The 115,343-nt window shown below is 49.5% G+C and carries 81 protein-coding genes and 1 tRNA gene (1 of these 82 running past the window's edge); 48 read left to right on the top strand and 34 right to left on the bottom strand.

The annotated features are described in order from the left end of the window. Together AC4QZR_RS00410 and AC4QZR_RS00405 are read left to right on the top strand one after the other, a co-directional pair. On the top strand, positions 1-328 hold the 3' portion of the coding sequence (locus AC4QZR_RS00410) for a pentapeptide repeat-containing protein (RefSeq protein WP_494479162.1). It extends 245 nt beyond the left edge of the window; 328 of the gene's 573 nt are visible here — the last part of the coding sequence; its start codon lies off the left edge, out of view; the stop codon is at positions 326-328. A 162-nt stretch (positions 329-490) separates the two neighbouring features. Continuing rightward, positions 491-3,118, top strand: a complete 2,628-nt coding sequence (locus tag AC4QZR_RS00405) for a valine--tRNA ligase (RefSeq protein ID WP_494479161.1) — start codon at positions 491-493, stop codon at positions 3,116-3,118. Positions 3,119-3,556: 438 nt separating this feature from the next. On the opposite strand, the gene AC4QZR_RS00400 is transcribed toward AC4QZR_RS00405, so the two are convergent. The 5 genes from AC4QZR_RS00400 to AC4QZR_RS00380 all read right to left on the bottom strand — a co-directional run bounded on the left by AC4QZR_RS00400 (position 3,557) and on the right by AC4QZR_RS00380 (position 8,285). Then, positions 3,557-4,168 carry a hypothetical protein gene (locus tag AC4QZR_RS00400; RefSeq protein WP_494479160.1) on the bottom strand — a complete coding sequence of 204 codons (612 nt, stop codon included), beginning with the start codon at positions 4,166-4,168 and terminating at the stop codon, positions 3,557-3,559. Between the two features lie 50 nt (positions 4,169-4,218). Beyond that, on the bottom strand, positions 4,219-4,734 hold the full coding sequence (locus tag AC4QZR_RS00395; protein WP_494479159.1) for a hypothetical protein: 516 nt from the start codon (positions 4,732-4,734) through the stop codon (positions 4,219-4,221). 67 nt (positions 4,735-4,801) lie between these two features. Then, complete coding sequence (locus tag AC4QZR_RS00390) at positions 4,802-5,362, bottom strand: cupin domain-containing protein (protein WP_494479158.1); 561 nt, start codon at positions 5,360-5,362, stop codon at positions 4,802-4,804. A gap of 171 nt (positions 5,363-5,533) precedes the next feature. Next, entirely contained in the window at positions 5,534-6,910 is a 1,377-nt protein-coding gene (locus AC4QZR_RS00385; protein WP_494479157.1) for a dihydrolipoamide acetyltransferase family protein, read from the bottom strand. A 115-nt stretch (positions 6,911-7,025) separates the two neighbouring features. Beyond that, on the bottom strand, positions 7,026-8,285 hold the full coding sequence (locus AC4QZR_RS00380; protein ID WP_494479156.1) for a competence/damage-inducible protein A: 1,260 nt from the start codon (positions 8,283-8,285) through the stop codon (positions 7,026-7,028). Between the two features lie 156 nt (positions 8,286-8,441). Here AC4QZR_RS00380 and AC4QZR_RS00375 point away from each other — a divergent pair, with 156 nt between their 5' ends. After that, a complete protein-coding gene (locus AC4QZR_RS00375) occupies positions 8,442-9,176 on the top strand; it encodes a DUF4197 domain-containing protein (protein ID WP_253400525.1) in 735 nt (244 codons plus the stop codon). A 148-nt stretch (positions 9,177-9,324) separates the two neighbouring features. Continuing rightward, complete coding sequence (locus AC4QZR_RS00370; RefSeq protein WP_494479155.1) at positions 9,325-10,605, top strand: erythromycin esterase family protein; 1,281 nt, start codon at positions 9,325-9,327, stop codon at positions 10,603-10,605. Between the two features lie 67 nt (positions 10,606-10,672). On the opposite strand, the gene AC4QZR_RS00365 is transcribed toward AC4QZR_RS00370, so the two are convergent. The 6 genes from AC4QZR_RS00365 to AC4QZR_RS00340 form a co-directional block, all read right to left on the bottom strand. Next, positions 10,673-11,380: a YebC/PmpR family DNA-binding transcriptional regulator gene (locus tag AC4QZR_RS00365; protein ID WP_494479154.1), complete on the bottom strand. Its 708-nt coding sequence runs from the start codon at positions 11,378-11,380 to the stop codon at positions 10,673-10,675. A gap of 117 nt (positions 11,381-11,497) precedes the next feature. After that, positions 11,498-12,148, bottom strand: a complete 651-nt coding sequence (locus AC4QZR_RS00360) for an ABC transporter ATP-binding protein (protein ID WP_494479153.1) — start codon at positions 12,146-12,148, stop codon at positions 11,498-11,500. Further along, the gene (gene lpxA, locus AC4QZR_RS00355) at positions 12,138-12,929 is read right to left on the bottom strand and encodes an acyl-ACP--UDP-N-acetylglucosamine O-acyltransferase (RefSeq protein WP_188502909.1); all 792 of its coding nucleotides are present in this window, start codon (positions 12,927-12,929) and stop codon (positions 12,138-12,140) included. Before lpxA ends, AC4QZR_RS00360 begins: the two co-directional genes overlap by 11 nt. After that, a complete protein-coding gene (locus tag AC4QZR_RS00350; RefSeq protein WP_253400521.1) occupies positions 12,926-14,320 on the bottom strand; it encodes a bifunctional UDP-3-O-[3-hydroxymyristoyl] N-acetylglucosamine deacetylase/3-hydroxyacyl-ACP dehydratase in 1,395 nt (464 codons plus the stop codon). The genes lpxA and AC4QZR_RS00350 overlap by 4 nt, the downstream gene beginning before the upstream one ends. 160 nt (positions 14,321-14,480) lie before the next feature. Beyond that, complete coding sequence (gene lpxD / locus AC4QZR_RS00345; RefSeq protein ID WP_253400520.1) at positions 14,481-15,503, bottom strand: UDP-3-O-(3-hydroxymyristoyl)glucosamine N-acyltransferase; 1,023 nt, start codon at positions 15,501-15,503, stop codon at positions 14,481-14,483. Positions 15,504-15,642: 139 nt separating this feature from the next. Next, positions 15,643-16,875 (bottom strand): HD domain-containing protein, encoded by a 1,233-nt coding sequence (locus AC4QZR_RS00340; protein WP_494479152.1) that lies wholly within the window; start codon positions 16,873-16,875, stop codon positions 15,643-15,645. Positions 16,876-17,103: 228 nt separating this feature from the next. Here AC4QZR_RS00340 and porX point away from each other — a divergent pair, with 228 nt between their 5' ends. Genes porX through AC4QZR_RS00325 form a run of 3 tightly spaced genes read left to right on the top strand, consistent with a single transcriptional unit; the run spans position 17,104 to position 20,334 of the window. After that, positions 17,104-18,666: a T9SS response regulator signal transducer PorX gene (porX, locus tag AC4QZR_RS00335; protein ID WP_253400518.1), complete on the top strand. Its 1,563-nt coding sequence runs from the start codon at positions 17,104-17,106 to the stop codon at positions 18,664-18,666. After that, positions 18,659-19,105 carry a tRNA (adenosine(37)-N6)-threonylcarbamoyltransferase complex ATPase subunit type 1 TsaE gene (gene tsaE, locus AC4QZR_RS00330; protein WP_494479151.1) on the top strand — a complete coding sequence of 149 codons (447 nt, stop codon included), beginning with the start codon at positions 18,659-18,661 and terminating at the stop codon, positions 19,103-19,105. Before porX ends, tsaE begins: the two co-directional genes overlap by 8 nt. Positions 19,106-19,107: 2 nt before the next feature. After that, positions 19,108-20,334, top strand: a complete 1,227-nt coding sequence (locus AC4QZR_RS00325) for an alanine dehydrogenase (protein WP_494479150.1) — start codon at positions 19,108-19,110, stop codon at positions 20,332-20,334. Positions 20,335-20,829: 495 nt separating this feature from the next. Here the strand turns inward: AC4QZR_RS00325 and AC4QZR_RS00320 are convergent, their stop codons facing one another. Beyond that, positions 20,830-22,146: a M20/M25/M40 family metallo-hydrolase gene (locus AC4QZR_RS00320; protein ID WP_494479149.1), complete on the bottom strand. Its 1,317-nt coding sequence runs from the start codon at positions 22,144-22,146 to the stop codon at positions 20,830-20,832. 112 nt (positions 22,147-22,258) lie between these two features. Between AC4QZR_RS00320 and AC4QZR_RS00315 the strand changes: the two genes are divergently transcribed. Beyond that, complete coding sequence (locus AC4QZR_RS00315; RefSeq protein ID WP_494479148.1) at positions 22,259-23,362, top strand: AI-2E family transporter; 1,104 nt, start codon at positions 22,259-22,261, stop codon at positions 23,360-23,362. On the opposite strand, the gene AC4QZR_RS00310 is transcribed toward AC4QZR_RS00315, so the two are convergent. Continuing rightward, positions 23,328-23,924 carry a GNAT family N-acetyltransferase gene (locus tag AC4QZR_RS00310; RefSeq protein WP_494479147.1) on the bottom strand — a complete coding sequence of 199 codons (597 nt, stop codon included), beginning with the start codon at positions 23,922-23,924 and terminating at the stop codon, positions 23,328-23,330. The genes AC4QZR_RS00315 and AC4QZR_RS00310 overlap by 35 nt on opposite strands. Before the next feature lie 129 nt (positions 23,925-24,053). On the opposite strand from AC4QZR_RS00310, the gene AC4QZR_RS00305 reads away from it, so the two are divergent. After that, on the top strand, positions 24,054-24,653 hold the full coding sequence (locus tag AC4QZR_RS00305) for a porin family protein (RefSeq protein ID WP_494479146.1): 600 nt from the start codon (positions 24,054-24,056) through the stop codon (positions 24,651-24,653). 95 nt (positions 24,654-24,748) lie between these two features. Here the strand turns inward: AC4QZR_RS00305 and AC4QZR_RS00300 are convergent, their stop codons facing one another. Continuing rightward, complete coding sequence (locus AC4QZR_RS00300) at positions 24,749-25,573, bottom strand: NYN domain-containing protein (protein ID WP_494479145.1); 825 nt, start codon at positions 25,571-25,573, stop codon at positions 24,749-24,751. A 253-nt stretch (positions 25,574-25,826) separates the two neighbouring features. Between AC4QZR_RS00300 and AC4QZR_RS00295 the strand changes: the two genes are divergently transcribed. The 3 genes from AC4QZR_RS00295 to AC4QZR_RS00285 all read left to right on the top strand — a co-directional run bounded on the left by AC4QZR_RS00295 (position 25,827) and on the right by AC4QZR_RS00285 (position 29,445). After that, entirely contained in the window at positions 25,827-26,864 is a 1,038-nt protein-coding gene (locus tag AC4QZR_RS00295; RefSeq protein ID WP_494479144.1) for a hypothetical protein, read from the top strand. Positions 26,865-26,916: 52 nt separating this feature from the next. Then, positions 26,917-27,912 carry a DUF1028 domain-containing protein gene (locus AC4QZR_RS00290; protein ID WP_494479143.1) on the top strand — a complete coding sequence of 332 codons (996 nt, stop codon included), beginning with the start codon at positions 26,917-26,919 and terminating at the stop codon, positions 27,910-27,912. Between the two features lie 105 nt (positions 27,913-28,017). Beyond that, complete coding sequence (locus AC4QZR_RS00285) at positions 28,018-29,445, top strand: M20/M25/M40 family metallo-hydrolase (RefSeq protein ID WP_494479782.1); 1,428 nt, start codon at positions 28,018-28,020, stop codon at positions 29,443-29,445. Positions 29,446-29,723: 278 nt separating this feature from the next. On the opposite strand, the gene AC4QZR_RS00280 is transcribed toward AC4QZR_RS00285, so the two are convergent. The 3 genes from AC4QZR_RS00280 to AC4QZR_RS00270 form a co-directional block, all read right to left on the bottom strand. Then, entirely contained in the window at positions 29,724-30,938 is a 1,215-nt protein-coding gene (locus tag AC4QZR_RS00280; RefSeq protein ID WP_494479142.1) for an S-adenosylmethionine:tRNA ribosyltransferase-isomerase, read from the bottom strand. 228 nt (positions 30,939-31,166) lie between these two features. Then, the gene (locus tag AC4QZR_RS00275; RefSeq protein WP_494479141.1) at positions 31,167-31,565 is read right to left on the bottom strand and encodes a DUF2721 domain-containing protein; all 399 of its coding nucleotides are present in this window, start codon (positions 31,563-31,565) and stop codon (positions 31,167-31,169) included. A 20-nt stretch (positions 31,566-31,585) separates the two neighbouring features. Next, positions 31,586-32,125 (bottom strand): hypothetical protein, encoded by a 540-nt coding sequence (locus AC4QZR_RS00270; RefSeq protein ID WP_494479140.1) that lies wholly within the window; start codon positions 32,123-32,125, stop codon positions 31,586-31,588. A gap of 1,283 nt (positions 32,126-33,408) precedes the next feature. Here AC4QZR_RS00270 and AC4QZR_RS00265 point away from each other — a divergent pair. Together AC4QZR_RS00265 and AC4QZR_RS00260 are read left to right on the top strand one after the other, a co-directional pair. Further along, positions 33,409-44,388 (top strand): T9SS type B sorting domain-containing protein, encoded by a 10,980-nt coding sequence (locus tag AC4QZR_RS00265; protein ID WP_494479139.1) that lies wholly within the window; start codon positions 33,409-33,411, stop codon positions 44,386-44,388. Between the two features lie 27 nt (positions 44,389-44,415). Further along, on the top strand, positions 44,416-45,369 hold the full coding sequence (locus tag AC4QZR_RS00260; RefSeq protein ID WP_494479138.1) for a PorP/SprF family type IX secretion system membrane protein: 954 nt from the start codon (positions 44,416-44,418) through the stop codon (positions 45,367-45,369). Positions 45,370-46,067: 698 nt separating this feature from the next. On the opposite strand, the gene AC4QZR_RS00255 is transcribed toward AC4QZR_RS00260, so the two are convergent. Continuing rightward, positions 46,068-48,650, bottom strand: a complete 2,583-nt coding sequence (locus AC4QZR_RS00255) for a M14 family metallopeptidase (RefSeq protein ID WP_494479137.1) — start codon at positions 48,648-48,650, stop codon at positions 46,068-46,070. A gap of 137 nt (positions 48,651-48,787) precedes the next feature. Further along, positions 48,788-49,597 (bottom strand): PepSY domain-containing protein, encoded by an 810-nt coding sequence (locus AC4QZR_RS00250; protein ID WP_494479136.1) that lies wholly within the window; start codon positions 49,595-49,597, stop codon positions 48,788-48,790. A 710-nt stretch (positions 49,598-50,307) separates the two neighbouring features. Between AC4QZR_RS00250 and AC4QZR_RS00245 the strand changes: the two genes are divergently transcribed. Further along, a complete protein-coding gene (locus AC4QZR_RS00245) occupies positions 50,308-59,025 on the top strand; it encodes a DUF8696 domain-containing protein (protein ID WP_494479135.1) in 8,718 nt (2,905 codons plus the stop codon). 64 nt (positions 59,026-59,089) lie between these two features. On the opposite strand, the gene AC4QZR_RS00240 is transcribed toward AC4QZR_RS00245, so the two are convergent. Further along, a complete protein-coding gene (locus tag AC4QZR_RS00240; RefSeq protein WP_494479134.1) occupies positions 59,090-59,782 on the bottom strand; it encodes a TIGR02117 family protein in 693 nt (230 codons plus the stop codon). Between the two features lie 210 nt (positions 59,783-59,992). Here AC4QZR_RS00240 and AC4QZR_RS00235 point away from each other — a divergent pair, with 210 nt between their 5' ends. From AC4QZR_RS00235 to AC4QZR_RS00215, 5 genes are all read left to right on the top strand, one after another. Next, the gene (locus tag AC4QZR_RS00235) at positions 59,993-62,551 is read left to right on the top strand and encodes a M14 family metallopeptidase (protein ID WP_494479133.1); all 2,559 of its coding nucleotides are present in this window, start codon (positions 59,993-59,995) and stop codon (positions 62,549-62,551) included. 40 nt (positions 62,552-62,591) lie between these two features. Beyond that, entirely contained in the window at positions 62,592-62,714 is a 123-nt protein-coding gene (locus AC4QZR_RS00230; RefSeq protein WP_494479132.1) for a hypothetical protein, read from the top strand. Between the two features lie 4 nt (positions 62,715-62,718). Continuing rightward, entirely contained in the window at positions 62,719-63,243 is a 525-nt protein-coding gene (locus AC4QZR_RS00225) for a DinB family protein (protein ID WP_494479131.1), read from the top strand. 101 nt (positions 63,244-63,344) lie between these two features. Beyond that, positions 63,345-64,784 (top strand): SLC13 family permease, encoded by a 1,440-nt coding sequence (locus tag AC4QZR_RS00220; protein WP_494479130.1) that lies wholly within the window; start codon positions 63,345-63,347, stop codon positions 64,782-64,784. 36 nt (positions 64,785-64,820) lie between these two features. Beyond that, positions 64,821-65,003, top strand: a complete 183-nt coding sequence (locus AC4QZR_RS00215) for a hypothetical protein (RefSeq protein ID WP_494479129.1) — start codon at positions 64,821-64,823, stop codon at positions 65,001-65,003. 786 nt (positions 65,004-65,789) lie between these two features. On the opposite strand, the gene priA is transcribed toward AC4QZR_RS00215, so the two are convergent. From priA to rpsF, 7 genes are all read right to left on the bottom strand, one after another. Beyond that, entirely contained in the window at positions 65,790-68,321 is a 2,532-nt protein-coding gene (gene priA / locus AC4QZR_RS00210) for a replication restart helicase PriA (RefSeq protein ID WP_494479128.1), read from the bottom strand. A gap of 140 nt (positions 68,322-68,461) precedes the next feature. Continuing rightward, positions 68,462-70,528 (bottom strand): thioredoxin domain-containing protein, encoded by a 2,067-nt coding sequence (locus AC4QZR_RS00205; RefSeq protein WP_494479127.1) that lies wholly within the window; start codon positions 70,526-70,528, stop codon positions 68,462-68,464. Positions 70,529-70,651: 123 nt separating this feature from the next. Further along, positions 70,652-71,632 carry a GSCFA domain-containing protein gene (locus AC4QZR_RS00200; RefSeq protein ID WP_494479126.1) on the bottom strand — a complete coding sequence of 327 codons (981 nt, stop codon included), beginning with the start codon at positions 71,630-71,632 and terminating at the stop codon, positions 70,652-70,654. Next, positions 71,619-71,750: a hypothetical protein gene (locus AC4QZR_RS00195; protein ID WP_494479125.1), complete on the bottom strand. Its 132-nt coding sequence runs from the start codon at positions 71,748-71,750 to the stop codon at positions 71,619-71,621. Before AC4QZR_RS00195 ends, AC4QZR_RS00200 begins: the two co-directional genes overlap by 14 nt. 62 nt (positions 71,751-71,812) lie before the next feature. Then, positions 71,813-72,256 (bottom strand): 50S ribosomal protein L9, encoded by a 444-nt coding sequence (rplI, locus tag AC4QZR_RS00190; protein ID WP_220625684.1) that lies wholly within the window; start codon positions 72,254-72,256, stop codon positions 71,813-71,815. A gap of 13 nt (positions 72,257-72,269) precedes the next feature. Next, positions 72,270-72,521, bottom strand: coding sequence for a 30S ribosomal protein S18 (rpsR, locus tag AC4QZR_RS00185; protein ID WP_068838643.1), 252 nt, complete (start codon positions 72,519-72,521; stop codon positions 72,270-72,272). After that, a complete protein-coding gene (gene rpsF / locus AC4QZR_RS00180; protein ID WP_253400491.1) occupies positions 72,521-72,889 on the bottom strand; it encodes a 30S ribosomal protein S6 in 369 nt (122 codons plus the stop codon). Before rpsF ends, rpsR begins: the two co-directional genes overlap by 1 nt. Before the next feature lie 610 nt (positions 72,890-73,499). Here rpsF and AC4QZR_RS00175 point away from each other — a divergent pair. The 18 genes from AC4QZR_RS00175 to AC4QZR_RS00090 all read left to right on the top strand — a co-directional run bounded on the left by AC4QZR_RS00175 (position 73,500) and on the right by AC4QZR_RS00090 (position 97,344). Continuing rightward, a complete protein-coding gene (locus AC4QZR_RS00175) occupies positions 73,500-74,732 on the top strand; it encodes a c-type cytochrome (RefSeq protein ID WP_253400490.1) in 1,233 nt (410 codons plus the stop codon). Between the two features lie 38 nt (positions 74,733-74,770). Further along, positions 74,771-77,773 carry a TAT-variant-translocated molybdopterin oxidoreductase gene (locus AC4QZR_RS00170; RefSeq protein WP_494479124.1) on the top strand — a complete coding sequence of 1,001 codons (3,003 nt, stop codon included), beginning with the start codon at positions 74,771-74,773 and terminating at the stop codon, positions 77,771-77,773. Between the two features lie 20 nt (positions 77,774-77,793). Continuing rightward, entirely contained in the window at positions 77,794-79,212 is a 1,419-nt protein-coding gene (nrfD, locus tag AC4QZR_RS00165; protein WP_253400488.1) for an NrfD/PsrC family molybdoenzyme membrane anchor subunit, read from the top strand. Between the two features lie 2 nt (positions 79,213-79,214). Beyond that, a complete protein-coding gene (locus AC4QZR_RS00160; RefSeq protein WP_253400487.1) occupies positions 79,215-79,739 on the top strand; it encodes a DUF3341 domain-containing protein in 525 nt (174 codons plus the stop codon). Continuing rightward, positions 79,739-80,362, top strand: a complete 624-nt coding sequence (locus tag AC4QZR_RS00155) for a c-type cytochrome (RefSeq protein WP_494479123.1) — start codon at positions 79,739-79,741, stop codon at positions 80,360-80,362. Before AC4QZR_RS00160 ends, AC4QZR_RS00155 begins: the two co-directional genes overlap by 1 nt. 26 nt (positions 80,363-80,388) lie before the next feature. Further along, positions 80,389-81,675 carry a quinol:cytochrome C oxidoreductase gene (locus tag AC4QZR_RS00150; RefSeq protein ID WP_253400485.1) on the top strand — a complete coding sequence of 429 codons (1,287 nt, stop codon included), beginning with the start codon at positions 80,389-80,391 and terminating at the stop codon, positions 81,673-81,675. 21 nt (positions 81,676-81,696) lie between these two features. Continuing rightward, on the top strand, positions 81,697-82,755 hold the full coding sequence (locus AC4QZR_RS00145; RefSeq protein WP_494479122.1) for a cytochrome c oxidase subunit II: 1,059 nt from the start codon (positions 81,697-81,699) through the stop codon (positions 82,753-82,755). 18 nt (positions 82,756-82,773) lie between these two features. After that, positions 82,774-84,600, top strand: a complete 1,827-nt coding sequence (locus AC4QZR_RS00140; protein WP_253400483.1) for a cytochrome c oxidase subunit I — start codon at positions 82,774-82,776, stop codon at positions 84,598-84,600. A 5-nt stretch (positions 84,601-84,605) separates the two neighbouring features. Next, on the top strand, positions 84,606-85,682 hold the full coding sequence (locus AC4QZR_RS00135) for a COX15/CtaA family protein (RefSeq protein WP_494479121.1): 1,077 nt from the start codon (positions 84,606-84,608) through the stop codon (positions 85,680-85,682). After that, on the top strand, positions 85,682-86,578 hold the full coding sequence (cyoE, locus tag AC4QZR_RS00130; protein ID WP_253400481.1) for a heme o synthase: 897 nt from the start codon (positions 85,682-85,684) through the stop codon (positions 86,576-86,578). The genes AC4QZR_RS00135 and cyoE overlap by 1 nt, the downstream gene beginning before the upstream one ends. 3 nt (positions 86,579-86,581) lie before the next feature. Then, positions 86,582-87,172: a cytochrome c oxidase subunit 3 gene (locus tag AC4QZR_RS00125; RefSeq protein WP_494479120.1), complete on the top strand. Its 591-nt coding sequence runs from the start codon at positions 86,582-86,584 to the stop codon at positions 87,170-87,172. Between the two features lie 24 nt (positions 87,173-87,196). Next, a complete protein-coding gene (locus AC4QZR_RS00120) occupies positions 87,197-87,943 on the top strand; it encodes a cytochrome c oxidase subunit 3 (RefSeq protein ID WP_494479119.1) in 747 nt (248 codons plus the stop codon). A 75-nt stretch (positions 87,944-88,018) separates the two neighbouring features. After that, positions 88,019-88,366, top strand: a complete 348-nt coding sequence (locus AC4QZR_RS00115; RefSeq protein ID WP_253400478.1) for a cytochrome C oxidase subunit IV family protein — start codon at positions 88,019-88,021, stop codon at positions 88,364-88,366. An 11-nt stretch (positions 88,367-88,377) separates the two neighbouring features. Further along, on the top strand, positions 88,378-89,046 hold the full coding sequence (locus AC4QZR_RS00110) for an SCO family protein (protein WP_494479118.1): 669 nt from the start codon (positions 88,378-88,380) through the stop codon (positions 89,044-89,046). Then, the gene (locus AC4QZR_RS00105; protein WP_494479117.1) at positions 89,024-89,578 is read left to right on the top strand and encodes a DUF420 domain-containing protein; all 555 of its coding nucleotides are present in this window, start codon (positions 89,024-89,026) and stop codon (positions 89,576-89,578) included. Before AC4QZR_RS00110 ends, AC4QZR_RS00105 begins: the two co-directional genes overlap by 23 nt. Positions 89,579-89,610: 32 nt before the next feature. Further along, a complete protein-coding gene (locus AC4QZR_RS00100) occupies positions 89,611-89,880 on the top strand; it encodes a hypothetical protein (protein ID WP_494479116.1) in 270 nt (89 codons plus the stop codon). 460 nt (positions 89,881-90,340) lie between these two features. Next, entirely contained in the window at positions 90,341-93,865 is a 3,525-nt protein-coding gene (locus AC4QZR_RS00095) for a sensor histidine kinase (RefSeq protein WP_494479115.1), read from the top strand. Further along, the gene (locus AC4QZR_RS00090; protein WP_494479114.1) at positions 93,862-97,344 is read left to right on the top strand and encodes a DUF8818 domain-containing protein; all 3,483 of its coding nucleotides are present in this window, start codon (positions 93,862-93,864) and stop codon (positions 97,342-97,344) included. The genes AC4QZR_RS00095 and AC4QZR_RS00090 overlap by 4 nt, the downstream gene beginning before the upstream one ends. On the opposite strand, the gene AC4QZR_RS00085 is transcribed toward AC4QZR_RS00090, so the two are convergent. Continuing rightward, positions 97,341-98,078: a LytR/AlgR family response regulator transcription factor gene (locus tag AC4QZR_RS00085; protein ID WP_494479113.1), complete on the bottom strand. Its 738-nt coding sequence runs from the start codon at positions 98,076-98,078 to the stop codon at positions 97,341-97,343. The two genes, AC4QZR_RS00090 and AC4QZR_RS00085, sit on opposite strands and share 4 nt — an antisense overlap. Beyond that, positions 98,075-98,866, bottom strand: a complete 792-nt coding sequence (locus AC4QZR_RS00080) for a sensor histidine kinase (RefSeq protein ID WP_494479112.1) — start codon at positions 98,864-98,866, stop codon at positions 98,075-98,077. The genes AC4QZR_RS00085 and AC4QZR_RS00080 overlap by 4 nt, the downstream gene beginning before the upstream one ends. Before the next feature lie 492 nt (positions 98,867-99,358). Here AC4QZR_RS00080 and AC4QZR_RS00075 point away from each other — a divergent pair, with 492 nt between their 5' ends. Next, on the top strand, positions 99,359-100,474 hold the full coding sequence (locus AC4QZR_RS00075; protein WP_494479111.1) for a hypothetical protein: 1,116 nt from the start codon (positions 99,359-99,361) through the stop codon (positions 100,472-100,474). Positions 100,475-100,708: 234 nt separating this feature from the next. Continuing rightward, complete coding sequence (locus tag AC4QZR_RS00070) at positions 100,709-101,146, top strand: hypothetical protein (RefSeq protein ID WP_494479110.1); 438 nt, start codon at positions 100,709-100,711, stop codon at positions 101,144-101,146. A 91-nt stretch (positions 101,147-101,237) separates the two neighbouring features. Here AC4QZR_RS00070 and rfaD read toward each other — a convergent pair whose 3' ends face one another. Beyond that, complete coding sequence (gene rfaD / locus AC4QZR_RS00065) at positions 101,238-102,203, bottom strand: ADP-glyceromanno-heptose 6-epimerase (RefSeq protein WP_494479109.1); 966 nt, start codon at positions 102,201-102,203, stop codon at positions 101,238-101,240. Between the two features lie 109 nt (positions 102,204-102,312). Between rfaD and AC4QZR_RS00060 the strand changes: the two genes are divergently transcribed. From AC4QZR_RS00060 to lpxB, 4 genes are all read left to right on the top strand, one after another. Beyond that, complete coding sequence (locus tag AC4QZR_RS00060; RefSeq protein ID WP_494479108.1) at positions 102,313-103,209, top strand: ABC transporter substrate-binding protein; 897 nt, start codon at positions 102,313-102,315, stop codon at positions 103,207-103,209. Then, positions 103,206-104,213 carry a FecCD family ABC transporter permease gene (locus AC4QZR_RS00055; protein ID WP_494479107.1) on the top strand — a complete coding sequence of 336 codons (1,008 nt, stop codon included), beginning with the start codon at positions 103,206-103,208 and terminating at the stop codon, positions 104,211-104,213. The genes AC4QZR_RS00060 and AC4QZR_RS00055 overlap by 4 nt, the downstream gene beginning before the upstream one ends. Next, complete coding sequence (locus tag AC4QZR_RS00050; protein WP_253400469.1) at positions 104,214-104,630, top strand: 6-pyruvoyl trahydropterin synthase family protein; 417 nt, start codon at positions 104,214-104,216, stop codon at positions 104,628-104,630. It abuts the gene before it with no gap. An 85-nt stretch (positions 104,631-104,715) separates the two neighbouring features. After that, positions 104,716-105,834 (top strand): lipid-A-disaccharide synthase, encoded by a 1,119-nt coding sequence (lpxB, locus tag AC4QZR_RS00045; RefSeq protein WP_494479106.1) that lies wholly within the window; start codon positions 104,716-104,718, stop codon positions 105,832-105,834. Between the two features lie 96 nt (positions 105,835-105,930). On the opposite strand, the gene clpX is transcribed toward lpxB, so the two are convergent. The 4 genes from clpX to AC4QZR_RS00025 all read right to left on the bottom strand — a co-directional run bounded on the left by clpX (position 105,931) and on the right by AC4QZR_RS00025 (position 109,782). Further along, entirely contained in the window at positions 105,931-107,154 is a 1,224-nt protein-coding gene (gene clpX, locus AC4QZR_RS00040) for an ATP-dependent Clp protease ATP-binding subunit ClpX (protein ID WP_116542706.1), read from the bottom strand. Between the two features lie 362 nt (positions 107,155-107,516). After that, entirely contained in the window at positions 107,517-108,215 is a 699-nt protein-coding gene (locus AC4QZR_RS00035) for a ClpP family protease (RefSeq protein ID WP_255594129.1), read from the bottom strand. Between the two features lie 88 nt (positions 108,216-108,303). Further along, the gene (gene tig, locus AC4QZR_RS00030) at positions 108,304-109,623 is read right to left on the bottom strand and encodes a trigger factor (protein ID WP_494479105.1); all 1,320 of its coding nucleotides are present in this window, start codon (positions 109,621-109,623) and stop codon (positions 108,304-108,306) included. A gap of 77 nt (positions 109,624-109,700) precedes the next feature. Next, a tRNA-Leu gene (locus AC4QZR_RS00025) sits at positions 109,701-109,782 on the bottom strand. Between the two features lie 297 nt (positions 109,783-110,079). Here AC4QZR_RS00025 and AC4QZR_RS00020 point away from each other — a divergent pair. The 4 genes from AC4QZR_RS00020 to AC4QZR_RS00005 are packed head-to-tail and all read left to right on the top strand — an operon-like array spanning position 110,080 to position 114,424. Further along, entirely contained in the window at positions 110,080-112,275 is a 2,196-nt protein-coding gene (locus AC4QZR_RS00020) for a RelA/SpoT family protein (RefSeq protein WP_494479104.1), read from the top strand. Positions 112,276-112,310: 35 nt separating this feature from the next. Continuing rightward, positions 112,311-112,811, top strand: coding sequence for a Fur family transcriptional regulator (locus tag AC4QZR_RS00015; RefSeq protein WP_220625712.1), 501 nt, complete (start codon positions 112,311-112,313; stop codon positions 112,809-112,811). After that, positions 112,783-113,133 (top strand): STAS domain-containing protein, encoded by a 351-nt coding sequence (locus AC4QZR_RS00010; protein ID WP_188502971.1) that lies wholly within the window; start codon positions 112,783-112,785, stop codon positions 113,131-113,133. The genes AC4QZR_RS00015 and AC4QZR_RS00010 overlap by 29 nt, the downstream gene beginning before the upstream one ends. A 7-nt stretch (positions 113,134-113,140) precedes the next feature. Continuing rightward, positions 113,141-114,424 (top strand): adenylosuccinate synthase, encoded by a 1,284-nt coding sequence (locus tag AC4QZR_RS00005; protein ID WP_494479103.1) that lies wholly within the window; start codon positions 113,141-113,143, stop codon positions 114,422-114,424. Positions 114,425-115,343: the final 919 nt, after the last annotated feature.

Here is a 115,343-nt window from a genome sequence, read left to right as displayed (position 1 = left end):
CGAGTGCGAGGAGTTCTTGTTTACAGTGGGTTTTGAGAGTTGCGTGATGGATTATACCTCTTTCCTGAAACGCAAAATGCCGAAGGCGCTTTTCATCGATTGTTCGTTAAAAAATGCCGTATTTGAACATTCCACGCTAACAAAGGGCAAGTTCAAAAACACAGACCTGGCCGGAGCAGTTTTTGAGCGAACCAACCTCAGCGAAGCCGATTTGAGCACAGCCTACAACTATATCATTGATCCGGAACTTAATAACGTCAAGAAAGCGAAGTTCTCAGAGAACGGGCTGGCAGGTTTGCTGAGCAGGTATGACATCCGGGTCGTGTGACAGGTATAGCCATACCTTATACCTGGTGGCCGCTGTAGCTATACCTACTTGCGGGATATTTATTATACCTGCAGGTTGAACAATCCGCAAACTGCAACCAACAATTACCACAAAATCCTTAATTTTGCCTTTTGGCGCAAAAAGCAGAAAAACTAGTTTACGATGTCGATTTCAACAAAATATAACCCCAGAGAAGTAGAAGAGAAGTGGTACAGCAGCTGGATGCAGCGCGGCTTCTTCCGTTCTACCCCTAACCCGAAAAAGGAGCCTTACACTATCGTGATTCCGCCGCCAAACGTGACGGGCGTGCTGCACATGGGCCACATGCTCAACAACACGATTCAGGATGTGCTGATTCGTCGTGCGCGCATGAAGGGCAAGGAGGCTTGCTGGGTACCGGGCACCGACCACGCTTCCATCGCCACGGAGGCGAAGGTAGTGGCTATGCTCAAGGAAAGAGGCATTGAGAAGAAAGATATTTCCCGCGAGGAGTTCCTAACCTATGCCTGGGAGTGGAAAGAAAAGTACGGCGGCATCATTCTGGAGCAGCTCAAGAAGCTGGGCGCTTCCTGCGACTGGGACCGTACCCGCTTCACGATGGAAGATGACCTGAGTGCAGCCGTGATCGAGGTGTTTGTGGACCTGTACCGCAAAGGCCTGATCTACCGCGGTGTGCGCATGGTAAACTGGGACCCGCTGGGCCGTACCGCCCTTTCGGATGAAGAAGTAGTACCCAAAGATACCATGGCCAAAATGTACCACCTGAACTACGAAGTAGTAGGTACTTCAGAGCCGACTTATATCACCATAGCGACCTCTCGTCCGGAGACGGTCATGGCCGACGTAGCTGTGGCTGTAAATCCGAACGACGAACGCTATGCTCACCTGCACGGCAAGTCCGTTCGTATACCTTTGCTCGGCAAAGAAATTCCGGTGATTCTGGACGAGTACGTATCAATTGAGTTCGGTACGGGTGCCCTGAAAGTAACGCCAGCGCATGATCTGAACGACTACGAACTGGGCCAGAAGCACCAACTGCCGACCATCGACATCCTGAACGATGACGGCACCCTAAATGAAAAGGCACAGCTATACGTTGGTCAGGATCGTTTTGCTGCCCGTCGCAACATTGTAAAAGATTTGCAGGAAGCTGGTTTGCTGGTGAAAATCGACGAGTATGCGAGCGTGCTGCAGACCTCTGAGCGAACCGGTGCTGTAATTGAGCCGCGCTTGTCCATGCAGTGGTGGTGCAAAATGGAGGAGATGGCCAAGCCAGCACTCGACGCCGTGATGAATGACGAGATTCGTCTGCACCCGCCGAAGTTCAAGAACATGTACCGCTCCTGGATGGAGGGAATCCGCGACTGGTGTATCTCGCGCCAGCTATGGTGGGGACAGCGTATACCTGCCTACTACCTGCCAGACGGCTCGTTTGTAGTAGCAACCACGCCTGAAGACGCACTGGAACTGGCCCGCAAGCAAAGCGGCAACGCGAACCTGCAGGCAAGTGATCTGCGCCAAGATGATGACGTACTCGACACCTGGTTCTCGTCATGGCTGTGGCCGATCTCGGTGTTCGACGGCTTTAAAGACCCGGATAACAAAGACATCCTATACTATTACCCAACTAATGACCTGGTGACGGCTCCGGAGATCCTATTCTTCTGGGTAGCCCGAATGATCATGGCTGGTTACGAATTCCGCAAGGAGGCGCCTTTCCGCAACGTATACCTGACCGGTATCGTGCGCGACGCACAGGGCCGCAAGATGTCCAAATCGCTGGGCAACTCGCCGGACCCGCTCGATCTGATCGACCAATATGGTGCCGACGGCGTGCGTGCCGGTATGCTCTTCAGTTCGCCAGCTGGTAACGACCTTTTGTTCGACGAAAAACTGGTAGAACAGGGCCGTAACTTCAGCAACAAGATCTGGAACGCCTACCGCCTGATAAAAGGATGGGAAGTAGACGAGAACCTGCCGTGCCCGAACGAAACGGCCATGGCTTGGTTCGACTCCCGTTTCAACGAGGCCTTTGTGCAGTTGGAAGACCACTTCAGAAAATTCCGTATTTCGGACGCTTTGCTGACTGTGTACAAACTGGTATGGGACGACTTCTGTTCAAGCTACCTCGAAATGATCAAGCCGACCTACCAGCAGCCGATCGACAAGCAGACGCTCGATACGACCATAGTATACCTGGAGAAAATCCTGAAAGTGCTGCACCCGTTCATGCCATTCATTACTGAAGAGATTTGGCAGGACCTGAAAGAGCGCAAAGACAAGGAGTACCTGATTGTGGCTCCATGGCCAAAGCAGGACAAGTTCGACAAGGAACTGACGGAGAAAATGGAGAGTGTGCTGAAAATCGTAGCCGCTATCCGCAACATTCGTAACTCGAAGAACATATCACCGAACAAATCGCTTGATTTGGCGATCAAGGTGATGAACCAGGATGGGTATGACAACTTCATCAGCATCATCCGCAAGCTGGCCAACATCAACGAAATAACCCTTGTGCAGGAGAACGTAGAAGGCGCTATCAGCTTCGTAGAGGCCGGCGACGAGTTCTTCATCCCGATGGAAGGCAATATTGATGTGGAAGCTGAGCGGGAGCGTTTGGAGAAGGAGCTGGAGTACACCAGAGGCTTCCTGAACTCCGTTATAAAGAAGCTTAGCAATGAGCGTTTTGTAAGCGGTGCCCCGGAAACGGTAATTGCCAACGAGCGCAAGAAACAAGCCGATGCCGAAGCGAAGATTCACGCGATAGAGCAGAGTCTGGCTTCTTTGTAAGGTATAATTTTTTTAAAGTGGCAGCGGCCGTTCTCGTGAGGGAACGGCCGCTGTTTTTTTTGCTAGTGTAGCGGCGGTCGTTGCAGGTATAGCAACTTGCATTGCTTTGTAGCTTGCCCTGGCCGGGCGGGCCTTACTTTTTGTCTTGACACAAAAAGTAGGCAAAAAAGTCAAGACTCCCCAAACTCGCTGAACGCTCGAACAGTGGAGCGCCGAAAAATGCACCTGGCACAGCTACTTGCTTCGTTGCTTCCGGGGCAAGTTAGTCTCGCTATACCTGCCAGTGGTCTGAACTACAAAGCTATACTTACAAACTGGTAGTAGCTGCAACTCCCCCTTTGAAGGGGGCAGGGGGATGTTAATCGTGCACGAAGATTGCCTTTCCTGGACAAGCAGGAGCAGTTTGCCTCAGCATCTGTACAATCCTGTATATCTTTCCTAATCCTGAGAATCCTGATTCTTACTCAGCTCCACCACCAACCGATCCAGCTCATCTTTCACTTTCGGCATCAGATCGCTCAGGCCCTGCTTATTTTTCGGGTACACAAGTTCCACGTGGCGGTCGTCTATTTTGTATTCGAGCAAGCCTTGTTCGTCTTCGGTGAGGTAATAGAGTTTGATCAGTGCATTTGTGGTTGAAACAGCGTAAGTGCGAAACTTGAAATCGTTTTGGATGCGCTGTTGCGTGGGGGCTCTGTTCTCGAGGTAGCGCTGGGTTACGACTGTGTCAAGTGCCAGGGTGGTTTCGATCTGGTGAATGGCCTTGATATTGCCTTCGTCGAAACGCCACGTTTGTACATGGTGTTTGCCTTGCTGTCTGGCGCTGTATTTACTTTGCGAAAGATTGATGCTGGACATCACATAAAATAGCTCCAGATCGCTCTCTACAGTCCGCATGGAAGGGCTCAGCGTGGCGTTGTCACTGATAAAGACGGAGGTGTTGGCTAGGATCTTTACGTCTTTGTTGAGATCCTGGCTCAGCTGAAGATTGCTATCCTGGCTGAAAATAAACGAAACAAGTATAGGAAGCAGAAGCGATAGTGGTGTCATGTTTTTGTGGTTTATACCTGTTTCCCTATACTCAAATACCGTGCAGAAAGCTACAGAGCAGAGCTATCCACTACGCGCCAGGTAATATTACCATTGTTCACTTCGTATTTCAGAATCATGTAGCCACCGATGTGCCCATCCTCATAATAGGCCATGGCAAAGCGGTCGTTCAGGATGCGGCTGTCGCGTATGGCCATGGTGCCGCCCGCTACGCCCTCTCTAGGTATAAGCTGCCCTTGCTTGCGGCTCAGGTCGTTCATCAGATCCACCTCCGGGTTGCGCAGGCCTTTTTTTCGCAGCTTCTGGATGTCGCTTTCACTCAGACTGCCCATTTCATCCACAAACTCTACCCCGCCCGGAGGCACCACTGCCATCGTATCAGGAGGCAGCACCATCTCTTCCAGAGAGTCGGTTTCGGCTGCCTCTTGTTCCAGTTGCTGGCCGGTTTCAGCCAGTTTATTATCAGCTATACGCAGTCGGCTCTCGGCGTCATTTTTTTGCCAGTAGAAGTAAACGGCTGCGAACAGAAAGATGGCGGCTATTATCCAGGCGATAGCGGTTCTCATGGTAGGATGTGCTGATTTTTGTATAATGAAGTGCTAATATACATCTAAACGCGACATAAAGATTCAATTAATCTATCTCCAAGGTCGGCCCCACAACTTCCATCTCATTGTCTGCGAATATCTTTGCAATCCGCTCCCTGGAAGGCTCTTCTTTCAGCGCAGCCATGGTCACAAAGAAATCCTCCAGTTTGCCGGCAGGCTGCACTGTCACGGTCATCTTCGCCAGCTGGCTCACTTGTGTCCAGGCGTGTGGGACTTTCCGGGGCAGAAAGATAGTGTCTCCCGCCTTGAGCCGGTATTTGTCTGTGCCAACCTGAAAATAGTATTCGCCTTCCACCACATAGAAAACCTCATCCTGGAAATGGTGGATGTGCAGCGGCGTTCCCCTCTTTGGTGACAAACCTGTCTGCTCGAATATAGCGAAGCCGCCATTAGTATCCTTGCCGGACACTTTCAGGTCAAGGATGTTGGAATTGACGCCCTTCAACTCAATGTGCCCATGCAGTCTGCCTTCTCCGGCTTTTACTCTGAATCCCTTGGCATCTCTGAAATCGACTAAGTCCGCCTTCACATAGGAAGAGAGGGGAATGGAGGCTAATAGCATCACGATGAATTTGCTTCTCTGCATGGCTGGCGATTTTAGAAATGACCTATAGGTATAGCCTATACCTGATGTTTACGTGTGAATGATAAAACAGCAGCGGCTTGACACCAAAAAAGCCTGCCCCATTTTCTAAGGCAGGCTTTCTGTTTATACCTAGAGTCTTTTGTCCTTTGTCAAAGAACTCCTTTGTCAAAACTAGATTGACTGGTTCACATCGAAGTTCTCGAGGTAGTCAGCTACACGGCGCACAAACATGCCACCCAGCGAGCCGTCCACTACGCGGTGGTCGTACGAGTGCGACAGGAACATGAAGTGACGAACACCAATCAGGTCGCCCTCCGGCGTCTCGATTACTGCAGGCTTCTTCTTGATAGCACCCACGGCCATAATAGCTACTTGCGGCTGCATGATAATCGGTGTGCCCATCACGTTGCCAAATGATCCCACGTTCGATACGGTATAAGTACCGCCCGACAGGTCGTCTGGTGTCAGTTTGTTGATGCGGCCACGGTTAGCCAAGTCGTTCACCTTCTTGGTCAGACCGTTCAGGTTTAGCTGGTCGGCGTTCTTGATGTTTGGCACGATCAGGTTACCGCTTGGCAGGGCCACTGCCATACCTATGTTGATATCTTTGTGACGGATGATGTTGCCACCGTCCACGGACACATTGATCATCGGGAAGTCTTTGATCGCCTTGGCAATCGCATCGATGAAGATTGGCGTAAACGTCAGGTTCTCACCTTCGCGTCTCTTATAATCGTTTTTCCACTTGTTGCGCCAGTTCACAATATTGGTCACATCGGCCTCCACGAAAGAAGTTACGTGCGGCGAAATACGCTTGCTGTCTACCATGCGGTCGGCAATCATTTTGCGCATGCGGTCCATCTCGATGATCTCGACGTTTCCGCTGTAAGAAGCAGCTGGTTTGGAAGCGGCAGGAGCAGCCTGAGGCTGTGGCTGAGCAGCAGGTGCCGGAGCGGCCTGCGGTTGCGGTGCAGCGGCAGGAGCTTGTGCTTGTGGCTGAGCCTGTGGAGCAGCAGCTTGCTGCGGTGCGTTTTTGCGGCTCTCTACGTAGGTCAGGATGTCTTTCTTAGACACACGACCTTCTTTGCCGGTGCCTGGTACATACTCCAGTTCCTGCATTGAGATACCTTCTTCGCGGGCAATGTTGAGCACAAGCGGCGAGTAGAAACGGCCGGAAGCTGGCTGGTCGAGTTTAGCTACGGCGCCGTCACCAGAAGCGGCTGCAGGTTGAGCGGCTGCTTGAGGCGCAGGTGCGGCGGCAGGTGCTTCTGTAGCAGCCGGAGCAGCAGGAGCGGCGGTGTCTTCGCCATTGGTAGAGATGATCGCGATCGGGGCGCCTACGGCTACCACGTCACCTTCCTGTACCAGTATCTCCTTCAGTACACCACCCTGAATGGCAGGTACTTCCGTGTCCACTTTGTCTGTAGCTACTTCCAGCACCGATTCGTCCTGCTCAATCGTGTCACCCACGCTTTTGAGCCATTTCAGAACGGTACCTTCCATGATACTCTCACCCATTTTGGGCATAATCATTTCTACAAGTGCCATATTTTATTTATTCGTTGTTCTTTTAAGGGACAGTTTTTGGGCCGCAGAAAACAGAAAGGCAAAGCCACGCTATACCTGGCGACCCGAATTTGCAAACAAAGTTAAGGATTTTAGCCTATTCATCAACGGCTATATTCAAACTTTGGCGTACGAGGTTGAGCACAGCCAAGGCAGTATACTCAATATTGAGCTGTCGGTTTTTGTTGTATTGCAAAAGTTTGGCCTTGGCGCCGTGCTGGTCGGCATAAGCGATCCAAATGGTGCCGACTGGCTTTTCGGGTGTGCCGCCAGCAGGACCCGCAATGCCGCTGGTAGCTACACCAATATCCGTTCCCAGCTTCTGGCGCACGTTTTGGGCCATTTCCAGTACCGTAGCTTCGCTCACGGCACCATGCTCTTGCAGCGTTTCGGGTTTCACGCCCAGCACATTCGTTTTCACACTATTATCGTAAGCCACCACACTACCGATAAAGTAAGCGGAACTGCCCGCTACGCTCGTCAGGCGGTGCGCCAGATAGCCACCTGTGCAGCTTTCGGCAGTGGAAATAGTCAGGCCGCGTTCTTTTAACAGTTTTCCCAAGGCTTCCTCGAGCGGCACTTCGCCATGCGCAAAAATATATTTAGGTATAAGGGCGTCCAGTTTGGCGACTTCCGTTTCCAGTTCTTTCTCCAGCTGTTCGGCATGTTCGGCTATACCTGTCAGGCGCAGGCGCACACCGCCCAGATGAGGCAGGTAGGCCAGTTTAATGTGGGGCGGCAATTTTGTCTCCCACTCGTCCAGCCTTTCAGCCAGCATCGACTCTGCTATACCTACCGTCTGGATAACTTTGTGGATGATATGCGGGGTTTTGAAAAAGGCTTTGAGCTGCGGCAGCACAATATCGGTCATCATGCGCTTCATCTCAAACGGCACCCCTGGCATCGATACGTATACCTTGCCCGCCTCCTCAAACCACATACCCGGCGCCGTACCCAGCACATTGCGCACAGGTTTGCACGAAGCCGGCAAAAAAGCCTGCTGCCGGTTCAACTCCGTCAGGGCAAACCCACGACTTGCAAACAACTCCGTCACATCGGCCAGCGATTGCGCATCGAGTTTGAGTTCGGTATGGAAGTAATCCGTGAGTACGTTTTTGGTGAGGTCGTCTTTGGTGGGGCCGAGGCCACCAGTCATCAGAATGATGTCGGCGCGGGTTTTGGCATTGTCAAGCGCCTCCACAATGTGGCCGGCCTCATCCGATACCGACGTGATTTGTTTCACCCGTATACCTATCCTGGCAAGTTCCGTCCCCATCCACGCCGAGTTGGTGTCCACTATCTGCCCGTAAAGTATTTCGTCGCCTATGGTGATGATTTCTGCGTGTACCGTTTTCATGTTAAATTTTTTTGGTCTGATTTGTGTGTTGCAAAGGAAAACCCATTCAAGTTAAAGATGTTCGCCTGAATTAGCGCATCGCTGCGGTTATTTTCTGTATTTTCGACCCGGCTGTCAGGTATAGGCCTGCATCTTTGTGAATTTAACTTTAAACCCATGAAAAAATTACTCTACACCTCCCTTGTCGCCCTTTCCCTTGGCGCTTCAGCCTGTACGGTGGCCGATATTCAGCGAACAGTTGACGGCGTGATGGCCGGAACCGGTACGGGAGCCGTTGTTACCCGCGATGAAGTAGCTACAGGCCTGAGGCAGGCACTGGAGGTAGGCATCACCAAAGGCTCTAACCAGGCATCCCAGACTGATGGATTTTATAAGAACTCGCTGATCCGTATACCTTTTCCGCCGGATGTGCAGAAGGTGGAAAACACGCTTCGTCAGGTAGGTTTAGGCAAAGAGGTGGACCGCTTCGTGATGACGCTGAACCGTGGAGCTGAAGACGCTGCCAAGAGTGCCGTGCCTATTTTCGTGAATGCCATCAAGCAAATGACGATACAGGATGCCTGGGGCATTCTGAAAGGCGACAAGGACGCAGCCACCCAATACCTCAAACGGACGACTTCCACGCAATTGCAGGCAGCCTTTATGCCGGTGATACGACAGTCGTTGGAGAAGACCAACGCTACCCGCTACTACACCGACCTGGTGACCAGGTATAACCAGATTCCGTTGGTGCAGAAGGTGAACCCGAACCTGGACGAATACGCCACCCAAAAAGCCATGGACGGCCTTTTTACGCTGGTAGCCCAAGAAGAGGCGAACATACGCGAGAACCCGATTGCCCGCACCACGGAACTGCTGCGCAGGGTGTTTGCCAAAGAAAACCAGTCCTAAGCTATACCTGTTATACCGCTTCAGAAAGCCCGCTGTATCGTTTGGTACGGCGGGCTTTCTTTTTTGCAAAACATTAGAACCGGATTGAAAGTACAATACACAAAATTTTAAGAGTGAGTTAGATACACTTTTTCGCCCCCTGTCACCTATGGAAAACAAACGCTTCAAATACAGTCCGATTACGAAAGAGAAAGACCTGGATATCCTGATCGAGCAAATCGGAGATGCCCGGGTCGTGATGTTGGGGGAGGCCTCGCATGGTACGTCGGAGTACTATACCTGGCGCACGGCCATCTCGAAGCGTTTAATCGAGGACAAGGGCTTTGGCTTTATAGCCGTGGAAGGCGACTGGCCGGAGTGCTACACGGTGAACCGCTTCGTGAAAGGCTACCAGAATTCGGGGCGCAGGATTGCAGAGGTGCTGGAGGTATACCGCCGCTGGCCTACCTGGATGTGGGCCAATTGGGAGGTCGCCGCCCTTGTGGAGTGGATCCGGGACTTCAACCACCTGCGGCAGGTACAGGACAAAATAGGCTTTTACGGTTTAGATGTGTACAGTCTGTGGGAGTCGCTCGAGCAGGTGCTCAAATACATGGAGCAGCGCGACGGTAAAGCTGCCGAGGCCGCCCGTGCCGTCGTTCGCTGCTTCGAACCCTTCCACCGAGACCCGCAAACCTACGCGCAAGCCACTGCCTTTGTGCCCACCGACTGCCAGGATGAAGTAGTGCAGATGCTTGAGCAGGTTTCGCGACGCCCCGTTTACCCCGACGATCCCGAGCACGAGTTCAGTACGACCCAAAATGCGCTGGTGGCAGTCAATGCCGAAAAATACTACCGTGCCATGATCAGGGGAGGAGGGGGATCCTGGAACGTGCGTGACTCGCACATGATGGAAACCCTGGACCGTCTGCTCGAATTCCACGGACCGAATGCCAAAGCGATTGTATGGGAGCACAATACCCACATTGGTGACGCCAGGTATACTGACATGGCGGACGACGGTATGTTTAACATTGGGCAGCTGGCCCGCGAGCGTTTCGGCCGTGACCAGGTGAAGTTAGTTGGTTTCGGCAGCTACCAGGGTAATGTGATCGCGAGCCGCTCTTGGGGAGCGCCCATGCAGAAAATGGACATGCCGCCTGCCCGCGAGGGTAGTTGGGAACACATGCTGCACGAGATGAGCACCGACGACAAGATCATCCTCTCCAAAGACCTGAAAGCTATACCTGAATTGCAGCAAACTATCCCGCACCGAGCCATCGGCGTGGTATACGACCCCAAAATGGAACACTTCGGCAACTACGTCCCCACCGTTATACCTGAGCGCTACGACGCCTTCCTCTACTTCGACGAAACAGAGGGCGTGCACCCACTGCACATGAAGGTGCGCGGCGGCAAAGAGCCGGAGCTATACCCCTGGAATTATTGAGTGCAAAAAAAAGCTGCCTGCATTTAAACAGACAGCCTTTTGCTATACCTAAAAGATTTTTGAGAGGCTATGCCATATTATGGTAAACCGCCTGCACGTCATCGTCTTCTTCGATCTTCTCTACCAGGTTTTCGATCTCCTCGGCCTGCTCGTCCGTCAGCTCCATACGGGTGTTTGGTACACGCTGTAGCTCGGCACTGATCACATTAAGCTCTTTCTCTTCCAGCGCTTTTTGCATGGCTCCGAAGTCAGTAAAGGCAGTCTCCACAATGATCTCGCCTTCGTGTTCGTAGATGTCTTCTGCACCGGCGTCGATCAGTTCCAACTCCAGTTCTTCAATATCGAGACCCTCAGCAGCAATCTTAAAAATGCCTTTGCGAGTGAAGATAAAGTCCAGAGAGCCGGTCTTGCCTACAGCGCCGCCTGCACGCGAAAAGTATACGCGCATGTTGGCGATGGTACGGTTTAGGTTGTCTGTCGCTGTCTCTACCAGAATGGCGATGCCGTGCGGACCGTAGCCCTCGTATACTACTTCTTCGTAATCTTTTTCTTCCTTGGACGAGGCACGCTTAATGGCCGCTTCCACGCGGTCTTTCGGCATGTTCACGCCTTTCGCGTTGTTGATGGCCGTACGAAGTCGGGAGTTGGTTTCCGGGTTAGGACCAGCTTCCTTCACTGCCATCACGATCTCTTTGCCGAGGCGCGTAAAGGCCTTCGACATCTTGTCCCAACGCTTAAACTTACGGGCTTTTCTAAATTCAAATGCTCTTCCCATGGTATCTGGTTAAGTATTATGTCTTACAAATTTAGGCAGCTTAACTGTAAATTGGTATAGCTGCCTGAAAAACCTTGCACGATTTGCCATCAGAGCCATACCTAGTCTACCAGCTAGCTACTTCCTTGCCGAATTTGGCTGCCTGGCCTGTATGTGGTAGTCTGTGATGTAGAGGTGCTGGTCGCAGAAACTGTACTCGTGCACAATGTTGGACCCTACAACGATCAGCCTTCCCTCTTTGTTGGCCGCCACATGTTCCTGATACCAGCTCACGCCTTCCTGATCGAGGTTGGTGGTTGGCTCGTCGAGTACCAGCAGTTTGGTATCAGAATAGATGGCCAGCCCCAACTTCAGGCGCTGTTTCATACCTGACGAGAAATCCTTTACATACTTGTGACGTGACTTCTGCAGGCCCATCCGCTCTATCAGGTCTTCGTGCGACAGGTTTTGGCGCAAAGGCTTAAAACGGGTATGAAAAGCAATCATCTCCAGTAGCGTCAACTCCTCTACCAACTCGAGGTAGGGCGCCGTAAGCGAGAGCTGGCGATAAGCTTTGTCCGGCTCGACCGCTTTGCCATCGATCAGGTAAGTGATTTCACCTTCGGAGTGCAGGTTATGGCCGGTTATAACAGTAAGAAGAGTGGATTTACCGGACCCGTTATGCCCCAATATGGCATACGAGGTGCCTGACTCCAGGGTATAGGTCAGGTTCCGGAAAATCCACTCGTAATTGTAGCGTTTACCTAAGTTGCTTAGGTTAATTTGCATCTTTTGAGAAGTAGCTCTTAATGATACCACGACCCGAGTCACGCACAAAATTGATGATCTCGTCACGCTCTCGGCTAGGGGCCATCTCCAGTTCAATCTTGTCCAGGGCCTCGGTGGTGTTAATGCCGCTCATAAACAGGATGCGGTAGATCTGCTGTACCTCGTTGATTTGCTCGCTGTTGAACCCTCTGCGGCGTAGGCCGATGGAGTTGATGCCGGCATAGGTAAGCGGCTCGCGTGCTGCCTTCACAAAAGGAGGCACGTCTTTGCGAACCAGCGAACCACCCGAGATCATGGCGTGGGCACCGATCTTAACGAATTGGTGAACAGCACTCGAACCTCCGATAATGGCATAGTCGCCCATCTCCACGTGGCCGGCCATCTGCACGGCGTTCACCACGATGCAGTTGTTGCCCACGATGCAGTCGTGCGCAATGTGCGCATAGGACATGATCAGGCAGTTGCTGCCCACTACGGTCTTCATCTTGTCGATGGTGCCGCGGCTGATGGTCACGCACTCTCTGATCACGGTGTTGTCACCGATGATGGCGGTCGTCTCCTCGCCGGCGAACTTCAGGTCCTGTGGCACAGAAGAGATAACGGCTCCCGGGTATATTTTGCAGTTCTTGCCAATGCGGGCGCCTTCCATGATGGTCACGTTGGGACCAATCCAGGTGCCTTCTCCGATCTCTACATTCTTGTAGATGGTGGAAAAAGGCTCTACGACCACATTCTGGGCGATTCTGGCCTCTGGGTGGATGTATGCTAACGGCTGATTCATGCGTCTTTCTTTACTATACTTGCCGACATCTCTGCCTCCATTACCAGTTGGCCGCCCACGAAGGCCTGACCAGACATTTTGGCAATACCCCGCTTAACAGGGGCAAGCAATTCACATTTAAAAATGATGGTATCGCCAGGAATTACCTTGCGCTTAAAGCGGCAGCGGTCTATACCTAGGAAATAAGTCCAATAGTCTTCCGGGTTCTCCACCGTGTTCAGGACCAGGATTCCGCCCGTCTGGGCCATCGCCTCGATCTGAATCACACCTGGTAGCACCGGGTTGCCCGGGAAGTGGCCCTGGAAAAAAGGTTCGTTCATGGTCACGTTCTTAACGCCCGTTACCGTGGTTTCGTCTAAGTGGATGATCTTATCTATCAGCAGGAAAGGGTATCGGTGCGGCAGAGTGGCCGCAATCTGGTTAATGTCCATTACCGGTGGCTTCTTGGGGTCGTAGGTGGGTACGTTCTTAATCGAAGCTTCCTGTATGAGTTTTTTAACACGGCGTGCAAAAGCGATGTTAGCAGCGTGACCCGGTCTTGCAGCCAGAATCTGTCCTTTGATCGGGCGGCCGATCAGGGCGAGGTCACCCATCAGGTCGAGTAGCTTGTGGCGGGCCATTTCGTTTTTGAAGCGGAGCTCTGTGTTGTTCAGAATACCTTCTTCCTCAACTTTCACCTTTTTCTTGCCCAGCAGGTCAGCCAGGTACTCCAACTCACCTTCCTCTACCACGCGGTCCACGATCACGATGGCGTTGTCCAGGTCACCGCCTTTGATCAGGTTTTGCTTGTAGAGTGCCTCCAGTTCGTGCAGGAAGCAGAAGGTACGGCAAGGCGCCACCTGCTCCTGAAACTGGCTCATGTCCGTAATAGAGGCGTGCTGGCTGCCCAGTACAGGCGAATTATAGTCCACCATCACGGTCAGGCGATAGTCGTCGAGCGGGAGGGCGGCAATTTCAACACCACGCTTCTCGTCTTTGTAGCTCACGCCTTCTGTTATCTCAAAGTAGTTGCGCAGGGCGTTCTGCTCTTGCAATCCTACTTCCAGCAGGGCTTTTACGAACTCGATGGAAGAGCCGTCCATGATCGGAGGTTCCGGGCCGTCGAGTTCAATCAGCACATTGTCAATCTGCAGGCCTACCAGCGCGGCCAGGGTATGCTCCACTGTGTTCACGCGCGCGCCGTTCTGCTCAATGGTCGTGCCACGCGAAAGGTCCACCACATTGTCCACGTCCACATTCACAGTCGGCTGACCCTCAAGGTCGATGCGCTGGAATTTGTAGCCATGGTTTGCAGGGGCGGGCTTAAAAGTCATGTTTGACACAATGCCCGTATGCAATCCAATGCCCGATACAGTTACCGGACCCTTGATAGTGTGCTGTTTATAATTCATTTAATGTTTCGTTGTTAACTTGTAGCGATACTTTCGTTGCTGTAGCGCACAGAGTATGAGCGGATTTACAGCGGAGGGAGCATTGCGAGTGCAAACTTAAGATTTTATACACTGCCTGCCAATTTTAATTGAGGGCTTGGGGCAGTAGCAGCCTGAAATCTTAATTCTTCTCTTTCAGCTCGTCCAGAACACGCTGTAATTCCGGCAATTTGCGGAACACGGTGATGGCTTTGAGGTTTTGTTTGTAGTCGAAGGCAGGGGAGCCCTGGATAACGGTGCCCGACTCTTTCACGGATTTGGAGACGCCTGACTGCGCGCCAATGGTGGTTTTGTCGGCGATGCTGATGTGGCCCACGATGCCTACCTGACCGGCAATCACGCAGTTGTTTCCTATCTTAGTGGACCCGGATATGCCTGTTTGGGAGGCGATTACGGTGTGTTGGCCAATCTCCACGTTATGGGCTACCTGCACGAGGTTATCGATCTTAGTGCCTTTGCGGATGATAGTGGAGCCCATGGTAGCGCAGTCGATGGTGGTGTTAGCACCAATGTTCACATCGTCCTCCAGCACCACATTGCCGATCTGCGGCACATTTTTGTAAGTGCCGTCGGGCTGTGGAGCAAAACCGAAGCCGTCGCTGCCCAGCACCACACCGGCATGCAGGGTGCAGTTAGCGCCCACTACGGTGTTGGCGTACAGCTTCACGCCTGCGAAAATGGTAGTATTGTCGCCAATGGTAACATTATCGCCGATGTATACCTGCGGGTAGATGCGTACATTCTGGCCGATTTTGCAGTTGTTGCCGATGTAAGAGAAGGCACCACGGTAATGACCTTCGCCTATTTCGCTGCCAGCTCCGATGAAGCAGGGCTCTTCCACGCCAACCTTAGCAGCTAGCACGGCCTGCTGGTAATAAGCCAATAGGGTTGAGAAACTGGAATAGGGGTCCGCTACACGGATAAGCGAGGCGGAAACAGGCTTTTTTAGCTCCAGTTTATCCGATACGATCACCGCACTTGCTCCGGTAGTATAAAGAAATGGTTCATATTTTAGGTTAGACAAAAAAGCGAGCGCCCCAGTTTGGGCCTCTTCAATTTTGGCTAATGTGCTGACCTTTACCGTATTGTCTCCTTCAACTTCTCCCTTCAAAAGGTCCGCAATCTGTTGAATAGTGAATTCCATCTTGTAAAATTAGAGCAAATAATAAATTGTGCTAAGCTTTGGGGGCGCAAAATTAACAAAAACTTAACGCTGCACGGCATATTCTGCCGTAGATTATGGAGAGTATAAGCAAATCCCGTGCAAATCCTATAGCCGGTTTCTACAAAGCCGCTACTTCTTTCGGGTAACAGACAAAGTATTTCTCCACTTTGTTGCTCAGCGCCTGTATGTTGGGCAGGTCTGAGGCATCGGCCACGTTCACCACATAACCCGTTTTGGTCAGCACATCAATCGACTGCCCCTCGGACATGTAAGCACTATTGCTGATGCGGCCCGAGATCATCAGGTATTTCACGTTTTCCGGTTGCACCTGGAAGCGCTCCATCACCAGTTCGCTTATACCCAGCATCATCTCTTCGTCAATTGGTTTGCTCGAGATGTATACCTTGAACAGCTTGCGGTTGAGGATGCTTTTGGAAAGATAGGAGATGACCGGGTCGGGGTGGGCAGCCCACTCTTTTATACCGCTCCAAACGTCGTGGTCGTCCAATGAGACGAAGCGCTCCAGGATGCTGCCATCTTTTTGGAAGTCTTCCATGGTGAGGTTGGAGGACAAAAAGTACTTGAGGCAGGGACTGGCCGGCACATCTATACCTTGCTGCAGGAGCTCGCGGGCACGCTGCACGGTGCGTAACACCATGTGCTCGGCACTAATCACGGTTTTGTGCAGGTATACCTGCCAGTACATCAGGCGGCGGCTCACCAGGAAGTTCTCGATGCTGTAAATGGCCTTTTCTTCCACCACCAGTTTATCGTTGGCCACATCCAGCATTTTGATGAGGCGGTCGGCACCGATCTTTCCTTCGTATACACCAGTATAGAAACTGTCGCGGTTCAGGTAGTCGAGGCGGTCTACGTCGAGCTGGCTCGAAACCAGCTGATGAAAGAAGCGACGCTCATAGGTATCTGTGAAAATTTTGATGGCAAGGCTCAATCTGCCACCAAACTCTTCGTTAAGCAAGTGCATGATGTGCAGCGAGAGGTGCTCGTGGTGCACTTCCTGGAAAATGGCCGTTTCCAGCGCATGCGAAAAAGGCCCGTGGCCCACGTCGTGCAAAAGTATGGCGATAAGCGAGGCCTCAAACTCGGCGTCGGATATTTCGTTGTTTTTACCACGCAGCGTATTCAGGGCCAGGTTCATGAGGTGCATGGCCCCCAACGCGTGGTGAAAACGGGTATGCAGGGCGCCCGGGTATACCATCTCGGTCAGCCCCAATTGCTTGATCCTGCGCAGACGCTGGAAATAGGGATGGTCGATGATGTCGAACAGTAATTCAGACGGCACCGTGATGAAACCGTATACAGGGTCATTTAATATTTTTTTCTTATTCACAAAAACCGAGGTTTTTAATTGTTAAATTGCTAATCGTTAATCGGTTGCTCGAGCAGGAGCCGGATCAGCCTGACGTCTTAACCGTAAGCTATACGCTTATGTTTGTATGCAGGCAATCGGTAACTTTCGGGTACAGGTATAGTAAACAAATTATACCCTTTTTGGTCTTACTGCTTTGTAACCGATTAAAACCAAGCTATTTAGTAACAGCGCGCAACAAATAAAACTATGCAAAGATATACGATTTTATGGGCCGATGACGAAATCGACCTACTCAAGCCACACATTCTTTTCCTCGAAGAAAGAGGCTACGACATTACCCCCGTGAATAGCGGGACCGACGCCATCGAGAAAGTGCAGGAGCAATCCTACGACGTGGTGTTCCTCGACGAAAACATGCCCGGCATCAGCGGTTTGGAAACGCTCAACGAGATCAAAACCATCCGCCCGGCCATGCCTGTGATCATGATCACGAAGAGTGAGGAGGAGCACATCATGGAGGAGGCGATCGGTTCCAAAATATCCGATTACCTGATCAAGCCGCTCAACCCAAGCCAGATCCTGCTTTCTGTGAAAAAGACGCTGGAGAACAAGCGCCTGGTGTCTGAGAAAACCAACATGAGTTACCAGCGGGACTTCCGCCAACTAGGTATGGCCTTCGGTGAACGCCTGAGTCCGGGTGAGTGGGCTGATATCTACAAAAAACTGGTATACTGGGAGCTGGAGATCGACGAGACCGAGAACAAAAGCATGGCCGACGTGATCAACATGCAGAAGGACGAGGCCAACTCCAACTTCGCCAAGTTCATTATGGACAACTACGAAGACTGGATCAACAAAGAGTCGGACGATGCGCCGATGATGTCGCACCAGTTGTTTCGGGAGCGGGTTTTCCCGATGATGAAGGAATCCGACAAGCCAGTATATTTTGTGCTGATCGACAACCTGCGCTACGACCAGTGGAAGGTACTAGAGCCGCTTATTTCCGAATACTTCACGGTAGACACAGAAGAGATGTTCTACTCCATTCTGCCTACCACCACGGCCTACGCCCGTAATGCGATCTTCTCAGGTATGATGCCGACCGAGATCATGAAAAAGTACCCAAACCTGTGGGTGAGCGACGACGAGGAAGAGGGCAAGAACCTGAACGAGCCTGAGTTTCTGGATATTCAGCTGCAGCAGAACCGTATCACGGACAAACACAGTTACCATAAAATTACGAACCCCGCTGCCGGCAAGGACCTGAACAGCAAGTTCAACAACCTCGATAACAACAAGCTGAACGTGATCGTGTACAACTTCGTGGATATGCTCTCTCATGCCCGCACGGACAGTAACATGGTGCGCGAACTGGCGCCTGATGAGTCGGCATACCGCTCCATCACGCGCTCCTGGTTCATCCACTCGCCTCTGTTCGAGATGCTGAAACTCATCGCCGACCGCAAGGCCCGCCTGATCATCACGACCGACCACGGCACCATCCGGGTAAAGCGTCCCTTCAAGATCATCGGTGATCGTCAGACCAACACCAACTTAAGGTATAAGCATGGTAAGAACCTCGGCTACACCGACAAAGATGTGTTCACGGTGCGCAAGCCGGAGCGATTTTTCTTGCCAAAGGCCAACGTTTCCACTACGTTTGTATTTGCGATCGAGGATTACTTCTTCGCATACCCGAACAATTATAACTATTACGTGAACTACTACAAAGACACTTTCCAGCACGGAGGGGTGTCGCTGGAAGAGTGCATTATACCTTTTATTACGCTGACGCCTAAGAATGCATAAAATAGGAGTGGAGAAAGCAAGTATCAAGATGTCGTCGTTGGCTGATTTGCCGGCGGCGGCTTCTGTGCTTTTGGAGGAGTCCCGCGAAGAGCCCATTATTCTGTTTGAAGGCCCGATGGGAGCCGGAAAGACAACACTAATAAAAGAGCTCTGCCGCCAGATGGGTGTGCAGGAGAATGTAAGTAGCCCGACCTTCGCACTCGTGAACGAGTACGAAGCGACTGATGGGAACCTTATCTACCATTTTGACTTTTATAGGATTAATGAGGAACGTGAGGCGCTCGGCATCGGGGCGCTGGAGTATTTTGACTCCGGCCGTACCTGCCTGATCGAGTGGCCATCCATGATCCCAAACCTATTGCCGGAGCATTACCTGCTGGTAAAGCTGCAGCCCGCCGCTGAAGGCGAGGAGCGCACCATGACCATAAACCAAGTATGAGCATGACGGAGAGATTCGCCGTTGAATTAGGAAAGCTGGCGGCCAGTCAGGCCCTTTACCCAAAGGAGTCGATGCTGGCTGTGGAGGAACGATACAAAAGCCTGTTTATCGGGCTGCCGAAGGAATCATCGTTTCAGGAAAACCGCATTGGCCTGACTCCGGACGCCGTAAAACAGCTAACCGACCAGGGACACGAGATATGGGTTGAAACCGGAGCCGGCGGTCCGTCTAAGTACTCCGACAACGACTATTCTGAAGCCGGCGCCCGCATTGTATATTCTACTAGGGAGGTATACGATGCAGGTATTATACTGAAGATCGCACCGCCCACTTACGACGAAATCGAGTACCTGCGTCCGGGGCAAACACTGATTTCTGCCCTGCATTTCGGTAATCTGACCTCTGACTATATCAACGCCCTTCTCCGCAAAAAAATAAACGCTATTTCCTTTGAGCTGATCCGAGATAAGTCGGAGTCGAAGCCGGTAGTGCGTGCTATGAGCGAGATTGCTGGCAGTTCGTCTATGCTGATTGCGGCCGAGTATTTGAGCAGCAGCAACGACGGGAAGGGTGTAATCCTGGGAGGTATAACCGGGGTAGCTCCCTCCAAAGTGGTGATCATGGGGGCTGGTACCGTAGCCGAATATGCCGCTCGCGCTGCCCTGGGACTAGGTGCAGAAGTGAAGGTGTTTGATAACCACATCTACAAGCTGCGCCGTCTGAAGCATAACATCAGTCAACCAATTTTTACCTCCACGCTCGACAAGACTATCCTGCACAACGAGCTCAAAAACGCGGATGTCGTGATTGGTGCGCTGGTAGCGGAAGAGGGACGTATGGCGTGTATGGTAGAGGAGGCGGTAGTAGCCCAAATGAACCCGGGATCCATCATCATCGACGTTTGCATTGACCAGGGAGGCTGTTTCGAAACTTCTGAACTGACCTCGCATAGCCGCCCGATCTTCCGCAAATACGACATCATCCATTATTGCGTACCCAACATCGCCTCGCGGGTACCCCGCACTGCCTCGACGGCGCTCAGCAATATCTTCACACCGATCTTTACCGAAATCTCCAAGTTCGGCGGCATCAACGAGGTGCTGTTCATGAACGAGCATTACCGCAGCGGCGTGTACATCTACAAAGGCAGCCTGACGAATTCGCAGATTGCGAAGAAATTTGGGATGCGGTACAAGGAGCTTGGGTTAATGATTGCAGTGAGGAATTAAAGGTATAGCTTATAGAAACAAAACAGGTCCCGGCTAGGTATAGCCGGGACCTGTTTTGCTTTGTAGCGGCGGCTTTTGCAGGTATAGCAAACTGAGTTGTTTTATAGCTTCGCCTGTGCGGCGGGCACCTTCTTTTTGTCTTGACACAAAAAGAAGGCAAAAAAGTCAAGACGCTCCAAACTCGCTGACCGCTCAGACAGTGGAGCGTCGTAATGTGCACTGGGCTAAAGCTATACCTTCGTAGTTTCAGTGCAAGTTAGTCTTGCTATACCTGCCAGTGGTATTTTGCGATAATCTTATACCTGTGAGTGGCAGTAGCAGACTCCTTCCCCTGTTTTTAGGGGAAGGCTGGGATGGGGTGAAACTCCCCCTTTGAAGGGGGCAGGGGGATGTTAATCGCGTACACGCAACCACAGCTACAAAATCTATACCTAGAGAATTCGTAGCTGCAGAAAATCCCCCTCCTGTTTTTAGGAGGGGGTTAGGGGGAGGTAATTACTTCACCAACGCCTTATCAACCCGCATCGGTGTATCCTCTCCGGAAACAACTCCCTGCGCAGCTAGCGCAATCGCGCGGATCATGCTGGTAAAGTGTGCCATATCCAACAGTTCGAACTCATCCTTCACAGTGTGGTAGGTTTTGTCCTGATCGATTTGCACAGATGAAATGGTATGCGCTGGTACGCCCAGGCGGGCCAGGGTGGCATTGTCGGAGCGGTAGAACAGGTTTTGCTCAGGGTATGGGTCAGGGTGGATACTGTAGGTGGTACCTTCCAGACGCTTTTGCATCATTCTGCCGAGGTCAGACTTTTCGTAACCAGTCAGGTAAGCACTGTTCGGACCAAATTTAGATGGCTTTCCAACCATTTCGATGTTGAACATGGCCACGATCTGGTCGGGATTGAGTTGCTCGGAAAAGTAGCGGGAGCCATGTCCGCCGATCTCTTCGGCTGTGAAAGCGGCGAAGATCAGGGTACGCTCGGGTTGCGGCTGCTCTTTGTAGTAGCGGGCCAGCATCATCATGGCCGTAGTACCGGAAGCATCATCGTCGGCACCATTAGCGATGCTGTCACCGTCGATGGTTTTATGAAAGCCGATGTGGTCGTAGTGACCGGAGAACACCACAAATTCGTTTTTGCGCTTGCCCTCGATCATGCCTACCACATTAGAGAGCGACAGTTTTTCGACTTTGTTAGTAAACTTCACTTCGTACTTCTTGGGCGCTGCCTGATCGGTGAGCACGTATACCTTGCTGGCACCGGTACCTATCTCTTTTTTCACGCCGCCTCTCGCAAAGTAGCCTCTATAGTTGGCAAAAGCTTCGGCATGGCTGGGGTGAACAAGCACAATCGCATCCTGCTCTTCTGCATTTGCCTTTCCGAAAGCAGCTCTGAAGTTCTCACCTTCCGGTATGGTGATGATGTTGACCTTGTTTTTATGTTTCCAGCTGAACGCTTCGTGTGCCGTGTTCACAAACAGATGCTCCGGTGCAATTGTCTTCTTGCCCAGTTTTACTGCTGTTTGGCTGGGTGTAAGGCGGTGCACATAGAAAGTCTGGCGGTAGGAGGGTACCTGGCTGGAGCTGTTGCCGTTGAGCGGTACAAGCCCAATTGCATGAAATTCCTCTTCAATAAAATCAGCGGCTTTTTCTATACCTGCCGAGAAGGTAGCGCGGCCCTGCATGTTGTCGTGGCTGAGGGTCTGCAGCATACGGGTGGCCTCCTGCTGGTTAATAACAGAGAGATCCTGGGCTGAGAGGGAAGCACTGAGTAAAAGGGAAAAGGCAGTAGCAAATAGCTTTTGGCGTGTCATGGGTATAGCGGTGTATACGATTAGGATATTGATGTTTTTTTGGGAATATTGTTGGGGTAATCGCTACCTCCGCGTGCAATGGTACGGAAACAGCAACCCAATATAGCGAAATATGGAAAAGAGCTCCAAAGTAAACTGGCTAAAGTTGCTGCAATACATTTTGTTGATGGCAGCTTTGCTCTACTTTGGACGCACACTTTTCGTTCCGCTGAGCTTTTCCCTCCTGATCAGCTTTATCCTTTACCCGATCGTCAAGTGGCTGGAAGACCGTGGCTGGAGCCGCTGGGGAGCGATCCTGTTCTGTCTGCTGACCCTGCTTGTGATCATGGGTGCGCTGACCTGGCTGCTGGTGCGACAAATGATCAGTTTCGGGCAGGAGTGGCCCATGCTGCAGGAAAAACTGCTGCAGGCCTGGCATCAATTCGGACTATACCTGGAGCGGCAGTTTGGCGTGGATGACGTGCAGCGCAGCAACTGGCTGGAAGGGCTCGTAAAGGACGCTACCTCTACTGTGCTCAATGTGGTGCGGGGAGTGCTCTACGCTTCGGTCACCACGGTGGTGCTTTTCCTGCTGATCCCACTCTATGCGGCGCTTATCCTTTATAACCGCGAGCAGCTGGCCGCAGCGCTTTACTCTATGTTCCCGCATGCAGAACACCGCAAGATCCGCAGCATTTTACAGGAAACCATCACGACCTATTACAACTTCATCAAAGGGATGATCATCGTGTATGCGGTGGTGGGCTTGCTCAACAGTGTCGGGCTCCTGCTGCTAGGTATACCGCATGCAGTCTTCTTTGGTATCGTCGCCTCCATCCTCACATTTATACCTTATGTGGGCATTTCCATTGGAGCTATTCTGCCGATGGCGATAGCCTGGATCACGTATGACTCGGTGTGGTACCCGGTTGGGGTGATCATCGTGTTCTCGGTGGTGCAGTACCTGGAGGCAAACCTGATCTTTCCGCTGGCCGTGAGCTACAGGCTGCAGGTAAATATGCTCTTTACGTTGCTGGCCATTGTGGCAGGTGGCATCCTCTGGGGAGCATCCGGCATGATCCTGTTCGTGCCTTTTGTGGCCATTCTGAAACTGATCGCCGACAAACACGAGGAGCTGCGGCCGGTCTCGCTGCTGCTCGGCACAAGTATGACGCCTGCCAAGCCAGCACCAAAACCGAAGCTTAAGATCGGTCGTTTCCGCCGAAGCCAGGAGTAGCTTCTTCCTCCAGCCATTCCCGTTTCAGTAAACTGTATACCTCCAGGTCGATGAACCGGCCTTGCAGCCATTCGCCGTCCCGCTCTATACCTTCCAGTCTAAAGCCCAACCGTTGCGGAATACGGTTACTCTTGCTGTTGCCCACACCCACCTTTATCTGGATGCGGTTCATGCGCATCTGCTCAAATGCCTGCGCAATTAGGGCGCTGCAGCTTCTGATCATGATACCTTTTTTCTGGAATCCTTCGCCCAGCCAATAACCGATCTCCAGCTTTCTGTTCACACGGTCGATGGTTTTGTAGCCAATAATGCCCGCCACCTCGTCCTGAAACCGGATGGTGTATACCTGATCCTGCAGGTTACCGGGTGTGGTGACACTGCGCAGGTATAGCTCGGTGTCAGCGGCGGATTGGCTGAAATCGATAAAGGGCAGCCACTCCCGCAGGTATAGCCGGCCGCTATCGATGAGTTGGTAGAGGGCCGGGGCGTCGCTTACCTGGGCTCCGTGCAGGGTGATCTCCGGGGATACGATCAGTGGTTGTGAATTTGGGACAGATCTCATGGTATGGCGGGGCGGTATTGTAAAGCTCTAAAAATAAGTATGTTAAACATACAGACCAAATAACCAGTTAAATAGCTTAGGGTGTGGCGATGCCGCTTTTTTATGAACGCATATATTTTACACAGGACTATGAAATACATACTACTATTGCTGCTTTTTTTCAGCTTCGTTTTTACCGCTTCCGCACAGGAAACCAATATTGATCTGGGTGCCAAGCTTGGGTTTAATATCTCCAACATCAGCAAAGATCCGACTTTGATGGATGAATCAGCCGGAGTGGGTACAGAATTCGGGATTTTTGCCCGTATCGGTGAGCGCTTCTATGTGCAGCCGGGCATCGATTTTGTGAACAACAAGCTCACCATTCAGCGCACGGTGCAGCCGCGTTCCGGCGAGCGCGATGAAGTGCGCTTCCGCTATTTCCGGGCGCCGGTGCTGTTGGGTTGGGAAAGTAACTATCAAAAACGCAACGGCGGCTCCATCCCTTTTCGGATGATGGCGGGACCCTCTTTTGCCTACAACATTGGAGTGAGCGACAATAACCTGGACGTGCGCCGCCGCGATGTGCGCAATGCCCAGTTTGCGCTGCACGGCGGAGTAGGTATCAAACTTCTCCGCTTAATCGAACTGGACCTGATGTACGCCCACGGACTCACCACTGTGTTCAACGATGACGCTGCTGATGGCAAGTTCCGGAATTTCTCGCTGACCGTGGGCTTTAGCATCTAGCAACCTAAACAACCAACAGGTATAAGAACCCGAAAGCCTGAAAGAGCTGCTACTGACTCTTTCAGGCTTTTGGGTGCTTAGGTATAGCTGATTGCTTAATTGCGCTCGTTTCGTTCTTCTTTGGCCGGGGCAGCCTCTTTTGCTTTGGCAGGATTGCGCTTTCTGTCAGGGCTGCGTCGCTTCACGTACACTGCCGACGAGCCTTTGTCGTCTTCTTTGCGGATCGTGAACAGGTCTTTGTGCGCTTTGATCAGTTGGATCAGTTGGCTATACCCGAAAGTACGTGGGTCGAAGGCAGGGTCTAGGGTGCGCAGGCTTGTCCCTATACCTCCAAGATGTGCCCAGCCGTCTTCGCCAACAGCCATCGTGAAAGCCTCTTTCAGCATCGGCACCGGATTTGGTCGCGGGTTCTCTTGCCCGTTAGACGTTGATTTGTCTGCCGCTGCTATTTGTTTCTCGCCTATGTCGTCGGTCAGGTTTTCTGTGTAGATAAAGATGTTACAGGCGTTCACAAAAGGTTTAGGTGTTTTACGTTGCCCGATTCCCATCACAAAAATACCTGCCTCCCGGATGCGGGTTGCCAGTCGGGTATAGTCGCTGTCGGATGACACGATGCAGAAGCCGTCTACCAGATGACTGTGCAGCAGGTCCATCGCGTCGATGATCATGGCGCTGTCGGTAGCGTTTTTGCCTACGGTATAACGAAACTGCTGGATGGGCTGTATGGCGTGGTTATTCAGGCACTCTTTCCAGCCGTTCATCTGTGGGGTGGTCCAGTCGCCGTAAATGCGGCGGATGGTGGTTTGTCCGTATTTGCCTGCTTCGGCCAGTATTTTGACGATAAGGGTCGGTTGCGCGTTGTCGCCATCTATTAGCATGGCCATGCGCTGTTGTTTTTTCTCGTTGAAGGGTTTGCTCATAATATGATTTGCGCCGGGTTTTGTTGCCCTTAAGCGCTGAATTTGTTCTGTTATACTTCTGAAATGAAGATGGGTTGTTAGAAGGTAGGGAATTCCCTATATAAGAGGAGATTGAGTATATTGTGATGTAATTTAAGGATTTTAAATTTAGAAAGCATGGCAGGGTAGATTAGTTTAGCCTGAGGTAATCCGATCACGCTGGGTTCATCTATAATAGAGCCTCAATTGTTACCATACTAGAAGAGAGAAACCAATGCACAGACTAATTCTACTTTTGCTGGCAGTCACCGCATTCTCCTGCACACAAAAACTGGCTAGCCCGGAGCAATTAGTGTTCGACAGGATATCGTATGTATATGCTCTCAAACCAACCATAGCAAAGGAAATTTGGCCTGACTTTGATGAGAAGCGCTATGACGTTCCGCTGATCTACTATACCGACTCCTCCTCTTTTATAGCCAATCCCACCAGCAGGTTTTTAACCATTCATAACCCAACCCCAGTTTTCCAAAGCACTGATTTGAAGGTATACAAGACTACCACTCGCCTCGACAGCACTCCCTTCCATATGGCCGTGGGATTCACGTTTAGCGATTCCAGCGCCTATGATTATCATGCACCCTTTATGCATTGCAGTAGTCTGGAGGAAACAGGCAAAATTGTAACAGACGTAACTTCAACAGAGGTATGGGTGAGCATGGTTGTTCATGAGTATTTTCATGGATTTCAGCTCCAGCACGCAAGCTATCGTCAGTATTTCGCAGATAGCCTGGGCAGTTTTGATAAGAGTACACTAAAGGGCCTCTACAAAGACCAAGTATGGTTTAAAGAGCAAATAGACAAAGAAAACGCCCTATTACTACAGGCTTTAGAATCTGATAGTCGTGATGAGATCAGGAAGCTGCTCAGAGCTTTTTTCAAGGAAAGGGAAAACCGCAGAAATGAAACAAAGCAGAAGCTTGACATAGATATTGAAGCTGCCGAAAAGATGTATGAGACAATGGAGGGTACGGCCAGGTATGTGGAACAAAAACTTTACGAGAAGTTTTCACAGAAACAACCCGATACTAATTTACAACAAGCAGATTCAGCGTATCAAAGGTATGATTATTTTAAAAATCATAAATTAGACAATGAAAAATGGCTATACCTGACATCGAAATCGGGCGTATATTTTTACGCTACCGGTTTTAATATAACAAGAGTACTAGACAAACTGAATGTACGGTATAAGCACAGGCTTTTTAAAGAAAACCATCTGTCATTAGAAGATATACTTAGGACGATTTAGAGGTAACAACTGCCTCGGCTAAAACTCAATCCTTCAAAACCATGTACTCCCCATGAAAAAACTATTTTCCATTCTAACCCTCCTTCTCACCGTGATACATTTTTCAGCACAGGCGCAGGTGTTTAAAAGTGAAGAACCTCTGGCCCATACCTATTCGATTGTAGCCCGCGACGCGAAGACCGGCGAGATGGCCGTTGGCGTGCAAAGCCACTGGTTTTCGGTGGGCACCGCCGTGCCCTGGGTCGAGGCTGGCGTGGGTGTAGTGGCGACGCAGTCTTTCACCAACAAGTCATTTGGTTTGCGTGGACTTGCTTTGTTGAAAGAAGGAAAGTCGCCGCAGGAGGCGCTGGATATTCTGCTGGCAGATGACGAAGGACGCGAAGTACGGCAAGTGTCCATAATGGATGCGCAGGGCCGCGTGGCGACCCATACCGGCAAACAGTGCATTCGCTACGCAGGGCACACCATTGGCACAAACTTTTCGGTACAGGCCAACATGATGCTCACCAACAAGGTATGGCCGGCCATGGCGAAGGCTTTTGAAACGAGCGCAGGCAAGCCGCTGGCCGAGCGGGTGCTGCTGGCCATGCAGGCAGCCGAGCGGGAGGGAGGCGACATCCGCGGCAAGCAGTCGGCAGTGCTGGTGGTAGTGCGCGGCAAGGCTACCGAGCAGCCATGGGATGACAAAATCATTGATTTGCGGGTAGACGACCACGAAAAACCGCTCGACGAACTGGCACGGCTCCTCAAGGTATACCGCGCCTACGAGCACATGAACAACGGCGACCTGGCAGTGGAAAAAGGGCAGGTGAAAAAGGCCATGGAAGAGTATGGCAAAGCCCAGGCCATGTACCCGGACAACCTCGAGATGAAGTACTGGCACGCGATCGCGTTGGCCAACAACGGCGACATCAACGGGGCCACCAAGATCCTGCAAGAAGTATACAAGAAAGACAAGAACTGGAAAGAACTAACCGAGCGCCTGCCCGAAGTGGGTTTACTCATGCTCAATCCGCAGGATTTGCAGAAGGTGTTGCAGGTGAAGTAGGTATAGCCGGAATTATGCCAGATGTTGTTTGTACTTCGAAATGATTTCCTAAATTAAAGCCCCAAACAAATCTACGCTAACCTTTCACGCATTATTCACCTGATGATGTTACTTAAACACAAACTACGCGCCTTCGTGGCGGGGGCTGCCATGCTGGCCGCTATACCTGCCGTGGCGCAGCAAAATACTTACAAGTCCGACTCCACTGTCATCCGCAAGTTCTACGACGATGCCCTCACCAGCTATGAGAGCTACGAAAACCTGCGCTACCTCACCAAAAACATCGGTGCCCGCCTGAGCGGTTCGCCTCAAGCCGCCGCCGCTGTAGAGTGGAGTCGCCAGGTGATGGAGAAAATGGGACTCGACCGCGTATACCTGCAGGAAGTGATGGTGCCGCATTGGGTACGTGGCGACAAAGAAATTGGCCGTATCCTGAGTGGCCGCAATGGCAGCCAGGAAGTGAATATTCTGGCGCTGGGCAGCTCGGTGGGTACCGGCACGCAGGGCCTGAGTGCACAGGTAATTGAGGTGCAAAACTTCGAGGAGCTTGAGAAACTGGGCAAGAAGAAAGTGAAAGGCAAGATCGTGTTCTTCAACCGTCCATTCGACAATAAGCATGTGCATACCATGGCCGCCTATAGCGGTGCCGTAGATCAGCGTGGCGGAGGTCCGGTGGCAGCTGCTAAGCTCGGTGCGGTGGCTGTACTCGTGCGCTCCATGGCCAACGACATCCAGGATGTAGCCCACACTGGCAACACACGTTACGCCGACGATGTGGAGAAAATACCAGCCGCTGCCATCAGTACTAAGGGCGCAGATGAATTAAGTGCCATGCTGAAAAACGATCCGGAACTGAAATTCTACATGCGCATGACCTGCGAAACCCGTCCGGATGTGCTTTCTTATAATGTGATCGGTGAGATAAAAGGCTCTGAAAAACCAGAAGAGATTGTGGTAGTAGGCGGCCACCTCGACTCCTGGGACATAGGCGAAGGCGCCCATGACGATGGTACCGGCTGCGTGCAATCCATTGAGGTGCTGCGCCTGCTCAAAGAGCAAGGAATACGACCGAAGCGTACTGTCCGCGCCGTGATGTTCATGAACGAAGAAAACGGTTTGCGCGGCGGCCGCAAGTATGCCGAAGAAGCCAAAGCGAAAGGCGAGAAGCACGTAGCGGCCATCGAGTCTGATGCAGGCGGCTTTACACCACGCGGTTTTGGTTTCGATGCCAACGACGAGCAGTATGCTAAAATAATGGGTTGGAAAGAATTGCTGGAACCTTATGGTCTGCACGAACTAAACCGCGGCGGCGGCGGCGCTGACATTGGCCCACTAAAAGGACAGAACAACGTGGTGCTGATCGGTCTGCGCCCCGACTCACAGCGTTACTTCGACTACCACCACACCGAGATTGATACCTTCGAGACCGTAAGTCGTCGTGAAATGCAGCTGGGCTCCGCAGGTATGGCCGCACTGGTATACCTTATTTCGGAGTATGGAATGAACGGAGGTACTGCCAAGGCCGGTAAGTAATCAACATAAATTCAATAAGAAAGCCAGTTCTATACCTGAATAGAGCTGGCTTTTTTATTGGAAATACTTGAAAGTTGCTACAAGGATTTCGCGGAGTCTTTAGACCCACAAGTGTCTACGCCAATCGCTGTGCTATACCCAAGCTTATACCTAAGCTAGATTTTTTCCCTCTCTATACCTGAGCTATACCTTATACCTGTTCTGCATCTGCTGATAACGTATTGCTATACCTATACCTTGCTTTGTAGCTACTAAGGTAGGGGATTTAAAGGTGGTTTTTACGGCAGCAGGAGGGAGCTGTCGCCGTAGCTGAGGAAGCGGTAATTATTGTCCAACGCGTGGCGGTATACCTGTTTCCAGTCTTCGCCGATGAGCGCTGCCACCAGCAGCAGCAGTGTGCTCTCAGGTTGGTGGAAGTTGGTGACGAGTCCGTTGCATACTTTAAAGGTATAGCCCGGCGCGATGATGATCTGCGTGCTGGCATGCAGATGCTCGGTGTGGTGCCGCTCCATGTAGTTGAGCAAAGTCTGCAGCGCTTCCGAAGTGGCAGGTGGCGCGCTAGTTTCGTAGGGGAGCCATTGTGTGACGTGCAGTTCTTCTGGTCTTAAATCAGGCTGCTGCAGAAGCAAGGTACCTAACCAGTACAAGCTTTCCAGGCTGCGCATCGAAGTGGTACCAACAGGTATAAGCGGCTGACCCAGGTGCTGCAGCAACTGCTCTACCACCTGCTTCGACACCATCAACTGCTCGGCGTGCATTTCGTGGGCCTCCATGGTGTCGGCTTTTACCGGTTTAAAAGTGCCGGCGCCCACATGCAGGGTCAGGTATGTGCTCTCTATACCTTTGGCTTGCAGCTGCTCCATTACCTGGTCGGTAAAATGCAGCCCGGCGGTAGGGGCAGCCACCGCACCTTCGTTACGGGCATAAATGGTTTGGTAGCGGGTACGATCCTCGGGGGTAAGTTCGCGGTTCAGGTATGGAGGCAAGGGTAATCGGCCACAGCGCTCTAAAACTTCTGCGAAAGTCAGTTCGGCGGGTGTCCATGTAAACCGAATCAGAAAGTGCCCGTCCTGCTGCGCCTCGCGCTCGGCTGTTACCACGCCTCCCTCAAAAAATATCTTCAGCGGACCCTCTTTCCAGCGTTTGTTGTTGCCAACCAAACATTTCCACGTGCAACTCCGGGTTTGCTGCATGGCCAGTTGCACTTCGCGGTGCGGCTTCACCGGCTCCAAACAGAAAATTTCCACTGCGCCTCCGGTCGGTTTATGAAAAATCAACCGCGCTTGCACCACTTTGGTATTGTTGAACACTAGCAAACTACCGGCCGGCAAAAGCTCTGGTAAATCCTGGAAGGTATGGTCGGCTATGGAGTGATTCCTATAATAGAGGAGCTTGGACTGGTCACGCTCCGGCAGCGGAAACTTGGCAATGCGCTCATCTGGCAGCTCGTACACAAAATCCTTTATAGCCAGATTTTTCGGGTTGGTATGCATCTGAAATGTGTTAAGAGGTATATGAATGGATATCCACTTAAGTCTCTTAAATTTTTTAATTTTTAACTGATGAAGGGCAAAGATACTCAATCCGGAAAAAAATCGCTTTGCTTTTGGGTGTATAGCTAACTTCTTTGCAGTAGGTATAAATTTGGATCACGGTAAACAGACAATATGAGAGGTGGGTCGGCTTTAGTAAATTTGTATAGAGGATTTGGGAAAACCTGACTAAGTAGCATTCTCTTCCAGGTCATTCAATTCAAGCTCCAGCGCCTTTACCGATATCAGGATCTCACGCAGTGCCAGGGCCAGCGAGATCATCAGTAGCAAAAGGCTGAGGCCGAAGGTATACTTGCCTGCAGTGCTATACCCCGCAAAGAGGATGAACATGCAGAACACGCAGCCGAACATACTGGCAATACCGAACGCCTGCATGTTGCGGATGAGGATCAGGCGAATGCGCAGGTTCTCAATCTGCCCATACACCAGTTGACTCTGCGTGGTGGCATACCGGGTTTTCAAGCTGCGGATCAGGTTGGCAAGCGCCAAAAAGCGGTTGGTATAAGCCAGCAATAACAGCGAAATTGCCGGAAACAGGAGGGCAGGAGTAGTTAAGGTAATTTCCATGGACCCAAAGAGATGTGAGTTTACTGAATGCTTTTCAGGAAGTCTTCGTCGAGGGGCTCGTTGTCGTCCTCGTCAGGTTGTGGTGCATCGAAGTCGATGTCCTGCAGCGCCTCCAGACCTTCCAGTATCAGATCGTCCAGTTCTTCTTTTGAAACGGTGTCCAGGGTTTGCTCAAACAGGGCCAGCAGGTGCTCCCGCTCTTCGTTCACAAATATTTCGTGGTACAGATTGTCGAACAGCCCGATCTTCTTTTGTATGATCTTGTCTATCTCGCGGGTGTTTTTCGCCTTGACAGCTTCCAGGAGCAAGCTGAGCACATCTTTAGCCCCTTCATTGTCGGCCAGGCGGGCATAGGCCTTAATAAGGGCAATCGCTACACCCAGGCGCAGGCGCTCAAACCGAAAGCCCACTTCCTCCGCCGCTTTTCCTCCCTGAGTGCGTGAATTCAGCAAAGCCTGCTCTAATTGCTGGTACACAGCCGTGGCAGGCCCCTCAAATACCTGCGGATTTTCGGGTGCAAAGGCAGTCTGGATTAATAGCTCAAAGCTCTTGGCGCTCATATAGAATCTATCTTAATTGGGAGATGTGCAAAGGTAATGGATTGTGGCAGGTTTTGCTAAAAACATGCCGTATCAGGCCTCCTCATAACAAGTAGTAAACTATTGACATTTGTAGAAGGTATTCAAATATCGGAAGATATATATACTTCATTACAAACTTTGAAAAAGTATAGTTACCTTTTGAATGTTTATTCCTTTCTATTAAATAAATTTTGCATAGTTTTGATTTGCCAATTGTTCGAAATTATATCTGGCTTTAATATAAACACATGTCTGATAAGCAATAGAGGCTTCTGCAGGCATTTCATTTACGAGAATGCGACATTTTGGTGTAGAACAGTTTTTTTAATAAAATATATTTAATTTATTTTTTATATAGTTCAATAAGTTCTTTTACATTTAAAAGCCATAAAGCTAAAGTGATATTTTATGCTTAGGGATTATCCCCAAGTGATGTGTTACTTTATACAGTTAAACCTATTTTGTCCGCTTATGAAGACCCTTGTATCAGTTGAAACACTAACCCAGCCTGTATGGAAATAAACTTTACTCAAAAAATTTCCCACCTTCTTGCGATTTTACTCTTAGGGATGTTACAGCTGGTAGCATCCCCTGACGTGTTTGCGCAGGGAACAGTCCCTATAGTTGATGTGGACTTGTCTGAACATCCAAATAAAGAAGTTACAACGCTGCCTGTCAAAAGAAGTGGTAGTAACTGTGCAGGCAATAACTGTATTGAGTTTATTGTAAAGTTACATAAAGACGCTGGCCAGATAGAAGTGAAAGTGGATGGCGGTTCTGGCTCCATGACTTATATTATTAATTGTGATAAAGGAAGTATAAAAAATGCGAATGATTTAGTTTGTATTGTTAACACGGGCACTCTTAAAATATCTTCCTGTAAGCCAGGTGGTAATGCGAATAGATATACATTCAGGTCGATTGGTGCCTTTGAACCACAGGGCGATATCTCTGTAGTAGGTGGTTGTTCCGCCCAACTTAGGGCACCAGCCACTTTTCTGGATGATGATAAAATTGTTTGGCAAGATATATCTGGACGTGGGTTCGAAAAGTTTTTGAGTGATGTAAATATTCTAAATCCCACAGTTACACCAGATGAAACAGCCCCGGAATATGTAGATTACAGAGTTAGTGGCTCAGTTATTCCAAGTGAGTGCGCTATTACTTCTTCTCACTACGATGAGATTAGAGTATACTTTTATCCCGAACCCGTCGTCACCGTTGGGCCCCAACCAGCCATTATCTGTCCGGGAGGAAGCAGTGTGCAACTTACAGGAAGCGTAACAAGTGGCGATCAGGCAGCTGGTTTTGACTACTTCTGGTATGGACCTGATGGAAGCGTTGTTGGCAATAATATTGCATACACGGCGAATGCCATTGGCACATACAAATTCGCAGCGGTTCCAAAAAACTCTAATAATATCAACTGTAAAGAGTTCTCGGCCACCGTAGAAGTCGTGACCAACCTTACTGCGAACGCCGGTGCAGATCAACTGGTTTGTTCTTCAGGCACGGTGCAGCTGGCCGGTACTGTGACAGCAGCCCTCGGAGGCCGTTGGAGCACAAGTGGTAGCGGTACTTTCTCTAACCGGGATGATCTGAAAGCAATTTACACGCCATCAGCTGCTGATATCGCTGCCGGGGCTGTCACGCTTACGCTGGAGTCAACAGGCAACGGCAACTGTTCGCCAGTGCGCAGTACAACGCGCATCACCTTCTATAACATGGAGGTGAAACTGACAGGCACCCCCGTGATCTGTAACGGCACGTTAGGCACCATCACGGCAAACGTAACGGGTGCGCAGGGCGCCTTGGGCTACCGCTGGAGCAACGGTGCGACAACAGCTACGATCAACGGTCTTTCGGCAGGGGCTTACTCGGTAATTGTAACGGATGAAAAAGGCTGTTCGATTACACAGTCGTTTACCGTAACGCAGGTAAACGGTCCGGCTGACTTCACGGCCACACCAACGAACACGACTTGCGGTAATGCCAATGGGCGGATCATTGTGAACAATGTGACAGGCGGAACGGCCGCCTATACCTACAGCAAGGACGGCGTGAACTTCCAGACTTCCAACACCTTTACCGGTCTAGCGGTTGGATCACACACCATCACTGTGAAAGACGCCAATGGCTGTACAGTCGCTAAGTCCTTCACGCTGACCAATGCACCAGGTCCAACGGCCGTAGCAGCCACCTCAAACCCTGCCAGCTGCCGCAACAACGACGGCTCGATCACAGCGGGTGCGGTAACGGGCGGTACAGGAACCAAAACCTACTCCATCAACGGCACCAATTTCCAGGCAGGTACTACCTTCACGGGTCTCGCTTCCGGCGACTATACTCTGACGGCAAAGGATGCCAATGGCTGTATTGTAACCACTTCGGTAACAGTGGCGCAGGCTTCCATCACCAACTTTACAGCTACACCTGCCTCCTCTACCTGCGGCAATCCGAACGGTACTGTAACGATCTCCGGTGTAGTAGGAGGTGTAGGCGCACTGGAGTACAGTAAAAATGGCCAAACCTACCAGGCATCTACAATACTCACCGGCTTTACTGCCGGTACACACACGGTTTGGGTGAGAGATTCGAAAGGCTGCGTACTGAGCAAATCAGTGACGGTGCAGAATATACCAGGCCCAACGAACTTCACCGCTACGCCAACTTCTTCAACTTGTGGCAACAGCAACGGGCAGATCGTGGTAAGCAACGTGGTTTCCAGCGGAAACAAAACCTTCACTTATTCTATTAACGGAGGAGTTTACCGGTCATCAGCCACCTTTACAGGCCTGGCTGCAGGTACTTATAATGTATCGGTACAGGATGCCAACGGCTGTACTTTCTCCAAGTCTGTTACGCTGACGAATGTGGCCGGTCCTACAGCAGTAGCGGCTACTTCCACTTCTGCCAGCTGCCGCAACAACGACGGTACCATTACAGCAGGAGCTGTAACAGGCGGCACAGGCGCGAAGGAGTACTCCATCAACGGCACTACGTTCCAGGCAGGCACTACTTTTACAGGTCTTGCTTCCGGTAACTATACCTTAACGGCCCGTGATACCAATGGCTGTACTGTAACTACTTCAGTACGAGTAGAGCAGGTGATGCCAACAGACTTCACGCTGACTCCGACTGCAGCCACTTGCGGCAATCCGAATGGTAGCGTGCTGGTGAGCAACATTGTGGGCGGTGTGTCTCCTTATAAGTATAGCAGAAACGGCACTACGTTCCAGGACGATGCGACCCTGACTGGCTTTGCAGCCGGAACCTACACCATCACGGTGCAGGATGCGCGTGGCTGTACTTTCTCCAAGCAAATCGCCATCACCAACGTACCAGGCCCATCTGATTTTGCTTTCACAGCAGCATCCTCTACTTGCGGCGGCACAAACGGTAGCATTACAGTAGGAACTATAACCGGCGGAACGGGCACCAAGACCTATGCCATCAACGGCGGTAGCTTCCAGAACTCCAATGTCTTCTCCGGTTTGCGTGCCGACAGGTATAGCATCACCGTAAAAGACGTTAACGGCTGTACGTTCACAAAAGAAGTAACAGTAGGCGATGTGGCAGGCCCTAGTAACTTTGCCGCCACTGTGGACAACACCACCTGTGGTGCTGCCAATGGTCAGATCACAGTAACGGGCGTGACCGGCGGAACGGGTACCTATACCTACAGCAAAGACGGTGTGAACTTTCAGGCTTCAGCTGTTTTCTCTGGCCTGGCTATAGGCAACCATACCATTACCGTAAAAGACGTCAACAACTGCCGTTTCTCCAGAACCTTCACGCTGACCAATGTGGCCGGTCCAACGGCGGTAACGGCTACTGCACAGGCTGCCAGCTGCCGCAACAACGACGGTACCATTACAGTAGGAACCGTGACAGGCGGTACCGGCACCATGACTTACTCCATCAACGGCACTACTTTCCAGGCTGGTAAGGTGTTTAGCGGACTTGCTGCAGGACCTTACACTGTAACAGCGAAGGATGCCAATGGTTGTACCGTGACCCGCTCGGTAACGGTGGGTACGAACGTGCCGACTACCTTCGCCTTCACGACTGACCCATCTACCTGCGGCAACAGCAACGGTACGATCACGGTGGGTACGGTAACAGGCGGTTCAGGTACCTATACCTATAGTAAAGACAACGTAACCTATCAGAACAGCCCGACACTAAGCGGCTTCTCCGCCACTACGCATACTGTTTGGGTGAAAGACTCAAAGGGTTGTGTGGTGTCGCGCCAGATAGCGGTTAGTAACGAAGCAGGTCCTACTGACCTGGTAACGTCTGCAACGGCATCGAGCTGCGGTAATCCGAATGGTGCACTTACGGTAACGGGTGTGACGGGTGGAAAAGATGGTTATACCTATAGTATAGACGGCACTAACTTCCAGGCATCCGCTACTTTCACTACACTAACTGCCAGAACCTACAATGTAACCGTGAAAGATGCCAATGGCTGTACGTACACCGAAGCAGTAGTGGTGACGGATGTAGCTGGCCCTTCTAATTTTACGGCTTCTGTAACCACAACCTCTTGCGGTCGCAACAACGGCAGTATCCGGGTAACAGCTGTTGCTGGCGGTACTTCAGGCTATACCTATAGCATAAATGGCGGAACGTTCCAGACGTCTAACAACTTCGGAACGCTGAGAGCGGGTACTTACAATATCGCTGTAAAGGATGCGAAGGGTTGTACTTTCGCGAAAGATGTGGTGGTGGAAGACGTAGCCGGACCAACAGATTTTGTGCTGACAGCCAATACAGCTACTTGCGGTGCCAGCAACGGCTCCATCGTAGTAGGTGCTGTAACGGGTGGCACATCCGGTTATACTTATAGCAAGGACGGCACTAACTTCCAGGCCTCAACTACTTTTGGAGCTTTGGCTGAAGGCACGTACACCATTACAGTAAAAGACAAAAACGGCTGTACTGTTGCGAAACAGATAGCTGTTACCAACATTGCCGGCCCAACTAATTTCTCGGCCACGTTAAAGGCGACCACTTGCGGTGCGGCAAACGGAGAAATCACAGTGACTGGCGTGACGGGCAACACCACGAGCTATACCTACAGCAAAGATGGTGTAAACTTCCAGACCTCAGCCACCTTCACAGGCTTGGCCCAAGGTGCTCATACTATCACGGTGAAGGACGCTAACGGCTGTATCATTGCCAAGTCGTTCACACTGACCAATGTGGCTGGTCCTACAGCGGTGGCGGCTACTTCGGCTGCGGCGAGCTGTGCCAATAACGACGGTACGATTACGGCGGGTGCGGTAACGGGCGGCAAGGCTCCTTATACCTACTCCATCAACGGTACTACTTTCCAGTCTGGAACGGCTTTCACCGGCCTCGCCTCAGGAAGCTATACCTTGACGGCGAAAGATGACAACGGCTGTATCGTGACCAGAGCCGTGACTATCAACAAGAACATCCCGACCAACTTCGCCACTACTACCACAGCCTCTACCTGCGGAAGCAACAACGGCTCGATCACAGTGGGTACGGTAACGGGCGGGTTTGCTCCTTATACCTACAGCAAAGACGGTACGACTTTCCAGACTTCATCCACGCTGACTGGCTTTGTAGCCGGAACGCACACCATTACGGTGAAGGACGCGAAAGGCTGTATCATCGCACGCCAGATTGCAGTGAGTGATTTGGCCGGTCCATCTAATCTGACTGCCTCTGCCACTTCATCGACTTGCGGTAACCCGAACGGACAACTGACGGTGACGAATGTGAGCGGCGGCGTAGAGCCTTATGCTTACAGCATCAATGGCGGCACTTTCCAGACTTCGGCTACATTCACTGGCCTGGCGGAGGGCACGTACAGCATCTCGGTGCGTGATGCCAACGGCTGTACCTTTGCCAAAGACGTGGCAGTAAGTAACATTGCCGGTCCGAACTTTACGGCTACAGCGCAGGCCTCTACCTGCGGCGCGAGCAACGGACGCATCAGCGTGAGCGAGGTAAATGGCGGTACGACCCCTTATACCTACAGCATCAACGGCGGTACTTTCCAGAGTGGCACAAGCTTTACAAATCTGGTGACTGGCACTTACACGATTGCAGTGAAAGACGCCAACGGCTGTACAGCTACCCGAGAGGTGGAAGTGACTGACATCGCCGGTCCATCCGATCTGACGCTTGCTTCGAAAGCCTCTACCTGCGGCAGCGCGAACGGTTCTGTTTCTGTGAACAATGTAGTAGGCGGCACGGCTCCTTATACCTATAGTATAGATGGCAACAACTTCCAGGCTACAGCTTCTTTCGGAACGGTGCTGGCGGGTACTTATACCATCACGGTAAAAGACGCCAACGGCTGTACGTTCAGCAAAGCGATTGTAGTAGATGATATCGCCGGACCAACTGACCTGACTGCTACTACCAAAGCGACTACCTGCGGCACCAGCAACGGGGAGATTACAGTAACTGGCGTAACAGGCGGTACTTCAGGCTATACCTACAGCAAGGACGGTGTGAACTTCCAAGCTGAAACAACCCTGACTGGCTTTGCAGCAGGCACGCACACCATAACTGTAAAAGACGCCAACGGCTGTACTTTCACCAAGTCAGTTACGGTAGCCAATATCGGCGGTCCAACGGCAGTGGCAGCTTCGGCTACGCCAGCCAGTTGTAATGACGACGACGGCTCGATCACAGCCGGTGCGGTAACAGGCGGAACAGCGCCTTATACCTTCTCGATCGACGGCACGACTTTCCAGACAGGCACAGCTTTCACAGGCTTGGCTTCCGGAAGCTATACCTTGTCGGCAAAAGATGCCAACGGCTGTATCGTGACACGCGCTGTTACAGTAGACGAGAATGTTCCAACCAACTTCGCTCACACGACAGTGCCATCCACCTGCGGTCGCAGTGACGGTAGCATAACAGTGGGCACGGTTATGGGTGGTACGGGTGCCTATACCTATAGCATCAACAACGGCAGCTTCCAGTCAGGCACTACCTTCACCGGACTGGCAGCAGGCGCTCACCGCATAACAGTGCGTGATACAAAAGGCTGTACCTTCACCAAGTCGGTTACGCTGGAAAATGTGGCAGGTCCGCAGTTCACAGCCTCGACCAAAGCCACTACCTGCGGTGCCAACAACGGCAGCATTTCGGTGGGAGCGGTAACTGGTGGCGTAGCCCCTTATACCTACAGCATCGACGGCACGACTTTCCAGAGCACGACTACTTTTGCCAATGTAAAGGCAGGGGAGTACGCAGTTTCAGTGAAAGATGCGAATGGCTGTATCGGTACGGTAACGGTAGCAGTGCAGGATATCGCCGGACCATCTGACTTCACACTGGCTGGTGCTTCGTCCACTTGCGGAAACAGCAACGCAACCCTCAGCATCAGCGATGTGGTAGGTGGCACGGCTCCTTATACCTATAGCAAGGATGGTACTAACTTCCAGACATCAGCCAACTTCGGTTCGCTGGCAGCAGGCGAGTATACCATCACCGTGAAAGATAAAAACGGTTGCTTGGTTGCCAAAACCATCGAAGTAACTGACATCCCGGGACCAAGCGAACTGACACTGGCCAGCACGGCTTCTACCTGCGGCAGCGCCAACGGTGTGGTAACCGTGAATGGCGTGACCGGTGGAACAGCCCCGTATACCTACTCGATCAACGGTACAACTTACCAGGCCGGAACCAGCTTTGAGTCGGTGTTGGCAGGAAAGTATACCGTGACGGTAAAAGATGCCAACGGCTGTACCCTGAGCAGAGAGATCACAGTGAATGATGTTGCTGGTCCATCTGACCTGGTAGCCACTGCCAAAGCTTCTACCTGCGGCGCGGCAAACGGCGAACTGACCATCACAGGCACAACGGGCGGAACGGCTCCTTACCAGTACAGCAAAGACGGAGTGAACTTCCAGACAGAACTGACGCTCACCGGATTTGGAGCGGGTTCGCACACCATCACAGTGAAAGACGCCAACGGCTGTGTCTTCGCGAAATCCTTTACAATCATAAACACTGGCGGACCTACTGCAGTGGCGGTCACATCGGGTGCAGCAAGTTGTGCTGACAACGATGGCTCCATCACGGCAGGTGCTGTGACAGACGGTGTAGCGCCGTATACCTACAGCATCAACGGTACCACTTTCCAGACAGGCACTTCTTTCACAGGCCTTGCCTCCGGAAGCTATACCCTGACGGTGAAAGATGCCAACGGCTGTACAATAACCAGAACAGTTAGTGTAACCAAGAACATCCCAACCAACTTCGCTGCTACAACCACTGCCACTACCTGCGGAAGCAACAACGGCACGATCACAGTGGGTGAAGTAACCGGTGGATTTGCTCCTTATACCTATAGCAAGGATGGCACGACCTTCCAGGCTTCGGCTACGCTGACTGGCTTTGTGGCCGGAACGCACACCATCACGGTGAAGGACGCGAAAGGCTGTACCTACGCTGCACAGGTGCAGGTGAGCGACATCGCGGGTCCGTCGGCACTGGCTATTGCGCCGAAAGCCAGCACTTGCGGTGATGCAAACGCTTCGTTCGCCATCAATGGCGTGACCGGCGGAACGGCTCCTTATACCTACAGCATCGACGGTGCCAACTTCCAGAGTGCAACTATTTTTGCCTCTCTGACTGCCGGAGCCTACCAGGTGACGGTGAAAGACGCCAATGGCTGTACCTATACCCAGTCAGTTACACTGGAGAACATCCCGGGTCCGTCTGACTTTGTAGCAACGTCCCAGTCTTCGAGCTGCGGTCGTGCGAACGGAACCGTAACAGTGGGTGACGTAACAGAAGGCACAGCACCTTATACCTACAGCAAAGACGGCGTGAACTTCCAGGAATCAGCTACCCTGACCGGTCTACTGGCAGGCGAGCACACGATCACGGTGAAAGATGCCAATGGCTGCGTGATTTCGAAAGAAGTGACGATAGAAGATGTGCCTGGTCCAAGCGACATGACGCTGGCCAGCACTGCTTCTACCTGCGGCAGCGCCAACGGCACGATCAGCGTGACCGGCGTAACTGGTGTGGCAGGTGGCTATACCTACAGCACCGACGGTACTAACTTCCAGCAAGGCACTACTTTCGAAGGTGTGCTGGCCGGAAAACATACGGTGACTGTGAAGGATGCCAACGGCTGTACTTTCAGCAAAGAGATCGTAGTTGACAACATCGCTGGTCCTGCTGACCTGACTGTTTCTACTAAAGCCTCTACCTGCGGTGCGGCAAACGGTGAACTGACGGTGACGAATGTTTCAGGTGGAACGGGAGCTTATTCTTACTCCATCGATGGTGTGAACTTCCAGGCGGCGGCTACCTTCACAGGTCTACTGGCCGGAAGCCATACCATCACGGTAAAAGATGCCAACGGATGTACGTTTGCCAAAGCCTTCACGGTAACGGATATCGCAGGTCCTTCTGCGGTAGCGGCGAGCGCGCAAGCGGCAACCTGTGCTGACAACGACGGCCGCATCACAGCGGGCACGGTAACAGGTGGCACGGCCCCTTATACCTATAGCCTGAAAGGTGGTGCCTTCCAGTCTGGCACAGCATTCACAGCACTGGCCTCGGGAGAGTATACCCTGACGGTGCGTGACGCCAACGGTTGCGAAACGACGACTACGGTGAAAGTTGAGAAAGACGGTCCGGGCAGCTTTGTGGCCTCTAACAGCAACTCAACTTGCGGCAGCGACAACGGCAGCATCCGAATCACGTCAGTAAACGGCGGTGTGGCTCCTTATACCTACAGCCTGAACGGCGGCGCTTTCCAGAGCGCAGCCAGCTTCTCAGGTCTGATGGCAGGAGAGTACACCATCACAGTAAAAGACGCCAACGACTGTACGCACACCGAGACAATTACGATCAGCGATGTGGCTGGCCCATCCGACCTGACCGCTTCAGCCCAGAACACCACCTGCGGCAACAGCAACGGACAGATCAGTGTCGGCAATATAACAGGCGGAACAGCTCCTTATACCTATAGCATCAACGGTACCAACTTCCAGACATCAGCCAGCTTCACAAGCTTAGCTGCTGGCGAGTACCAGGTGACGGTGAAGGATGCCAACGGCTGTACCTTCGCGAAAGCAGTGACGGTAACGAACGCCGACGGTCCGGAAGGATTTGCCACGACAACCAGAGCCTCTACCTGCGGTGCCAGCAATGGTAGCGTGACAGTAGGTACGGTGACTGGCGGCAGAGCCCCTTATACCTACAGTAAGGACGGTTCAACTTACCAGCCTACAGCTGAACTGACAGGTATGGCGGCAGGCAACCACACGGTTTACATCAAAGACGCCAACGGCTGTACCTTCAGCAAAGCGGTGGTGATCGAGAACATTGCCGGTCCGACTGAGTTTGCGCTGACGGCCTCTACGGCAACCTGCGGCGAAGCCAACGGCGGCATTGTAGCAAGCGGTGTAAAAGGCGGAACAGCTCCTTATACCTACAGCCTGAACGGCGGAGCTTTCCAGAGCGACGCGGCCTTTACTTCAGTAGCGGCAGGTGAGCATACCATCACAGTTAAAGACGCCAACGGCTGCACAATCGACAAGAAAGTAGTGGTAGACAACGTAGCGGGTCCTTCCGATCTGACTGCAAACACAACCGCTGCTTCCTGCGACGCGAATGACGGAGCCATTACAGTAGCGCAAGTTACAGGCGGTGTAGCTCCTTATACCTACTCCATCAACGGCGAGAATTTCCAGGCTTCAGCTGCTTTTGCATCGCTGGCTGCGGGTGAGTACGAAGTGACGGTGAAGGATGCTAATGGCTGCAGCGCAGTAACAACTGTGACAGTTGGCCAGAAAGGTCCGAAAGAAGCGACGCTTACAGCAAACAAAGCTGCCTGCGGCGAGACGAACGGTTCGATCACAGTAACGGCAGTAGATGGTGGCACAGCCCCTTATACCTACAGCCTGAACGGTGGCAGCTTCCAGACTTCGGCTACTTTCGCTAACCTGGCAGCAGGTGCTTATACCATCACGATCAAAGACGCCGAAGGCTGTGCCATTACGGTAGAGCAAGCGGTAACGTCTAGTGGCGGTGTAGAAAGCTTCACGGCGACAGGCACCGATGCCAGCTGCGGGGAACGCAACGGCCGCATCGCCATCAGCGAAATTGTGGGTGGAACAGCTCCTTATACCTACAGCATCGACGGAACCAACTTTGTGTCTGAGCCAAACTTTACTGGCTTGGCTGAAGGTGAGTACCAGGTGACGGTGAAAGACGCCAGCGGCTGTACGCAGATCCAGAAAGTGACCCTGCAGAACAGCCCGATGCTGACCGACGCGAAGTTCACGGTTTCTGCTGCTACTTGTGGTGACAAAGCCGGTGAGGTTGTTGTGACGGGAGTAACAGGTGGCACGGCTCCTTATACCTACTCACTCGATGGTACTAACTTCTCTGCTTCAGCCACACTGGCAAACGTAGCGGCCGGCAGCTATACCTTGATCGTTAAAGATGCCAAAGGCTGTACCTTCTCAGTTCCGGTAACAGTGGTTGGTCTCTCCAGCAAAGTAGCGCAGGTTAGTCACATCAACTGCTTCGGCGACAAGAATGGTACAATCCTGATAGAGGCGACCGGTGGCGACGCGAACACAGAGTACAGCATCGACAACGGCAAGACCTTCCAGAAAACACCGGAGTTCACGGGACTGGCCAAAGGTACTTACCAGGTGGTAACCCGCTTCTCTTCTACTTGCACCATTACGTTGGGTGCTGTAGACATCACAGAACCGGCTGCACTGCAAGTAGAGATGACTGTGAACGATGGTATGCCGGGTAAGCCTAACTCAGGCAGCGCCAAAGTAAGCGCGATCAGTGGAGGTACGGCGCCTTATGTCTACTCATTAAACGGAGCAGAGTTTGTAAACGAGTCTGAGTTCCTGAACCTGCGCGGCGGTAAGCACTACCTGAAGGTACGCGATGCCAATGGCTGTATCACAGAAGTCGAGTTTGATGTAACAAGCCTCGGCGAACTCGATATTCCGAACGGTTTCACACCAAACGGCGACGGTATCAACGACACGTGGGTGATCCGCAACCTGCCGGAAACTTACCCTAACTGCCGCGTAACGGTTTACAACCGCTGGGGTAGCCCGGTTTTCGAGTCGAAAGGATATGGCAACGAGTGGGATGGTACGAACAAGGGCAAACGACTGCCAGACGGTACCTACTACGCCATCATCGAGTTCGGTGACGATACGCCGGCTGTCAAGACATCAGTGACCATCATGCGTTAAGTTTCGCCATTTTAGAAAGAGACCGTTATGAAAAATAATATATTAATTCTCTGCTTCCTGCTGATCGCCTTCACCGCATCGGCCCAGCAGAAAGCCCTTTACTCACAGTACATGACCAATTACTTCATTCTCAACCCGGCAGTAGCCGGGTTTGAGAAGGATGTAAGCATCAAAATGGGCTATCGCAACCAGTGGGTTGGCTTTGAGGGAGCTCCAAAAACCTTTTATGTGAGTGGAGAGGGAGCTTTGTTCAACAAGCACCTGAAGCGAAGCCGCAAGGCACAGGGCTTCCATGGGGCAGGCGGTATGGTCTACACCGACCAGACAGGTCCAACCACGCGTACCGGTGCGCTGGCTTCTTACGCGTACCATGTGCCGCTGAACCGCAAGATATTCCTATCGTCTGGCTTTTCTGCCGGTTTCCAGCAGTTCCGTTTCGACCCGGCCAAGGTGCGCCTGGCAGACGGCTCCAATGAGCGTGACCCCGTGACCAACCATGGCCGTGTAGATGCTTTTATGCCAGATCTGACGCTCGGCACGTTCATGCACTCAGAGGATTTTTACTTCGGCGTTTCCCTGTTTCAGGTGCTTGGCAACAAGATACACGAAGTGGATGGGGGAGAAGAAGTAAGCCGCCTGTCGCGCCACTTGTTTGTGTCTGGTGGGTATAACTTCGATGTGCACGACAAGGTCCGCCTGATGCCTTCAGCTTTGCTCAAGTACGTGCAGGGTGCTCCGATTCAGGCCGACTTTAACGCGAAAGCCGCCTACCACATGAGCAAGCGCCGCCAGAAAACAGTGTACGACGATCAGGTATGGGCTGGTATCTCTTACCGCACCCAGGATGCCATTGTAGGCTTGGTAGGCGTGCAGTTTCAGGAGCAGTTCCAGCTGAGCTATACCTACGACATCACCGTGTCGCCTGTGCGCCACCATAGTGCAGGTTCTCATGAAATTGTGTTAGGCTACCGCTTCAAATAAGTCCCAAGTTCATCGTTCACAAAACAGAAAGGCCAGCGCATTTGTGCTGGCCCTTCTGTTTTAAGGAATAGTTTATGATGCATAGCTCTTTCCATTTTGAAGCAGATCATGTTGCAGGTATAGCAACATATGTTGTTTTATAGCTTCGCCTCTGCGGCAGGTATAGCAACTAGTTTTGTGGTATAGCTTCGCCTGTGCGGCGGGCACTCACTTTTTTCCTTGATGAAAAAAGTAAGCAAAAAAAATCAAGGCGCTCCAAACTCGCTGAACGCTCGAACAGTGGAGCGCCGAAAAGTGCACCTGGCACAAGTGATTTGTTTCATCGCTTCCGGGGCAAGTTACTCTTGCTATACCTGACAGTGGTCATCTGCTACAAACCTTATACCTTGGAATGGCAATTACAGATTCCCCGCCTTGGATAAGGAGGAGTTAGGGGTGGTTGGACCCGGTATAGAAGAGCTATACCTACGAAGCTTATACCTGTCTAGGGGCAACAGCGGGAATTCCCCTCTTGAGAGGGGCAGGGGTGTGTTAATCGTGCAAGAGCACTGACTTAGACTACGCAGCTATACATCAAAAATAGCAATGGCGAAAATGCTTTCCCTATTGAGGAGGGGGCTCAGTGCTACCTCAAGCATAACCAATGAAAAAAGCCGGTGCACATGCACCGACCCTTTTATTGGATAGTCTATACCTTATTAATGCGCAGCTTCCTCAGCACGAGCGGAACCTCCGCTGATGATCTGGCCGAAGAAGATGCTGTTGAGGAACAACTTGTTGGTGCCGAACCAGAAGGCGCGGAAATTTGGGTTGTCCGTCATGCCGATCACTTTACCACCGCCCAAAGCTGAAACCGAAATAGCGGCCGTATTGCCTAACTGCTTCAGGTTTGGTTTTGAGATGTAACCGCTCAGCAGCGGATTGGCAGTATACACCACAGGGTTAGCATAAGGGCTCTTGCTTGGCTCCATGAACAAACGGTTGTCGCGGAACACGGGCAGTTTGCTGTTGTAGTAGCCATAGCCCAGCGGATGGCTCAAATCGAGGTTTGTTTCAAAAATGGCACCGCCTATCACCTGCGCACCGGTCGTGTTGCTCATGCTGGCGTATGGAAGGCGGGCCGTATCAGCCAACTCACCTTGTTTGAAATTGAAGTTACCGATCTTGTTATACGCAAGCCAACGGGTGGCATTGCCCATACCTACCAGTGTGCCGCCCTGCTGCACCCAGGTGCGCAGTCTCGTTTTGCCGATCTCCGAAATGCTGCCATAAGAGCCATCCGCCATCACGATCACATTGTAACGACTCAGGTCAATGCGGTTCACAGACTCAGCATTCACCAGGCTGGTGTTGATATCGAAACGGTGGTCGAGCAGGTGCCAGGCTTCGCCGGCATCATTGCTGTTCACGCCATCACCAATCAGCATGGCCAACTTCGGTTGCTGCAAGGTATAGATGCCCGGACTTCCGAGGTTAATGCCCTCCGTAAATCCGGTGTTCATGGCGTGCACCGTGATGCCGTTGTCTTTCGCGATCTGCGCCATCAATTCGTGTATGCGCTCGGCACTAACTGGCTGGCCCATTACAGGTATAAGGATAGTGCCGTAGTCGAACTGCTTGCCTTCGGCGGTGAACTTATTGGTGGCCACTCTGGTCTGCAAACCATGATTAAAGAGCGTGTTGAGGGCTTTTGGAGCATAATAGCCGTGCCACTCAAAAGCATAGGCATAAGCACTGTTGCCGCCCACTACCTGTCCTGCCGGGAAGTCAATGGAAGCGAGCTTCTGGCCCAGCATGTTGCTTTTAAATTGTCGTGATGTCAGGTTGGCGTGCTCCAGGTTGAAAGCAAGCGGCAGCGTCCAGGCGGATACGTCGTAGAACAGGCTGTCCTGGAACGAGGTGCGGCGCTCAAACATACCTTCGATCAGCTTATACTGCGGCTGATTGGTAGGCACAATGTAGCTGTTCTCTGGGGTATAGGTCACGTTATTGATCGTGATTTTTTCCTTCGGGCGGTAGATGTCAATCTGGTGCTGGTGGATGATCTCAGCCAGGTGATAAGCGCGGGCCGGGTCTTTTTCGGCACTGAACACATAGCCGCCGAGCGGAGCTTTGGCGGACTCTTTCAGGGCATCGCGGTAAAAGTCACGCTGATGGCTGAGCAGTTCTTCGCGCATGTTCTGCACCGCCTCCAAAGTCGAGAGGGTAGTCGTGAACTGGTTGCGGATGGTGAAAGGGAAAGTCAGCACGCCGTTCACGCTCTCCTGCGCATGACCTCTGGAGCTTGCCTGCTCAAACAAGATGCCGATGGCACCATTCACATCCGGATAAGTAGAGCCTTTGCCGTAGTAAAAGTCATCGAAACTTTCCTCGGTATAGTAGAACGAACCGATCTTGTCGAGTGCCTTGGCATGGAAGCCGGCAATCTTCTTAGTCAGGTCGTAGTTTTTTGCAGGCGTGAGCGGGTGGTTGCGGCTCGGTATACCTGGCTGGAAAAAGAAAGTAGAGTTGGTGCCCATTTCGTGGTGGTCGGTCAGCACGTTAGGCTTCCACTCATGGAATTTCACCAGTCTGCCTCTAGACTCTGGGTGTTGCAGCGGCAACCAGTCGCGGTTCAGGTCAAACCAGTAGTGGTTGGTGCGGCCACGTGGCCAGGCTTCGGCAAACTCCTCGCTGTTAGGGTCAGTCACCAGGTTTTTACCACGGTGCGTGTTCACCCAGCTGGCAAAACGGTTCAGTCCGTCCGGGTTGATGGAAGGGTCGATTAGAATAACGGTTTCGCTGAGCAGCTTGTCGATTTCAGGTCCTTGCGCGGCGGCCAGATGGTAAACAGCCAGCAAAGAAGCATTGCTGCCACTCGGTTCATTACCGTGCACGCTGTAACCCATCCACACCACGCCCGGCATATTCTTGATGTCAAGCTTGCCGGATGCATTTGGGTCAGTCAGCTGACGGTGCTGCTCCTTGATGCGCTGGATGTTTTTGTGGTTTTCGGGGGAGGTAATGGTGAGCAGGTATAGCGGACGGTTTTCGTGGGTGCGTGCATACTCCTCGATGGTGATACGGTCAGAAAGCTCCGCCATTTGCCGCATGTACATCGCCAGTTGGTCGTGACTCACATGCCACTCGCCTACGTTGTAGCCCAGGATGTCTTTGGGGGTAGGAAACTCTTTGTTGTAAGTCACATCCTGCGGGAGGTAGTAGGAGAGATCTGTCTGCGCCATTGTCCACTGGCTAAGAAAGACCAGTGCCGCCGTGGCGAGCGCGTAGATTTTTTTCATGGGTACGGTTGTTTTAAGGGTGATCGTGATAGTAGGTTAGCTATGCAATTTCCCCTTTTGCCTCGCCTTTTCCAAAAATAAAAGCCCTCCTGATGGGGAAAAGGCTTGAACAGTCGAACATTCTCAGTTGATGCCGATTAACCGTTTATAGATCGCCTGCGCTTATCCGAATTAGGTGCCTTATGACGACGTGCGCCACTGCTCACAAAATAGAGTGCAAAGCCTGAAAGTATGGTCACGATGCCGGCAATGGAAAATACCCGCAGGAGCAGATTGCCGAAGTTGTCGCGGCCCTGGTAATCCATGGTGTGCAGCATCCAGAGGAAGTCGAACACGCGCCACTTGTTGTTCCGGAATTTGGTTACCACGCCTTGCTCAGCTGCCACATACACGGTGGTTTGAGTAGGGTGCTCCATGGTGATAGCCCAGGCTGGCAGGGCACTGCCACGGTACTCATGGTGGCCGTTCATATTCTCCTGCGTGATGTACTCTACTTTGGCCACCGCAACTGAATCCACGAAGCTCTGTCGGGCAAGTTCTGTGGCTTCCTGTTCGTTCAGGGCAGGGCGCAGTTCTCCGGTTGCAGCTACAGCGAGTTGGGTACGGGCCACCTGACCATGATCGTTTACAGCTCCATGTGCAGCGTGATCATCAGGCGCATGATAAATGATCTGGTAATGCGGCGCGCCCAGGATGTCGATAAGTTTGAGCGAGGTTATCATAGCGGTGCCAGGCAGTTGAGCCATCACCTCAGCAGGCGTGACTAGTTCCAGATCACGCTGAAGAACCATACCACCAGGCCTTCGCTGATGGTCGCCGTGGATCTCGTCTATGTCGCTGAAGCTGAAATAGATACCGCCGATTGTCCACATAACAAATTGTATACCTGTGACAAGTCCCAAATAGCGATGCGTTTTGCGGATGCGGAGATGGGTCGTTCTCTTCATAAAGTATGTTGTACGGGTTATCAATATACAGCATGGAAACACTCCTTACAAATGCAACTTATGCCCGGGGCGTAGCAGACCTTTGATTTAGCATGAGTTTTAAGTAGCGTACTTATCCTGAAGTTCTTAGGAGTAATACCAAGGAAAACAGTGCAATTTAAACTTAAGATATCCTATATATAAGTATTCATATTTAGGGTTTTTTGGCTTACAGAGCCTGCTTCGTGAATTCCTTTAAGTGTTAAGTGTTTAACATGGGGTAAACAACAGTGCAATTTATTAGATTATTATTTTAATAAATTAAACTTTTTTTATTAAAATTTATTATTTTTATACCTAAAGTATGAAACTTTTATATTTAATAAAGGTATCATGAGTTCAGTACGCTACCCTAAATAGTAAAGCCTGTGAGTAATTTAGCCGAAAGTTTGCCAGGACCACACCTGTTCAAAGCAGTTGGTCTATGCGAGTCAGCGTTACCTGGCTCATCAGTACCCTTCATTCCCCCACCTCAGTGACAAAGCCCGGCTAACTGCGCCTGCTGGGCCAGCAACAGCCTAATTTTTTACCAGGTAACTCTCTAAAAGAAACCTGCTCCTCCTTCCGAAGCTCCAATTGAGCCTTCGCATGACCCCTATTGCCCTTTGTAACCGAAAACAGGCACCGAAACCCTAATAGTGTGCTCTTCGCTCACCTTAACCTTTGAGTATATGAGAAAGAATTTTACACGATTGATCAGTAGTGTTACCCAATCTAAGAAGTTTGTAATCGCCCTCACCAGCCTGATGATTCTGGCTGGTTCTGTGTATTTGATGGCGGCTATACAGCCTATTACAGCTGTTAACTTAAGTGCTACAGTAGATCAAGCAGCTGATGCAATTTCTCCATCCTTTGTTCCAATAGGAAATGTAGTCATCAGAGAACAAGATGGAAAAGATTTTACAGGGGCAGGAGGAAGCGGCGCAAGCTATAACTTAATAATCAAAGCAACGGGCAATTGGCAGTTTAACCCAAATAGTCAAACGAGTGTTGCACTTGTAGCAAACTCAGGGGGAAATATTCCTACGTCAACTTTTCGTCCTGTTCTCTCAGCCGATAGAAAAACATTAACCTTTTTGTTAAGTGGGATTTCTGCTGGCAGTAGTCCAGATGTTGTTACAATAAGTGGGATAGAAGTACAGCCTATTTCAGGTATTGTTGCTCTGCCTTCAGCGGGAAGTGTTTATATTGAAGGTAATTCAAACATAGTTGGGTTAGGTTCAAATACTACGGTTGCTAATCTTACCTTGACACATGGTGTTGCCAGATCAATATCCTTTACTCAACAACCATCAATAATAGCTGTAGGTGCTAAAATGGCTCCTTCTCCAAGCCTATCCGTGCGTGACCAGTTCAACAATATTGTAACCGATGCTACTGGTAGCATTGCTTTAAGCTTATCTGGTGCACCCTCTTCTGCGCTTATTACATCTGGAGGGATAGCTTCTCTCTCAAATGGAGTAGCAACATTTAATAACCTTATAATAGATGAAGGCGGCAACTTTCAGTTGCAGGCGAGTTATGGAAATCTGCAGGTATTAAGCAATAACTTCGTCGTAAATAACAATACTCCTACTGTAATTGCTGCGTCCCCTTGTTTAACAGCAGGAAGAAGTGGTAACACCATAACAGTAACAGGTACAAACTTTGTAAGAAGCTCAGTGGTGAGAATCAATGGGACAAATAGAACTACTTCCTTTGTAGGCACCACCTCATTAACCGCTACACTGACAGAAGCAGACTTAGGCACGGCTCGTACCCTGTCATTATCCGTGTTTAACCCGACGCCATCTGGAGGCATATCCAATACATTTAACTTAGTAGTGCATCCTGTATACAATGTAGGTGCAATAGCAGGAGACAACACTGTTTGTGAAAATACTCAAGGAGTTACCTATACAGTAGCAGAGATAGGAGCGGCAAAGTATAACTGGACTGTAAGCCCTGGGGCTACAGTCGTTTCGGGGGGAACAAGCAATTCCATTACTGTAAATTTCAGTAATACAGCTTCTAATGTTGCTATATCGGTACAGGCGGAGAATGCATGTGGTCAGCTAGGAAGCACTCAAACTCTAAACGTTGCAGTATCGGCATTCCCTACAAACATTGGCGCTGGTACTGATAGAACAGTTTGTTCTGGTTCAGAGACTACTTTAGGCGCTGGAACTGCTGCGCTTTCAGGCTATGTGTACTCTTGGTCTGCTGTAAATGGAGCACCTATTAATGCCCTGTCAGCTACAGATGTAGCTAATCCAATACTGAATTTACCTGAAAATACAGGTTCTCAAATCCAGAGTTACACTTACAGACTAAGAGTGAGTAACGGTAGTAATACTGATTGCTATGGGGAGGCAGATGTAACGGTGGGTGTTTATCCCAAGATGGTGATCAGTGTTAGTCCAGTAGCAGACGTATGCCCAGGTGATGAAATTCGTTTGGAGTCAAACGGTACGGCATATGACACCTATGCCTGGACAGGACCTAGTAATTTCACTTCTACACAGCGTTTCCCTGTTATAACTAATGCTACGGAGGAAAATGAAGGTGTATACACTGTTGTTGTTACCAATCCTAACGGATGCGTTGGTACCGCTAACACCAGGGTGATAGTTAAGCCAAAGCCGGTTGTTAACCTATCTGCAAGTAAAACTGCAATCTGTGAAGGAGAGTCCATTGAGTTGACCGCTTCCGGCGCTACTACTTATGCTTGGTCAGGTACAGGAGTACCGTCAGGAAATACCAGCAGTAAGATTACCGTTACTCCAAGCAGAACTACAACTTATATTGTGGTCGGCACAACCAATGGCTGCGAGTCTATCGAGCAGACTATTACAATCAACGTAACACCTGCACTTGAGCCAGGTACAATTACAGGCACGACAGCATACTGTCATAACGTAACAGCAACAAAATTGACTGCCACGGCTACGGGAGGCGGCACTGCCACAAAATCCTATACTTGGGAGCGAAGTGCTACTGGATCAAGCCCTTGGACCGTAGTTGGAGAAGAGGAGGACTATACCCCCCCTACGACTACAGTAGGTACGACCTACTACAGAAGAACAGTGAAAGCGGGTGAGTGTACTAGAACAACTGAACAACCTATAGCCGTTACAGTAAGCGCAATACCCGGAATACCAACTGTAACAGGTGGAGAAGTTTGTGACAGTGGACCTGTTACACTTAAGGCAGATTTTGGGAGTAATGGAACAATTGTAAAGTGGTACTCAGGCGCTACAGGTGGCCAATCGTTAGGAGAAGGTAATACTTACACTACGCCTAGCCTGACAACAACCACTACTTATTATGCAACTAGTTACAATAGTTCAACTGGTTGTGAAAGTGCACGTGTTGCTATTAAAGCTACTGTTAATGAGCTTCCTACTGTAAGTATCACTACAGATTTGGCCACAGAATATTGTACATCTCAGGCGGCAATCACTTTAGCTGGCTCACCATCAGGTCAGGGCGGTTCATTCCGCATTTTGAAGAACGGAACAGAAGTAGCCACAGGTGCTAGCTTTAATCCAAGAACTTTAGGAGCCGGAACTTATATTATAGAATATAGCTTTACAGACGGCAATACTTGTACCAATACAACTACTAAAACTGTTACGGTAAAGCAGCAGCCAACCGTAACTGTAACTGCGGACCAAGAGATATGCCTGGGAGGTTCTGTATCCTTAACAGCGAGCGGAGCCTCTATTTATCGCTGGGATCCAGCTACAGGCCTTAGTGCCACCACAGGAGCTACTGTCACTGCCAGACCTACCCAAACCACTACCTACACTGTGTATGGCACGACGAATGGTTGTGAGTCTGTAGCTAAAACTGTAACTGTAACAGTTAATTCATTACCTGATGTTACCATAACACCTACAGGACCTACAACATTTTGTGATGATAGCTATGTAGAGCTTGTAGCTGTCTATGTACCTGATTATACATATCGATGGTTCAGAACAGGTAGCAGTACTTCAGTAGGATCTGGGAGCAAATACAGAGCAGAAGAGACGGGTAGTTATTATGTTACAGTAACTACGGACAAAGGATGTTCGCTTACTTCTAGTACGGTTGCCGTGAAAGTAGCAGATGTACCTACAAAAGCTACTATTTCTACTATTGGTTCTACAACTTTTTGTCAGGGTCAGGGAGGTTCAGTGAGATTTGAAGCAAACAAGGCTCCAACTGGACAGACCTACATCTATGAGTGGCAAAAGAGTACAGATGGAAACAATTTTACATCTATCAGCAACGAAGAGAGTTACTTTTATGTCGCCAATACTCCAGGGTTTTACAGGGTTCTGGTTAGTAATACGAGAGAGGCTGATGAGACTACTCAGTTATGTGTAAGGACATCAGAGGCACAAGAAGTAACCGTACTGCCTCAGCCAACTGCTAACATAACTACACAAGGTACTACAATCTGTCAGAACACGGAGGGACCAACCACCTTTACTGTTACCGGAACTTACTCCGGTGGCACAGGTACCTGGGCTGTAACCAATGGCTTTAGCTTTACAGAAACATCTAACAGCGTTGACGCTGCTGGCCTTACGACATCAACTATAACTGTAACAGCTCCGTCTACTATAAGCAGAATAACTAACTCAGTAGTTAGCCTGACTACAACAAACCCTGCATCAAATTGTGCTACTCAATCAAAAAGTATAACTGTTACGGTGCAGCCAGCCATAGCAGGTAATACGATAACAGGGACAACAGAATACTGCCAAGGAGCTTTTGCCTCTGCTCTGAGAACAAGCACTACACTAGCTGGTGGCAATGGCACTTCCTACTCTTACCAGTGGCAGCAGAGTGCTAGCTTGAATGGGCCATGGACCACTGCAGATGGCTTTTCTACAAGTGCTACCTATACCCCTTCAACTGCCAATGGTGGTACTACTTACTACAGACGTTTGGTTAGCTCTGGCCAATGCACAAATGATGAAAGCAATGTTATAGCGGTAACAGTTACACCGACTATTGTAAACAACATCAGCACTGCTACAACTACTTACTGCCAAAGTGCAGTAGCAGATGATATTGGAGGTGCTGTCACGGGAGGTAATGGTTCAGATTCTTATACCTATACCTGGCAAAGTAGTGCATCAGCCAACGGGACATGGACTACAATTTCAGGTGAAGCAGCTGCAGACTACAAACCTGTAACAACTGTAGCCGGAACTACTTACTACAAGCGTATTGTAACATCAGGAAACTGTGCGAATAAAGAGAGTAACGTAATTGCGATCACGGTTAACCCATCCATTGTAAATAACATCTCGGGTACTTCAAACTACTGCCAGAATGCTACTGCCTCTGCAATTGGTGGAGCTGTTAGCGGTGGCAACGGAACCTATAGCTACTCTTGGAGAGTGAAATCAGGTGCAAATGGCAGTTGGGGGCCAATTGATGGAAATGAAGCAAGTTTAACTCCTTCGACGGCACAGGCTGGAGAGTTCTATTACAAGCGTATTATCTCTTCTGGAGCTTGTAAAGATCACGAGAGCAATGAGTTTAAGGTGACAGTTACTCCAACAATTACTCAAAATACCATTGCGGGCAAGCTGGATTATTGTAAAGGCGACCCAGGTCAGGCTCTGAGTGGTGCTGTGACTGGAGGCGATGGCTCAGCAAGTTATACCTACACATGGCAGATAAGCTTAACTGGTGCGGAAAACAGCTGGACAAACATCAATAACTCTAACTCGGCAACATATACACCACAGACTTCTACAGCAAATACCACCTACTACAGACGTGGAGTAACTTCAGGCAATTGTACAACTTACAGCACAGCTGTGAAGGTAACAGTTACTGAAACAATTAGTAACAATACCATCACCACCACTGCGCCAGTTACAGGCATTTGCACGGGCACCTCCCCGGGCACGCTGAATGGTACTGCACCCACAGGGGGCAACGGTACCTACACGTTCGTGTGGCAGAGAAGCACTACGTCAGCTATGGCCGGCTTCAGCGACATTGCAAGCACGAACGTAGAGGATTATAACCCTGGAAATCTAACGGCAACTACTTGGTTTAGAAGGGAGGTGAGGTCCGAAAACTGCGAAAGCGTATCACCTGCTGTACAAGTTGTAGTGAACCCTGTCATTGCTAACAATACTGTAACTACTGCAGATCTGACGGTTTGCACGGGCACCTCCCCGGGCACGCTGAATGGTACTGCACCCACAGGGGGCAACGGCACCTACACGTTCGTGTGGCAGAGAAGCACTACGTCAGCTATGGCCGGCTTCAGCGACATTGCAAGCACGAACGTAGAGGATTATAACCCTGGAAATCTAACGGCAACCACTTGGTACAGGAGAATAGTGACATCAGGCGGTTGCGAAAGCATAACACCAACAGCAATTAAGGTAACTGTAACTCCGCAAATTACAGGCAACTCAATCGCTGGTACTCAGACAGTTTGTTCTGGTGCGGCAATTGCTCCTCTTGGGCAGGAATCGGGTACAACGCTTTCTGGAGGATTCAACAATAACTTCCAGTGGCAGCAGCGGGTTGGCACAACCGGAAGTTGGACTGTAATTGCAAACGCTACAAATGCCTCTTATACTCCTTCTGTGCAGTTTGTGACTTCAACTACTACAACGTACTATAGAAGAGTGGTGAGCGGCGGTGGATGTTCTAGCATTAGTGGAGAGGTTAATGTGAGGATTAACCCTCTGCCAGCAAAACCGGCTATCACAAACCTGGCATCTACTTATTACACAGGTGATGCACCGGTTACTATGCAGGTATCACCTTCCTCAGGAACCGATAAAACATTTACAGTCAAGAATTCTTCTGGACAGACAGTTTCTACTAGTTCGACCTTCTCTCCTTGCTCTCTGGGGGCAGGTACGTATACTGTTACTTATACCTATACTGCCGGTGGCTGTAGCAATACTTCTGATCCTGTAACTGTACGAGTGATTCAGTCTATTTACAAAGCAGTTGTTACCTCATCTATGAAGCCTTTCTGTAGAGGTGATAATGTAACACACACTGTTCGGGTTTGGAGGGATGCAGAAGTGATTTACCCTTATCTGACCAATGCAGCTGGTGACCCGGTTCGTGCAGACGGTTCTCTTGTAGGGCCTCAGGAACAGCCTGTCGCTAACCCTAACTTCGAGTTTCCTGCCAATACACCGGATATAATAAAGCAGTATGCCTGGAGATATTTCGATCCAATCGTTAGAGGGGGCACTGAAGTTACAAGTGGCGTTACTTACCAATGGACAAAAAACCAACAACCTGAGATTGGTAATAATGGAAAAACTCTCTCAAATGCAGGTCTGTCCTCCCTGGATTATTATGCAGTGTATGTTACTGTTGGAGGCGGCTCATGCGGACCAAACTTTGACAGACATTTATCCAGTAGAGCCTACACCGCTGAGCAGGCCAATTATAACATTACGCTTGGTGCATCACCAAATCCTGTTTGCCAAGGTCAACCAGTAACATTTACTGCGACGCTACAAGGGAACTTTCCTTGGATTTCATCAAACCTGCAGCTTAACTGGATGGTTAACGGTGTAACTATGAACACTACAGCCTATACTGGTAATAACACGGAACTACAGTGGACTACAACAAACCTGAAGAATGGAGATGTGGTGTCAATCGACTTCAACACAGACATTGAAGAGTTTGACAGAACAAGCAAGTGTCGGGATCGTTCAAATTCGAACACGATTACTATGACAGTGAATGATATCGTTGCAGCCACAGCCACTCCTAAAACACCGAGCATTTGTTTGAATGGTTCAGAAACTTTCTCTGTCAATGTAACTTCGACAGGTGTGAATGCAGTGTCTTATGCTTGGACAGTAGGTACAGCTCCTAATGCTCGAACATATAATACTACAACCTCAAGCCTGACGATAGGCACTGATGTTACAGCCACCCCAGGTACATATCCTGTAAGTGTAGTGGTCTCTAACATCTGTGAATCTATACCACTTAATCTAGGGTCACTTACAGTAAAACCAGCTATAACACCGTTCGCGGTGGCGGGTGGTGGCAGTTACTGTACTGGTTCTCCGGTGAGTTATCCTATTAGGCTTGCCGACTCTGAAATAGGTGTAACTTATACCTTGTTGCGCGGCACGACTGTGATTCAGACGCTGGTAGGTACAGGAGACGAGTTGACTTTCGCTGCTACGAGCACACTGGGTAACTATACTGTACAGGCATCATACTCTGAAACGGCTGCCTGTACTGCAACTATGGGTACTGTAGCCATCACTGAAACACCGCTACCATTGGCTAACAGAAACTTGAACAACCCGTCCTACTGCTCGTTGACTGATGCCACAGGAGCTGACGTCATCCTGCAAAATCCGGAAAGCGGAGTAACCTATGAGTTGTACAAAGGCAGTCAATTAATCGATGCCTTCGGTGGAACCGGTAGCACCCGAAGTATAGCTAACGTTCCTGCAGGAGAATACACAGTAAGAGGAGTGAATAACACTACCAGCTGCGTAAATCCTTTAGTAGGAACAGTTAAAGTGACCGATACTAGGGCAATAACAGATGTTATAGGAGAAATGACTTATAAGTGGGTTGGGACAGACAAATGGGAGCTGACAGCTATACCTGAGAAAACTACGCCTAGTACAGTAATTCCATCAGACGCTACTTACAACTGGTATGTAAAGGAACCAGATGATGCGGATTTTGAATTGTATGCTAGTGGGAAATCTAAGACTATTACTGTCACAGGCCTTCCACAAGGTACCGAAATTGTTGCCAGAGTATCATTGACAGACGACGGTATGTGTCAATTAGCACAATTTGTACCTGGCGAAATCATCCCACTTCCAGTAGAACTCCTCTACTTCAACGCTAACAAACGCGGCAACAACGTCGTGTTAGACTGGGCGACGGCTTCAGAACTGGACAACAAAGGCTTCGAGGTGCAGGTGTCGAGTGATGCGAAGAACTTCAGAGCGCTGGGCTTCGTGGAGTCGAAGGTGAACACGACAAGCTTGAAGCAACTTTATACCTTCGTGGACAAAGAAAATGGCAAGCAGGGCGTTCGTTACTACCGACTGAAGCAGGTGGATTTGGATGGTAAGTTTGAGATCTTCAACATCAAGGCTGTGCACTTCGATGAAGTGTCGGTGAATAAGGTGAAGGCTTATCCGAACCCATTCCATTCAGAAGTGGAGTTGAGCATTGATGCGGAGTTGGACGGAGAACTTCAGATTACGGTAACCACGGCCACTGGCCAGCAATTGCTGCAGCGAAGCGTGCAGGTGGCAAAGGGTACCAACATCGAGAAGCTCACGCTTGATCCGAACCTGCCGCGCGGGGTGTACATCATCTCCACCCGTATGGGCGATTTCAACAGTCATTTCAAATTACTCAAACAATAGACTATTAGGGTTTAATAAGAAAACCCCGGGTATTTTACCCGGGGCTTTTATTTTTATACCTGACTCATTCCCTAACCTGCCGCATCACCACAAATGAAAAAGGAGCCCAGAGAGCAGCCCGATGACCCATGGCCTTAAGTCCGCCGTTTACCCAACTGTTGCAGGTCTTGAAGAGGTGAAACTTACCATGGGCTTCATAAAAATTGTCGCGGGTATGATAGCCTTTGCCCTCAATCAACAGAAACTCACCGCTGGGTTGCTGTTGGAAACTATCCAGAATGTACTGCACCAGGGCCTGGTACTGCGCTTTGGTAATGATAACGGGCTGCTGGTATTTATTCTGCCGGAGCGGTTGGGCAATGTACTCCACGTGCATGGCTGTGCGGGTGGGCCAGAAAAGCGAGGTGATGGCGGTAGTGAGGGTGAGGTCTTTCCATTCAGGCGTTTCCATGTAAAACTGCCGGTCGCCCCAGCCGAAACCCACATGGGTAAAGGAACTGTCGGCGCCGGCGTAGTCTTGCAGGTATAGCTTGTCGCGCCAGTCGATGATATCGGTTTTGACGGGCAGCACCAGGTCTGTGTGCACCCCATTGTCAGTCACGAAGATCTCTATACCTTCTGTGGCTTGTGCGTAGCTACTGTTGACAGGTATAGCGCCGAGTGTTAATCCGGCCAGCACGTAGAGTACGGTCATCAGGGACAGTCCTGCCAAAAATGCCAGGAAACCTTTGCCGGTCTTTCGCCAAAACAGATACATAGCAATAGGTACGCACATAAGAAGTTGAATGTCAGATATAGAAATTAAACCGAAGGCTGCCTGCTAAAATTCCACGCTGATTCTTCTGCTTTTTTTCTTTGCAAGGTATAGCCAAGCTTTAAAGGTATAAAATTGTCAGATTCAGCTTTTTTGCGCAGATTGTACCTTTATTTCCATACCCTCAACACACCCTCTTTAAAGAGCTATATCATGCAAAACACATTGAAGCGATTGCTCGCTTTTGCCTTCGTGTTGCTGAGTTTGCAGACTGTCCTGGCACAGCAGCAGGCCCTGCAGACTCCGGAACAGTTTTTGGGCTATACCTTGGGCAAAGAATTTACGACGCATGCCCGCATCACCGACTACGTAAACTACCTCGCACAGCAGGCCCCGAACAGAATCCGGGTGCAGGAGTATGGCAAAACCTACGAAGGCAGACCTCTGTTGCTAGCCTACGTGGCCAGCGACGAAAACCTGCCGCGTCTTGAGCAGATCCGCGAAAATAACCTGCGTCAGGCAGGTATAGCCAACGGACAGGTGCAGGGCAAGCAGCCGGCTATCCTCTGGATGAGCTACAATATTCACGGCAACGAGTCGGTGAGCAGCGAGGCGGTGCTGCAGGTGCTTTACGATCTGGTTGATCCGAACAACCAGCAGACCAAAAAGTGGTTGGAGAACACCGTGGTGATTTTAGATCCTTGTGTGAATCCGGATGGACGGGAGCGTTATGTGCAGTGGTATAAGCAAACCCAGAATCGCGGTGGCAATGCTTCGCCGTATGCCTGGGAGCACTACGAGCCCTGGCCGGGCGGCAGACCGAACCACTATTATTTTGACCTGAACCGCGACTGGGCCTGGCAGACACAGATCGAGTCGAAGCAACGTATGGCGCAGTATAACCAGTGGCTGCCGCAGGTGCACGCTGATTTCCACGAAATGGGACCGGAATCGCCTTACTACTTTTCACCGGCCGCCAAACCGCTGCACGAGAGCATCACCACATGGCAGCGTGATTTTCAGTACACCATCGGCGACTACAACCGCAAGTACTTTGACCAAAACAACTGGCTCTACTTCACCCGCGAAAACTTCGACCTGTTTTACCCAAGTTACGGCGACACCTGGCCTACCTTTAATGGTGCCATCGGGATGACCTACGAGCAGGGCGGCTCTGGCCGTGCTGGTCTGGCATACAAGAAGCAGGACGGCGATACCCTTACACTGACCGACCGCATCGCTCACCACCACATTGCCAGTCTGGCTACGCTGCAGGCTACGGCCGAAAAAGCGGACCAGCTCACGCAGGAGTTCCGCAAGTACTACGACAATAACCTGAAGAAGCCCGCAGGCGATTACAAGACTTTCGTTTTCCGGGCCGACGACCGCAGTGCCGGCAACCTCAAAGCGCTTACGAACTACCTTGACCAGCAGCAAATCCAGTATGGCTATGCAGGCAAGAGCAGCTCAAGCAAAGGCTTTAACTACGCTACCGGCAAGGAAGAAAGTGTGAAGGTAGGACAGAATGACCTGGTGGTGAGCATGTACCAGCCCAAGTCCACGCTCGTGAAGGTGCTGTTCGAGCCGAACTCTAACCTCGAAGATTCGCTTACCTACGACATTACTTCCTGGGCCATGCCTTACGCCTTCGGCTTGCAGGCTTATGCACTTAAGAATCGTCTGGAGCCAGGCAACCAGAAACCAACTAAAGCAGCTACTGCAATTAAGGTGGAGCGACCATTTGCCTACCTGGCCCGCTGGAACAGTCTGCAGGATGTCAAATTTCTGACTGATCTTATGTCGCAAAAGGTAAAGGTTCGCATGTCGGAGAAGCCTTTCGAGATGGAAAACCGCCAGTACGAGGCGGGTACCCTGATCATTACCCGCACCGGAAACGAAGGTATGGGCGATAAGCTGGATGCTGTGGTACGCGAAACTGCCGAAAAGCATGGTGTGCCACTACAGGCTTCCACGACGGGATTTGTGAGCAGCGGCGCCGACTTCGGATCGGGCAGTGTGCGTTTTCTCAAGATGCCGAAGGTGGCTGTGATGTCCGGTGAAGGGGTGTCGCCTTACGCGTTCGGGGAGATCTGGCACTACTTTGAGCAGCAGATTGGTTATCCGGTTACGGTGCTCGGGACCGGGTATTTCGGAAGTGTGCCGCTGCACGAGTTCGATGTGCTGATATTGCCTGCCGGTTCTTATGGCCGCGTGCTGAACGAGCAGGCGCTGGAGCAGGTGAAGAACTGGGTGCGTGGCGGCGGTAAGCTGATCGCCTTGGAGAGCGCCGCAGGTTTCCTGGCTGGTAAGAAAGACTTTAATCTGCAGAAGAAGGCCGGCGATGAAGCAACTGAGAAAGAGAAAGCCAAAGAAACGAAAGAGGACCCTTACAAGCTGCTGCGCGCATACGGCGACCGTGAGCGTGATGCGATTTCAGAAGATGTACAGGGCAGCGTGTTCCGCGTAAATCTCGATAAAACTCATCCGCTTGCTTTCGGTTACGGCGATACTTACTACGCTTTGGTGCGCACCTCGGACACCTTCAGCTTCATGAAAGACGGCTGGAACGTAGGCTTTCTCAAGAAAGACAACTATGCCACTGGTTTCGTGGGTGCTAAAGCAAAAGAGCGACTCAAAGATGCCCTGATCCTGGGCACGCAGCCGATGGGCAGGGGACAGGTGGTATACCTGGCCGATAACCCGCTGTTCCGCGGTTTCTGGCACAACGGCAAACTGCTCTTTGGTAACGCCGTGTTCCTGGTAGGGCAGTAAGCGTTTCTCAGACAAGCTAAGCGCTTTAAAAGTACATCACATGACAGAAGCAGCGGCCCAGCTATACAAAGCCTGGTCGCTGCTTTTTATCGTGACTGCTTATCAGCATACGCGTATAATTTGTACCTTCACGTATACCTATCATCCTACCACCAAAGCTTAAAACTATGGATAGAATCATCGGCGCGCCCAATCCGGCTGAATACGACGAGTTTTTCAACAGCTACATCAGCAACGCCAAAACCGACGACCTGCTGTCAGCCCTGGCGGCAAGCGAAGAGTACATTGTCAACTTCATGCTCTCACTCAAAGAGCAACAGCTGAGCTACCGTTACCAACCCGGTAAGTGGACTATCAAACAAATGCTGGTGCACATGGCCGACACAGAGCGCATTTTCGCCTACCGCGCCCTATGCTTTGCCCGCAACGATAAAACGGAATTGCCTGGTTTTGATGAGAATGCTTATGCAGAGCACAGCAAAGCAGATGCAAGACCGATCACGTCTATACTGGCAGAGTATGCAGCCGTTCGCCAGGCCACCATCGAGTTGTTCAAAGGATTTGACGACGAAATGCTGGGCCACACAGGTATAGCCAGTGGTCGTAGCGTATCTGTCAGAGCCTTGGGCTTTGCCATTCTGGGCCACGAGATCCATCACCTGAACATCATCCGCGAGCGTTACCTGGTTTAACATAGTCTGATAGAGTTTGCCACAGGTATAGCAATCACAAATTGCAGCATTCTATACCTTGGTTCAGCGGTTTATTCTGGTTTATAGCTATATTTATATCCATGACTTTAACCAGAAGAAACATTGGCTTGCTGCTGGCTCCTTTGCTGGCTGTGATGATGTGGTGGCTGACGGACGGGCTTGAACCTGAGGCGCGCAAGGTAGCCGCCATAATGGTTTTCTGCCTGGTCTTCTGGATGACCGAAGTGATCCCGCTCTCCATGACAGCCTTTCTGGGAGTGATTATGGCGATACTGGCAGGTATAGCCGATGTCAATACGGCTTTCCAGAACCTCGGTCACCCGATTATTCTGCTCTTTATCGGGAGTTTTCTGCTGGCCCGTTCCATGACCCGCCACGGCCTCGACAAGCGTCTGGCCCTCTTTATCCTGGCCCGGCCGTTCTTTCAGAAGAGCCTATTCAGTATGTTTCTAGGTTTCTCGCTGGTTTCGTATGTGCTGTCGATGTGGGTGAGCAACTCAGTAACAGTTGCCATGCTGTTGCCACTCACAATTGGAGTGTTGCAGTTGATACCGGATGCTTCGGCACGTAAAAGTTCAGCCCCATTTTTCCTGCTAGGTATAGCGTATAGTGCCTCCATCGGGGGTGTTAGTACCATCATAGGGTCTCCTCCTAACCTGATTGGGGTGAATTACCTGGCCAAGGAAGGCATCAACATTGATTTTCTGCAATGGATGATCATGGCCGTGCCTATTTCGCTCTGCATCTATGCCGCTATGTTGGTGTACGTGCGCTGGTACTTCAAAAAGTTTAACTTCAGTCCCGAAGGTATAAGGGCATACGTCGAAACCCAAAGTCGTGAGCAGCCTCCTATATCGAAAGGCGAGCAGATCACGATGGGGGTGTTTCTGCTGGCGGTGGTGCTGTGGTTGAGTCCGGGCGTATTTAACCTGCTGGGCATGCAAGCGGCCTATACCTTTATGAGTACCTATTTTGCCGAGAGCACTGTCGCTGTACTGGCCGCGCTGCTCCTGTTCCTGATTCCGCCTGGGCAGGAGAACGAAGGAGAGGGGACGCTGACGACTGCTGACCTGGTTCGCATCGACTGGGATACGATCCTGCTTTTTGGCGGGGGCATGGCATTGGGGCAATTGGTGGTGAGTTCTGGCCTTGCCGACGCAGTAGGCGCCAGCATCACCTCTTTCATTGGTCCGGACCAACTGCTGGTACTGGTGTTTTTGCTGGTGGGCGGTGTGATCATGGTGACCGAAGTAAGCTCCAATACTGCCATTGCGATCACTTTTGTGCCGATCGTCATCGGGATTCTCAATCAGCTGCAATTCCCGCAGCTATACCCTGTGCTGGGTGTCGTGATTGCCTGTAGCATGGCGTTTATGCTGCCTGTGGCAACTCCTCCCAACGCTATTGTGTACGGGAGTAAACAAGTGCCCATCGGTACTATGATGCGTACAGGTATGGTTTTGAATGTGGTAAGCACTGTTATCATTACCGTTTGGATTATTTTCTACATGTCGCTTTGATTTTATACTTTGTAATTTGCACCTTAATTGACACATATGGCTAACCGACGATTATTCAGAATTTTGCTCGCCATCGCCTGCTTTGTATTTGCAGGTGTAAAAGGCTGGCAGATATTGCAGGGAGAGTACGAATGGATAGATGTCTTTATCCTGGTTGCTTTTCTGGCCTTTGGGATCATGTATGTAGTGGTACTGACCAAGAACAAGCCGCAGGAATAGGCTAAAAAGAGAAAAGCCTGAAAATTAAAAAATATCTTGGCAGACATTCTCAACTTTCAGGCTTTCAACTTTTAGCCAAAGGTACTCATTATACGCCCCTGTTTTTGATTGGGTTACGATTGCACCAGAAAAGTGAAATAATTTTTGGAATGCTTCGTTAGAGTAGGTTTCATTAAGGAGAAAATTGCACTAATTTTCTGATATTTTGGGTAGTGCTGATGGGAGAGGGGGCGGTAGCAGGGGTGTTTCTTGTGCAACTTCTTGGTTGAGGAAAACTTCTCCAGATAGGAAGAACCTGTTCACGATTGTCATCCCCATCCCTTCGAAGGTAGACTTTGAGCCATTACCTTAGTCAGGTATAGCTCCGCATATATAGCAGTTCCATTGCAGTACCAGATCCAACCACCCCTAACCCCTCCTTGTCTAAGGAGGGAAGCCTGCTGCTACTACAGTACAGGTATATGTTTCGTAGTTATTGTATCAGACCACTGGCAGGTATAGCAAGACTTACTTGCATATCCACCACAAAGGTATAGCATCAGCTAGGTGCACCTTTTGACACTCCACTGTTCGAGCGTTCAGCGAGTGGGGGTAGGGGCCCTCGATTTGGAGGGTCTTGATTTTTTTGCTTACTTTTTTACTTTTTTCTTCAAGGAAAAAAGTGAGTGCCCGCCGCACAGGCTAAGCAATGCAACACTGTTTGCTATACCTGCTAACAGCAGTAGCTATACTAAGCAATCCTGCCCAGCAAGGCGAAGCCCCTGCTATACCTACACAAACCTCAACCTAAGCAGGATCCACATCCGCAACTACCCGTATCCCCTTAAAATCAGGCAAAAGGTATAACTGCTGTATCACTTTAGAAATAACCTGCTTAGCGGCTCGTAGGTTCACATTCTCACGCGGGAGCTTCACGTGGATCTCATTCAGGAAAAGATTCCGAATCTTGAAAATGTAAGGTACTTCCGGTCCCAGCACCAGCTGCGCACCTAGCTGATCAGTCAGGTCTTTGGCCAAAACAATCGCAGCGTTTTCTGATACCTTCTCGTCCACGTGCTTCACTGTGATGCGGATCATGCGAGCGAAAGGAGGGTAGCCGAAGCGCATGCGCTCCTCGATTTCGTGCTCGTACAATGAGGTATAATCGTTGCTGTGCACCTTGCGGAAGATCGGCTGTAGTGGATCGCGGGTTTGGATGAGCACTGTGCCGGGTTTTCCTTTACGACCGGCACGTCCGCTCACCTGTACAAACAGCTGATAGGCCCGCTCGTGTGCCCGGAAATCAGGGAAGTGAATGATGCTGTCGGCATTGAGTATACCTACCAGACTCACATTTTCGAAGTCCAGGCCCTTGGTTACCATTTGGGTACCGATCAATACATTGGTTTTGCCACTTTCGAAGTCGGCGATGATCTGCTGGTAACTGTTCTTCTTCTTGGTCGTGTCCAGATCCATGCGCTGCACCTCGGCGTTGGGCAACATCAGTTTCAGGTCGTCTTCCACTTTTTCAGTGCCGAAGCCCATGCTTCGGAGCGTAGTAGCGCCGCAAGCAGGGCAGTCGTTTGGCATGCGCTCGTGGTAGCCGCAGTAGTGGCAGCGCAGTTCGTTATTATACTTGTGGTAGGAAAGGCTCACGGCACAGTGCTGGCACTTGGGAATCCAGGAGCATTCGTCGCAGCTGATGAAAGGCGCATAACCGCGGCGGTTCTGAAACAGGATCACCTGTTCGTGTCGCGCCAGTCGCTCCTCTATAGCGGTAACTAGTTTGCCCGAAAAGTGATTGTGCATGTTCTTGCGCTGCTGCTCTTCCCGCACGTTAATCAGCTCGATGGTAGGCATCTGCGCCTCACCGAAGCGTTTGCTCATGGTCACCAGGCCCCAGCGGTCGGTCTTGCAGTTGTAGTAGGTCTCGATGGAAGGCGTGGCAGAGCCGAGCAGGGTTTTAGCTCCCTGCAGATGTGCCATCATCAGGGCCGTTTCGCGGGCGTTATACCTTGGGGCAGGCTCGTACTGCTTGTAGCTGGGCTCGTGCTCCTCATCCACTATCACCAGTGACAGGTTATGGAAAGGCAGGAACACCGCCGAGCGAACGCCCACCACCATTTGGAAGCGACCCGAAAGCACGCCCTGCCATACCTCCGCCCGTTCATTGTCGGAGAACTTGGAGTGGTAAATGCCCAGCTTATCACCAAACACCTTTATCAGGCGGGTCACGATCTGGGCGGTCAGCGCAATTTCAGGCAGGAGGTACAGCACCTGCCCACCAGCCTCCAGGGCATGTTTGATCAGGTCGATGTATACCTCCGTTTTACCGCTACCCGTTACGCCATGCAGCAACACCGTGTCTTTTTCTTTGAACAGGCCCAGTATCTCATCCTTGGCCTGTTCCTGGTGCTCCGACAGCTTCATGGGCTGCAGTGGCACGGTGTTGTCAACAGGGAAGCGCGAAATGATCTGGTCAAACTGCTCGAACACGCCTTTTTTGATCAGCGAATCAATGGATGACTTGGAAAGGTGCGGGTTGTTGGCCAGTACGCTCTTCTCTATACCTGCCGCATTGAGGTGGATGTTCTGGTGTACCGGCACCTTCTGCAGGTAGTTGAGCAGAATGTCGAGTTGCTTGGGTTTGGTGGCGAGTTGGTTGAAGAGCTCCTCCAGCATACCTTCTTCCTGCACAAAGTGCTCGGTTAGGCGAATCTTCTTGACCACTTTTGGAGAAAAGCGGTCACTTACCTGCTCAAATATGATGATCGCTTCTTTTTGGATCAGCGATTTGATGTACTTATGATAACTCTTCACCTGCAGCAAATTGCCCACTTCCGTAAAGGTAAGGGCCGGGTTTTGCTGCAGGGCGTAGATTATCTTGACTTCCTGCGAAGCCAGCGGAATATCGTCTTCTTCCGGATTAAAATGCGGGTGCAGCTGTATGCGCGATTCGCTGCTGAGCTTAAGCGCCGAGGGGAGCGCCGCATTGATCACCTCACCGATGGTGCACATGTAGTAGTCGGCAATCCAGCGGAAAAGCTTGAGTTGCGGGGCAGTTACAATGGGCTTGTCGTCCAGCACATCCAGAATATACTTGGCCTGGTAGTCAGCAGGGGCGTTCTCGTGGATGTCGGCTACTATACAGCTGAGTACCCGCTTGGCGCCAAACTGCACAATTACCCGCGCGCCCACCAGCACCTCGTCGTTCATCTCGAAGGGGATGCGGTAGGTATAGAGTTTCGGCAGTGGCAGTGGCAGAATCACGTCGGCAAAAAGCGTGACGCGGTCCACGGCCGGTTCCGGCGGGTAATTGAAATTGAGTAACTCAGACAAGGGCGCAGGTATAGGTTGTGTATGCAAAGGTCGCAAAAAAGCATGTAAATCCCGAAGGCTTTCAACAAGGTATAGCTATACCTGTTGCCTCACCGGAAGTACCGGAACAAGCTTTGTCCTTTGTGAAGTGATGGCTATACCTACAGCGATGGGAATTTCGGGTTTTCTCCATTTCCTTTCTGCAACTGCTCCAACGCTTCTGCTGCGGTGTGCACCGGTAGCTGGCAGGTTTTGTTATAGCACACGTATACCGTTGTTTTCCCATTGATGGCGCTACGGTCATTTAGCAACGGTAGTTCGCTTTGACTTTCAGTGCCGGCCAGCAGCATGTTGGGGATGTAAAATGAACTGAGCTCTGACCGCATCTCCGGTGCCTGAGGCCCCACAACAGCAACTTCTGCGGTAGGCTGCAGTTTGTGATAATACAAACTGGCCCAATTGCCCATGTGCCCGGGCTCCCTCACCACAAGTTCTTTCACCTGCGCCAGCATGGTATTTGCAAGTTGCTGGTAACGCTCCTCATCGAAGTAAAGCCCCAGCAGGTATAGGTTGGTGGCCATTACCGAGTTGGAGGACGGAATCACATTGTCGAGTAGCTCTTTTTTGCGGGCCACCAGCTTTTCTGCGCTCTGGTCTGTAAAGTAAAACAGTTGCTCCTGTTCATCCAGAAAGTTAGCCAGGGTATAGTCCGTCAGTTGCCGGGCCTCCTTCAGGTATCTTTCGTCAAACGTGATCTCGTATACCCGGATCAGTGCCCGGATCAGCAAGGCATAGTCCTCCAGAAAACCGTTAATTGACGCCTTTCCTTCCTTATAATTATGGTATAGCCGATCACCCTGCTTGAAGTGGCGGAGTATGAAATCTGCATTTCGGATGGCCAGGTGCAGGAAGTGCTTGTTGCCAAAGGTATAGTAGGCATCTGCCAGCCCTTTGAGCATGATCGCGTTCCAGGAGCAAAGGATCTTGTCATCCAGGCCCGGGCGGATGCGCTGGGAGCGAACCTCCATCAGCTTTTCCTTCCAGGTTTTTACCATTTCCTCCAGCACTTCCAGTTCCAGTTCGTTTTCTTTGGCAAAATGCGCATTGCTGATGCGGCGGTGCAGGATATTCTGCCCCTGCTCAAAATTACCGGTCGAGGTCACATGGTAGTATTTTGACAGGATGGGCTCTTCTGCTCCGAACAGGTCCTGCAGTTCCTGACGGGTAAATACATAGAACTTGCCCTCCACGCCTTCGCTGTCTGCATCAAGTGACGAGTAAAAGCCGCCCTCTGCGCTCATCAGCTCACGCTCCGCAAATGCAATCGTTTCGTATACCACATCTTTGTAAAGCGTCTCTTTTGTGAGCTGATAGGCCTCAGCGTATAAACTGATGAGCTGCCCATTGTCGTAAAGCATCTTCTCAAAGTGCGGCACCAGCCATTTTTCATCAACCGAGTAACGGGCGAAGCCACCCCCAATCTGGTCATACATGCCGCCATAAGCCATTTCATGGAGTGTGAGATTGATGTGCTTCAGAGCGGCTGCATTTTCGGTGTGGGCGTAGTAGCGAAGCAAAAACAGCAGATTGGCCGGCATCGGAAACTTGGGGGCAGTACCGAAGCCGCCGTGCTTTTTGTCGAACTGCCGGGCCAGGTTACTGTAGAGCTCTTCAAACTCCTCATCGCTTACATCCGTCTGACTTTGCTGGAGTCCGAATCTTTTCAATTCGCTCAGGTTGAGGTGTTGCACAAATTGCTCTGCTGACTTGTCGAGTTCCTGCCGGTCCTTCGTGTAAGCTTCTGCGATGTTGAGGAGCAGCTTCACCCATTGCTGGGGTGTAAAGTAGGTGCCGCCATAAAACGGCTTGGCCTCCGAATTCAAAAAGACATTCAGTGGCCAGCCTCCCTGCACACCCATGGCCTGCAAAGCGTCCATGTGCAAAGCATCCACATCCGGCCGCTCCTCCCGGTCTACCTTGATGCACACAAAGTGCTCGTTCATGACGTTGGCAATCTTCTCGTTTTCGAAAGACTGATGCTCCATGACGTGGCACCAATGGCAGGCCGCATAGCCAATGCTTACCAATATGGGCTTATCTTCCTGCCGAGCCTTCTGCAGCGCTCCCTCTCCCCAAGGGTGCCAGTCTACTGGGTTGTAAGCGTGCTGCAGCAAGTAGGGACTGCTTTCGTTGATCAGTTTGTTCGGTGTCTTTTTGTTTTGGGCCATGGTCGTCGTATTGCGGGCTGCTGGAACTCTATACCTACGGACAAGGCAGGTAAAAGTATGCTGACGACGGGCTGATCAAAAGAATTAAGGGAGCAGTAGCGAGGGGAGGAGCTTTACCTGAATTTACTTAACCAGCTGTTGCTTCAGGGCTTTTTCTTCTTCTGAAATGTCCAGTCTATACCTATCCGCCAGCTGCTGTAACTGTAAGAGGGTGGTTTTCAGGAAGCTTTGGTGTGCATCTGATTCTGGATGAAAAGGCCGGTGGGCAATGGCTCTTCGCATTTTCTCCCACGCTTTAAGAAAGCCCCTGAAATCCTCGCCCAGGTAGGCATTCACAAACTTGTCCCAAATGTAATCTTCTGCCACTTCCGTCGGGTGCACCAAGTCACGGCCATAGAAACGGTAGTCGCGCAGGTCGTCCATCATAATCTCGAAGGCAGGGAAGTAGTGTGCTTGCTTGTTGTTTGCAGTAAGCTCGTGGCAAAGGAGCCGCAAAATGGATTTGCTGACGCTATTGACTTCAATTGTTTCCTTGATGTGACGTACGGGGCTTACGGTAAGCAATACTTGAAGTGCGGGGTTAAAGCGCCACAAATCCTCTAGTGTCTGCTGCATATCGGCACGCAGGGCATCAAAGGAGAGGAGTTCGCGGCTGAACTGGCGGGCGGGCAGTTTATGACAATTGGCCACCACTTCACCGGAGCTTTGCAAACGATAGCCCACTGATGTGCCGAGCGTTATGATCAGCAGGTTGGCTTGCTGAAAGGTATGGCGTGTCAAAGAGAGGCGTTCATTGATGCGCTCCAGCAGGATTTCACGAGAGGTGGAGGAGAGGGAGGAGTGCAGGTCATAGGCATACCAGATGCCGTTGTGCTGTACCAGACTATCCGCGATCGGATGGGAGCCGCCGATGGAGGCTCGGAGCAGCTTGCCCACGGATAGTGGGTTAAAGATCGTTCCGAAAGGGTTCACCAGTACCTGCGCTTTATTTTCCTGCAGCCTGTGGCCGATTACTTCCGCAAAGCAGGAGCCAATGGTCAAGATGCCACTCGACAGGCTCAGATCAAGGCCACTGGCAGGTATGTGCAGTTCAGTCCGGAACATAGGTATAGGTATAGGTATAGGTATAGGTATAGGTATAGGTATAGGTATAGGTATAGGTATAGGTATAGGTATAGGTATAGGTATAGGTATAGGTATAGCGCAAATTAACCCGAAGCAATAAATAAAAAAAGCGCCCTGCTTTTAGGGCAGGGCGCTTTCTGTGCTTGGTAGCGGCTAAGATTACTCAGCTACTACGTTGAAGCGGATCTGATGCTTCACTTCTTTGTGCAGGCTCAGCGTGGCAGTGTATTCGCCAGCTGTTTTCACGTCCTGATCAAAAGAAATACGCTTGCGGTCTACATCGTGACCTTTAGCCTTCAGAGCCTCAGAAATTTGGTTGGTTGTAACAGAGCCGAAGATCTTACCAGTCTCGCCTACTTTCGCAGGAATTTCCAGTGTGATATCACCGATTTTGTTTGCCAGTTCCTGCGCATCGTTCTGGATTTTCTCCAGTTTGTGGGCAGCCTGACGAACGTTCTCAGCTACAATTTTCTTGTTGGTTTTGTCAGCCAGCACTGCCAGTCCTTGTGGGATCAGGTAGTTACGGCCATATCCTGACTTTACAGTAACGATATCGTTCTTGTAACCAAGATTCTTAACGTCATCTTTAAGTATTACTTCCATGTTCGTTACCTCCTTATTTTAAAGAATCAGTTACATAAGGTAAGATAGCCAGGTGACGTGCGCGGGCAACAGCCTGGGCAACTTTACGCTGGAACTTCAGGCTGGTGCCTGTCAGTCTTCTTGGAAGGATCTTGCCTTGCTCGTTTACAAACTTAAGCAGGAAGTTGCCATCCTTATAGTCGATATACTTGATACCGCTTTTCTTGAAGCGGCAGTATTTCTGACGATTTTCTTGCTTGTGTACTCTTTCGTTAACTAGGCTCATTATGCTTTAACCTCCTCTTTTTTAGCCTGTGATTTGAATTCACCTTTTCTTCTGCGCTCGTTGTAAGCAATTGCGTGCTTATCAAGGGCAGTAGTTAAAAAGCGAACAACTTTTTCGTCGCGGCGATAAGCCAGCTCAAGCACATCAATTACAGTAGATGGAGCCATAAACTCGATGAGGTGGTAGAAACCAGTAGATTTCTTCTGGATTGGGTAAGCAAGCTTACGCAGACCCCAGTTCTCTTCGTGGATAATGTCGGCGCTATTTTCCTTAAGCACCTGTCTGAACTTCTCGACCGTTTCCTGCATCTGCGTCTCGTTCAACAGAGGCGTCAGAATGAAGACCGTTTCGTAATTTTTTAATTCCATTTGGTTATGAGAATTTTTTGTTTTAGGGTGCAAATATACGCCAATGATTCTGTAATCCAAAAACTTGCACTAAAATAAATCCTCGGTTAGGCAGGTTGCAGGCTTTGTGGATGTAGGTTGAAATGGCGTCGAATTGGCGATAACATCAGATATCGGACGCACTTTATAAATCGACTAATTCTATATATATAATAATGAGTGAAAAAAAACAAGGGGTGAGAGGTAGGGAGAGGGGAAAATTGGTCCGGAAAATAAATGAAAGCTAACGACAACAAAATCAGCGTTTTATAAGTTCAAGTGTAGGTGTGCTTGCGGAGGCGGCTAAAGCAAGAAAAAAGTGGATAATTTTGTGCAGATTACACAACCTCTGGATGGGCTTATTTAGAATAATTTTAAATAAAATAGCCGATTCTGATAAAATAATGCAGAAAATAGTCCCTAAGTGATTGTACTTAAAGGGATATTGTCTATAGGGGTAAAAATAAGCATATAATATTTGATTAATGGGTTTCAGGTAGTAGATTTGTGCCCGTAAAGTAAATTCACCATTATACTAAACACAAGCGTCCTGGCTATGATTAGCTGTATACAAAGAGCAAAAACCAAATTCTTGATTGCCTTCTTGTTTACCCTGGCGGCCTCTTTCGGAGTGTCGACTACAGGGTTTGCACAAGGCGCAAGTCTGCCTGTTGATGATGCAGGTATTGTAAGTGCAGGCGAGTCCCTGTATAAGAACAACTGCGTGGTTTGCCACTCCGTGGGAAGCGATGTAGTGGTTGGCCCTGGTATGAAGGGTGTAAACGAACGCAGAACGCAGCCCTGGCTACTCAGTTGGATCAAAAACTCGCAGGCTTTGATCGCTTCCGGCGACAAAGACGCTGTGGCTATTTACAACCAGTTCAACAAACAGGCGATGCCTTCCTTCGCTTTCTCGGACGAGGAGATTGTGTCTATCCTTACCTATATCAAGTCTGCTGAGACTGCCGCTGCCGAGGCTCCTGCCGCTGGCGCTACAGCTGCTGCCGCCCCAGGTGAGAACGTGGGTACAGACGCCGTTGGTGCAGTTGGAGGCTATCTGGATATTATACTGGTAGTGCTGATCGTGGTGTTGATCGTGCTGGTTGTGACGCTTCTTTTGATCACATCGGTACTGAAAAACTACCTGAACAAGAATAAAAAGCTGGACGAGTACGACAATGAAATCGTAAACCAGCGCTTCGACTTCTCTAAGGTATACAAGTCTAAGACCGTAAGAACATTGGTGGTGCTTATCTTCGTGGTAGTGCTCATCGACCTGACGCTGGACAAAGCGATGGGTATTGGTATACAGCAGGGATATGCTCCTACGCAGCCGATTGCCTTCTCACACAAACTGCACGCTGGTGAACACCAGATCGACTGTAACTATTGCCACACAACAGTATACGAGAGCAAGAGCGCCAGTATTCCTTCGGCTAACATCTGTATGAACTGCCATAGCCAGATCAAAGCAGAGTCGCCTGAAATTCAGAAGATTTACAAAGCCATTGAGCGTAACAAGCCAATTGAGTGGGTGCGTATCCACAACCTGCCTGACCTGGCCTACTTCAACCACGCACAGCACACGCAGGTGGGTGGCGTAGAGTGCCAGACCTGCCACGGTCCTATCCAGGAAATGGAAGTGGTGTCTCAGTACTCACCGCTCACAATGGCATGGTGTATCGACTGTCACCGCGAAACTCCTCTTAACACAGAAGGAAATGCCTATTATGACAACCTGGTGAAACTGCACGAGTCAACTACGAAGAGTGCCTTCACAGTGTCATCAAACGGTGGTGCAGAGTGTTCTAAGTGCCACTATTAATCAGTTATAATTAAGGGTTCGAGTTTTCTAGATATAACATGCAAGACAGAATAAAATACTGGAAAGGAATAGAGGAGCTTGATAATACTCCTGAATTCGCGAAACATGCTCACAATGAGTTTCCAGAATTCCTGCCGATAAACGAAGCCAGAGGCGAGAGCGCATCCACAGGTTTGGCAGCTCCGCGCAGAGACTTCCTGAAACTGCTGGGCTTTGGTCTGGCTGCCGCCACATTGGCTTCATGCGAGGCCCCTGTAAGAAAGGCAATCCCATACCTGAACAAACCAGTTGACGTGGAGCCAGGCGTGGCGAACTGGTACGCTTCTACTTACTTCAACAACGGTGACTTCAACAGCATACTTGTAAAGACACGCGAAGGTCGTCCGATTAAAGTAGAACCAAACCCTAGCTCAACGCTTACTCCGATGGGTACAAGCCCGAAGGCGCAAGCTTCTGTGCTAAGTCTATACGATAACAACAGACTTCGTACGCCACTCATTAAAGGCAAAGAAGCTAAGTGGGAGCAGGTTGACAGCGAAATCCGATCAGCACTTGCCAGAGTAAACGGCAAAGTTGCCTTTGTTTCTTCTACTGTAATCAGTCCATCCACCAAGCAACTGATTAACGAGTTTGGTGCAGGACAAGGCAGCTTTGAGCACGTAACCTACGATCCGAACTCAGCTTCAGCACTGATCGGCGCTAATGGCGGTGTTGTACCTGGTTATGATTTCAGCAAAGCCAATATTATTGTAGGCATTAGCGCTGACTTCCTGGGAACATGGGTTGCTCCGATTCCATTTGCTAGCCAGTACATTCAGAAAAGAAAAATCACGGCAGAGAACTCCGACATGTCACGCCATTACCAGTTTGAGACGATTATGTCGCTTACAGGTGCCAACGCTGACGTACGTGTTCCTATTAAGCCATCCGAAGAACTGGCGATTGCTACAGCGATTTACAACGGTCTGTCAGGCCAGGGCGTAAACGCTCCAGCCAACGTTGATAAGAAGGCCTTGGAAAATGCTATCAGAGACCTTCGTGCCAACAATGGCCGTGCTTTGGTAGTATCCGGCTCTAACGATCCAGCTGTACAGACGTTGGTAACAGCTATTAACAAAACGATCGGTGCAGAAGGCACAACCATTGATACCGCTTCTCCATACCTGGTAAAGCAGGGTAACGATGCCCAGATGCTGCGTCTGATCGAGGAAATGAACAATGGTAGCGTAGGTGCAGTGTTCTTCTACAATGCCAACCCTGTTTATGACCATCCGCTGGCAGACCGTGTTAAGACCGGTTTAGCGAAAGTGGCCCTGAAAGTTTCTTTTGCCGATAGAGTAGAGGAGACAGCAGCCCTTGTTGACTACGTAGCACCGGACAGCCACTACCTGGAATCCTGGAACGACTATGAGCCAAAGAGAGGCTTCCTGAGCCTGTCACAGCCAGTGATCAGCCCAATCTTCATGACGCGCCAGGCACAAGACAGCTTGCTGGCCTGGAGCGGTAACAAAACAACTTTCTACGATTACATCCGCAATAACTGGAAAAAAGGCGCAGCAGGAACTGATGCGCAGTGGGAGAAAGTCGTTCACGACGGTATACTGGAGAACGGAACCAGCATGCTGGCGCTGAGCCCGGCTACTGCCAGCACAATGACAGCGGCAGATGCAGCAGGCAGAGCTCCAAGAGCAGTTGCTGGCGGCAGCGTAGAGGCTGTAGTTTATGAAAAAGTAGGTATCGGCACAGGTTCAGAATCCAACAACCCATGGTTGCAGGAAATGGCTGACCCGATCACGAAAGCGACCTGGGACAACTACATTACGATGCCACGCAAGATGGCGGAGGAGATGGGTGTTTCTCAAGGTAACGTCCTGAAAGTAACGTATGCCAATGGCAAGACACTGGAGCTTCCGGCACTGGTACAGCCAGGTCAGGCACAAGGCACTGTAGGTATAGCCATGGGCTACGGCCGTCAGCTGGACTCTATGCCAACTGCCAAAGGACGTGGCGCCAACGCTTTCCCAATAGCGACAGTAGCTGACAATAGCATCCTGTTCGCAGGTGCAGTTAAGCTAGAGAAAACAGGTTCTACAGTTGAGATTGCCCAGACACAGACGCACCATACCATTATGGACCGTATTGTGGTGCAGGAAAACACACTGGCGAACTACAAGGCGAATCCAAAAGAGGTAACGCAATACGTTAAAATAGCCACGCACGAAGGTCCTGCTAAACCTTCTGCTATCTCGCTTTGGGATGACTACGAGTACAAAAACCACCACTGGGGTATGGTCGTTGACCTTAACTCATGCATTGGTTGCGGTGCTTGTACAGTAAGCTGCCAGGCAGAAAACAACATTCCGGTTGTAGGTAAGGAAGAAGTACTGATGCGTCGTGAGATGCACTGGATGCGCATCGACCGTTACTACAGCGCGGTTGAGCACGAAGCGAAAGACTACAAGACCATGGAAGATCCGGCGGAGAATCCAAGCGTAATCTTCCAGCCGATGATGTGCCAGCACTGTAACCACGCGCCATGCGAGACAGTATGCCCGGTTGCCGCTACCATGCACAGCTCTGAAGGTCTTAACCAGATGGCTTACAACCGTTGCGTAGGTACCCGTTATTGCGCAAACAACTGCCCTTACAAAGTGCGTCGTTTCAACTGGTTCGCTTACGCCAATAACGACAAGTTCGACTTCAACATGAACAACGACCTTGGCAAGATGGTGTTGAACCCGGATGTAACGGTTCGTTCAAGAGGCGTGATGGAGAAATGCTCTTTCTGCGTACAGCGTATACAGTTAGGCAAGCTTGAAGCGAAGCGTGAAAGCAGAAGACCGGTTGACGGTGAGATCGTGACAGCCTGTGCGCAGTCATGCCCTACCAATGCGATCATCTTCGGTGACATGCTGGATCCGGAAAGCCGCATCTCAAAAACTCTTGCACGCGAGAAAGGCGAAAGAGCCTTCCACGTACTGGAGGAAATGAACGCGCAGCCGAACGTGACGTACCTGACAAAAATTAGAAACTTAGCTTAATTTATAAATTAGATAGCGCTATGCAGCACGTATCTCCGATAAGAGAGCCTCTGGTAACGGGGGGTAAAACATACCACGATATCACCGAAGATGTCTGCAGACAGGTGGAGGCCAAGCCCAACGCACGTTGGGCGGCAGCCCTTGCTGTAGCTCTTGTAGGACTGGCTATTTTCATTTATTCCACTTACCGCACACTGTGGTTCGGTATAGGTGAGTGGGGGCTTAACAAAACTGTAGGTTGGGCATGGGACATCACCAACTTCGTGTGGTGGGTGGGTATCGGTCACGCCGGTACGCTGATTTCAGCGATCCTTCTTCTGTTCCGCCAGAAGTGGAGAACTTCCATTAACCGCGCGGCTGAGGCGATGACGATCTTCGCCGTAATTTGCGCTGCGATGTTCCCGGTTCTGCACATGGGCCGTCCCTGGTTGGCTTATTGGGTTCTCCCGCTGCCAAACACCTTCGGTTCGCTTTGGGTAAACTTCAACTCACCGCTTCTTTGGGACGTGTTCGCGATCTCAACATACTTCTCTGTTTCGCTTGTATTCTGGTACATCGGTCTTATACCTGACTTTGCTACCATCCGTGACAGAGCAACCGGACCAATTGCCCGTAGAGCCTACGCCGTTCTTTCCATGGGCTGGACTGGCTCCGCAAAAGCATGGTCTCGTCATGAAACTGTATCCCTGATCCTTGCTGGTCTCTGTACACCTCTGGTACTTTCTGTACACACCATTGTATCCATGGACTTTGCAACATCAGTGATACCAGGCTGGCACACGACGATTTTCCCTCCATACTTCGTAGCTGGTGCGATCTTCTCTGGTTTCGCCATGGTACTGACGCTCATGATCATTACCCGCAAAACGTTCAAACTGGAAGATTACATCACACTGGAGCACGTGGAATCCATGAACAAGGTAATTATCCTGACAGGTTCTATCGTGGGCGTGGCATACATTACAGAGTTCTTTATTGCCTGGTATTCCGGTGTAGAGTATGAGCAGTACGCCTTCATCAACCGCGCAACCGGTCCTTACTGGTGGGCTTACTGGTCCATGATGACATGTAACGTAATTACGCCGCAGCTTTTCTGGTTCAGAAGCATCAGAAGAAGCCTGACAGCTACTTTCATTATCTCCATCTTTGTAAACATAGGTATGTGGTTCGAACGATTCGTAATCATCGTAACCTCACTGCACAGAGACTTCCTGCCATCTTCATGGGCTATGTTCTCTCCGACTATCATCGACATTGGTGTCTATGTAGGAACGATCGGTCTGTTCTTCACGCTCTTCCTGTTGTTTGCTAAGTTCTTCCCAGTAATCAACATGTTTGAGGTGAAAGCCATTCTGAAGTCTTCATCTGAAGTGAAGCACCACCCGAATGATGCAATGCACGGTACTAACAAGGATTCGCACACTAATACACATCCATAGCAATGACTAAAAAATTCGTTCTAGGTATCTACGATGATGAGGATGTCCTGCTGCAGGCCATCGAGAACGTCCGGGCTGCCGGTACTAAAATTTACGAAGTTTTTTCGCCGTACCCAATTCACGGAATCGATGATGTATTAGGTATCAAGCGTTCAAGGCTTCCAATTGTAGCATTTTTATGCGGTCTGTTCGGAATGTGTTTCGCGCTCTGGATGCAGATCTGGATGCTTGGTTTCGACTGGCCGATGATCATCGGTGGTAAGCCGCACATCGCCTTGCCAGCATTTATTCCGGTAACATTCGAACTTACCGTTCTATGCTCTGCATTCGGTATGGTGATCACTTTCTTTATTGTCACAAAGCTGAAGCCTTCCATCAAGGTGAACGTTTTTGACAAGCGCTCCACAGACGACAAGTATGTGATGGCGATAGAGGTAAAAGAAGGTGTGACTGATATTTCAGCCCTTAACAACCTGCTTCGCTCAAATGGTGCCATCGAAGTAAACGAGAAGGAGGTAATCAAATAATGAAAGGTCTACTAAATTTAGGTATTAAAGCCTCTGCCGTACTATTCTCAGGTGCCGTGCTGGTAGCATGCAGCAGTGAGAAAGACCCAGGTCTTGAGTATGCTCCGGACATGTACCACTCTGTGGCATTGGATCCTTACTCTCAGGTAAAGGAAAACTTATACAACCCTGGCGGTATGAACATGCGTGAACCGGCTCCAGGTACGGTAGCGCGCGGTAAAATGGGCTACAACATGTACTTGTCCAAAGACGAGGCTGAAGTAGCAGGTGCTGAACTTAAAAACCCGCTGGAAAAGAATGAGCTTAATCTGGCAGAAGGACAGGTGCTTTACACCAGATTCTGTGCTCCTTGCCACGGTGATCAGGGCGACGGACAGGGTCTTGTAGGACAGAAGTTCAAAGGTGTTCCTTCTTACTCTGCTGGCAGGGTAGCCACTCTTCCTGAAGGTCACATCTACCATGTGATCACAAATGGACGTGGCCGCATGTTACCACATGGCTCACAGGTTAACCCGACAGAGCGTTGGAAAATTGTCATGTATGTGCAGCAGTTACAGGGTGGCGAAGTGCCAACTCCTGCAGCGGCAGATACGACAGCAACAGGTACTACACCTACTAACTAAGTCTAAGGCATAATATCAAAAGGATAATGACAGAAGAAAGACTCATCATTTCCAGAAAAACAAATAACAAGTTTTTCTTGATGATAGCTATAGGTGTTGTATTGCTTATAGCCGGTATAATCATAGCTGCGCTGAGTGGTGGCCACCAAGCCGAAGGGCATGGTGAAGCGGCCGCCGCCGGACACGAAGCAGCTCATTGGTCCAAAAGGCTCTACATGAACCTTTGGTTGAATAACGTTTACTTTACTGGTATTGCGCTGGTAGGCGTGTTCTTCGTAGCCGTACAATATGTGGCTTACGCAGGATGGTCTGTACTGATCAAGCGTATACCTGAGGCCATGGGTTACTACCTGCCAATAGGTGGTGCCGTGATGCTGATCACATTCCTTTTAGGTGGTCATGACATTTTCCACTGGACACATGATTACCTATACAACCAGTTCCTGGAGGATGGTGTGACGCCAAACCCTCAGTACGACCCCATTATCGCTGGTAAGGCGCCTTACCTGAACTTCTGGTTCTTCCTGATCAGAATGGTAGCTTACTTCGTGCTATGGATATTATTCTTCAACTGGTTGAGAAGAAACTCTCTTAACGAAGACCTGAACGGAGGCACTAACTACTATCACAAGAGTATCAGAATTTCTGCCATGTTCCTGGTAGTTTTCGGTGTGACTTCTTCTACTTCTGCCTGGGACTGGGTACTTTCAATTGATACACACTGGTTCTCAACCATGTTTGGCTGGTACGTATTCGCCAGCTGGTGGGTATCTGGCCTGGCGGTGATTACGCTGACTGTGATCATGCTAAAGCAGAACGGCTACCTGAAAATGGTAAATGCAAACCATTTACATGACCTGGGTAAATTCGTATTCGCTTTCTCCATCTTCTGGACATACATCTGGTTCTCTCAGTTCATGCTAGTATGGTATGCAAACATTCCGGAAGAATCTATTTACTTCATCGAACGCCTGGGTGGAAACGGCGGCCATTTCAAGTGGATATTCTTCGTTAATCTTTTAGTTAACTTTGCATTCCCTTTTCTTGTTTTGATGACAAGAGATGCAAAACGCCAGATGATTATGTTGAAGATTGTTACAATCGCGATCCTGATTGGCCACTGGCTGGACTTCTACCTAATGATGATGCCGGGTACACTGCGTACAGATGCTGGTATCGGATTTATTGAGATTGGCACTACATTGATCTTCCTGGGAGTTTTCCTGATTACATTCACAAAAGGGTTGGCAAAAGCCTCTCTTGTGCCAGTAAATCACCCTTTCCTGGAAGAGAGTGTTCACCATCATGTTTAGTCATACTAAAAGCATTATACAATGATTACGTTAGCCATAGGTTTATCCATCGTCCTGTTACTAGTAATACTGTTCCTGCTATTCAGGATCGGTACGCTAGCCTCCATTTTCAGAGGATCTACACAGCGCGCTGCAGGAACCACCAAGACAAGTAACAAAGTAAATAGCATTCTGATGCTCCTCTTCCTGATTGTAGGAGGAGCGGCATTTGCCTGGTCCTTCGCTGATGCATGGGATGACATGAACCAGCCGATTGCCTCTGTGCATGGCGCCTGGACAGATAGTCTTTTCTGGACTACGATGATTGTGATCGGAATTGTATTCGTGATCACGCAGATTCTCCTTTTCTGGTATTCTTACAAATACCAGCATAAAGATGAAAAGCGTGCCTATTACTACCCTCACAACAACAAGCTGGAGATAGTTTGGACCATGATTCCTGCAGTTGTAATGGCACTATTGGTATTTGCCGGTTGGAAAACATGGACAAACATCACAAGTGCTGCACCTGCTGACTCTGTAGTAATAGAGGTGATGGGCAAGCAATTTAGCTGGTTAGTTCGTTACCCAGGTCCCGATGGGAAATTAGGAGAAGCCAATGTGCACCTCGTTGACGCTACCAATGAAATTGGCGTGGACTTCAGTGATCCGAACGCTATGGACGACTTTATGCCACGTGAGATTCACGTGCCAAAAGGTAAGCCCGTACATTTGAAGATACGCTCCCGTGACGTTATTCACAGTGTGTTCCTGCCGCATTTCCGTGTTAAAATGGATGCCGTGCCAGGCATGCCGACTAAATTCTGGTTCGTGCCAACAAAAACAACAGCTGAAGTACGCACCGAAACCGGAAACCCTGATTTCAACTTTGAATTGGCTTGTACTGAAATCTGCGGACGTGGCCACTTTGCGATGCGTTTTATCTTAGTTGTTGATGAACCTGAGGAATATGAGGAGTGGTTAGCTTCGCAGACGCCTTTTATCGAGCAGAACCCACAGCTTCTTACAAAGTTCACCCAAGATTCAAAAGATCAGGTGGTACTGGAGAAGAGTACAGAAGAAGTAAAAACAGAGTTGTAGCATTAACTAAAATCAACAATGTCGAGTACAGATATCTCTCTAAATAAGGATGTACATCATGCTCACGACGAGCATGATCATCATCACGACCAAAACTTCTTTGAGAAGTACATCTTTAGCCAGGACCATAAAGTAATTGCAAAACAGTTCCTATTTGCAGGTATCTTCTGGGGCTTTATTGGTGGTTTCCTGTCTATTATCTTCCGTTTACAGCTTGGCTGGCCTGAAGCTACTTTTACTTTCCTGGAGCCTATTTTGGGTAACTGGGTTGTGAATGGCAAAATTGATCCGGAGTTTTACCTGGCTCTCGTTACTATGCACGGTACAATCATGGTGTTCTTCGTACTAACAGCTGGTCTGAGCGGTACATTCAGTAACTTCCTGATTCCGCTGCAAATCGGTGCCCGCGACATGGCGTCTGGTTTCATGAACATGCTTTCTTTCTGGATATTCTTCCTGGCAAGTGTGATTATGTTCTGGTCACTGTTCATCGAAACAGGTCCTGCTGGTGGTGGTTGGACGGTTTATCCGCCATTGAGTGCATTGCCACAAGCTATCTCCGGCTCAGGTCTGGGTATGACGCTGTGGTTGATAAGCATGGCATTGTTCATTGTATCGCAGTTGTTGGGTGGTGTAAACTACATTACCACTGTGATCAACCTGAGAACAAGAGGTATGTCGATGACGAAGCTGCCTTTGACAATCTGGTCTTTCTTCCTGACTGCCATACTGGGTCTGCTTTCTTTCCCGGTTCTTTTGTCAGCTGCACTTCTTCTGATCTTTGACCGTAGCTTTGGTACAAGTTTCTTCCTTTCTGATATCTACATTGCAGGAGAGGCACTTTCAAACACTGGTGGTAGCGCCATTCTGTTCCAGCACTTATTCTGGTTCCTTGGTCACCCAGAGGTATACATCGTAATCCTTCCAACTTTCGGTATTGTTTCCGAGGTAATTGCTACCAACTCTCGTAAGCCGATCTTCGGTTACAGAGCCATGATCGGTTCCATGTTGGGTATTGCCGTGCTATCGTTTGTAGTATGGGCTCACCATATGTTCGTGACAGGTATGAATCCGTTCCTGGGATCAGTCTTCATGTTCCTGACCCTCATTATTGCAGTACCATCTGCAGTGAAGGTGTTTAACTGGATCGCAACTCTTTGGAGAGGTAATATCCGCTTCACTACGGCAATGATGTATGCGGTTGCCTTCGTATCGCTCTTCATCTCGGGTGGTTTGACTGGTATCATCCTTGGTAACTCAGCATTGGATATTCAGCTGCACGATACCTACTTCGTAATCGCTCACTTCCACCTTGTGATGGGTGCTGCAGCTTTCTTCGGTATGTTCTGCGGTATATACCACTGGTTCCCGAAGATGTTCGGCCGCATGATGGACGAAAAACTCGGAGCCGTTCACTTCTGGTTGACATTCCTGTCTGCTTACCTGGTGTTTATGCCAATGCACTATATCGGTATCGCAGGTTTCCCAAGAAGATATTATTCCTGGACTGGTTTTGATGCGTTCAACACCTTTACTGACCTGAACAGCTTCATCAGTATTGCGGCTATTCTGGGCTTTACAGCACAGTTGATCTTCTTGTTCAACTTCGTATACAGCATTTTCAAGGGTCGCCGTGCTACTGCTAACCCATGGCACTCGAACACACTGGAGTGGACGACTCCTGTTAACCCGGGACACGGCAACTGGCCAGGTGAGATCCCAGCTGTTTACAGATGGCCTTACGATTATAGCAAACCAGGTGCTCCTGAGGATTATATTCCACAGAACGTGCCTTTCTCTCAGACGCAGTCTTCAAACCTGCCTTACGAGAGAGATTTAGAATAGCTTAAATGATAGATAAATCTTTTCCATACAAAAGGTTTAGGAATATTGGAGTACTAACAGTATTAGCTGTTTACTTTCTAATATTAGTTGGAGGAATCGTGCGGAGCACGGGCTCAGGAATGGGATGTCCGGACTGGCCCAAGTGTTTTGGCAGTTGGGTTCCTCCAACTGATGTTAGCCAATTACCAGATGATTATCTGGAAGTCTACAAGGAACAACGTGTAGAAAAGAATCAGAAACTAGCAGGGTTTCTGGATAAGGTAGGTTTTGACAAAGCCGCAGGCGAACTACGCGATCACCCACTGCAGCACATTGAAACAGATTTCAATGTGACAAAGACGTGGATTGAATATATCAACCGTCTGGTAGGGGTCGTGATCGGGGTTTTAATTTTCCTGACGGTACTGTATGCTATACCTTACCTAAAAACTGACAAGTCTGTTTTCTATCTCTCGCTTCTAAGTTTTATACTGGTTGGTTTCCAGGGTTGGCTGGGCTCTATTGTAGTGTCTACTAACCTGCTGCCGGTTACTATTACGATACACATGGCACTGGCCCTTGTGCTGGTGGCATTACTGCAGTATGCAGTTATTCGTTCACAGGCTACTTTTATTTCGCCACGGTTTAAAGCTTCTAGCCACCTGTTTTTTGTTATTGGACTCGTAGCCGCCGCTACTTTTGTTCAGATACTGATCGGAACGCAGGTACGTGAGGAAGTGGATGTCGTAGCTTTTGAAATGAATGGAAGTAACAGAGATCTTTGGGTAGATCAGCTTGGGCTGAGTTTCTATATCCATCGCTCTTTCTCAATCCTGTTACTGGCGATGCATGTTTATATGGCTTATTTAATTTATAAGCTAAAAGACCGCCAGTTGAATATGATGGTAAACTGGATGATGGTGCTGCTCGTTGCTGAGATCGCTTTTGGGGTAGTCATGGCTTATTTTGCTATCCCTGCAGTTTTGCAACCATTGCACCTGACGATAGCTACCCTGCTATTCGGTGTTCAGTTTCTAATATTGATTTTTTATTACTACGCCTCTAAAAAGGCGGTCGAAAAACCGGTAGTGGTTCTTAACTAATGATTACAGACAGATCAGAATCGGTAGTGACTCTAGCCAGTACGGCAGAAAAGGCATCAGCATACTTTAAGCTCCTCAAGTTTAGACTGAGTTTTACGGTGGCTTTCTCAAGTGCCATCGGCTATATACTAGGGCACCCAGGAGGAAGTTGGATAAAGATTGCATTAGTAATGCTGGGAGGGTTAATGGTCACAGGCGCAGCCAATATTGTGAACCAGATCCTGGAGAAGGACCTCGACAAGTTAATGAAGCGCACAGCAAACAGGCCGCTTCCAACGAGTACGCTTAGTGTAGCGGAAGCCGCTACTTTCGGCGTGCTGATAGGAGTAGGGGGCTTGTCGATTTTGGCCGGTTTCTTTAATACGCTGACGGCAGCGATTGCGCTGTTGTCACTCATTCTTTACGGATTCATTTACACGCCACTGAAGCGTATCAGCCCCATCAATGTTTTTGTTGGGGCTATACCTGGCGCATTGCCTCCGCTGATCGGTTGGGTAGCTGCGACAGGAGTCGTAAGTGTGGAGGCATGGATTCTTTTCGGGATACAGTTTATCTGGCAATTTCCGCATTTCTGGGCGATTGCATGGGTCCTGGACGAAGATTACAAAAGAGCGGGATTTAAAATGCTTCCAATGGAAGGAGGAAAGAATCTGAAAACTGCGATCCAGATCATGATCTATACCTTGCTTCTGATTCCGCTTAGCTTGTTGCCTTTGCAGTTTGGGATGACAGGTACTACCTCAGCACTTATCGCTGTGATCTGTGGTGTATTGTTTTTGGCTCAGACTTTTCATTTGATGCGCACTTGTACCAATAAGGCCGCAATGAACATTATGTTTGGGTCATTTTTATATTTGCCTATCGTGCAGATAGCTTTCGTTTTAGATAAAATTTAGGGTATGGATATGGTTGCCAAATCATTGGGGGAAGAGAACAACACAGGTGGAATACATCCATTAAAATTCGCACTGTCGTTGCTTATTATTAGTATAATTATGATGTTTGCAGCCTTTACGAGCGCTTATTTGGTGCGTCGTGCGGAAGGCAACTGGTTAGAGTTTGACCTGCCAAACATCCTATTGATTAACACCGTGGTTATCGCATTGAGCAGCGTTACCATGCAGCTTGCCCATAACGCTGCAGCTCAGGACAATATAGCCAGGCTGCGCCTTATGTTGTACTTAACGTTCGGGTTAGGCATCGCTTTTCTGATCGGACAGTGGAACGGATGGGCCGAATTGGTAACCAATAATGTTTACTTTGGAGGAGAAGCAAGTAACCCTTCCGGTTCATTCATGTATGTATTAACAGGTGTACACGGTTTTCACCTGATCACTGGCCTTATTTATGTGGCAGTGGTAATAATGTCAAGTTTACGTTACAAGGTCCACTCCAAGAACATGCTGCGTATACAGCTATGCACCATTTACTGGCACTTCCTGGGCGGCCTTTGGCTATACTTGTATATATTTTTGAGATTAAATCACTAAACACGTTTTTTTCAATACTAAACTATGTCTACATCAACTACGCTGGAAGAACCTAAAACAGGTACATGGGATGGTGGCAATGAACCACTAAAAGCGAGCTATGGAAAACTCATGATGTGGTTTTTCCTGCTCTCTGACGCATTTACTTTTGGGGCATTCCTGATCGTTTATGGTTTGTCGCGTCACAGTCACCTGCCTTATACAGGCAGTCCGGAAGACTTTCAATTCTCAACGGAATGGTGGCCTATACCTGAGAAAGTGTTCAATGCTTTCCCTGGTTTTCATGGTGTAGATCTGCCGCTGGCATTCGTGGCCTTGATGACCATGATCCTCATTCTGAGTTCTGTAACAATGGTACTGGCTGTGGAAGCTGGTCACCGCATGGACAAAAATGACGTTCAGAAGTGGTTGCTTTGGACAATCTTGTTTGGTGGTACTTTCCTTGGTTGCCAGGCTTGGGAGTGGACACACTTTATCGTGGGCACTGACGAAGGTATGCTATTGGCTGACGGCTCCAGGGTTTTTGGTGCTAACATGACCATGAACCAATATGGTCCGCCTTTGTTTGCTAACCTGTTCTTCTTTATTACTGGTTTCCACGGCTTTCACGTAACTATAGGATGGGTACTTCTTGTAATTGCCTTCATCAGCACGGTAAACGGAGTATACCATAAGCGTGGCCATTACGAGATGGTGGAGAAGATTGGTCTGTACTGGCACTTTGTAGACCTGGTATGGGTATTCGTATTTACTTTCTTCTACCTGATCTAATTAATAAGTCAAACCCTAAAACAGCTGCAGTATCCGTGAAATACCGGATACTGCCTTATAAAAATAAAGCATACTATGGCAGCTCATTCGGATCACTCCAACGATTTTCACCAGACAGGTGAAATACCTAAAGCGCAGACAAAGGTTATCTGGAAAACGTTTTTTATCCTGGTAGCCTTAACAGCGGTTGAGTTTCTTTTCGCTTTTACAATGGATGCAGGTACACTTCGTAATGCTATCTTCATTGTGTTGACCATTTTTAAAGCATTCTACATTGTAGCGGAGTTCATGCACTTAAAGCATGAAACGAAGGCTTTGGTCTGGTCTATCATTATACCGCTGGCCCTTATCATGTGGCTCATGGTAGCACTTATTTCGGAAGGAAGTTATTACTTCGATTCCATTACAAACTACTTCAACTAAGTACACTGATTATGAGTAACTCAAAGGCACTAATATTAGGGATCCTACTATTAGTGCCTCTTCTTATTTTTATATTTATCGGTAGTTTTGGTGAACACCACTACACACTCCGTAAATATTTCCCGCAGGTTACCGCTACCGGCGATGTCGTACGTGATGCACAGGGGGACACCCTATTCAACCAAGTACCTGTCTTCGAGTTCACTTCCCAGCAAGGGCAGACAATTTCTCAAAACGAGCTGGATGGCAAAATCTATGTAGCGGACTTCTTCTTTGCGACTTGTCCGGATATTTGCAAGGAAATGTCGTCGCAAATGGTACGTGTGCAAGAAGCCTTTCAGGATGAAGAACAGGTAAAACTTGTATCTTTTTCTGTTAACCCGGAGCATGACACTCCGGAAGTGCTACGTGAGTACGGAGAGCGCTATAATGCCGATCCTGCCAAGTGGTACTTCCTAACCGGAGACCGCGATAAAATCTACAACCTTGCACAGAAGGGTTTTTATATGCCCGTGATGAAGGTAGAAGGTCAGAAGGACTTTATTCACAGCGAAAAATTTATGCTGGTGGATAAGGACAGGTATGTGAGAGGTATTTATGATGGTACCGACAAAGAGGATGTGGATCGCCTTATACTGGAAATTAAAGTTCTTTTAGATGAATACAGTAAATCGAAATAGCCCCGCTGCTGGTAATGACAGGAAATTCCTAGCATTAATAGCTATTTTGTCGATTGCTATACCTGTCGTAGTGGCCATGCTTTTCTTTATGCCAAAGGAAGGTTCAGATGCGGTTGATGTGTCTTTCCTGCCAACACTACACGCCATTTTGAATTCCCTGACCGCCACTCTCCTGGTTATCGGCTATTACAACATTAGAAAAGGCAATATAAGTGTCCATCGTACTGCCATGGGCACCGCTTTTGGGTTGTCTGCTATCTTCCTGATATCATACGTGACTTACCATTTTCTGGGAGAGCGCACGATATACGGCGGAGATGGCATCTTGAAGCTTTTCTACTACTTTATACTGCTCACGCACATTGTGCTTGCCGTGGTGATTGTGCCATTGGTACTCCTCTCCGTGTATTTTGCCTTGTCTGAGCAGTTTGTACGTCACCGTCGTATATCAAAGTGGACCTTCCCGATCTGGCTCTACGTGGCTGTAACGGGTGTACTTGTCTTCATTTTGATTTCTCCGTATTATAGTTAGAACCGGGAACATTAAACGCTTGTTTTTAGATTATGAAACGCCAATCATTCAGAATACTTTTTGCGGGCCTGCTGATGCTAACGCTGAGTTTTGTGTCGACAGAGGCCTATAGCCAATGCGCCATGTGCCGTGCCACTGTAGAGTCTAACGTAGGGACCGGCAAAACAGACTCTGACTCGCAGGTAGGAGCAGGGCTGAACACAGGCATCCTATACCTCATGCTGATTCCTTATTTACTGGTCGGTACAGTAGGATTTATGTGGTATAAGAGCAACCGCATGAAAAAAGCGAAGGCTGCTTAAGCAGCAAGTTTTGTAGCTATATCTGGCCGAATCGCTTATATTTAATTACGGTCATTTCTATTTTTTACAGAGGACCACATACAGGCTAGTTACCCTGTATGTGGTCCTTTTTAATAGGTTGGTGATTTCTGGAGTGAAATTTGATCCGCTATTGCCACGGAATGCGCACGTATTCCGGAATTAAATGTGGCTGTAGGCCATTGATTGCATTTTAGCCACCTATTAGTCATGCTCTTATAACACGAATTGCTTAAATTCGTGGGTAATCCATGTTGCCTTGAATCGGAATATTGCGCCAATAATCTTATTTGCCCTTGCTGTGCTGTGCTTTATGGCGACAGCTTTTTTGCATTATAGGGTACCAGCTTCCTGGCTTGATTCTGAAAGAGAGCAGACCCAACAGCACATAACCAAGCGGGTACAGGCGCTCTTGTCAGATTCACAGCAGGAAGCAAACCGCTTGGGGAATCAACTTCAGAATGATCAGATAAGCTTTTCGAAGCTGCTCTCCAAGACGCATTATCCCACTTTTGTATATAAGAATGGGCGCCTGGTGTTCTGGTCCGACCATACGGTTATACCTGATCTGGATCTGCCACCAACAGCTCGCTCCATCTCGACAATCCGCAACAGTTATGGCACTTTTGTAGTCATGCCGCATCGTGTCAGCAATTATCATATTTTCACTTACATACCGCTCCAGGTTGATTACGGTAAGACCCAGGATTACCTGTCGTCGGGTTTGCAACAGAGTATTTTCGGGAAGGCGGATGTGCGCCTGGTGCTCGAAAATCCGGGGAGACTGCCGCAGGTAAAGACCAGTGGGGGAGATTTTCTTTTCGCAGTTGATCATGGGTCAGGAAGGATCGATGCCGGGTTTGACAGCCTGCAGCTTGTCCTGCTTATCCTGGGGACCGTCTTCTTTATCTGGTTCAGCGTTTCCTTAAGCAGGTTTTTTTTAAAACGACAGCGCTATACTGAAGGCATTGTGTTACTGCTGGTGCTGCTGATAGGCTTTCGGTTTGCGCTTTTATTTCTCAACCTCCCGTTTCTAATTGTGGAAACGGAGCTTTTTGATCCGCGCCTTTATGCCGCTTCCTTCTGGTCTCCTTCAGTTGGTGATCTGGCGCTTAATGTGTTACTCCTCGTTACAGTAGCCTGGGCTGCTTATTACCTCTTTCACAAAAACGAAGTCCTCACTGCCGTTAAAGCCTACTCACCGGAAAAGAGCAATCTTGTTCTTGGGATTGCCATGCTCGCCTTTTTTGTGCTGTTGGCCATTCTTTTCCGATTTTACTATGGTATCTACCATAACTCTCCGCTTGCACTAGATATCAACCAGTCCATCGAACTAGAGCGGTATAAGCTGGTGATGTACAGTCTGATGTTTCTGCACACCGTGGCCCTGAGTCTTTTTGCCTATATGCTGGCCTCGGTCGTAAATGTGCTGTTGCGGAAGTCAAATGGCTGGTGGCCATATAAGCTTTTGCTAGGTATAGCGGTCGTATTGACAGTGCTGGCGCTGGTATTCAATATGCGTTGGGTTCCTGTGCTCCTGATCGGTATTGTTTTCTGGGCGCTCATCCTACTGGCAGCACAGCATCGGCAGGCGATTAGTTTGCCTTACCGAACCTACCTTTTTTTCTTTTTGATCATCGCCGTCAGTAGTTTGACGGGTGCTGCATCGCTTTACACACACTTCCAGAGTGAGTTATTGGCTTATAAGCAGAAGTTTGCATTTGACTTGATGCAGGGCAACGACGTGTTGGCGGAGTATCTGCTGGAAGAGGACGTAGCGGTGCGCGTGTCAGAAGACGTGCTGATTCAAACGAAAATGAAGGGCCCCTATGTAGATGCTTTCTTTATCAAGCGAAAAATATCCCGTCAGTTTTTGCCGGACTATTTTGATAAGTATGAAGCCAACATTCTTTTGTTTGACAGCCAGGGGCGTACACTGGAGAGTGCCGATACCACAGCTGCTACACTAGACGAACTGCGGAAAAAGTACGCCACGACACGCAACAAGACAGAGTACGAGAACCTATATCTGGTAAACGACCCGGCGCGACCGCATACCCGTTTTTATTTAAAGCTGATCGAAGTACCCCTTGGTACGCAGTTGTATGGGACTATTGTACTACAGTTGAGCCTGAAAGAGCTGCTCCCAAACAGCCTGGTGCCAGAACTACTGGCAGGGCAGCAACATCAGCAGCCATTTCGGGCCGATATTCTGAGTTACGGAATTTATGAAAATGACAGGCTGACATACAGCGAAGGAGAATTTGACTACGCGACCAATTTCGACCGAAGTCAGTTAAAGCACAAGGAGCTATACCGGCAGGGAGCCACCGAAGAGGGCTTTCACCATCTGGGCGTAAAAACCGATTCTGGTCCGACGGTGATCATCACGACAAGTAAGTACGGAGCCCGCGAAGTGCTTTCTAATTTTTCATTTCTGTTTCTGTTCTTCACCGCCTGCTTGATTGTGGTGGCCTTACTGTATGTTTTACTCAATCGGGAGCGACTGCGTGATTTTCAACCTAACTTCAGTACCAAGATTCAGCTTTTCCTGAATTTCGGCATTCTGCTGCCCTTGATGCTGGTGAGTATCGTGACGGCTAGTCTGGTAACGGGCTCTTATAAAAAAGATCTGCTTTCATCTTACGAGAAAAAGGGAGAGGCCATTCAGGATCATTTGAGCAGGCCAACTACACTCGAAGTGATGCCGGACCGCAATCGCCTGCTTCGTCGTGTTGCTTCTATTGCGGCTTTGTCAGAGGCTGATGTCAGTCTTTATGATCGTAACGGGCGCCTGATGGTAACCAGCCAACCGCTCATTTTTGAGTCGGGCCTACTTTCCAAACTGGTTAATCCGCATGCTTTTGCGGCCATATCAGAGCGACAGGCCCTGCGGGTGCTCTTCGATGAACATGCCGGTAACCTGAGCTTCAATGCGCTATACCTACCGCTGCGTCCGGACAACGACCCCGAAAAGCTGATCGGCTTTATTGGTATACCTTTCTTTGACTCCGAACGGCAACTGGACCTGAAACTGATTGAGCTGATTACGACCACAATGAATATCTTCACCGTGATGTTTATCGTGTTCATCATCCTGACTTTCTTTGCCTCCAGAGCCCTGACGGTACCGCTGCGCATGCTGGCCGATAAGCTGAAGCATACCTCCCTGACTGGTAAGAATGAGATGCTGGCGTATGAAGGGGCTGATGAGATCGGGATGCTGGTGAATGAGTATAACCGCATGCTGCTGACACTGGAGCAGAATAAGGTGGAACTGGCGATGCGTGAGAAAGAAGCAGCCTGGCGGGAGATGGCAAGGCAAGTAGCGCACGAGATTAAAAATCCGCTCACACCGATGAAGCTCTCGCTGCAGTACCTGCAAAAGGCGATTGCTGAGAAGAACCCGAACACGGAGCAGATGATCAACAAAATCTCGCATACCTTGATTACACAGATCAACATCCTGAGCGACATTGCGACCTCCTTCTCTAACTTCACCTCCATGCCCGAGCCGAAAGCTGAGTTGATGGACCTGGGGGCTGCCCTACACAAAGCAGCGGACCTGCATACAAACCCGGCCTCTGTGAAAACAAAGCTGCGCCTGCCTGAGAACCCGGTGATGGTGATGGCCGATGAGGCACTGCTGGTGCGTACATTTAACAACTTGTTGCTGAACGCTATACAGGCCGTGCCAGCGGAGCGAAAGCCTCTGATCAAAATAGATTTGAAGGTAGAAACAGATAACACAGCACTTGTGTCTATTGCTGATAACGGGAGCGGTATACCTGCCGACATTCAACACAAAGTGTTTATACCGAACTTCAGTACCAAGTACACGGGCTCAGGTATAGGACTGGCTGTTGCCAAGAAAGGAATTGAAAACGCAGGTGGTCGCATTTGGTTTGTGACAGAAGAGGGAGAGGGGACGACGTTTTACATTTCTTTACCGCTGGCCACCACATGACGCGATGCCTGATCACTGGTGTTCTGCTTTTGCTGCTGAGCCTGCCTGTGCTGGCCCAGGCACCCGTGAACAACCAGCATTGCAAGTGGCTATACCTGACCGACTACCCCCAGCAGCTCGACACGTTGACAATTGACATCAATACCATCACGATTGTAGGGCCGCGCAAAGATCAGATCAAGTTTGACTACAATTACTATACCCACGAGTTCAGGTTAACCGAGTTTCCGGCACCTACTTATCAGATACTCGATACACTGGGAAACATGGTGCCTATACCTGACTCAGTACTCGTCTGCTACAGAACGTTACCCCTGAGTCTGGCCAAGCCCGCTTACCGCCGCGACATTATGAAGCTGGATCGAAGCGGCTCACCCAAAGAGTTATATAAGGAAGATTTTGCCCAACGGGAAGAGATTTTCAAGACGCCCGGGCTGAACAAAACGGGTAGTATCTCGCGCGGTATTTCCTTCGGGAACACGCAGAACGTCTTTGTGAACTCTGCACTGAACCTGCAGCTCGACGGAAAACTGACCGACGACATCAGCATCACAGCCGCGATCACGGATCAGAATATACCTTTTCAGCCGGAGGGAAACACGCAGCAGCTGAATGAGTTTGACCGGGTATACATCACGCTCAAGCATAAGCAATGGCAGTTGTCGGCGGGAGATGTGGTGCTACGCAGCAAGCCGTCCTACTTTATGCAGTTTTATAAGAACGTGCAGGGCGGAGCCTTTGAGACTACCTTTGGCAAATCACCGGAGAAACTGGGCACTACCACCGTAGCTGCCTCAGTGTCGAAAGGGAAGTTTGCTTCGCAGGCCGTTGAGGCGCTGGAAGGCGTGCAGGGACCTTACCGACTGCGCGGACCAAATAACGAGCGCTTTATCATTGTGCTGGCTAACTCGGAGCGGGTGTTTCTGGACGGTCGCCTGCTCACACGCGGTTTCGACTTTGATTATGTGATCGACTACAACCAGGCCGAGATCACCTTTACAACCCGCCACGTCATCACCAAAAACTCCCGTATTCGGGTAGACTTCGAGTATTCTGACCTGAACTATAGCCGCAGCATTTACCACGCAAGTCATTACCAGCAACTGGGCAAGGTGCAGGTATACGCCAACTATTACAACGAGTCCGACAACCCGAACAACCTGCTGCACCTCGATCTGCGCGACGATGAAAAACGTTTGCTGGCAGGTATAGGCGACAGTTTGGACATGGCTGTAACCTCGGGTGCGACGCAGGTTCCTTTTGATCCGGCGCAGGTACTCTACGCTCAGCGCGACACGATGGTAGATGGCCTGCCCCAACAGGTATATGTGTTCTCCAGCAATCCGGATTCAGCGATTTATAATGTGCGTTTTTCTGAAGTAGGAGTTAACCGGGGCGACTACGTGTCATCCAATAATGCAGTGAATGGTAGAGTATACCGCTGGGTGGCTCCGATTAATGGTGTCCCGCAGGGAAATTATGCTCCGGTACGTATACTGCCCACACCCCGCAAAAAACAACTGATCACGCTGGGTGGGAATTATGAACTGCAGAAAGGCGTGAACTTCTTTCTGGAAGGGGCCGCTTCGCAAAATGACCTCAACCGCTTCTCGCGCCTTGATGCGCAGGACAACAACGGGGCTGCCATGCGGGTTGGTTATACCGTACAGGACCGGGATCTACCTTTTCTAGGCAAGTACCGGCTGAACAGCACGCTTAATTACGAGTACACAGACGTGAATTTCGAACCAATCGACCGTTATCGTCCCATTGAGTTTGACCGTGACTGGAGTCTGGACAACCCGAATCAGAAAGCCGAAGACCATATTTTTAATTTTTCGGTAGGAGCGGTGCAGGATCCGCAGAACCTGGTGAACTATCGCATCAGCCGGCGCTACCGGCACCAGCAGGTGGATGGTACACAGCACCAACTGGATCTGAACCGTGCGTTTGGCAAGCTGGAATTGCGCAACAGTTTCTTCATGCTCCACAGTGAGCAGGCTACCCGCGAGTCGGAATGGTATAGGGGCGATGTAGGGGCCAGGTATAAACTCGGCAAAATTGAGCCCGGTTATATTTACCGTTTCGACAAAAACAAACTTACGGCCCTCGCCAGCGATTCGGTGACAGGCTCCGCCATGTATTTCGACGAGCATGTGTTTTTTGTGGAGAGCCCCGATACAGCCAAAACCCGCTTCCGGGTAGATTACAGTTACCGCACCGACCTACGCCCAACGGCAATGGGAGAGATGGGGGCACCGGAAGTAGGGCAGACCTACAACGCCATGCTCCAGCGCAGGTATGGCCGAGACAGCGACATCGCCTTGCAGGCCACTTACAGGAACCTGGAACTTGAGCAAGGGCAGGATGAGGAAACTGTGCAGTCGCGCATCGATTGGAACACTTCTTTTTTGGATGGTAGCTTCCGATCCGAGATGAGCTACTCGGTAGGTACGGGTCGTGAACTGAAGCGCATCTTTGTTTTCAGAGAAACCATGCCGGGGCAGGGTACGCACTACCTGCGCGAAGGCGGCAACCCCAACGACCTGAACGATTACCTGGAGGCACAGACGGTGGACCAGCGCCGCTTCATCAAAGTTTTCCTGCCGACAGACGAGTACATCAACGCCTACACTAACCGCTTCACATACCGGCTGAACAGTAATGTACCCCGTAGCTGGCGAAGCGCTGAAGGCTTCAAAGGCTTTATGACGAAGTTCTCCGCCCTGAGTTTTGTGAGTATTGACAAAAAAACGACGGATGATGAGGTGATGAATCGATTTAACCCGTTCAGTGAGGATTTTGAGGATGAGTTCTTGATCTCCTTGATAAAGTCGCTTCGCAATACGGTTTATTTTAACCGAAGCAACCCTAAGTACGGGCTGGAGTACACCTTGCAGCAGAATCAGCAGAAATCACTGTTGGCAAATGGCACCGAAACCCGAAGCGTGGAGAACCACCAAGTAATTGCCCGCCTGAACCTGAATGAAGTACTGAGTTCTAAGGTCAGCCTGGCTCAAAATGTGCGCGACAACCGCTCCAATTTCCTGAGTTCGAAGAACTTTAGTATCGTGTCGCAGGAGCTGACACCGGAGTTGGCTTATCAGCCCAATGCCAAGCTTCGTTTTACGGGTACTTACCAACTGGCTTTGCGTGAAGACAAACTCTCTCCCGCTGATGCTGAGCAGCAAGCCACTTTTCATGAACTGGGATTGGAGACAAAGCTAAGCCAGGTGAGCAAACGCACCGTATCCGGCCTCGTGCGATGGGTGAATATTGAGTTTGATGGTGATATGAACTCCTATGTGGGATATGAGATACTCAATGCCCTGCGTCCCGGGAACAACCTGACCTGGTCATTCAACGTGCAACAGCGTCTGAGCAATGGCCTGAACATTTCCCTGAACTACGACGGTCGCAAAGCCAACAGTGTGGGCGCGGTGCATACCGGGCGTACGCAGGTTTCGGTGCTGTTTTAATTTACCCGCTTGCTTTTAAGCAGTTTGGCATTGATCAGATCCAACAGCGCAGTTCTGTAGCTCGACCCCATCGGTACGATACTTCCATTACTCAGCACGATCTGGTTACCTTCTACTGTCTTGACTTTGGGCAGATGTACGATGAAGGATTTGTGTACCCTGGCAAAATTTGCGGAGGGCAAGTGCTCTTCAACTTCCTTCATGCTGAGGTAAGTAGTCAGTTTTTCGGAAGTTGTCTGAATGCGCACATAGTTTTGCATGGCTTCCACATAACTGATCTCCTCAAAATTCACCCGCACAAACTTGCCTTTCACATCTGTCTTAATGAAAAAATAGCCGTCACTTTGCTCTACAGCAGGTATGGCTTGCTTTGGCTGCAGGCTCTCCTTTACCTTGGATACCGATTTGAGGAAGCGTTCGTAGGAGATGGGCTTGAGCAGAAAGTCGACCGCATTCTTTTCAAAAGCCTGGTAAGCATTGTCCGGGTAGGCAGTAGTGAATACAACTCTGGTGTGACTGTTTATGAGTCCGGCTAAATCTACACCTGAGAGCTGTGGCATGTCTACATCCAGGAACGTGATGTCGGCTTTCAGCTGCCCTGAAGCAATGGCATCGAGGGCGAGCAGCGGATTCTCCTCGGCTCCTATCAGTTGCAGGCCGGGTGTGTTCTGAATATACCTGGACAGTACCTCAAGCGCATGTCGCTCATCGTCTACTACATAGCATGTATTCATGTCAACTTTATTTTAAGGTGCACGGCGTGACGTTGTTCGTCTTCGTCTATTGTCAGTTCGTACTCATTTTCATCGTAAAACTCACTTAAGCGGGTTTTGGCGTTTTGTATACCGATGCCATACCCGCGACCGCCGTGGTGTTTGCGCTTTTTGTTGCTGGTACTGAAGTGAAGCAGATTCTGTTGATTTGTAACTGAAATGCAGGCAGCCTGGGTCGGGTCAGTGAGGTCGCCGTGCTTGAAGGTATTCTCCACAAAAGTGAGCAGAAGCAGCGGCGGGATCTTGCCTTGCAGTCTGCCGCTGCACTGCATTTGCAGATGAAGCGGATAGCTGAAGCGAAGCTGGTTAAGGGCAATGTATTTTTCGATGTGCTCCACTTCGTGCTGCAGGTCGGTTTTACCGTCTTCGTGTACCCGCTGCAAGGCATAATGCATCACCTCCGAAAGCAGCAACACGCCTTCTGAAGCCTTGGGCGAAACGTCCTGCACCGAATTGTAGATAAAGTTTAGCGTGTTGAAGAGCAGGTGGGGACTGATCTGAGCCTGCAGTAGGGCATTCTGGGAGCGAATCAAGCCTTTTTCAAGTTCCGCTTTTTCACGCTCAGCCTGCAAGCGCTCCAACTCCATCCGGTTGATGCGTTTCTGATTTTTGATGGCTTGGCGAACAAACCAATAGGCTGTGCTGATGCCGATAAAGTAGATGCTTCTCCAGACTGAGCGTACTGCAAATATTTTATCAAAATTAAAAGGCTTCGGCACCTCGCGGAATTGGTTTAGGATAGTCTCCAAACCTAACTGAACTATAATATAAGCGCCTATAATGAGAGCTATCAGAAAAGGCAACATGATGAAGCGCTTCGTCTGGATAGTATAGCGCAGTATTACGTGAGAGAAAAAGTAAAATAAGGTGATATTAACTGAATAGTAACTTGCGAATTCCCACCAAACCGTGTTGCTAGGGTTTAGGAATTCAACGAGCGAAACCTCATAGAGAATAAATATTCCCCAAGCCAGAACATGGTATAAGATGTGGCGATATTTTACGCTTCTAAGCACCCTTAAAACAACGCATTACTTTGCTAACACGCAACCCGATTCATCTACAGCAAATGCGCTTTCATGTAATATTCTTTCCTGCTTATATAGGAATTACTATCTTTATTATAGGTTGGTTGAAAAACAATAGTGAAGGCTTGCCAGGTATAACCAGTAAGCCTGCCTATACTAGCTTTTCAGTTTTTACCAGCTATCCTCTGACACTATCTATACCTGCTGCTACCCATGAATCGACTTATAACCAGTAAGTACCTATTGCCTTTATTTTGCTTATCTCTTCTGTTTTCCTCCTGCAAAAAGGAGCTGGAAGAAGTAGAGGTTGACCCGATTGTCGCTTGGGAGGCACATGATAAGTTTTTATACGACCAACGTTTCATCGTTAACCTATACAGTGCGAATGATAAAGTCCATGTAATGGGCATGCACCTTTTCTCCTCCATTTCGCTGGAAGGGGGACAGGAAGATGTAAAGCATTATATGCACCCATTCAAAAATGTGTCTCACCACAAGCACCCGATCAGTTCCAGAATATTTGGTGGGACGGATGGAGGACTGCTGTATTTTAAGACAGTTAAAAGCCCTGTATTAATGGGATCAGACCTTTTGATCGATATGGCAACCCTTGATCCGCATTTCAGGGCATTTAGCCTGGTCATGTCATACTCAAACGAGAGCTTTGCTATTTCAGAAAACAACGTAGCTCTGGTACCATACCGTTACTTTAATGAGAGAACAGGAAGAAGTGCGTTGCGGTATCTTTTGGTAAAGTTGGCTATTGAGAAAGATGTTTTTGGTAGCGATAAAATCGTTCTGGAAGAGACTCGTATACTTACACCAAATGAAGAAAGTGGAATCGTACGGCATTTGCGATCCCATCAGAGCAATTTTTATGTGGGCACAGACTGGGGCTTTTACAAGATTACGGAAAACGGGGAATTTAATTTTCAGATGCCCGATCAGGTAGCCTTTACTACTTTTGAGCATAATGGCGAGCTTTACACCATTACCAGACATGCAAGGCAACATACTTATAGCTTATTCCGCTCCATATCGGAGCAAAGCTGGTCTTTGGATGCGCAAGACCTTGGCAATACAGCAGAATGGTTTTCATATCATGACATCAGCGATAATATTTTGCTAGCCAGTCTTCGGGACCAGATTTTTGAGGTGGAGCCAGGTGTAGACAAACTGCACTTTAAAGAGCTGGATAATACTGGTCTGGAAGGGCACGCTATCACATCCATTGCGATGATTGGTGACAAGGTATACATCGGCACGCAGTCAGGTATGTTCAGCAAAGCAGCAGAACATTTGCTGACTTATAAAGAGGAAGAGAAGTAACTGGAGACTTTCACCATAATATTTCTAAGTATAGGCTTTGGTTTTAGATACTGAGATTAGTCTCTGCATTATTTCATATTCGGAAGGAAGCCAAAATGCCCGTTTCCAATATTAACCTGCTATACCTTCATAGGCTTTCTATTTATTTTATCCGAGTTTTGCTAGATAGAATGGGAATTGTGAGACATCTATATTTAGAAGCTTGAGCATTGCTTACAGTTTATTATCAATCAGATGAGATACGCAGTATTGTGTTTTGGTATGTTGTTATATCTTCTTTCTACAGCACCTACGCTAGGACAAGAGAACGCTGCCATACCTGATAGTTTGAAACCGCTACATCAGAGTGGTTGGGCTTGGGAATTGAAGGGACCAGTAGGCGACCACACTTCTGAAGAAGGTAAAATCGTCTACCGGCTTACAATTAGTAGTGCGGGAGAGCTGGCTAGAATAGAGCTGATTGAGAGTACTGTAAGTGAGGAAGCAGAACGTATTTACCGTAATGCAACATCAAAAATGACTTTTAAAAGAATAGATGATGCCACTATGCCTGCTGAGCGGACATCAAGTGTAATAACCTATGTGCTTCGAAACCGAGAGTATTCGGCGACACCCGAAAGAAGGAATCCAAGGTCTCGACAGCGCAAAATAAAAACCACTAAGAGTTTTTAAGTAGTTATCAGAAATATAAATGCCCCGCCTATAAAACCATATGCGGGGCATTGCTATACCTGCCGAATGATAAATCGTTCAGTTTACATTGTTAATAATACTTTCCCTCCATCAGGTAGTTCTGGACATAATCCTTCACTCCTTCCTCTAAGGTATAGAACTCACGATCGTAACCGATAGAGCGAAGCTTATTCATGTTAGCTTCGGTGAAGTATTGGTAGTTGTCGCGTAAGTTCTCTGGGGTGTCCATGAAGTCGATGTTAGGTGCTATACCCATGGCATCGAATGTGTTGAGTGCCAAAGCCATAAAAGTGCGGGCTTTACCAGAACCAAGGTTGTAAATGCCGGAGTTTTTGCGGTGTTGCATTAAAAACATACATACCTCTACCACATCTTTTACATATACAAAATCACGCATCTGTTCGCCGTCAGCATAGTCGGGGTTGTGCGAGCGGAAAAGCTTCATGCTGCCCTTTTCTTTGATCTGATTATAGGCATGGAAAATAACAGAGGCCATCTTGCCTTTGTGGTACTCGTTGGGACCGTACACGTTGAAGAACTTTAGTCCTGCCCAGAAGAAAGGCTTTGCCGTCTGCTCCAGTGCCCACTTATCGAAATCGTTTTTAGAGTCGCCGTATGGGTTAAGCGGTTTTAGCAATGGTATAGTGGCCTCTTCGTCGTCGTAGCCGAGCGTGCCGGAGCCGTAGGTGGCCGCTGACGAAGCGTATACCAGCGGAATCTGGTACTCGCAGCAGGCGTTCCATACCTGTTTGGAGTAGTTCAGGTTGAGCAGGTCAAATACATCTTTGTTGAACTCCGTGGTATCGGTGCGGGCACCCAGGTGGAAGATGAATTCTACTTCTTCGTAGTTGTCGTCCAGCCACTCAAAGAAACCGTCACGGTCTACATATTCCTTTATCTTTTTCCCTTTCAGGTTTCCTTCTTTTTTGGCGACAGAGAAATTGTCCACCACCACGATATCATTAAAATTAGCTGCGTTGAGCCTGCTCACAAGGCAACTCGCAATAAAGCCGGCAGCACCAGTTACAACGATCATAATTCAGTTTTATAGGCTGTAAAGTAATATTGCGTTAAATTTACGAAAATAAACGGAGCCGAAGCGCACATCGCCCTGGCGCTCCTTCAATCAGAAACCGATCTATACCTTGTATCCATACCTGAACAAGTTTTTGGCAGTATGCCTGCTGCTCTTTTGCTGCGCCTGCGGCTCGGGCAAAGAAGAACAGGCAGGGGAGGAGCTGGTGCTGCAGGATGACCTGGGACGTAATATTAAGCTAAAAAGACAGCCGGAACGGGTGATGGCCTTTGCCTCATCCATGACCGAGATGCTGTTTGCCGTTTGCGACACGGCTGCCATTGTTGGGCGCACCCCCCAGTGCGACTACCCGACTGCCGTATACAGCAAGCCTGTCGTAAATAATTATCCTGTCGATTTAGAGCAGGTACTGGCCCTGAAGCCTGACCTGATTTTTACAGTAGAAGGTATAACTCCCCTCGATATGGCAGCCCGACTGGAAGAGTTAGGTATACCTGTCTATTATCAAAAGTACCGCAGCGTAGCAGATATTCTGGAAGGTATAGAAGACATCGGCCGCATCATGAACCGTGAACAACAGGCAAATTATCTGGCCGATTCGCTGCGAAAGCAGGTGCAGGAGATTGAACGCATGTATAGCGGGCAGGCAAAGCAGCAGCGTGTGCTGGCTATTACCTGGAGTGACCCGATCTATGTGTATGGGCAGAACACTATTCTAACAGATCAGCTACGTATACTCGGTGCCCAAAATGCCGTGCAGGAAGTTTTTGATCAGCCCTACCCGGCACTCACACGCGAGTATATTCTCAAAATGAACCCGGATGTGCTGTTAGGAGGAAGTGTAGAGCGACTGGAGCGGGAATTCTTCAGTCTATACCCGGAGCTGCACAAAATTGCCGCTTACCAGAACAAGCGCATTTACCAACCTACTGGCAACCTGATCGAACGGCCAAGCCCTCGGGTTGTAGAGTCGATCCGCGAACTTGAAAGCTTCCTATACCCATGAGCAGAGCGCTATACTTTGCAGGGGCTATTCTGCTGATCCTGGTGGCGCTGGTGTTCGGGCTGCAGGTAGGTACATTTGAGGTGGACCTGGCTACGATTCAGGAGGCTTTCTTTCATTACGACCCGGATAATACGACGCATTTCGCTATCACACACCTTCGTCTGCCCCGACTTTTGCTGGCTTTGGTGGTAGGGGCATCATTAGCTTTTTGCGGTTACCTCATGCAGGCCATGGTCAACAACGGACTGGCGGATCCATACCTGTTGGGTACTGCTTCCGGCGCATCGTTAGGTGCAGTGATCGTGTTTTTTGGTTTTGTTGAAGTGTCGATTGGAGGCTTTTACATGCCACCCGTGTTTGCCCTAATAGGAGCCTTTGTGGTAACGCTGGTCGTGGTAGTGCTAGGCTATCGGAAGCGCCAGCTTATACCTGCGCAATTGCTGTTAGCAGGTATAGCCATCAGTTCGCTGGTCACGGCTATGGTAGGGCTGCTCACTTTTCTGTCTGACTCAGAAGGCAAACTCAAGTCGGTGATATTCTGGTCGATGGGAAGCTTTGAGCGGGCTAGCTGGTCGCTGCTGCCATACCCGGCCACAGCACTATTGGTTGCACTTCTGCTATTTGCTTTCCTGCAGAAGCAGCTGAACATCTTACTGCTTGGTGCCAACCGGGCACAAGCTTTGGGAGTGAATGTGGCGAAAACCCGATGGGCCATTCTGGCTGCTGTTTCAGTGGTTACGGGCTTTGCAGTAGCTACCTCCGGACCCATTGGTTTTGTAGGTCTGATCATTCCGCACGTCACCCGTGGACTAATGGGAGCGACCGGTAAGAGCAATCTGCTTTTCTGCGCCTTTATGGGCGGTCTGTTCATGCTCCTCTGCGATCTTTTGTCCCGTATTTTATATCCGCCAGCCGGTCTCCCAATTGGAATCATTACATCGTTCTTTGGTGTTCCTTTCTTCGTATATTTGCTGTCCCAAAAGAATTATAAGTTTAGCAGTTAAATGATTTACGTAAGCAGATTAGAGCATTTTAACGCAGCCCACAAGCTGCACAACCCGAACTGGTCGTTGGCGAAGAATAAGGAGGTATTCGGGCCGTGTGCGAATACCAACTGGCATGGGCACAATTATGAACTAATCGTGACCGTAAAGGGCAAACCAGACCCGGATACCGGTTTTGTGATAGACCTCAAAAAGTTGAGCACGCTTATCCGCAGGAACATCATAGAGAAAGTAGACCATAAGAACCTGAACCTCGATGTGGCCTTTATGGAAGACAAGCTAGCCAGCACCGAGAACCTGGTAGTAGAGTTCTGGAAAATTCTGGAGCCTAAAATCGCTGAAATTTCTCAAGCCAAGCTGCACAGCCTCAAATTATATGAAACCCCACGCAACTACGTGGAGTATTTTGGCGAATAAGCAATCATAGCCATTTGGCTATACCTGTTCCATTGCTTTCTTCGTTTCTGCCTTAGTCAGGCAGCCCCAAACGCATACACATTACATGAAATATTATATTATAGCCGGCGAACGCTCAGGCGATCTGCACGCTTCTAACCTCATCAAACAGCTCCGGGAAAAAGATCCCGAGGCTGACATAAGAGGTTGGGGGGGCGACATGATGCAGGAGGCCGGTATGCACCTGGTCAAGCATTACCAGGAGATGGCCTTTATGGGCTTTGCGGAGGCTGCCGTCAATTTTTTCAAAATACTGGGTTTCCTGCGTGAGTGTAAAGAGGATATCACAGCCTTTAAGCCGGATGTAATTATTCTGGTGGATTACGCTGGTTTCAACATGCGGATTGCCAAATTCGCTAAAGAACACGGTTTGAAAGTGTTCTACTATATCTCCCCAAAGATCTGGGCCTGGAACCAGGGCCGAGTGCACAAGATCAAGCGCCTCGTAGACCGCATGTTTGTGATTATGCCTTTTGAGGAGGAATTCTATGGTCGTTTTGACTACAAGGTGGACTATATCGGCAATCCGGTAGCAGACTCAGTGAACGACCATGTGGTGGCGCCTGATTTCAGAGTCCGGAACCATATTCAGAACAACAAGCCTATCATAGCACTGTTGCCGGGTAGCCGTAAGCAGGAGATCGAGAACATGTTGGAGGTAATGCTGAGCGTGCTGCCTTCCTTCCGCGATTACCAGTTTATTGTGGCCGGCGTCTCAAACTTCTCGAAAGAGTATTACGAGCAGTACAACAAAGACCCGAATATCAAGGTCGTTTACGACCAGACCTACGACCTGCTATCGCATGCAAAAGCTGCGCTTGTCACCTCAGGTACGGCTACACTCGAAACAGCATTGTTTGACGTGCCGCAAGTCGTGTGCTACAAGACCAGCGCCATTTCATATGCTATCGGTAAGCGTGTGATCAAGGTGCCGTATATTTCGCTCGTTAACCTGATAGCCGATAAGCCCGTCGTAGCTGAGTTGATTCAGGAGGATTTCACTGCCAAAAAGATCGTGGCTGAGCTGAAAAACATTCTGTTTGATAAATATGCTATGCAGAAGCAGCAGGAGGGCTATGCGCTTGTGAAGAAGAAAATAGGAGAGTACCGTACCGCTGAGCGTGCTGCAGAATTAATGGTAGGTTATTTGAAGGATGAGGTATAATCGATAATTCCACACAGAGTTGTGTATACCTATACCTAAAAAGAGAGGGCCTCAGCTACATAAAGCTGAGGCCCTCTCTTTTTATCTTTCTATACCTTAAGCAACACGAAGCTGCTTCAGGGGCGATTTATCAAATTTATCGCGAGCATACTCACCAGTAATCACCAGTTCTTTAGCGCCTTCCTCAGACGGCAGTTCAAACATAGCATCCGTCATGATACCTTCGCAAATGGAGCGTAAACCACGGGCGCCGAGTTTATATTCTGCAGCTTTCTCTACAATGTAGTCCAATGCATCGTCATCAAAGCTAAGGCTGATGTTCTCCATCTCGAACAGGCGCTTGTACTGCTTTACAATAGAGTTCTTAGGCTCCAGTAAAATCAGGCGAAGTGTATCTTTATCGAGTGGGTTCAGGTGCGTGAGCACTGGCAGACGACCGATCAGCTCAGGTATAAGTCCGAAGTTCTTCAGGTCTTGCGCAGTCAGGTAACGCAGGAAGTTCTCTTTTTCTTCTTCGTCGTCCTGCTTTGACTTAGAGAAGCCAATCGGACGGGTGTTCAGTCTGTTTTTGATCAGACGGTCTATACCTACAAAGGCACCACCGCAAATGAACAGGATGTTCTCGGTGTTCACCGTGATCATCTTTTGTTCCGGATGCTTACGTCCACCTTGCGGCGGCACGTTTACTACCGTACCCTCGAGCAGTTTCAGCAAAGCCTGCTGCACGCCCTCGCCACTCACGTCGCGGGTAATAGATGGGTTATCGCTCTTGCGGGCAATCTTGTCGATCTCGTCAATGTATACGATACCGCGTTCAGCAGACTCTACATTATAGTCGGCAGCCTGCAGTAGGCGTGTCAGAATGCTCTCTACGTCCTCGCCTACATAGCCAGCCTCTGTCAGCACAGTCGCGTCCGCTATGCAGAAAGGCACTTGCAGAATACCAGCCATCATGCGTGCCAGGTAGGTCTTGCCTGTACCTGTCTCGCCTACCATGATGATGTTTGACTTCTCGATCACCACATCATCTTCGTTGGTGCGCTGCATCAAGCGCTTGTAGTGGTTGTATACCGCCACTGACATTACTTTCTTCGCCTCGTCCTGTCCTACCACAAACTGATCAAGGTACTCCTTCATCTGTCGCGGCTTCATCAGGTTAAATTTCGGCGTGCGGCTGTTGGCGCGTATCTTATTTTCCTCATTCAGGATTTGCTGTGCCTGTCCGATACAACGGTCGCATATATGCGCGTTGATTCCGGATATCATCACAGATACGTCTTTTTTGTTCTTGCCACAAAATGAGCAGGTAATTTCAGCCATAAAAAAGTTTGTTCAGAAGATTTTATTGGCCCTCTCGGGTGTAATTCAGAAGCAAAGGTACAAAATTGAAACCTTACTAAGGTAGTATTTTAATTTCTAAAATGTTGATATGGTTATAAAAAGTAGCCATAAATTAAAAAATTGCTATTACTGTATTTTGATTTAAAAGCCTGTAATTCAGTAATTTGTAAGCTTTTAGTATCCACATACCTGTGTTGATAAATTTTTAGGTATAGTTCTATTTTCAGGATTGGTATTATAATGGTGCAATTCTTTCTTGCAAAATAAAATAGCAAAGCCCATCCTGTACACAGGATGGGCTTTGCTATTTTACTCACAGGACATTGCTGTCCGTATGGGACTTAGTCTTTCTTGCGGTGCAATACTTCGTCAATCAGGCCATACTCTTTCGCTTCTTCCGCTTTCATCCAGTAGTCGCGGTCGGAGTTGTCGTATACCTCCTGGTATGATTTGCCAGAGTGCTCAGCCAAAATCTCATAAAGCTCTTTCTTCAGCTTCAGGATCTCACGGGCTGTGATTTCAATATCAGATGCCTGACCCTGTGCACCACCCATTGGCTGGTGAATCATAACGCGGGCGTGCGGTAAAGCAGAGCGCTTGTTCTTGGCGCCACCGGCCAGTAGCACAGCACCCATAGAAGCGGCCAGACCTGTACAGATCGTCGCTACATCCGGGTTCACATACTGCATAGTGTCGTAGATGCCGAGGCCGGCGTATACGGAACCACCCGGGCTGTTAATGTACAGCAAAATGTCTTTCTTCGCATCAGCTGACTCCAGGAACAGCAACTGGGCGGTAATGATATTGGCGATAAAATCGTCTACCTGCGTACCCAGGAAAATAATGCGGTCCATAATCAGGCGTGAGAACACATCGATCTCACGGAAGTTCGTCGGACGTTCCTCAATTACAGAGCGCGTCATGCTTTCAATGGTATGCATGGCACGGCCTTCTACATGACTAATATATTGATCTACGCCCAGGCCACTCATGCCCTGGCCCTTTACGGCAAATTTCCGGAACTCGTCTTTGTTAAACATCATCTTGTTTAGATTTACGGTTTGGTCAAAAATAAAAAAGTCCTTTAAATAATAAAGGACTTTTTAGGTTAAATATTATTAATCGTTATTACGATAGGTTTTTGAAGTCCTCTGTAGAGATTGTCTTCTCTACAACAGTCATCTTTTCTTTTAGTTTAGCGAGCACCTTCTCGGCCAGCAGTTGCTCGTACTCATTAATGTAGTTACGGCCATTGTCCTGCTGCAGATACTGGTTAGCATAGTTATTCATGCTCTCTACCAATTCCTCCGGAACCTCTGGCATGTTGAACTGCGCCAACATTTTCTCTTTCGTGCTGCTTACCACCTCTTCGTTGGATACTTTCAGCTCGTTTTCTTCTACAACCTTGTTCTTGATCATAGACCACTTCAGCTCCTTCAGGTACTTGTCGAAGTTCTCTTCGATCTGCTCTGTAGTCAAACGGCCTTCATTGGTCACCTGCAACCAACGCTTGAAGAACTCAGTCGGAAGCTCTGCCTCTACGTTGTTCACTAAGGTATCAATGATATTGCGGTATAGCAAGTTGTCTGCCTCGCGCTCGTAGTTCTCCTTGATCGTCTCACGGATCTTAGCGTCGAACTCTTCTTCCGTCTTCACTTCGTCCTTGCCGAACAGCTTGTCAAACAGCTCTTGATTCAGTTCAGCAGCCTCAGTACGGTTGATTTTCTCTACTGTGAATTCGAACTCACCGTTCAGGTCAGCTACTACATCTTTGCTCAGGCCAGTTACGTGAGCCAGTGCGCTGTTGTCATCACCAAATGCCTTGCGGATATCGAAACGGATCACGTCACCGGCTTTTACGCCCATGAACTGATCTTTACCTTCTACTACACGGCTTGTAGGGATAAGCGTTTTAGACTCGAACTCGCCTTCTACTTGCTTCAGGTCACCGTAGATGAAGTCACCTTCTTCAGAAGTTTCCGGGTTTGTTGTTTTGCCGAACTGGCGCTTCAGGTTTTCGTAAGCCTCGTCCACTGTATTCTGGTCCAGCTCCACAGTGTAACCCTCTACGCTTTTATCCAGCGGAAGGTTGAAGTCTGGCAGTAGGCCAACGGCATACGTAAATTCAAAATCTTTCTGGTTGTCCCAGTCAATGTTCTCCTGGCTTGGCTCCGGAAGCGGCTCGCCCAGCAGTTTTACATCGTTGTCCTTGATATACTTAGAGATCTCCTCCTGAAGAAGTTTGTTGATCGCCTCAACCAGTATGCTCTTGCCATACATCTTCTTGATAAGTCCTGCAGGCACTTTACCAGGTCTGAAGCCTTTGATCTGAGCTTTCTTGCTGAATTCTTTTACTTGCTGGTCAACTTTAGTAGCATAGTCCGCCTCTTCCAGGACTACCTTCAGTTGCGCGTTAGTGCCGTCGGTTTGATTTAATGTAATATTCAAGGCTTACAAAAATTTTAGTGATGATACATCTAGTAAAAACAAACCCCCAACATGGGCTGTTGAGGGTTTCGTTTGTGTGCGGATGGAGGGACTCGAACCCCCATGCCTCGCAGCGCTAGATCCTAAGTCTAGTGCGTCTACCAATTTCGCCACATCCGCATGTGTGCTTGTTTGTAATGATGGTGCAAATTTACGAACGCTATCTTTAAATGCAAGAGTGAGGTCTAAAAAAAGCGAATATTTTTTATTCTCTATCCCGAGCAGTGCAGCAATTGAGAGCTTAGTGATTCAGCATCAACAAATTGCACGATTCGCATAGCATTGCGTGCATGAAAGCGGATATTCATGTATATTTGAAACTTAATACGCCTCTGCCTCACTTATACCTATAGATAGTAGCATAAGGATGGCTGCAGGCTCGCCCGGCCTGAGCACCCTATACTTTCCAGCTTTAGCATGAACATGATCGATCCAGAAGCAGAACGCAAAGAGATCCTTAGACACTACCGCAGATTACTTCGGCACGCCAAGCCTTTCCTGAAGGACAACGACGCCAAGATCATCAAAAAGGCTTTCAGTACTTCTGTGGAGGCCCATAAAGACATGCGCCGCAAATCAGGAGAGCCTTACATTCTGCATCCGCTTGCTGTGGCCCAGATTGCCGTGGAGGAGATCGGGCTTGGTACCACTTCTATCGTAGCGGCCCTGCTGCACGACGTGGTCGAGGATACCGATATGGAGGTGGATGAGGTCGAGCGCGAGTTCGGTACGAGTGTAGCGCGCATCATCGAAGGATTGACCAAGATATCCGGCGTATTTGACTATGGTACCTCGCAGCAGGCCGAGAACTTCCGTAAGATGCTGCTCACGCTGTCGGATGACGTGCGGGTTATCCTGATCAAACTGGCCGACCGCCTGCACAACATGCGTACGCTCGACAGCATGCCACGCCACAAGCAGCTCAAGATTGCTTCCGAAACCATGTACCTGTACGCCCCGCTGGCACACCGCCTCGGGCTTTATGCGATCAAGTCGGAACTGGAAGACCTATACCTGAAGTACACCGATACCGATACTTATAAGGACATTTCGACCAAGATACGGCAGACGCGCAGTGCCAGGGGCAAGTTCATCAAAGACTTCATCTCTCCGATAGAAGAGGAACTGCGTCGGCACGGTTTTAAATTCAACATCAAAGGAAGACCAAAGTCGATCTACTCCATCTTAAAGAAGATCAAGAAGCAGAACATCACCTTTGAAGAGATCTACGACCTGTTTGCTATACGCATTACGCTGGATGTGCCACTTGAGCATGAAAAAGCAGCCTGCTGGCAGGTATACTCTATTATAACAGACTTCTACCAACCAAACCCGGACCGCCTGCGTGACTGGGTGAATACCCCAAAAGCCAATGGCTACGAGTCGTTGCATACGACTGTGATGAGTAAATCGGGTCAGTGGGTGGAGGTGCAGATCCGGACCAAGCGTATGGACGAAATTGCCGAACGCGGTTATGCTGCACACTGGAAATATAAGAGCGACGGTAGCGGAGGCGAGTCCGGCCTAGAGATGTGGATAAACAAGGTGCGCGACATGCTGGAGAATAACACAGCCAACGCACTGGAGTTTATGGACGAGTTCCGCAAGAACCTGTTTGTGGAGGAGGTGTTTGTCTTTACCCCTAAAGGAGAACTGCTGATTCTGCCAGACCGGGCTACTGCCCTCGACTTCGCGTTTGAGATTCACTCAGAAATTGGCTTGCACTGCCTTGGAGCCAAGGTGAACCAAAAACTGGTACCGCTTAGCTTCCGGTTGCGCAACGGTGATCAGGTAGAGATCCTGACGTCGCAGAAGCAGAAACCGAACGAAGAATGGCTGGACTATGTGGTGACCTCCAAAGCCCGTTCCCGTATCAAAGAGTACCTGCGCGAAGACCGCAAGAATAAATCGGAGCAGGGCAAAGCAATGCTGGAGCGTCGCCTTGTATACCTGAAAGTACCTGAAACGCAGGGAAATCTGAATAAGCTCATGGCCTTCTTTAACGTGCCAACGGTGCAGGATTTGCACTACCGCATCGCCACCGGCCATATTGATATCAAGAACATCAAAGAAGTGATCTTTTCTGCACAGGCAGAACGAGGCGCTTCAATGCTCGAGCCCAAGTCCTTTGACCGGGAAGTGCAGAAGATACGCGGGGTGACTTCTGATATGCTCGTGATAGGGGAGAACACCTCGAACATGAATTATAAAGTAGCCACATGCTGCAACCCTATACCTGGCGACGAAGTGTTTGGCTTTGAGACAGAGGGGGACGGCATTGAGATTCACCGCACCACCTGTAAGAAAGGGATAGAACTAATGTCTAACTATGGCAACCGCATCATCAAGGCCAAGTGGACGGATCAGAAGGAACTGGCTTTCCTGGCAGGTATACGCATTAAGGGAACAGACCGTGTTGGTCTGGTAAACGACCTGACCCGCATCATCTCAAACAGCTTGCGGGTAAACATGCGCTCGATCACAATAGATTCGCATGATGGAATCTTTGAAGGGAACATTATGGTTTTTGTTAATGACACCGGCCATCTGGATAAGTTGATCCAGCGCATGGGCAAGGTGACGGGTGTGCTGACAGTCGAACGATTCGACTAAGTCGCCACACCTATTATATATAAGAGCGAAAAGACATGGTAACAGACCTGCAGAATAGAATAGAGCAAGTAAAGAAAATTTTCACAGCATACCTGGAAAGCAAGGGGCTTCGCAAGACGCCGGAGCGCTACGCCATTCTGGAAGAGATCTACTCCCGATCCGGTCACTTTGATGTGGAGTCGCTCTACATCAGCATGAAAAATAAGAACTACCGCGTGAGCCGGGCCACGGTGTACAATACCCTGGACCTGTTAGTGGAGAACGACCTGGTAAGCAAGCACCAGTTTGGCCGCAACCTGGCGCAGTACGAGAAATCATACGGCTACCGGCAGCACGATCATGTAATCTGTACGGAATGTCACAAGGTGGTGGAGTTTTGTGATCCGCGTATCCATAATATACAGACCATGGTGGGCGACCTTCTAAATTTTCATATCTTGCACCATTCCCTAAATCTTTACGGGGTATGCGGCGATTGCCGCGCCAAAAAAGCAACCGAACAACAGCATGAAGTATCAGACAGAGCTAAAGGATGATGTCCTGTTCATCAGACTGGAGGGTGACTTGGTTGCAGGACCGGATACCCAGCAACTGATGAACGTTGCCGAAGAGCAAGTGGAAAACAAAGTAATGCTGTGTGCTGTGGACCTTTCCAATGTCCGCTTCATGGACAGCAGTGGCATGGGTGTGCTTGTTTCGCTGCTAACAAAGTTTCGGAACAGGGGAGGAGAGTTGGTTTTGATCAAGCCTTCTGACCACATTCGAAAACTTTTGATCGTTACGAAGCTGAATGCCATTTTTACCATCGCAGAAAATGATAACTTCGCAGCGCAATTCTTAAAGGAATCAATTTACTAACTTATAAATGGCAGTTGACATACTTATAGGTCTGCAGTGGGGCGACGAGGGCAAAGGCAAAATCGTCGACGTACTGGCTCCTACCTATGACATTGTGGCCCGTTTCCAGGGAGGCCCTAATGCAGGACACACACTCGAATTTGAAGGCACCAAGCATGTGCTTCACCAGATCCCTTCCGGTATATTTCACCCGCATATTCAGAATATTATTGGCAATGGCGTTGTGCTAGACCCAATCGTGTTTCGCATCGAGATGCAGAAACTACAGGATCGCGGTGTAGATGCATCCCAAAATCTGTTTATTTCTAAAAAAACCTCCTTAATCCTGCCATCGCACAAAGTGCTCGACCGGGTTTCGGAAGAAGCCTTGGGCACAGGGAAGATCGGTTCTACACTGAAAGGTATAGGTCCGACTTACCAGGATAAGATCGGCAGAGTGGGACTGCGTGTTGGGGATATTCTGGCAGATGATTTTCAGGATCGTTATAATAAGCTGGTAGACCGTCACCGCAAAACAGTGGAGTTCTATGGTCAGTCCTTAGACCTTGGCGAGCAAGAGCAGATTTTCTTTGAAGCAGTAGAATACCTGCGAACGCTTAAGTTGGTTGACAGCGAGTATATGATCAACGATGCCCTGAAGAATGGCAAGCGTGTATTGGCTGAAGGAGCGCAAGGTTCATTGTTGGACGTTGACTTTGGCACATACCCATTTGTTACATCCTCCACTACACTGGTAGCAGGTGCCTGCACAGGTCTTGGAGTAGCGCCTCGTCACATTGGTGAGGTATACGGTATCTTCAAAGCATACTGCACAAGAGTCGGTAGCGGACCTTTCCCTACAGAATTGCTGGATGAAGTAGGCGACCAGATCAGGAAGGCAGGAAATGAGTTTGGCTCTACCACAGGGCGTCCGCGTCGCTGTGGTTGGGTAGATCTCCCAACCCTGAAGTATTCCATTATGCTTAATGGCGTGACGCAGCTCAATATGATGAAAGCTGATGTGCTGACAGAGTTCGACACAATCAAGGTATGTACGCATTATAAGCTCGCATCTGGTGAGATAACAGATCGATTGCCGCACTCTTTAGATACAGAGACCATGGAGCCGATCTATGAAGAGCTCCCTGGTTGGAAAGTTGACTTAAATCAGATTGATACAGTAGAAGCATTACCGGAAGCCTTCAATAATTATATGACTTTCCTGGAGCAGCATCTGGAGGTGCCAATTACTATAGCATCAGTTGGTCCTGACCGGAAGAGCACATTAAGAAGAGAAAAAGTGAGCGCGTAGCTAATTAGAATATTATATAATAGAAAGGCTTTACTCTGAACGGGTAAAGCCTTTCTTATTTAATGATGGATAAGAATAGCTCAATTAGCGAAAGAGCTAAGCATGAATAAAGGAATTAAAATTTGACAGAAGAGGCCTCTAAAAGACAGTCAATGTGGAACTTCAGAGAACAAGAAATGTGTTATCTCTAAGCTGTGGCTGAACAAGTATAGGTATAGTTAGAAAAAAAGAGCGCATTAAATGGTTAATTGTACCTTTATAGAAAGGAATTTCCAACAGCGTGGGCCAGGAAAGTAAAAACTGAATAAAAATATCAAAATCATTCCCGGTGCTTTTCAGCGAGTTAAAGGGAACCGCTGTGAGATTAGTAGCAAAGAGTAAGGAGAGGCCTTGCAAATTGGGAATTTTTGTGGACCTTTGCACTCCCAACCCGGTTAAACGGGGCGGGGAAAGGGAGTAAAGCGGCAGCCGGCAGGGCGGCCACGGGTGCAGAAAGCTGAGAGGCCAGGCACTCCGGAACGAGACTGAAAAAAAACTTTGGCCGGGGCCTTGCAACTTAAAAAAAGCTGCTTACCTTTGCCACCCGCTTCACAAGGAAGCGTTCCTGGAAAGGCTGCTAACACAGCCCGCAGGAAAAAAGGAAAAAAAGTTTTGCAGAGTGCTTGAAGATGTAAAAGTTCTTCTTACCTTTGCAACCCGCTCCGAGACACAGGGTCTTGAAAGCGCTTTCGAAGCCAACAGGGCAACGAAAAAGAAAAAAAAGATTGAAATTTTTGCTTGCGGATTGGAAAAGTTTTCCGACCTTTGCACACCGAAAACGACGAAGGGCTCGCCCCAGAGTCGCCCCGGTCACAAGTAAAAACACCCGCCTTCTAATAGGGAAGGCGCTAGCGGAAGAGGAAGTCTTCCGGAAAGTTCT

The sequence above is a fragment of the Pontibacter sp. YIM B11418 genome, from assembly GCF_059278805.1.
This window is presented reverse-complemented; position numbering and strand designations above follow the sequence as displayed.

Excerpts from the sequence above, each read along its gene's own strand:
- AC4QZR_RS00405 (WP_494479161.1), top strand. The coding sequence starts at position 491 with ATGTCGATTTCAACAAAATATAACCCCAGAGAAGTAGAAGAGAAGTGG.
- AC4QZR_RS00400 (WP_494479160.1), bottom strand. The coding sequence starts at position 4,168 with ATGACACCACTATCGCTTCTGCTTCCTATACTTGTTTCGTTTATTTTC.
- AC4QZR_RS00395 (WP_494479159.1), bottom strand. The coding sequence starts at position 4,734 with ATGAGAACCGCTATCGCCTGGATAATAGCCGCCATCTTTCTGTTCGCA.
- AC4QZR_RS00390 (WP_494479158.1), bottom strand. The coding sequence starts at position 5,362 with ATGCAGAGAAGCAAATTCATCGTGATGCTATTAGCCTCCATTCCCCTC.
- AC4QZR_RS00385 (WP_494479157.1), bottom strand. The coding sequence starts at position 6,910 with ATGGCACTTGTAGAAATGATTATGCCCAAAATGGGTGAGAGTATCATG.
- AC4QZR_RS00380 (WP_494479156.1), bottom strand. The coding sequence starts at position 8,285 with ATGAAAACGGTACACGCAGAAATCATCACCATAGGCGACGAAATACTT.
- AC4QZR_RS00375 (WP_253400525.1), top strand. The coding sequence starts at position 8,442 with ATGAAAAAATTACTCTACACCTCCCTTGTCGCCCTTTCCCTTGGCGCT.
- AC4QZR_RS00370 (WP_494479155.1), top strand. The coding sequence starts at position 9,325 with ATGGAAAACAAACGCTTCAAATACAGTCCGATTACGAAAGAGAAAGAC.
- AC4QZR_RS00365 (WP_494479154.1), bottom strand. The coding sequence starts at position 11,380 with ATGGGAAGAGCATTTGAATTTAGAAAAGCCCGTAAGTTTAAGCGTTGG.
- AC4QZR_RS00360 (WP_494479153.1), bottom strand. The coding sequence starts at position 12,148 with ATGCAAATTAACCTAAGCAACTTAGGTAAACGCTACAATTACGAGTGG.
- lpxA (WP_188502909.1), bottom strand. The coding sequence starts at position 12,929 with ATGAATCAGCCGTTAGCATACATCCACCCAGAGGCCAGAATCGCCCAG.
- AC4QZR_RS00350 (WP_253400521.1), bottom strand. The coding sequence starts at position 14,320 with ATGAATTATAAACAGCACACTATCAAGGGTCCGGTAACTGTATCGGGC.
- lpxD (WP_253400520.1), bottom strand. The coding sequence starts at position 15,503 with ATGGAATTCACTATTCAACAGATTGCGGACCTTTTGAAGGGAGAAGTT.
- porX (WP_253400518.1), top strand. The coding sequence starts at position 17,104 with ATGCAAAGATATACGATTTTATGGGCCGATGACGAAATCGACCTACTC.
- tsaE (WP_494479151.1), top strand. The coding sequence starts at position 18,659 with ATGCATAAAATAGGAGTGGAGAAAGCAAGTATCAAGATGTCGTCGTTG.
- AC4QZR_RS00325 (WP_494479150.1), top strand. The coding sequence starts at position 19,108 with ATGACGGAGAGATTCGCCGTTGAATTAGGAAAGCTGGCGGCCAGTCAG.
- AC4QZR_RS00320 (WP_494479149.1), bottom strand. The coding sequence starts at position 22,146 with ATGACACGCCAAAAGCTATTTGCTACTGCCTTTTCCCTTTTACTCAGT.
- AC4QZR_RS00315 (WP_494479148.1), top strand. The coding sequence starts at position 22,259 with ATGGAAAAGAGCTCCAAAGTAAACTGGCTAAAGTTGCTGCAATACATT.
- AC4QZR_RS00310 (WP_494479147.1), bottom strand. The coding sequence starts at position 23,924 with ATGAGATCTGTCCCAAATTCACAACCACTGATCGTATCCCCGGAGATC.
- AC4QZR_RS00305 (WP_494479146.1), top strand. The coding sequence starts at position 24,054 with ATGAAATACATACTACTATTGCTGCTTTTTTTCAGCTTCGTTTTTACC.
- AC4QZR_RS00300 (WP_494479145.1), bottom strand. The coding sequence starts at position 25,573 with ATGAGCAAACCCTTCAACGAGAAAAAACAACAGCGCATGGCCATGCTA.
- AC4QZR_RS00295 (WP_494479144.1), top strand. The coding sequence starts at position 25,827 with ATGCACAGACTAATTCTACTTTTGCTGGCAGTCACCGCATTCTCCTGC.
- AC4QZR_RS00290 (WP_494479143.1), top strand. The coding sequence starts at position 26,917 with ATGAAAAAACTATTTTCCATTCTAACCCTCCTTCTCACCGTGATACAT.
- AC4QZR_RS00285 (WP_494479782.1), top strand. The coding sequence starts at position 28,018 with ATGTTACTTAAACACAAACTACGCGCCTTCGTGGCGGGGGCTGCCATG.
- AC4QZR_RS00280 (WP_494479142.1), bottom strand. The coding sequence starts at position 30,938 with ATGCATACCAACCCGAAAAATCTGGCTATAAAGGATTTTGTGTACGAG.
- AC4QZR_RS00275 (WP_494479141.1), bottom strand. The coding sequence starts at position 31,565 with ATGGAAATTACCTTAACTACTCCTGCCCTCCTGTTTCCGGCAATTTCG.
- AC4QZR_RS00270 (WP_494479140.1), bottom strand. The coding sequence starts at position 32,125 with ATGAGCGCCAAGAGCTTTGAGCTATTAATCCAGACTGCCTTTGCACCC.
- AC4QZR_RS00260 (WP_494479138.1), top strand. The coding sequence starts at position 44,416 with ATGAAAAATAATATATTAATTCTCTGCTTCCTGCTGATCGCCTTCACC.
- AC4QZR_RS00255 (WP_494479137.1), bottom strand. The coding sequence starts at position 48,650 with ATGAAAAAAATCTACGCGCTCGCCACGGCGGCACTGGTCTTTCTTAGC.
- AC4QZR_RS00250 (WP_494479136.1), bottom strand. The coding sequence starts at position 49,597 with ATGAAGAGAACGACCCATCTCCGCATCCGCAAAACGCATCGCTATTTG.
- AC4QZR_RS00245 (WP_494479135.1), top strand. The coding sequence starts at position 50,308 with ATGAGAAAGAATTTTACACGATTGATCAGTAGTGTTACCCAATCTAAG.
- AC4QZR_RS00240 (WP_494479134.1), bottom strand. The coding sequence starts at position 59,782 with ATGTATCTGTTTTGGCGAAAGACCGGCAAAGGTTTCCTGGCATTTTTG.
- AC4QZR_RS00235 (WP_494479133.1), top strand. The coding sequence starts at position 59,993 with ATGCAAAACACATTGAAGCGATTGCTCGCTTTTGCCTTCGTGTTGCTG.
- AC4QZR_RS00230 (WP_494479132.1), top strand. The coding sequence starts at position 62,592 with ATGACAGAAGCAGCGGCCCAGCTATACAAAGCCTGGTCGCTGCTTTTT.
- AC4QZR_RS00225 (WP_494479131.1), top strand. The coding sequence starts at position 62,719 with ATGGATAGAATCATCGGCGCGCCCAATCCGGCTGAATACGACGAGTTT.
- AC4QZR_RS00220 (WP_494479130.1), top strand. The coding sequence starts at position 63,345 with ATGACTTTAACCAGAAGAAACATTGGCTTGCTGCTGGCTCCTTTGCTG.
- AC4QZR_RS00215 (WP_494479129.1), top strand. The coding sequence starts at position 64,821 with ATGGCTAACCGACGATTATTCAGAATTTTGCTCGCCATCGCCTGCTTT.
- AC4QZR_RS00205 (WP_494479127.1), bottom strand. The coding sequence starts at position 70,528 with ATGGCCCAAAACAAAAAGACACCGAACAAACTGATCAACGAAAGCAGT.
- AC4QZR_RS00200 (WP_494479126.1), bottom strand. The coding sequence starts at position 71,632 with ATGTTCCGGACTGAACTGCACATACCTGCCAGTGGCCTTGATCTGAGC.
- rplI (WP_220625684.1), bottom strand. The coding sequence starts at position 72,256 with ATGGAAGTAATACTTAAAGATGACGTTAAGAATCTTGGTTACAAGAAC.
- rpsR (WP_068838643.1), bottom strand. The coding sequence starts at position 72,521 with ATGAGCCTAGTTAACGAAAGAGTACACAAGCAAGAAAATCGTCAGAAA.
- rpsF (WP_253400491.1), bottom strand. The coding sequence starts at position 72,889 with ATGGAATTAAAAAATTACGAAACGGTCTTCATTCTGACGCCTCTGTTG.
- AC4QZR_RS00170 (WP_494479124.1), top strand. The coding sequence starts at position 74,771 with ATGCAAGACAGAATAAAATACTGGAAAGGAATAGAGGAGCTTGATAAT.
- nrfD (WP_253400488.1), top strand. The coding sequence starts at position 77,794 with ATGCAGCACGTATCTCCGATAAGAGAGCCTCTGGTAACGGGGGGTAAA.
- AC4QZR_RS00160 (WP_253400487.1), top strand. The coding sequence starts at position 79,215 with ATGACTAAAAAATTCGTTCTAGGTATCTACGATGATGAGGATGTCCTG.
- AC4QZR_RS00155 (WP_494479123.1), top strand. The coding sequence starts at position 79,739 with ATGAAAGGTCTACTAAATTTAGGTATTAAAGCCTCTGCCGTACTATTC.
- AC4QZR_RS00150 (WP_253400485.1), top strand. The coding sequence starts at position 80,389 with ATGACAGAAGAAAGACTCATCATTTCCAGAAAAACAAATAACAAGTTT.
- AC4QZR_RS00145 (WP_494479122.1), top strand. The coding sequence starts at position 81,697 with ATGATTACGTTAGCCATAGGTTTATCCATCGTCCTGTTACTAGTAATA.
- AC4QZR_RS00140 (WP_253400483.1), top strand. The coding sequence starts at position 82,774 with ATGTCGAGTACAGATATCTCTCTAAATAAGGATGTACATCATGCTCAC.
- AC4QZR_RS00135 (WP_494479121.1), top strand. The coding sequence starts at position 84,606 with ATGATAGATAAATCTTTTCCATACAAAAGGTTTAGGAATATTGGAGTA.
- cyoE (WP_253400481.1), top strand. The coding sequence starts at position 85,682 with ATGATTACAGACAGATCAGAATCGGTAGTGACTCTAGCCAGTACGGCA.
- AC4QZR_RS00125 (WP_494479120.1), top strand. The coding sequence starts at position 86,582 with ATGGATATGGTTGCCAAATCATTGGGGGAAGAGAACAACACAGGTGGA.
- AC4QZR_RS00120 (WP_494479119.1), top strand. The coding sequence starts at position 87,197 with ATGTCTACATCAACTACGCTGGAAGAACCTAAAACAGGTACATGGGAT.
- AC4QZR_RS00115 (WP_253400478.1), top strand. The coding sequence starts at position 88,019 with ATGGCAGCTCATTCGGATCACTCCAACGATTTTCACCAGACAGGTGAA.
- AC4QZR_RS00110 (WP_494479118.1), top strand. The coding sequence starts at position 88,378 with ATGAGTAACTCAAAGGCACTAATATTAGGGATCCTACTATTAGTGCCT.
- AC4QZR_RS00105 (WP_494479117.1), top strand. The coding sequence starts at position 89,024 with ATGAATACAGTAAATCGAAATAGCCCCGCTGCTGGTAATGACAGGAAA.
- AC4QZR_RS00100 (WP_494479116.1), top strand. The coding sequence starts at position 89,611 with ATGAAACGCCAATCATTCAGAATACTTTTTGCGGGCCTGCTGATGCTA.
- AC4QZR_RS00090 (WP_494479114.1), top strand. The coding sequence starts at position 93,862 with ATGACGCGATGCCTGATCACTGGTGTTCTGCTTTTGCTGCTGAGCCTG.
- AC4QZR_RS00085 (WP_494479113.1), bottom strand. The coding sequence starts at position 98,078 with ATGAATACATGCTATGTAGTAGACGATGAGCGACATGCGCTTGAGGTA.
- AC4QZR_RS00075 (WP_494479111.1), top strand. The coding sequence starts at position 99,359 with ATGAATCGACTTATAACCAGTAAGTACCTATTGCCTTTATTTTGCTTA.
- AC4QZR_RS00070 (WP_494479110.1), top strand. The coding sequence starts at position 100,709 with ATGAGATACGCAGTATTGTGTTTTGGTATGTTGTTATATCTTCTTTCT.
- rfaD (WP_494479109.1), bottom strand. The coding sequence starts at position 102,203 with ATGATCGTTGTAACTGGTGCTGCCGGCTTTATTGCGAGTTGCCTTGTG.
- AC4QZR_RS00055 (WP_494479107.1), top strand. The coding sequence starts at position 103,206 with ATGAGCAGAGCGCTATACTTTGCAGGGGCTATTCTGCTGATCCTGGTG.
- AC4QZR_RS00050 (WP_253400469.1), top strand. The coding sequence starts at position 104,214 with ATGATTTACGTAAGCAGATTAGAGCATTTTAACGCAGCCCACAAGCTG.
- lpxB (WP_494479106.1), top strand. The coding sequence starts at position 104,716 with ATGAAATATTATATTATAGCCGGCGAACGCTCAGGCGATCTGCACGCT.
- clpX (WP_116542706.1), bottom strand. The coding sequence starts at position 107,154 with ATGGCTGAAATTACCTGCTCATTTTGTGGCAAGAACAAAAAAGACGTA.
- AC4QZR_RS00035 (WP_255594129.1), bottom strand. The coding sequence starts at position 108,215 with ATGTTTAACAAAGACGAGTTCCGGAAATTTGCCGTAAAGGGCCAGGGC.
- AC4QZR_RS00020 (WP_494479104.1), top strand. The coding sequence starts at position 110,080 with ATGAACATGATCGATCCAGAAGCAGAACGCAAAGAGATCCTTAGACAC.
- AC4QZR_RS00015 (WP_220625712.1), top strand. The coding sequence starts at position 112,311 with ATGGTAACAGACCTGCAGAATAGAATAGAGCAAGTAAAGAAAATTTTC.
- AC4QZR_RS00010 (WP_188502971.1), top strand. The coding sequence starts at position 112,783 with ATGAAGTATCAGACAGAGCTAAAGGATGATGTCCTGTTCATCAGACTG.
- AC4QZR_RS00005 (WP_494479103.1), top strand. The coding sequence starts at position 113,141 with ATGGCAGTTGACATACTTATAGGTCTGCAGTGGGGCGACGAGGGCAAA.